This window comes from Arthrobacter sp. 2762 (assembly GCF_040548745.1).
GTDB lineage: Bacteria > Actinomycetota > Actinomycetes > Actinomycetales > Micrococcaceae > Arthrobacter.
The window spans coordinates 170,630-273,730 of the sequence record NZ_JBEPSI010000007.1 but is presented as its reverse complement, the minus strand read 5'-3'; the positions used below and the strand labels follow the sequence as shown (position 1 = coordinate 273,730).

The 103,101-nt window shown below is 62.0% G+C and carries 92 protein-coding genes and 1 tRNA gene (1 of these 93 running past the window's edge); 24 read left to right on the top strand and 69 right to left on the bottom strand.

All coding sequences use genetic code 11. The annotated features are described in order from the left end of the window. Positions 1 to 127 precede the first annotated feature (127 nt). From ABIE18_RS15175 to fdxA, 3 genes are all read right to left on the bottom strand, one after another. On the bottom strand, positions 128 to 1,411 hold the full coding sequence (locus ABIE18_RS15175) for a citrate synthase (protein WP_224088206.1): 1,284 nt from the start codon (positions 1,409 to 1,411) through the stop codon (positions 128 to 130). Positions 1,412 to 1,643: 232 nt separating this feature from the next. Continuing rightward, complete coding sequence (dapC, locus tag ABIE18_RS15170; RefSeq protein ID WP_499723509.1) at positions 1,644 to 2,792, bottom strand: succinyldiaminopimelate transaminase; 1,149 nt, start codon at positions 2,790 to 2,792, stop codon at positions 1,644 to 1,646. A 14-nt stretch (positions 2,793 to 2,806) separates the two neighbouring features. Then, positions 2,807 to 3,133, bottom strand: a complete 327-nt coding sequence (gene fdxA, locus ABIE18_RS15165) for a ferredoxin (RefSeq protein ID WP_018776555.1) — start codon at positions 3,131 to 3,133, stop codon at positions 2,807 to 2,809. A gap of 134 nt (positions 3,134 to 3,267) precedes the next feature. Between fdxA and ABIE18_RS15160 the strand changes: the two genes are divergently transcribed. Then, positions 3,268 to 3,504: a putative acetyltransferase gene (locus ABIE18_RS15160; protein ID WP_499723508.1), complete on the top strand. Its 237-nt coding sequence runs from the start codon at positions 3,268 to 3,270 to the stop codon at positions 3,502 to 3,504. A gap of 21 nt (positions 3,505 to 3,525) precedes the next feature. On the opposite strand, the gene ABIE18_RS15155 is transcribed toward ABIE18_RS15160, so the two are convergent. After that, on the bottom strand, positions 3,526 to 3,915 hold the full coding sequence (locus ABIE18_RS15155) for a hypothetical protein (RefSeq protein ID WP_499723507.1): 390 nt from the start codon (positions 3,913 to 3,915) through the stop codon (positions 3,526 to 3,528). 33 nt (positions 3,916 to 3,948) lie between these two features. Then, positions 3,949 to 5,865 carry a translational GTPase TypA gene (typA, locus tag ABIE18_RS15150; RefSeq protein ID WP_431115831.1) on the bottom strand — a complete coding sequence of 639 codons (1,917 nt, stop codon included), beginning with the start codon at positions 5,863 to 5,865 and terminating at the stop codon, positions 3,949 to 3,951. Between the two features lie 281 nt (positions 5,866 to 6,146). On the opposite strand from typA, the gene ABIE18_RS15145 reads away from it, so the two are divergent. Continuing rightward, complete coding sequence (locus tag ABIE18_RS15145) at positions 6,147 to 6,998, top strand: SGNH/GDSL hydrolase family protein (protein ID WP_499723506.1); 852 nt, start codon at positions 6,147 to 6,149, stop codon at positions 6,996 to 6,998. Positions 6,999 to 7,153: 155 nt separating this feature from the next. Here ABIE18_RS15145 and ABIE18_RS15140 read toward each other — a convergent pair whose 3' ends face one another. The 5 genes from ABIE18_RS15140 to ychF form a co-directional block, all read right to left on the bottom strand. Beyond that, the gene (locus tag ABIE18_RS15140; RefSeq protein WP_499723505.1) at positions 7,154 to 8,863 is read right to left on the bottom strand and encodes a dipeptide ABC transporter ATP-binding protein; all 1,710 of its coding nucleotides are present in this window, start codon (positions 8,861 to 8,863) and stop codon (positions 7,154 to 7,156) included. A 10-nt stretch (positions 8,864 to 8,873) separates the two neighbouring features. Beyond that, positions 8,874 to 9,818 (bottom strand): ABC transporter permease, encoded by a 945-nt coding sequence (locus tag ABIE18_RS15135; RefSeq protein WP_431115834.1) that lies wholly within the window; start codon positions 9,816 to 9,818, stop codon positions 8,874 to 8,876. After that, positions 9,808 to 10,737 carry an ABC transporter permease gene (locus ABIE18_RS15130; protein WP_499723504.1) on the bottom strand — a complete coding sequence of 310 codons (930 nt, stop codon included), beginning with the start codon at positions 10,735 to 10,737 and terminating at the stop codon, positions 9,808 to 9,810. The genes ABIE18_RS15135 and ABIE18_RS15130 overlap by 11 nt, the downstream gene beginning before the upstream one ends. A gap of 124 nt (positions 10,738 to 10,861) precedes the next feature. Then, entirely contained in the window at positions 10,862 to 12,544 is a 1,683-nt protein-coding gene (locus tag ABIE18_RS15125) for a peptide ABC transporter substrate-binding protein (protein ID WP_499723503.1), read from the bottom strand. A gap of 326 nt (positions 12,545 to 12,870) precedes the next feature. Continuing rightward, positions 12,871 to 13,956, bottom strand: a complete 1,086-nt coding sequence (gene ychF, locus ABIE18_RS15120) for a redox-regulated ATPase YchF (RefSeq protein ID WP_499723502.1) — start codon at positions 13,954 to 13,956, stop codon at positions 12,871 to 12,873. Between the two features lie 110 nt (positions 13,957 to 14,066). Here ychF and ABIE18_RS15115 point away from each other — a divergent pair, with 110 nt between their 5' ends. Beyond that, a complete protein-coding gene (locus ABIE18_RS15115; protein WP_499723501.1) occupies positions 14,067 to 15,314 on the top strand; it encodes a DNA recombination protein RmuC in 1,248 nt (415 codons plus the stop codon). Positions 15,315 to 15,390: 76 nt separating this feature from the next. Here the strand turns inward: ABIE18_RS15115 and ABIE18_RS15110 are convergent, their stop codons facing one another. Together ABIE18_RS15110 and ABIE18_RS15105 are read right to left on the bottom strand one after the other, a co-directional pair. Further along, positions 15,391 to 16,476 (bottom strand): 4-hydroxy-3-methylbut-2-enyl diphosphate reductase, encoded by a 1,086-nt coding sequence (locus ABIE18_RS15110; protein ID WP_431115839.1) that lies wholly within the window; start codon positions 16,474 to 16,476, stop codon positions 15,391 to 15,393. Positions 16,477 to 16,485: 9 nt separating this feature from the next. Next, positions 16,486 to 17,358, bottom strand: coding sequence for a hypothetical protein (locus ABIE18_RS15105; RefSeq protein ID WP_499723500.1), 873 nt, complete (start codon positions 17,356 to 17,358; stop codon positions 16,486 to 16,488). 201 nt (positions 17,359 to 17,559) lie between these two features. On the opposite strand from ABIE18_RS15105, the gene xseA reads away from it, so the two are divergent. After that, complete coding sequence (xseA, locus tag ABIE18_RS15100) at positions 17,560 to 18,837, top strand: exodeoxyribonuclease VII large subunit (RefSeq protein WP_499723499.1); 1,278 nt, start codon at positions 17,560 to 17,562, stop codon at positions 18,835 to 18,837. Positions 18,838 to 18,890: 53 nt separating this feature from the next. After that, entirely contained in the window at positions 18,891 to 19,148 is a 258-nt protein-coding gene (locus tag ABIE18_RS15095; protein ID WP_216925179.1) for an exodeoxyribonuclease VII small subunit, read from the top strand. A 97-nt stretch (positions 19,149 to 19,245) separates the two neighbouring features. Here the strand turns inward: ABIE18_RS15095 and ABIE18_RS15090 are convergent, their stop codons facing one another. The 9 genes from ABIE18_RS15090 to ABIE18_RS15050 form a co-directional block, all read right to left on the bottom strand. After that, entirely contained in the window at positions 19,246 to 20,100 is an 855-nt protein-coding gene (locus ABIE18_RS15090; protein ID WP_499723498.1) for a polyphosphate kinase 2 family protein, read from the bottom strand. Positions 20,101 to 20,152: 52 nt separating this feature from the next. Beyond that, positions 20,153 to 21,373, bottom strand: a complete 1,221-nt coding sequence (locus ABIE18_RS15085) for a pyridoxal phosphate-dependent aminotransferase (protein ID WP_499723497.1) — start codon at positions 21,371 to 21,373, stop codon at positions 20,153 to 20,155. 120 nt (positions 21,374 to 21,493) lie between these two features. Further along, positions 21,494 to 22,453: an ABC transporter substrate-binding protein gene (locus ABIE18_RS15080; protein WP_499723496.1), complete on the bottom strand. Its 960-nt coding sequence runs from the start codon at positions 22,451 to 22,453 to the stop codon at positions 21,494 to 21,496. Next, on the bottom strand, positions 22,450 to 23,196 hold the full coding sequence (locus ABIE18_RS15075) for an ABC transporter permease (protein ID WP_499723495.1): 747 nt from the start codon (positions 23,194 to 23,196) through the stop codon (positions 22,450 to 22,452). The genes ABIE18_RS15080 and ABIE18_RS15075 overlap by 4 nt, the downstream gene beginning before the upstream one ends. Beyond that, on the bottom strand, positions 23,193 to 23,936 hold the full coding sequence (locus ABIE18_RS15070; protein ID WP_499723494.1) for an ABC transporter permease: 744 nt from the start codon (positions 23,934 to 23,936) through the stop codon (positions 23,193 to 23,195). Before ABIE18_RS15070 ends, ABIE18_RS15075 begins: the two co-directional genes overlap by 4 nt. Further along, positions 23,936 to 25,030, bottom strand: coding sequence for an ABC transporter ATP-binding protein (locus ABIE18_RS15065; RefSeq protein WP_499723493.1), 1,095 nt, complete (start codon positions 25,028 to 25,030; stop codon positions 23,936 to 23,938). The genes ABIE18_RS15070 and ABIE18_RS15065 overlap by 1 nt, the downstream gene beginning before the upstream one ends. 97 nt (positions 25,031 to 25,127) lie before the next feature. Then, entirely contained in the window at positions 25,128 to 26,315 is a 1,188-nt protein-coding gene (gene rsgA, locus ABIE18_RS15060; RefSeq protein ID WP_499723492.1) for a ribosome small subunit-dependent GTPase A, read from the bottom strand. 224 nt (positions 26,316 to 26,539) lie between these two features. Continuing rightward, on the bottom strand, positions 26,540 to 26,992 hold the full coding sequence (locus ABIE18_RS15055) for an NUDIX hydrolase (protein ID WP_499723491.1): 453 nt from the start codon (positions 26,990 to 26,992) through the stop codon (positions 26,540 to 26,542). Positions 26,993 to 27,033: 41 nt separating this feature from the next. Continuing rightward, positions 27,034 to 28,830 (bottom strand): glycoside hydrolase family 35 protein, encoded by a 1,797-nt coding sequence (locus tag ABIE18_RS15050; RefSeq protein WP_499723490.1) that lies wholly within the window; start codon positions 28,828 to 28,830, stop codon positions 27,034 to 27,036. A gap of 50 nt (positions 28,831 to 28,880) precedes the next feature. Here ABIE18_RS15050 and ABIE18_RS15045 point away from each other — a divergent pair, with 50 nt between their 5' ends. Beyond that, positions 28,881 to 29,903: a pirin family protein gene (locus ABIE18_RS15045; RefSeq protein WP_499723489.1), complete on the top strand. Its 1,023-nt coding sequence runs from the start codon at positions 28,881 to 28,883 to the stop codon at positions 29,901 to 29,903. Between the two features lie 31 nt (positions 29,904 to 29,934). Here ABIE18_RS15045 and ABIE18_RS15040 read toward each other — a convergent pair whose 3' ends face one another. Next, entirely contained in the window at positions 29,935 to 30,870 is a 936-nt protein-coding gene (locus ABIE18_RS15040) for an N-acetylglucosamine kinase (protein ID WP_499723488.1), read from the bottom strand. A gap of 40 nt (positions 30,871 to 30,910) precedes the next feature. Between ABIE18_RS15040 and ABIE18_RS15035 the strand changes: the two genes are divergently transcribed. After that, a complete protein-coding gene (locus tag ABIE18_RS15035) occupies positions 30,911 to 31,945 on the top strand; it encodes a nitronate monooxygenase (protein WP_499723487.1) in 1,035 nt (344 codons plus the stop codon). Here the strand turns inward: ABIE18_RS15035 and ABIE18_RS15030 are convergent. Further along, the gene (locus ABIE18_RS15030; protein ID WP_499723486.1) at positions 31,920 to 32,894 is read right to left on the bottom strand and encodes a LysR family transcriptional regulator; all 975 of its coding nucleotides are present in this window, start codon (positions 32,892 to 32,894) and stop codon (positions 31,920 to 31,922) included. The two genes, ABIE18_RS15035 and ABIE18_RS15030, sit on opposite strands and share 26 nt — an antisense overlap. Positions 32,895 to 33,000: 106 nt before the next feature. Between ABIE18_RS15030 and ABIE18_RS15025 the strand changes: the two genes are divergently transcribed. The 3 genes from ABIE18_RS15025 (at position 33,001) to ABIE18_RS15015 (ending at position 35,543) form a co-directional block, all read left to right on the top strand. Then, a complete protein-coding gene (locus ABIE18_RS15025; RefSeq protein ID WP_499723485.1) occupies positions 33,001 to 34,263 on the top strand; it encodes an MFS transporter in 1,263 nt (420 codons plus the stop codon). Beyond that, positions 34,260 to 34,922 (top strand): TMEM175 family protein, encoded by a 663-nt coding sequence (locus ABIE18_RS15020; RefSeq protein ID WP_499723484.1) that lies wholly within the window; start codon positions 34,260 to 34,262, stop codon positions 34,920 to 34,922. The genes ABIE18_RS15025 and ABIE18_RS15020 overlap by 4 nt, the downstream gene beginning before the upstream one ends. Positions 34,923 to 35,036: 114 nt before the next feature. Then, positions 35,037 to 35,543, top strand: coding sequence for an Lrp/AsnC family transcriptional regulator (locus ABIE18_RS15015; RefSeq protein ID WP_431115861.1), 507 nt, complete (start codon positions 35,037 to 35,039; stop codon positions 35,541 to 35,543). Between the two features lie 6 nt (positions 35,544 to 35,549). Here the strand turns inward: ABIE18_RS15015 and ABIE18_RS15010 are convergent, their stop codons facing one another. Further along, on the bottom strand, positions 35,550 to 36,785 hold the full coding sequence (locus ABIE18_RS15010; protein WP_499723483.1) for an MFS transporter: 1,236 nt from the start codon (positions 36,783 to 36,785) through the stop codon (positions 35,550 to 35,552). A gap of 169 nt (positions 36,786 to 36,954) precedes the next feature. Here ABIE18_RS15010 and ABIE18_RS15005 point away from each other — a divergent pair, with 169 nt between their 5' ends. From ABIE18_RS15005 to zapE, 4 genes are read left to right on the top strand one after another with little or no spacing between them, the layout of a single operon-like run. Further along, complete coding sequence (locus ABIE18_RS15005) at positions 36,955 to 37,443, top strand: Lrp/AsnC family transcriptional regulator (RefSeq protein ID WP_216925165.1); 489 nt, start codon at positions 36,955 to 36,957, stop codon at positions 37,441 to 37,443. 47 nt (positions 37,444 to 37,490) lie between these two features. Continuing rightward, the gene (locus ABIE18_RS15000) at positions 37,491 to 37,916 is read left to right on the top strand and encodes a DUF1761 domain-containing protein (RefSeq protein WP_499723482.1); all 426 of its coding nucleotides are present in this window, start codon (positions 37,491 to 37,493) and stop codon (positions 37,914 to 37,916) included. A 9-nt stretch (positions 37,917 to 37,925) separates the two neighbouring features. Next, complete coding sequence (corA, locus tag ABIE18_RS14995) at positions 37,926 to 38,921, top strand: magnesium/cobalt transporter CorA (protein WP_224164925.1); 996 nt, start codon at positions 37,926 to 37,928, stop codon at positions 38,919 to 38,921. Next, positions 38,918 to 40,075 (top strand): cell division protein ZapE, encoded by a 1,158-nt coding sequence (gene zapE / locus ABIE18_RS14990; protein ID WP_499723481.1) that lies wholly within the window; start codon positions 38,918 to 38,920, stop codon positions 40,073 to 40,075. The genes corA and zapE overlap by 4 nt, the downstream gene beginning before the upstream one ends. A 55-nt stretch (positions 40,076 to 40,130) precedes the next feature. On the opposite strand, the gene ABIE18_RS14985 is transcribed toward zapE, so the two are convergent. Genes ABIE18_RS14985 through ABIE18_RS14965 form a run of 5 tightly spaced genes read right to left on the bottom strand, consistent with a single transcriptional unit; the run spans position 40,131 to position 42,359 of the window. Beyond that, a complete protein-coding gene (locus tag ABIE18_RS14985) occupies positions 40,131 to 40,661 on the bottom strand; it encodes a ferritin (protein WP_431115866.1) in 531 nt (176 codons plus the stop codon). A gap of 45 nt (positions 40,662 to 40,706) precedes the next feature. Next, the gene (gene crcB, locus ABIE18_RS14980) at positions 40,707 to 41,078 is read right to left on the bottom strand and encodes a fluoride efflux transporter CrcB (protein WP_499723480.1); all 372 of its coding nucleotides are present in this window, start codon (positions 41,076 to 41,078) and stop codon (positions 40,707 to 40,709) included. After that, a complete protein-coding gene (locus tag ABIE18_RS14975) occupies positions 41,075 to 41,503 on the bottom strand; it encodes a fluoride efflux transporter FluC (protein ID WP_499723479.1) in 429 nt (142 codons plus the stop codon). Before ABIE18_RS14975 ends, crcB begins: the two co-directional genes overlap by 4 nt. Then, positions 41,493 to 41,999, bottom strand: coding sequence for a universal stress protein (locus ABIE18_RS14970; RefSeq protein WP_499723478.1), 507 nt, complete (start codon positions 41,997 to 41,999; stop codon positions 41,493 to 41,495). The genes ABIE18_RS14975 and ABIE18_RS14970 overlap by 11 nt, the downstream gene beginning before the upstream one ends. Positions 42,000 to 42,014: 15 nt before the next feature. After that, the gene (locus tag ABIE18_RS14965) at positions 42,015 to 42,359 is read right to left on the bottom strand and encodes a zinc ribbon domain-containing protein YjdM (protein ID WP_499723477.1); all 345 of its coding nucleotides are present in this window, start codon (positions 42,357 to 42,359) and stop codon (positions 42,015 to 42,017) included. Between the two features lie 203 nt (positions 42,360 to 42,562). On the opposite strand from ABIE18_RS14965, the gene ABIE18_RS14960 reads away from it, so the two are divergent. Beyond that, positions 42,563 to 42,766 (top strand): cold-shock protein, encoded by a 204-nt coding sequence (locus tag ABIE18_RS14960; protein ID WP_144648155.1) that lies wholly within the window; start codon positions 42,563 to 42,565, stop codon positions 42,764 to 42,766. A 62-nt stretch (positions 42,767 to 42,828) separates the two neighbouring features. On the opposite strand, the gene ABIE18_RS14955 is transcribed toward ABIE18_RS14960, so the two are convergent. The 5 genes from ABIE18_RS14955 to galU form a co-directional block, all read right to left on the bottom strand. After that, positions 42,829 to 42,901 (bottom strand) — tRNA-Ala (locus ABIE18_RS14955). Between the two features lie 37 nt (positions 42,902 to 42,938). Further along, positions 42,939 to 43,739, bottom strand: a complete 801-nt coding sequence (locus ABIE18_RS14950; protein WP_499723476.1) for an SDR family oxidoreductase — start codon at positions 43,737 to 43,739, stop codon at positions 42,939 to 42,941. A gap of 6 nt (positions 43,740 to 43,745) precedes the next feature. Beyond that, positions 43,746 to 44,672 carry a hypothetical protein gene (locus tag ABIE18_RS14945; RefSeq protein ID WP_499723514.1) on the bottom strand — a complete coding sequence of 309 codons (927 nt, stop codon included), beginning with the start codon at positions 44,670 to 44,672 and terminating at the stop codon, positions 43,746 to 43,748. Between the two features lie 131 nt (positions 44,673 to 44,803). After that, the gene (locus tag ABIE18_RS14940; protein WP_499723475.1) at positions 44,804 to 45,430 is read right to left on the bottom strand and encodes a GNAT family N-acetyltransferase; all 627 of its coding nucleotides are present in this window, start codon (positions 45,428 to 45,430) and stop codon (positions 44,804 to 44,806) included. Positions 45,431 to 45,435: 5 nt separating this feature from the next. Next, positions 45,436 to 46,368, bottom strand: coding sequence for a UTP--glucose-1-phosphate uridylyltransferase GalU (galU, locus tag ABIE18_RS14935; protein WP_431115874.1), 933 nt, complete (start codon positions 46,366 to 46,368; stop codon positions 45,436 to 45,438). A gap of 112 nt (positions 46,369 to 46,480) precedes the next feature. Here galU and ABIE18_RS14930 point away from each other — a divergent pair, with 112 nt between their 5' ends. The 3 genes from ABIE18_RS14930 to cpaB all read left to right on the top strand — a co-directional run bounded on the left by ABIE18_RS14930 (position 46,481) and on the right by cpaB (position 48,383). Continuing rightward, positions 46,481 to 47,086 (top strand): 5-formyltetrahydrofolate cyclo-ligase, encoded by a 606-nt coding sequence (locus ABIE18_RS14930; RefSeq protein ID WP_499723474.1) that lies wholly within the window; start codon positions 46,481 to 46,483, stop codon positions 47,084 to 47,086. A 164-nt stretch (positions 47,087 to 47,250) separates the two neighbouring features. Next, complete coding sequence (locus ABIE18_RS14925) at positions 47,251 to 47,523, top strand: FmdB family zinc ribbon protein (RefSeq protein WP_309925907.1); 273 nt, start codon at positions 47,251 to 47,253, stop codon at positions 47,521 to 47,523. Positions 47,524 to 47,591: 68 nt separating this feature from the next. Then, positions 47,592 to 48,383, top strand: a complete 792-nt coding sequence (gene cpaB, locus ABIE18_RS14920; protein ID WP_499723473.1) for a Flp pilus assembly protein CpaB — start codon at positions 47,592 to 47,594, stop codon at positions 48,381 to 48,383. Positions 48,384 to 48,409: 26 nt separating this feature from the next. On the opposite strand, the gene ABIE18_RS14915 is transcribed toward cpaB, so the two are convergent. The 17 genes from ABIE18_RS14915 to ABIE18_RS14835 all read right to left on the bottom strand — a co-directional run bounded on the left by ABIE18_RS14915 (position 48,410) and on the right by ABIE18_RS14835 (position 73,947). After that, positions 48,410 to 52,714 carry an AAA family ATPase gene (locus tag ABIE18_RS14915; protein ID WP_499723472.1) on the bottom strand — a complete coding sequence of 1,435 codons (4,305 nt, stop codon included), beginning with the start codon at positions 52,712 to 52,714 and terminating at the stop codon, positions 48,410 to 48,412. Between the two features lie 128 nt (positions 52,715 to 52,842). Next, the gene (gene guaA, locus ABIE18_RS14910; protein ID WP_224088257.1) at positions 52,843 to 54,432 is read right to left on the bottom strand and encodes a glutamine-hydrolyzing GMP synthase; all 1,590 of its coding nucleotides are present in this window, start codon (positions 54,430 to 54,432) and stop codon (positions 52,843 to 52,845) included. A 122-nt stretch (positions 54,433 to 54,554) separates the two neighbouring features. Then, positions 54,555 to 55,055 carry a DUF3817 domain-containing protein gene (locus ABIE18_RS14905; RefSeq protein ID WP_431115880.1) on the bottom strand — a complete coding sequence of 167 codons (501 nt, stop codon included), beginning with the start codon at positions 55,053 to 55,055 and terminating at the stop codon, positions 54,555 to 54,557. After that, positions 55,055 to 55,948: an SURF1 family protein gene (locus ABIE18_RS14900; RefSeq protein WP_499723471.1), complete on the bottom strand. Its 894-nt coding sequence runs from the start codon at positions 55,946 to 55,948 to the stop codon at positions 55,055 to 55,057. The genes ABIE18_RS14905 and ABIE18_RS14900 overlap by 1 nt, the downstream gene beginning before the upstream one ends. A 99-nt stretch (positions 55,949 to 56,047) precedes the next feature. After that, positions 56,048 to 56,536 carry a PTS sugar transporter subunit IIA gene (locus ABIE18_RS14895; RefSeq protein WP_499723470.1) on the bottom strand — a complete coding sequence of 163 codons (489 nt, stop codon included), beginning with the start codon at positions 56,534 to 56,536 and terminating at the stop codon, positions 56,048 to 56,050. Positions 56,537 to 56,583: 47 nt separating this feature from the next. Continuing rightward, on the bottom strand, positions 56,584 to 58,338 hold the full coding sequence (locus ABIE18_RS14890; protein WP_499723469.1) for a glycerol-3-phosphate dehydrogenase/oxidase: 1,755 nt from the start codon (positions 58,336 to 58,338) through the stop codon (positions 56,584 to 56,586). A gap of 72 nt (positions 58,339 to 58,410) precedes the next feature. Further along, entirely contained in the window at positions 58,411 to 59,547 is a 1,137-nt protein-coding gene (locus tag ABIE18_RS14885; protein ID WP_431115884.1) for a GuaB3 family IMP dehydrogenase-related protein, read from the bottom strand. Between the two features lie 52 nt (positions 59,548 to 59,599). Next, positions 59,600 to 61,489, bottom strand: coding sequence for an ABC transporter ATP-binding protein (locus tag ABIE18_RS14880; protein ID WP_499723468.1), 1,890 nt, complete (start codon positions 61,487 to 61,489; stop codon positions 59,600 to 59,602). Between the two features lie 103 nt (positions 61,490 to 61,592). Beyond that, positions 61,593 to 63,104, bottom strand: coding sequence for an IMP dehydrogenase (guaB, locus tag ABIE18_RS14875; protein WP_223933862.1), 1,512 nt, complete (start codon positions 63,102 to 63,104; stop codon positions 61,593 to 61,595). Positions 63,105 to 63,361: 257 nt separating this feature from the next. After that, a complete protein-coding gene (locus tag ABIE18_RS14870) occupies positions 63,362 to 65,455 on the bottom strand; it encodes an acyltransferase family protein (protein WP_499723467.1) in 2,094 nt (697 codons plus the stop codon). Then, complete coding sequence (locus ABIE18_RS14865) at positions 65,452 to 67,554, bottom strand: acyltransferase family protein (protein WP_499723513.1); 2,103 nt, start codon at positions 67,552 to 67,554, stop codon at positions 65,452 to 65,454. Before ABIE18_RS14865 ends, ABIE18_RS14870 begins: the two co-directional genes overlap by 4 nt. Before the next feature lie 157 nt (positions 67,555 to 67,711). Continuing rightward, positions 67,712 to 68,821, bottom strand: coding sequence for a flavin-containing monooxygenase (locus tag ABIE18_RS14860; protein WP_499723466.1), 1,110 nt, complete (start codon positions 68,819 to 68,821; stop codon positions 67,712 to 67,714). Positions 68,822 to 68,856: 35 nt separating this feature from the next. Beyond that, a complete protein-coding gene (locus ABIE18_RS14855) occupies positions 68,857 to 69,198 on the bottom strand; it encodes a hypothetical protein (RefSeq protein WP_499723465.1) in 342 nt (113 codons plus the stop codon). A 168-nt stretch (positions 69,199 to 69,366) separates the two neighbouring features. Then, positions 69,367 to 71,037 (bottom strand): LuxR C-terminal-related transcriptional regulator, encoded by a 1,671-nt coding sequence (locus ABIE18_RS14850; protein ID WP_499723464.1) that lies wholly within the window; start codon positions 71,035 to 71,037, stop codon positions 69,367 to 69,369. A 295-nt stretch (positions 71,038 to 71,332) separates the two neighbouring features. Then, the gene (gene groL / locus ABIE18_RS14845) at positions 71,333 to 72,946 is read right to left on the bottom strand and encodes a chaperonin GroEL (RefSeq protein ID WP_223933870.1); all 1,614 of its coding nucleotides are present in this window, start codon (positions 72,944 to 72,946) and stop codon (positions 71,333 to 71,335) included. An 84-nt stretch (positions 72,947 to 73,030) separates the two neighbouring features. Next, on the bottom strand, positions 73,031 to 73,327 hold the full coding sequence (groES, locus tag ABIE18_RS14840) for a co-chaperone GroES (protein WP_011775524.1): 297 nt from the start codon (positions 73,325 to 73,327) through the stop codon (positions 73,031 to 73,033). 191 nt (positions 73,328 to 73,518) lie between these two features. Continuing rightward, a complete protein-coding gene (locus ABIE18_RS14835) occupies positions 73,519 to 73,947 on the bottom strand; it encodes a hypothetical protein (RefSeq protein ID WP_499723463.1) in 429 nt (142 codons plus the stop codon). A gap of 67 nt (positions 73,948 to 74,014) precedes the next feature. On the opposite strand from ABIE18_RS14835, the gene ABIE18_RS14830 reads away from it, so the two are divergent. After that, complete coding sequence (locus tag ABIE18_RS14830) at positions 74,015 to 75,241, top strand: THUMP-like domain-containing protein (RefSeq protein WP_499723462.1); 1,227 nt, start codon at positions 74,015 to 74,017, stop codon at positions 75,239 to 75,241. A 6-nt stretch (positions 75,242 to 75,247) separates the two neighbouring features. On the opposite strand, the gene ABIE18_RS14825 is transcribed toward ABIE18_RS14830, so the two are convergent. The 3 genes from ABIE18_RS14825 to ABIE18_RS14815 are packed head-to-tail and all read right to left on the bottom strand — an operon-like array spanning position 75,248 to position 77,407. Further along, entirely contained in the window at positions 75,248 to 76,060 is an 813-nt protein-coding gene (locus ABIE18_RS14825) for a shikimate 5-dehydrogenase (RefSeq protein WP_499723461.1), read from the bottom strand. Positions 76,061 to 76,099: 39 nt separating this feature from the next. Next, positions 76,100 to 76,222 (bottom strand): type B 50S ribosomal protein L36, encoded by a 123-nt coding sequence (gene ykgO, locus ABIE18_RS14820; RefSeq protein WP_011775528.1) that lies wholly within the window; start codon positions 76,220 to 76,222, stop codon positions 76,100 to 76,102. Positions 76,223 to 76,267: 45 nt separating this feature from the next. Next, a complete protein-coding gene (locus ABIE18_RS14815) occupies positions 76,268 to 77,407 on the bottom strand; it encodes a GTP-binding protein (protein WP_499723460.1) in 1,140 nt (379 codons plus the stop codon). 185 nt (positions 77,408 to 77,592) lie between these two features. Here ABIE18_RS14815 and ABIE18_RS14810 point away from each other — a divergent pair, with 185 nt between their 5' ends. After that, entirely contained in the window at positions 77,593 to 78,744 is a 1,152-nt protein-coding gene (locus ABIE18_RS14810; RefSeq protein WP_223946526.1) for a glutamate--cysteine ligase, read from the top strand. 26 nt (positions 78,745 to 78,770) lie between these two features. On the opposite strand, the gene tsaD is transcribed toward ABIE18_RS14810, so the two are convergent. Genes tsaD through ABIE18_RS14780 form a run of 6 tightly spaced genes read right to left on the bottom strand, consistent with a single transcriptional unit; the run spans position 78,771 to position 84,131 of the window. After that, entirely contained in the window at positions 78,771 to 79,898 is a 1,128-nt protein-coding gene (gene tsaD / locus ABIE18_RS14805) for a tRNA (adenosine(37)-N6)-threonylcarbamoyltransferase complex transferase subunit TsaD (protein WP_499723459.1), read from the bottom strand. 48 nt (positions 79,899 to 79,946) lie between these two features. Beyond that, entirely contained in the window at positions 79,947 to 80,432 is a 486-nt protein-coding gene (gene rimI / locus ABIE18_RS14800; protein ID WP_499723458.1) for a ribosomal protein S18-alanine N-acetyltransferase, read from the bottom strand. Between the two features lie 13 nt (positions 80,433 to 80,445). Beyond that, positions 80,446 to 81,117: a tRNA (adenosine(37)-N6)-threonylcarbamoyltransferase complex dimerization subunit type 1 TsaB gene (gene tsaB / locus ABIE18_RS14795; RefSeq protein WP_499723457.1), complete on the bottom strand. Its 672-nt coding sequence runs from the start codon at positions 81,115 to 81,117 to the stop codon at positions 80,446 to 80,448. Continuing rightward, complete coding sequence (gene tsaE / locus ABIE18_RS14790) at positions 81,111 to 81,725, bottom strand: tRNA (adenosine(37)-N6)-threonylcarbamoyltransferase complex ATPase subunit type 1 TsaE (RefSeq protein WP_499723456.1); 615 nt, start codon at positions 81,723 to 81,725, stop codon at positions 81,111 to 81,113. Before tsaE ends, tsaB begins: the two co-directional genes overlap by 7 nt. Then, complete coding sequence (alr, locus tag ABIE18_RS14785; protein ID WP_499723455.1) at positions 81,722 to 82,987, bottom strand: alanine racemase; 1,266 nt, start codon at positions 82,985 to 82,987, stop codon at positions 81,722 to 81,724. The genes tsaE and alr overlap by 4 nt, the downstream gene beginning before the upstream one ends. A gap of 49 nt (positions 82,988 to 83,036) precedes the next feature. Further along, positions 83,037 to 84,131: a carbohydrate kinase family protein gene (locus tag ABIE18_RS14780; RefSeq protein ID WP_499723454.1), complete on the bottom strand. Its 1,095-nt coding sequence runs from the start codon at positions 84,129 to 84,131 to the stop codon at positions 83,037 to 83,039. A 46-nt stretch (positions 84,132 to 84,177) separates the two neighbouring features. Here ABIE18_RS14780 and ABIE18_RS14775 point away from each other — a divergent pair, with 46 nt between their 5' ends. Then, positions 84,178 to 85,554 carry a 6-phospho-beta-glucosidase gene (locus ABIE18_RS14775; RefSeq protein WP_499723453.1) on the top strand — a complete coding sequence of 459 codons (1,377 nt, stop codon included), beginning with the start codon at positions 84,178 to 84,180 and terminating at the stop codon, positions 85,552 to 85,554. Between the two features lie 13 nt (positions 85,555 to 85,567). Here ABIE18_RS14775 and ABIE18_RS14770 read toward each other — a convergent pair whose 3' ends face one another. Continuing rightward, a complete protein-coding gene (locus ABIE18_RS14770) occupies positions 85,568 to 86,101 on the bottom strand; it encodes a GNAT family N-acetyltransferase (RefSeq protein ID WP_499723512.1) in 534 nt (177 codons plus the stop codon). A 123-nt stretch (positions 86,102 to 86,224) separates the two neighbouring features. Between ABIE18_RS14770 and mshA the strand changes: the two genes are divergently transcribed. After that, a complete protein-coding gene (gene mshA / locus ABIE18_RS14765) occupies positions 86,225 to 87,469 on the top strand; it encodes a D-inositol-3-phosphate glycosyltransferase (protein WP_499723452.1) in 1,245 nt (414 codons plus the stop codon). Between the two features lie 105 nt (positions 87,470 to 87,574). After that, on the top strand, positions 87,575 to 89,263 hold the full coding sequence (locus ABIE18_RS14760) for a formate--tetrahydrofolate ligase (RefSeq protein ID WP_499723451.1): 1,689 nt from the start codon (positions 87,575 to 87,577) through the stop codon (positions 89,261 to 89,263). 302 nt (positions 89,264 to 89,565) lie between these two features. On the opposite strand, the gene ABIE18_RS14755 is transcribed toward ABIE18_RS14760, so the two are convergent. The 8 genes from ABIE18_RS14755 to glmS form a co-directional block, all read right to left on the bottom strand. Next, positions 89,566 to 90,651, bottom strand: coding sequence for an inositol-3-phosphate synthase (locus ABIE18_RS14755; protein ID WP_499723450.1), 1,086 nt, complete (start codon positions 90,649 to 90,651; stop codon positions 89,566 to 89,568). A 170-nt stretch (positions 90,652 to 90,821) separates the two neighbouring features. After that, on the bottom strand, positions 90,822 to 91,859 hold the full coding sequence (gene mgrA / locus ABIE18_RS14750) for an L-glyceraldehyde 3-phosphate reductase (protein WP_499723449.1): 1,038 nt from the start codon (positions 91,857 to 91,859) through the stop codon (positions 90,822 to 90,824). Between the two features lie 69 nt (positions 91,860 to 91,928). Next, positions 91,929 to 93,713: a malto-oligosyltrehalose trehalohydrolase gene (gene treZ / locus ABIE18_RS14745; RefSeq protein ID WP_499723448.1), complete on the bottom strand. Its 1,785-nt coding sequence runs from the start codon at positions 93,711 to 93,713 to the stop codon at positions 91,929 to 91,931. A gap of 71 nt (positions 93,714 to 93,784) precedes the next feature. Continuing rightward, positions 93,785 to 96,097, bottom strand: coding sequence for a malto-oligosyltrehalose synthase (treY, locus tag ABIE18_RS14740; protein ID WP_499723447.1), 2,313 nt, complete (start codon positions 96,095 to 96,097; stop codon positions 93,785 to 93,787). Further along, positions 96,094 to 98,439: a glycogen debranching protein GlgX gene (glgX, locus tag ABIE18_RS14735; protein WP_499723446.1), complete on the bottom strand. Its 2,346-nt coding sequence runs from the start codon at positions 98,437 to 98,439 to the stop codon at positions 96,094 to 96,096. The genes treY and glgX overlap by 4 nt, the downstream gene beginning before the upstream one ends. Before the next feature lie 69 nt (positions 98,440 to 98,508). Then, a complete protein-coding gene (locus ABIE18_RS14730; RefSeq protein ID WP_499723445.1) occupies positions 98,509 to 100,080 on the bottom strand; it encodes an NAD(P)H-hydrate dehydratase in 1,572 nt (523 codons plus the stop codon). Between the two features lie 18 nt (positions 100,081 to 100,098). Continuing rightward, positions 100,099 to 100,446 (bottom strand): holo-ACP synthase, encoded by a 348-nt coding sequence (locus ABIE18_RS14725; protein ID WP_216925115.1) that lies wholly within the window; start codon positions 100,444 to 100,446, stop codon positions 100,099 to 100,101. Between the two features lie 4 nt (positions 100,447 to 100,450). Next, on the bottom strand, positions 100,451 to 102,334 hold the full coding sequence (glmS, locus tag ABIE18_RS14720; RefSeq protein ID WP_499723444.1) for a glutamine--fructose-6-phosphate transaminase (isomerizing): 1,884 nt from the start codon (positions 102,332 to 102,334) through the stop codon (positions 100,451 to 100,453). 144 nt (positions 102,335 to 102,478) lie between these two features. Between glmS and coaA the strand changes: the two genes are divergently transcribed. Next, positions 102,479 to 103,101, top strand: the 5' portion of a protein-coding gene (gene coaA / locus ABIE18_RS14715; RefSeq protein WP_223946540.1) for a type I pantothenate kinase. 343 nt of this gene lie beyond the right edge of the window; the window shows 623 of its 966 coding nt (coding positions 1-623); its start codon is at positions 102,479 to 102,481; its stop codon lies off the right edge, out of view.

The window sequence follows — 103,101 nt, the reverse complement described above, 5'->3', positions numbered from 1 at the left end:
GCGCCCCCCGCGGGGGGCCCCCGCCCCCCCCCCCCCCCGGCCCCCCCCCCCCCCCCCCCCCCCCGCCGCCCCCCCCCCCCCCCGCGGGGGGGGGGCGCCCGCCGTCGTGATTGACGCTGTTGACGTATCAGTTGGCCGGGTAGTTGCGCTCCGGCTCTCCTGTGTAGAGCTGCCGCGGGCGGCCGATCTTGGTCTGGGGATCGTTGATCATTTCGCGCCACTGGGCAATCCAGCCCGGGAGGCGGCCAATGGCGAAGAGGACGGTGAACATCTTCTCCGGGAAACCCATCGCCTTGTAGATCAGGCCGGTGTAGAAGTCCACGTTCGGGTACAGCTTGCGCTGGATGAAGTAGTCATCCGCCAGGGCCTTCTCTTCAAGGCGCATGGCGATGTCCAGCAGTTCGTCGTTGCCGCCGAGCTTGCCCAGGACCTCGTGGGCCGTTGCCTTGATGATCTTGGCACGGGGATCGTAGTTCTTGTAGACACGGTGACCGAAGCCCATGAGGCGGACGCCGTCTTCTTTGTTCTTGACCTTCTCCATGTAGTCCTCGGGCTTGATGCCCTCGGCCTGGATCTGGCGCAGCATCTTCAGCACGGCCTCATTGGCGCCGCCGTGGGCGGGGCCGAAGAGGGCGTTGATGCCGGCGGATACCGAAGCGAAGAGGTTCGCGTTGGAAGAACCCACCAAGCGGACGGTGGAGGTGGAACAGTTCTGCTCGTGGTCAGCGTGCAGGATGAGCAGCAGGTCCAGCGCCTTAACCACAACGGGGTCCAGCTCATACTGCTCGGCCGGGAGGCCGAAGCTCAGCCGCAGGAAGTTTTCCACCAGGTTCATGGAGTTGTCCGGGTAGAGCATCGGCTGGCCGATGGACTTCTTGTGGGCGTAAGCGGCAATAACGGGCAGCTTGGCCATGAGGCGGATGGTGGAAACTTCCACGTGCTCCGCGTTAAAGGGATCCAGTGAGTCCTGGTAGAACGTGGACAACGCCGAAACGGCCGAGGAAAGCACCGGCATGGGGTGGGCATCGCGCGGGAATCCGCCGAAGAAGCCCTTCAGTTCCTCGTGCAGGAGCGTGTGGTGGCGGATGCGCTGATCGAAGGCTTCCAGCTCCGTGGGCGTGGGAAGGTTGCCATAGATCAGCAGGTAGGAAACTTCAAGGAAGCTCGAGTGCTGGGCGAGTTGCTCGATCGGGTACCCGCGGTAGCGCAGGATGCCTGCGTCGCCGTCGATGTACGTGATGGCAGAGGTGGTGGCCGCTGTGTTCATGAAGCCGGGGTCATAGGCAACGGCGCCCGTCTGCTTCAGCAGCTTGGAAACGTCATAACCTTCGTTTCCTTCTACAACCTGGATGCGCGGCAGTTCAAGTTCGCCGCCGGCATGGCGCAGTGTCGCGCTGGTGGTCTCAGTCATGGAGTCCCCTTCATGAGGCCTCTGGGCCTCTATAGAACGCTTGTCCAACCAACTTCTGGTGACGTCGTCTTCGGCCCCACTGTTGCGGGGCTCCAACGACCGCAGTGCTTTCTTATTGAAGGCCACCATTGATAGTCAGTTAAAAAGCTACCGCCAGTAACCCTCCGGAACTAATCCGTTCCGTCCGGTTACTGGCGGAATGACGCGAGTTGTGGCACAAGTCACAGCATTGTTATGAGCTTGCGCTTAACCTCTCCACGGCTGCGTCAATGCGTTCATCGCTGCCGGTAAGTGCCACCCGGATGAAGCCGTTCCCGGCATCACCGTAGAAGACACCCGGACCTACGACGATCCCCAGCTCAGCAAAACGGGCCACCGTGTCCCATGTGGCTTCACCGGCCGTTGACCATAGATAAAGGCCGGCGTTGGAGTCATGGATCTGCAATCCGAACTTCTCAAGAGCCGGAACGATCCTCTCCCGACGCCCGCGGTACAAATCCTTCTGGGCAAGTACGTGGCCCGAATCGCCCAAAGCGACACGCATCGCCTCCTGCACCGGATAAGGCACGATCATCCCTGCATGTTTCCGGCTGTTAACAAGGTTGGCCATAATCGCAGAGTCACCAGCCACGAAAGCGGCCCGATAGCCGGCGAGATTGGACTGCTTACTCAGGGAATAGACGCAAAGCAGGCCATCCGTGGAACCACCGGAAACCCGCGGGTCCAGGATGCTCGGAACAGCTTCTCCCCCACGCTGGACATCCCACTCGCCCCAGCCCAGCTCGGCGTAGCATTCGTCGGAGGCCACTACGGCGCCGATTTCGCGCGCCTGACTGACGATCTGCTGTAGGGATTCAACGCTCCGGACACTGCCTGTGGGATTTCCCGGCGAATTGATCCAAACCAAGCGAACCCTTGCCCGAGTGGCTGCATCCAGTTCGTCCAGGCTATCCGCCGCTACGGCGGTAGCTCCTGCCAGCATCGCGCCGATATCGTAAGTGGGGTAGGCCACCGTAGGCCTGACCACGACGTCGTCAGTGCCAAGGCCAAGCAAGAAGGGCAACCAGGCGACGAGCTCCTTGGAGCCCACGGTGGGCATAACGTCCCTTGGATCCAGGTTGAGGACTCCGCGGCGGGTGGCGAACCAGTCCACAACAGCCTGCCTCAAGGCTTCGGTGCCATGCACAGTTGGGTAGCCGTGGGCATCCGACGCCGCAGCCAGGGCGTCGCGGATCAGCACGGGAGTGGGGTCAACCGGCGTTCCGATGGACAGGTTAACTGCGCCTCCGGGGTGCTTGGCGGCTGTGGCCACATACGGTGCCATGGCCTCCCACGGGTAGTCGGGCAGGTTAAGGCCAAAGGCCGGTGCCGCGGAAATCAAGGAAGCAACCGCCCTTAGTGGTCTTGGTTCTGCGGAGGCAAGGCTGCAATGAACGGGTGGTCCTTGCCCGTGTTCCCGATCTTCGCAGCACCGCCCGGGGAACCGAGGTCGTCAAAGAATTCGACGTTGGCCTTGTAGTAGTCAGCCCACTCTTCCGGGGTGTCATCCTCGTAGTAGATGGCCTCAACGGGGCATACGGGTTCGCAGGCACCACAGTCGACGCATTCATCAGGGTGGATGTAGAGGGAACGCTCACCTTCGTAAATGCAGTCAACAGGGCATTCTTCGATACATGCCTTGTCCTTGACATCTACACACGGCTGCGCGATTACGTACGTCACGTCCCAGACCTCTCCACGGTTTGTCCCGGCCATGCCGGGGTAATACGGCCGGCAGCATGCCGGACACTCAACTTCTGAGCCTATTATCCAACAGTGCTATGACGCCAACCTAGCCCGCGTCTTAGTATGAAACGGTGACTCCCCCGCATTTGCCACCCCGACAATTTCTGCTCAAAGCCCAGCCGGGCATTCGGGTGGTGGTTCGCTACAGGATTCAGGACGGCCTGACGGATGCGCTGGGTTATCTCGTGACCACCTCAGAAAGCAGCTGCACCGTACGAACGCGGACCTCCGACGTCGAAATTCCCTTGGCGTTGGTCATCGCAGCGAAAGAAGTTCCCCCACCGCCCCCGCGGCGCGGGCGGCCTTAGCGGCTGCGTACTGAACGCTACCTACACAACAGCTGTCCGCCATCGCTTCCTCAGGCGGCTGGCAACCAGAAGCATAATCAACGTGACCACAGCTATGCCAAACACCCAGACGTTGCCCACGACGTCGCCCAGCAACAGCTGTTTGTCGGGTCCTCCGGACGACAATGCACCGACGGTGGCGTAAGCAACCACCCCAGCTGCCGCCGTCGGGATTACTGAACCGGACCAGGCCGCCAGCCACAACTGGACCGACGCAAGCAGCAGCAGCGCGGCGCAGACACCCCAGGCGACGTCGACGCCGGATATCACCATGGCCTGCCGGTGCAATGCCGTTCCTGCCGCAGCGACAAAAAGAGCCGCCAGCACGGCCGCGGCCATGCCACGGGCCGTACTGGCGACTCCCTTGTTCATTCTGCTGTTCCGGCCGGGTTCAACCGGGCCGGACTAGGCCTTTGCGCGGGCGCGGTTGGCCTTGGCACGCTCGTTGGAATCGAGGATGAGCTTGCGGATACGGATGTCCTCCGGCGTCACCTCAACACACTCGTCTTCACGTGCGAATTCGAGGGACTCTTCGAGGGTCAGATCACGCGGCGGCGTCAGGTTCTCGAAGGTGTCCGAAGAAGCAGCACGCATGTTGGTGAGCTTCTTTTCCTTGGTGATGTTCACGTCCATGTCGTCAGCGCGTGAGTTCTCGCCCACGATCATGCCTTCGTAAACCTCGGAGGTGGGCTTCACGAAGAAGGAACCGCGCTCCTGCAGGTTGATCATGGCGAACGGGGTGACGACACCGGCGCGGTCGGCAACCATCGAACCGTTGGTGCGGTATTCGATGGGACCGGCCCACGGCTCGTAGCCTTCGGAGATGGAAGCCGCGATGCCGGCACCGCGGGTGTCGGTGAGGAACTTGGTGCGGAAACCGATGAGGCCACGGGCCGGAACGATGAATTCCATGCGGCACCAGCCAGTGCCGTGGTTGGCCATGTTGGTCATGCGGCCCTTGCGGGCTGCCATGAGCTGCGTCACGGCACCGAGGTACTCTTCGGGGACGTCGATGGTCATGTGTTCCATCGGCTCGTGGATCTTGCCGTCGATGGTCTTGGTGACTACCTGCGGCTTGCCAACGGTCAGCTCGAAACCTTCGCGACGCATCTGCTCAACGAGGATTGCAAGCGCGAGCTCGCCACGGCCCTGTACTTCCCAAGCGTCGGGACGCTCGGTGGGCAGAACCTTGATGGAGACGTTACCGATCAATTCCTTGTCCAGGCGGTCCTTCACCTGGCGGGCGGTGACCTTGGCGCCCTTGACCTTGCCGGCCAGCGGCGAGGTGTTGATACCGATGGTCATGGAGATCGCCGGGTCATCCACGGTGATCAACGGCAGCGGCTGCGGGTTCTCGGCGTCCGTAAGGGTTTCACCGATGGTGATTTCCTCGATGCCTGCCACGGCAACAATTTCACCCGGGCCTGCCGATTCGGTGGGAACGCGCGTCAGGGCCTTGGTGGCCAGGAGTTCGGTGATCTTGACGTTCTTGAGTTCACCGTTGGCACGGGCCCAGGCAACCGTCTGGCCCTTGCGGAGCGTGCCGTTGTAGATGCGGAGCAAGGCGAGGCGGCCAAGGAACGGCGAAGCGTCCAGGTTGGTCACGTGCGCCTGGAGCACGCCATCCGGGTTGTAGGTGGGAGCCGGGATGTGCTCAATGATGGTCTTGAACAGGGGCTCAAGGTCCTCGTTCTCCGGGGCGGAGCCGTTCTCCGGCTGCTCCAGGGAGGCGCGGCCAACCTTGGCAGCAGCGTAGACGACCGGAACTTCGAGGACCTTGTCCAGGTCCAGGTCCGGAACTTCGTCGGCAAGGTCCGAAGCCAGGCCCAAGAGCAGGTCCATGGATTCGTGGACAACCTCATCGATGCGGGCGTCGGGACGGTCCGTCTTGTTGACCAGGAGGATCACCGGAAGGTGCGCAGCAAGGGCCTTGCGGAGCACGAAGCGGGTCTGGGGCAGCGGACCCTCGGAGGAGTCGACCAGCAGGACGACGCCGTCGACCATGGAAAGACCGCGCTCAACCTCGCCACCGAAGTCGGCGTGGCCGGGGGTGTCGATGACGTTGATGGTAATGGTTTCGCCGTTGGACGACGGGCCATTGTAGGCAACCGTGGTGTTCTTGGCGAGGATCGTGATGCCCTTTTCGCGTTCCAGGTCACCGGAGTCCATGACGCGGTCCTCAACCTCACCGTGGGAAGCGAAGGAGTTGGTCTGCTTGAGCATGGCGTCGACCAGGGTGGTCTTGCCGTGGTCAACGTGTGCGACGATCGCGACGTTGCGCAGATCGCTCCGCGACGCAGTGTTGGTGATGGTTTCAGACATGCGTTGATGACTCGTTTCAGTGGTGAAGTCAGTTGTTTGTATCCGCGCGCATACCTGATCACCTGATCGGAACACACAACGAAAAGACCCCGGGACACAGGGCACCTACAGCAAGTCTAAACGCAGTTGCATTTATCATCCTAAAAAGCAAGCCATTTAGGCCTTAATTGTGGCGCCCATCACAGCACATCACGCTTTAGTAACCGGCAGTCAAGATGCTGGATTTTCTGTTTCCTTTGCCCCATGATTGCTGCAGAACCAGTGCCATACGGAGACCTACGATGCGCAAAGCCTCGGCCGCGTTCCGCCTGCTCGCACCTTTGATCGCCGTTGGCGTTCTTGTGGTCGGCTGCGGACCAAACCAAGCAACCCCACAATCCGCCCCCTCGCGCTCAGCCGCGCCCGTTCCCGCAGAGACGTCCGCAGCAGACAAACCCCGAACGATAGCGCCCACCCCGAGTGCCCTGGACCTGCCAGTGGGTTCGCTCTACAGGAATCCGGCGAACAACCGCGACGAAGTGGTCCTGGCCGACGTGCGCCACACGGCCGTATTGATTGGCGATTCCCAGGCCATGCCCAAGGACTCATGGCCGCAAAGGGGAATCGCCGCGCTTGGATACAAATTGCATGTCGTGGGCATGGGTGGCACGGGGTTCGTGGCCTCCAACGGCAAGACGGGCAATTACATCGACGCACTCCAGCGTGGAGATTGGTTGCTGCCCTACGGAGATCCGCCGCTGATCGTGGTCCAGGGTGGCGGCAACGACGCCTCACAAAAGGCCACTGACGCCCAGATCACGAGTAATGCCGACCGGCTCCTCGCTGCGCTCAAGAAGCGCTATCCCGGTGCCCGGCTGGCAATGATCGGGACGTTGGCCCGCGGAGCCGACAACGGTGGCGGTCGCCGTTCCGAGGTGGACACACTCCTTGGCCGGATCGCCGCCAAGCAAGCGATCCCGTTTGTCAGCGCGGGCGACTGGTTGACCCGCTACGATGCCGTTGCCGACCTCCAGGACGGCGTCCACCTCAAGCCATCCGGGCACGCGAAGTTGGGCAGCGTTCTGGCGAGGGAGCTGGGCGCTCTTGGCTTGACAGCCCGCCCGGACACGGATTCGTCCGTTTCACCCCAATAACGGCCGTTGTGGGGCCTGCTTTGCGCCCTATATAGGTGCTTTGGCACGTAGAGCAGGCCTCACAACGAGTGATTAACGGCAAGAGCCGGTGGTTCCCTCTCGTGGGAACCACCGGCTCTCGCTGGTGTCTCGTCGGCAGAAAAGTACGACGCCGGTCACGCCACCGCGGGCGGCAGCAGCAGCGATCCGCCAGGAATGGCATCCAACAGGGCCTGCGTGTACGCCTCGCGCGGGTTGTCGAAGACATCGTCCGTGCTGCCCGTTTCCACGAGCTGGCCCTTTTCCATGACGCAGACGTGGTCCGCGATCTGGCGCACAACGGCGAGGTCATGAGTGATGAACAAGTACGTCAGACCAAGGTTGTCCTGAAGATCTGCCAGGAGGTTCAGCACCTGTGCCTGGACGAGTACGTCCAACGCGGAAACGGCCTCATCACAGATGATTACTTCAGGGTCCAATGCCAAGGCACGGGCAATGGCAATGCGCTGCCGCTGTCCACCGGAAAGCTCGTTCGGATACCTCTGCATCATGGACTGTGGCAAAGCCACCTGGTCCAACAGCTCGCGTACCTTCTTTTCGCGGCTGGCCCCATTTCCGATCTTGTGCACGCGGAGAGGCTCTTCGATGGTCCGGAAGATGTTGTACATCGGGTCCAGGGAGCCGTAAGGATCCTGGAAAATCGGCTGTACCCGCCGCCGGAACTTGAAGAGGTCCTTGCCTTTGAGTCCAGCTGTATCGACGCCGTCGAACACAATCTGGCCCTCGGTGGGCTTCTCCAGTTGGAGAACCATCTTGGCCACGGTGGATTTACCCGAACCCGACTCCCCCACAATCGCCGTGGTGGTTCCACGCTTGACGTTGAAGCTGATGTCGTCCACAGCAGCAAAGTCTGAGGTTTGACCCAGGCCCTGCCGCAGCTTGTAGATCTTCCGGAGGTTCCGGATCTGCAGGACCTCGTCAGTTGCGCGTGCTTTGGCTACCGCGACAGGAGCCAAGAGGTCGCTGGCTTCCACGCCCTGCTCCTTCGCCACCTGAATGCGGCGGGAGGCGAGCGAGGGCGCCGATTCCACGAGGCGCCTCGTGTAAGGGTGCTGCGGGTTCTGCAGCAATTCCAGTGAAGGACCCGCCTCCACAACGTTGCCCTGGTACATAACGACTACCTTGTCCGCGCGCTCGGCAGCAAGGCCGAGGTCGTGGGTGATCAGCAGCACCGATGTACCGAGCTCCGTAGTCATTTTGTCCAGGTGATCCAGGATCTTGCGCTGGACGGTGACGTCCAATGCAGAGGTAGGCTCATCCGCAATCAGAAGCTTGGGCTGGCAACTCAGGCCGATAGCGATGAGAGCCCGCTGGCGCATACCGCCGGAGAACTCGTGCGGATACTGCTTGGCTCGCCGCGCAGCATCGGGAAGACCCGCCTCCGCCAAAACACGGGCGACGTCTTCGGGGCCGTCCGGACGACCATTGGCTTTGAGGGTCTCGCGAACCTGGTAGCCGATCTTCCACACGGGATTCAGGTTGGACATTGGGTCCTGGGGAACCATACCGATGTGGCTACCGCGGAGTTCAATCATGCGCCTTTCAGGTGCATGGGAGATGTCCTCGCCGTCCAGCAGAATCTGCCCACCCGAGACGCGTCCATTGTTCGGCAACAAGCCGATGGCAGCCAAGGCCGTCGTCGACTTTCCTGAACCGGACTCCCCGACAATCGCGACGGTTTCGCCGGGCATGATGGTCAAGTGGGCGTTTTTGACGGCCTTCACTTCACCCGAGCCGGTCTTGAAGGTGATGGCCAGATCCTTGATTTCCAGGATTGGCCGTACCTGTGCCGTGACTTCATTGATTCTTACGTTGGCAGAAGCCATGTTCGCCTCCTTAGCGCTGACGGCTCTTGGGATCAAGAGCATCGCGAACGGCGTCGCCAAGCATGATGAAGCTCAGGACGGTGATGGACAGGGCGGCTGCCGGATAGAGCAGGATTCCGGGGTTGGTTCGAATAGAGGCATTGGCTGCTGAAATGTCGTTACCCCACGACATCACGCTGGTAGGCAGCCCGACGCCAAGGAAGGACAATGTCGCTTCCAGGACGATGAATACGCCGAGCTCCAGGGTGGCCAGTACGATCACGGGTGCAAGGGCGTTCGGCAGCGCGTGCTTGACCAAGGCACCGAACTTGGACACACCTAGGGATCGAGCCGCAGTAACGAAGTCCGCGTTGCGCACCTCAATAACTGCGCCTCTGGTAATACGGGCCATTTGCGGCCAGGCCAGCAGGGATATGGTCAGGACCACGGTCCACACGCTCCTGTTCTCGCGGAACAGCGGCAACTGCGTGATCACCAGGGCGCCGAGGATGATCGGCAAGGCGAAGAAAATGTCGCCGAGACGGGCCAGGACCGCATCCAACCAGCCACCGTAGTAGCCAGCCAATGCGCCGAGCGTCACACCGATGATGATCACCGCGAGGACGGACAGGATGCCCACAGACAAAGAAGCTTGCGTGCCATGGATGACCCGGGAATAGACGTCACAGCCTTGCAGGGTGAAACCAAGCGGGTGTCCTGAGGTTGGGCCCGCCTCAGAGTTGGCCAACTGGCAGTCGTTGTTGGGCGCCACGCTGGTAAACAGCCCTGGGAAGAGGGCAACCGTCAGCAACAAAAGGATCAGCAGCGAGGAGACGATGAACATGGGACGGCGGCGCAGCTTTCGCCACGCATCGGCCCATAGGCTCAGGGGTGCCTGATCCGTCTTGACGGCGTCAGTGGCCAGCAGCGGGGTTTCATCGACAGGGGCAACGAAGTGTTCGGTATTACTGGTCATAGCGGATCCTCGGGTCAAGCCAGGCGTACAGGAGGTCAACCAAGAGGTTGGTCACGACGAAAACCAAGACCAGGACACTCACGATCGCAACAATGGTGGGACCCTCGCTGCGTTGAATGGCTTGGAAGAGTTTGTTCCCAACTCCCGGGACGTTGAAGATGCCCTCGGTGACGATGGCGCCCCCCATCAGGCCGCCTAGGTTTGCGCCCAGGTAGGTCACAACAGGGATCAGCGAGTTCCTCAGGATATGGGCCATGATCACACGGGGACGCGAAAGGCCCTTGGCCGTGGCAGTACGCACGTAGTCTGCGTTCATGTTCTCGCTGACAGACGCCCTGGTGAGGCGAAGGACATATGCGAAGGAGACCAGCCCCAAAACCACTGCCGGGAGTATTAGGTTGCCCCAGTCCGCATTGGCGCCAACTGTCGGCTTGGCCCAACCGAGCTGGACGCCAAAGACCAATTGGAAGACGAACCCGAGAACGAAGGTAGGAACAGCGATGACCAGGAGCGAGACTATGAGGACGGTGGAGTCGAAGAGCTTTCCCTTTCGAAGGCCGGCGAAGACACCGAAGGCAATACCGAAGACTGCCTGGATGATCAGTGCTTCCACGGCGAGCATTGCTGTGACGGGGAATGCCCGGGCCAGAGCAGCAGCGATGGGCTGCTGGGTGAAGTCGACTCCAAGGTTGAAGGTAAACAGGTTCTTCAGGAAGATCCCATACTGCACCCAGAACGGCTGGTCCAGGTTGTATTGGGCCCGCAGGGCGTCGATGACACTCTGCGGAGGCTGGCGATCGCCGAAGAGGGCAGCGATCGGATCTCCGGGTAGTGCGAAGACCATGTAATACACGAGGAGTGTGGTCCCGAGGAAGACGGGAATCACTTGGAGGAGCCTACGCAAAATGTAGCGAACCACGATTCACCCCTCCCCATGGGTCGAGTGTTGGTGTGTCATGTTTGCCTTCCTGCCGAGGCAAGCATTAGGGGCCCGGCGCACTGGCCGGGCCCCCATGCCTTACGGCAAGTTCAGATCCTGAGGACTACTTGGCCGCGATATCGAAGTAGCGGATGCCGCCGTTCCAACCGGTTTCAGCTGAGACAACGTTGTTGCTCCACACGATCGGAGTCGCCCTGTACCAAAGCGGCAGGCCTGGGAGATCCTGGAACAGGATTTCCTGCGCCTTGTTGAACTTGGTGTTTGCATCTTCAGGGGTCTTGGCAGCAAGGCCTTCCTTGAGGAGCTTGTCGAACTCAGGGTTCGAGTACTTCTCGTAGTTCGACGATGCGTTGGTGGCCCAAACCGGTCCGAGGAAGTTGTAGAGCGACGGGTAGTCACCCTGCCAGCCGGCGCGTGTCAGGCCCGGGAGGGACTGGGACTTGCGCAGGTCCAGTACTTCAGCAAACTTGGCGAACGGCTGGATTTCAGCGTTGATGCCGAGGTTGTTCTTGAAACCGTTTGCGACGGCGTCGATCCATTCTTTGTTGCCACCATCGGTGTTGGAAGCAATCTGCAGCGGCTTGGAACCGTCGTACGGCTTGATCTTTTCAGCCTGCGCCCAAAGATCCTTGGCCTTCTGTACGTCGAACTTCAGGACGTCACTGCCCGGGATGTGGTCGTTGTAACCATCGAGAACGGGAGCCGTGAATTCGGTAGCCGGCGTACGCGTGCCGTTGTAGATCACCTTGGTGATTTCTTCGCGGTTGATCGCGTGGGACAAGGCCTGACGGCGCAGCTTGCCCGCTTCACCCTGGAAGTTCGGGTTGTAGCCCGGGATGTTCAGGGTGGAGTTGTTGGCGTTCGGCCGAGTTGAGTTCCGGTCTGGGAAGTCCGTCGTGTAAGTCTTCAGGGCATTCGACGGGACTACGTCCGTGACGTCGAGGTTGTCAGCCTGGAGATCCGTGTATGCGGGACCCGGATCCGTGTAGAACTTGAAGGTTACGCCACCATTCTTGGCAGCACGCGGACCACTGTAATCAGGGTTCTTGACCAGGGAGATCGACTGGTCATGCACCCAGGCGCCTTCCTTCGCGAACTTGTACGGGCCGTTGCCGATCGGGTTTTCGCCAAACTTCTTCGGGTCCTTAAGGGCCTCCGAAGGAAGCGGATAGAAGGCGGAGTAGCCGAGTCGCAGCGACCAGTCAGCCTCAGGCTGGGACAGCTTCACCGTGATGGTTTGGTCATCCTTGGCAGCCAGACCGGACATTGTCTGCGCGGTGGGAGCCGGAGTGGAGGTCTTCTTGCCATCGGCGCCCGTGGTTTGGGTGACGGCGCTGACATCGGCGTAGCCGTCGATCGACTCGAAGAAGAAGCCGTTGTTCTGGAGGTTGGTGCTCAGCGCCGCGAAGTTCCAGGAATCAACAAACGTCTTGGCTGTGATGGCCTCGCCATTGGTGAACTTAGCTCCCGACTTAACCTTGATGGTCCAGTTCTGCGAATCCGTTGTATCGATCGACTCCGCCAGCGCGTTGACGGGCTTTCCGTTGGAGTCGTAGGCACGAAGGCCCTCGAAAAGGAGCTCGACGACGCGGCCACCGTACACCTCGTTGGTGTTGGCGGGGAGCAGCGGGTTCTGTGGTTCGTTGCTGTATGCGGAAATGACCTTGTTTGGGTCGCTTGCGGCAGAGCTGTTCGTGTTGCTGCCGGAGCCGCCGCCGCAACCGGTCACTGCGAGGGCGATTATCGCCGCTACGCCTAGAGCTTTGGAAGTGCGCGAGAAACGCATTCCGCCTCCTATGAGTCGTGGAGTTGATCAGGGGAAATTTGTGATGACCCCCAGGCGCAGACACAGTTTCCTACTGTGACGTTGCCTACATGTGTGTGTAAGCCTACCCACATTGTGTCCGGATGTTGGGACTCGCTGGCCAAACTGTAACCGTTCCGCAACCTCTACATGCCTAAATCGACAGGGATTTCAAGTCAAAAGCTACTGGGTGGTAATATTCGCTGTCTGACAGCAGGACAAGCTGTTTTTCGGCACAAAAAAGGGCCTCGGTTCATGTTCTGAACCGAGACCCTTTACAACATCGCTGCCCAGGGCAGCATCCTTGTTTAGACGTTGAAGCGGAACTCCACCACGTCGCCGTCGGCCATGACGTACTCTTTGCCTTCGATGCGGACCTTGCCGCGGGACTTCGCCTCGGCCATGGAGCCGGCGTCGATGAGGTCATCGAATGAGACAACTTCGGCCTTGATGAAGCCGCGCTGGAAGTCAGAGTGGATCACGCCGGCGGCCTGGGGCGCGGTGTCGCCCTGACGAATTGTCCATGCGCGGGTTTCCTTGGGACCGGCCGTGAGGTAGGTCTGCAGGCCGAGGGTGTGGAAACCAACGCGTGCCAACTGGTCCAGGCCGGATTCGCTCTGGCCGTTCATTTCCAGCATTTCGCGGGCTTCTTCCTCGTCCAGTTCAACGAGGTCGGATTCGAGCTTGGCGTCGAGGAATACGGCATCTGCGGGAGCCACCAGGGCACGCAACTCGTCCTGCTTTTCCTGGTCACCGAGGATGCCTTCATCGGCGTTGAAGACGTAGATAAAGGGCTTTGCAGTGAGAAGTCCGAGCTCCTTGAGGTGCCCCATCTCCAACTTGTCGCTCTTGATCGAAGAGAAGATGGTGTCGCCGCGTTCCAGAACTGCCTGGGCAGCCTTGATGGCGGCCAGTTCGGCTGCTTCGCGCTTCTTGATCTTGACTTCTTTTTCGATACGCGGGATCGCGTTTTCGATAGTCTGAAGGTCTGCCAGGATCAGCTCGGTGTTGATGGTCTCCATGTCGGAGCGCGGATCAACCTTGCCATCGACGTGGATGACATCAGGATCGTCAAAGACCCGAACAACCTGAGCGATGGCCTCTGCCTCGCGGATGTTGGCAAGGAACTTATTGCCCAGGCCTTCGCCCTCGGAGGCGCCCTTCACGATGCCGGCAATGTCCACGAAGGACACAGGAGCGGGAAGCAACTTCTGGGAACCAAAGATCTCCGCCAGCTTGGCCAGACGGGGATCCGGCAGGTTAACGACACCGACGTTCGGTTCGATCGTTGCGAACGGATAGTTCGCAGCAAGCACCTGGTTGCGGGTCAGTGCGTTGAAAAGAGTTGATTTGCCGACGTTGGGCAGTCCGACGATGCCAATAGTAAGAGCCACGAGCATTTATTCTACCCGTTGCCGCGATGACCGTGCTTGTTCGCTCCTGAAGGCAACGCCGTCGACTGCCCTGCGCTAATACTGTCGGACCCCTATGACAGGGTTGCCACATGGATGGATTTGGATTTGTTTTGGCATTGCTCATGCTGCTGATCGGAGCGGCAGTGGGACTCAGCAGTGCATATGTGGTCTTTCGACGCCGGACGGTCGGCTTGGAGGAGGACTTCGACGCCGTTTCGTCGCGCCTTTCGGAGGTAACTGCCCAGCTCGCAGCAGCCGACGCCGAACGCCGGCTTCTGTTCGCACAGAACCGGGAGCTGAGTGATTCAAGGACCTCAGACGGCAGTGTGCTGCGGGCCTTGGGGCCCGTGGCCGAGAAGCTCACTGCGGTACAGCAGCAGGTCTCGCTTCTGGAACGCGACCGGGTGGAGCAATATGGTCAGCTGGCACAGCAACTCCAGGACGCCAGGTTGTCCGACGAACAGCTTCTACGCTCCACACATGCCCTCGCTTCTGCACTCCGATCCAACAGTGCCCGCGGTCAGTGGGGCGAGGTTCAGTTACGCAGGGTTGTCGAAGCCTCCGGGATGCTCCGCCACGTGGACTTCCACGAGCAAGTGCACTCCGGCCGGAGCGAGAACACGCTGCGTCCGGACCTTGTGGTGCAATTGCCAGGCGGCAAGCAACTTGTGGTGGATGCCAAGGTCCCGTTGGCTTCCTATCTGGCGGCGCAGGAACAGGTGCACGGTGAAGGCTCCATGGGTGAATCAGTCGCGCCAACGGCCAACCAGGATTCCAAGACGCTCCTGGCACAGCACGCCAAGGCACTCAAAGCCCACATCGATGCCCTCGCAGCCAAGAAGTACTGGGACATTCCGGGCAACTCCCCGGAGCTCGTCATCTGCTTCCTCCCCGCGGAGTCGATTTTGGCTTCAGCCCTTGAAGCCGATCCCGCGTTGTTGGAGCACGCCCTTTCCCGGAACGTCGTCCTGGCCTCGCCGGGAACACTGCTGGCGGTCCTCAAGTCCGTCGCCTTCACGTGGCGACAGGATGTCCTGACCGACAGCGCCCACGAACTCTTCGAGCTGGCCAAGCAGCTCTACGAACGGATGGGCACGCTGGGCGAGAACGTCGGGAAGCTCGGAAGTTCGCTGAAGACATCTGTGGATCGATATAACGCGATGGTCGGCACACTGGAAGCACGCGTACTTCCCACGGCGCGAAAACTCAACACCATGGACGACGCCGGATTGGCTACGCCCATGTCCGTGGAAGCAGTACCCCGGGCCTTGGCTGCCCCTGAGCTCCTTGCCTTGGACTCCCAGGATTCAGCAGCCCAAGAGGAGTCTGCAGCTTAAAGGAAGGCCCGCTGTGGCAGCTTCCCAAAGGGTGGCTGCCACAGCGGGCCTTCTAAATACATCCAAATAAGTACGTCTAGGACGTAGGACGGTTCCCGCGGCCACCAAGGGCCCGGCTCACGTCGCCAGCTTCCTTGAGGGTGGCCCGCAGCTCCTTCGGCAAAGAGAAGAGAAGGTCTTCCTCGGCCGTGACCACTTCCTGGACTTCGCCATAGCCGTAGTCCGCCAAAAGCCGGAGGACGTCCTGAACGAGCACTTCGGGAACGGAAGCCCCCGAGGTCACACCCACTGTGGCCACGCCCTCGAACCAGCTCTCATCTACCTCGTTCGCGAAATCCACGCGGTATGAGGTCCGGGCCCCATACTCAAGTGCCACTTCAACGAGGCGCACCGAATTGGATGAGTTCGCCGAACCCACCACAATGACCAGATCGGCCTGTGGAGCGATCTTCTTGATGGCCACTTGGCGGTTGGTTGTGGCATAGCAGATATCGTCGCTGGGCGGATCCTGCAACGTGGGGAACCGGTCCTTGAGCAGGCGGACGGTCTCCATGGTCTCGTCCACACTCAGGGTGGTCTGCGAGAGCCAGATAGTCTTCTCGGGATTCCGCACGGTGACTTTGTCTACCTCGTGAGGGCCGTTGATGATCTGGATGTGCTCCGGTGCCTCGCCGGCTGTTCCTTCGACTTCCTCGTGGCCCTCATGGCCGATGAGCAGGATGTCGTAGTCCTCCTTGGCGAAGCGCACAGCTTCACGGTGGACCTTGGTAACAAGGGGGCAGGTGGCGTCAATGGTGCGAAGGCCGCGGTCTTCGGCGGACTGGACCACAGCAGGAGACACGCCATGCGCCGAGAAGATCACCAAGGCGCCTTCAGGAACCTCATCCGTTTCTTCGACGAAAATGGCGCCTTGCTCTTCGAGGGAGCTGACGACGTGCACGTTGTGGACGATCTGCTTGCGGACATAAACGGGTGGTCCGTAGTGTTCCAGGGCTTTCTCGACAGCAATGACAGCCCTGTCGACGCCGGCACAATAGCCACGAGGAGCTGCCAGCAGAACCTTCTTGGGTCCAGTAACCGGCGCCGCCGCCTGAACCTCTTCCGGTGATCGCCGTCTGCGGGGCACCGTGGGCATCGGAATGGAAACTGCTGTGCTGGTCATCCCTCCATGCTACCGGCCCGGCCCCTGGCCGCTGGCAGAAGGTGACGGCCGTCTCGCGGACAGGATCCAAGCGATGATCCCCAGTGCCAGGAATGCGCCGGACACCACGGCAGCGATGACAATCCATTCACCGAAGCCCGTCCGGACGGCCGAAAAGAACTCCTGCTTGAACAGCTCTGCAACACCGTTGCCACTGGAGAGGCTTCCCATGAGTCCGCCCGCCAGATCCACCACCGCCGACCACAGCGCAGCAAGCACCAAGCCCCCAAGTCCGAGGGCGACCATCACCAAAGAGCGGCGACGCGCAGCAGCGAGGGCCAACAGGACCGAAACAACCGCCCCCAGGGCGGCAAGCCACCAGAGCGGGGCGAAGGCCGCCACCCGCTCAACCAGTTGCTTTTGGGACGGTTCACCCATGGTCACCAAACTTTCCGCCGGGACCTCAATCTGTAGTCCGCTGGCAGAGGACAAACGGTCGCGGATAAGCCTGATGAGTGGGCCAATGTCCAGGAGCAACGCTGTATGTGACACCGTCTCCTCCGGTTGCTTCCCCGCTCCGAAGTTCAACCGATGACTGTTCCTGGCCGTTTCTTCCCATGCTTTGGGATACTCAGGCCATGACTGCATTCCGGAGGCAGCTTCCCTGAGGGCATCCGCAGCCACCGATTTGAGTGGTTCCGGAAGATTTACGGAGGATTCGAAGTTCCCCACTGCGGCGGTAGCAAGTCGGCTTTGGAACTCGGGATCCTTGCCCAGCGCGCTGGCCAGGTGGACGAAGCCGTCCTCCTTGACCACGTTGGCGTCCGCCCAAGCGGCCGGAACTGCGACGGCCGTGAGCAACAAAGCGAGGACCACTGCCACCGCGGAAACGAAACTGCGCAAAAGTCATCCTCGGGGTATGGGGCCAGTGCCACCATCCTAGGTCTGTCCACAGGATAGGAAAAATGTCGGGGTCCACTGCTAAAGCTATGGATAGAGTTGGAAGGCCGGCCCGGAACTGATTGCGCACGGGACCGATTGGCCGCGACCACGGCCGCACAGCTAGCGAGGATATACACATGCAGGTAAACGCACGGATCACCCATGGCAGCTGACGCGACCCCGGAATCGACGCTGCCAGGTACCGCTGCGGAGACCAGCCCGGATAACCCTTGGCCCCTGCAGCTGCTGTCCAGGAAGCTGAAGGCCCACATCGAGCGCGCTCCCGCAGCGTGGATCGAGGGTCAGGTCATCGAACTCAACCGTCGTGGCGGGAACGCCTTCCTGACACTCCGGGACGTCGATGCCGAGATCTCCTTACCGGCATCCGTGTGGTCCACGGTCCTCGATCGCCAGAAAATACCCCTTGAACGCGGTTCCCGGGTGGTCGCCCTGGTCAAGGCCGACTTCTGGGTCAAGACCGGACGCCTGAATATGTCCGTCAAGGACATCCGGCCTGTGGGCTTGGGTGATCTCCTTGCCAGGATCGAGCGGTTGCGTCAGGCCCTTGCCGCAGAAGGCCTGTTCGCCGACTCCCGGAAACGCAAGTTGCCCCTGCTCCCCCACCGGATTGGACTCATCACAGGGCGGGATTCGGATGCCAAGAAGGATGTCCTCCGTAATGCGGCACTCCGGTGGCCGGCCGTTGAGTTCGACGTTCGCGAGGTAGCTGTCCAGGGCAATACGGCCGTTGCACAGATCATTGCCGCGCTCCGTTCGTTGGATGCCGATCCACATGTGGATGTCATAGTCCTCGCCAGAGGTGGCGGCGCTTTGGAAGATCTTCTGCCGTTCAGCAATGAGGACTTGATCAGGGCCGTGGCTGCGGCAACAACGCCAGTGGTCAGCGCCATTGGCCACGAAGCAGATCGTCCCATCCTGGACGATGTGGCTGACCTGAGGGCCTCGACACCCACCGACGCCGCGAAACGCATCGTCCCTGATGTCACTGAAGAACTCGCCATGGTCCGCCAGGCCCGGGACCATCTTCGCCGGAGCATTGGCAGGATGGTGGACAGGGAGACGGACCGGCTCCACGCGTTGAGGTCGCGGCCCGTTCTGGCAACGCCGGACACCATCGTTGCAGCGCGATCAGAGGACATCACCCGTCTTCAGCGGAGGTCGCATGCCGCCGTCAGCACAGCCGTGGTCCGGGCGCTGGACCAAGTCCACCACTTGCGTGCCCAGGTACGCGCGTTGTCTCCACAAAAGACCTTGGACCGCGGCTACGCCGTTGTCCAGATCGTCGGTGAAGACCAAGCTGGACACACAGTGGTCAGCAGCCCGGCTCAGACTCCCGAAGGCACGCCGTTGGCCATCCGCGTGGCCGAAGGCCGCTTCAGGGCTCTGTCCACCGGGCAAGCACAACTCGTCGAGCGCTGATTTCGCGGCAGCTGCACGGCACATACACTCATCATCGAATGCGAAGGACCACCATGACAGAGAACAATCCCGCAGCACCTTCACCGGATTCCTTGGATTCCCTCAGTTACGAGGAAGCCCGCGAACAACTTGTGGCGGTGGTCAGCCGGTTGGAAGCAGGCGGAGCCAGCCTTGAGGAATCGCTGGCGCTATGGGAGCGGGGCGAGGCGTTGGCAAAACGTTGTGAGGACTGGCTTGAGGGCGCCCGCAAACGGCTGGCTACAGCCAGGGACGCTACCAACGACGGCGGAGCTGCCGCCGGCACAGACTAGCCGGGTCCTCGACTAGGCAGCTCCTGGATTAGCTGGCGCTGAAACTAAACCGGCTCCGGGAGACCAGCTCACATGACGAAACGACAGATTCCGCCGTTCAGGATTCCTCCACAAGTGCACGTTCAGTAGCGACGTCGAAATCCGCCTTCGGCCACTCCAGGGACAAGCCCTCCAAGGCGTCCAAAAGCAACTGCTGGACTGCGATCCGCGCGTACCACTTCTTGTTTGCCGGAACAACGTGCCAGGGGGCGATGTCCGTGGACGTCTTCTCAAAGGCCGTGTTGTAGGCATCCATATAGTCATCCCAGAAGGCCCGCTCCGCGAGATCAGCCCGGTTGTACTTCCAGTGCTTGCTGGGATCATCAAGCCGCGCGAGAAGACGCTTCTTTTGCTCATCCTGGCTGATGTTGAGCATGACCTTGACGATGGTGGTTCCCTGCTGGACCAGTCTGGACTCGAAATCATTTATAGCGGCGTAGCGCCGTTCCAGTTCCCCGGCGTCCGCCCATGCATGGACGCGGTGGATCAGGACGTCCTCGTAGTGGGAGCGGTCAAAGACTCCCACCATTCCAGCGGCTGGCGCCTCTTTCTCGATGCGCCACAGAAAGTCGTGCGACTTTTCTTCGTCAGTGGGTGCCTTGAACGCCTTCAGCTGCACGCCCTGGGGATCCATGGCGCCCACGACGTGGCTGACGATGCCTCCCTTGCCCGCAGTATCCATGGCCTGAAGAATCAGCAGCAGCCGCTTGTTGCTCCCGAACTTCCCCTCTGCGAACAGCTTCTCCTGCAGTTCAGCGAGCCGGGCATCCTGCGCAGCCAACAAAGACTTGCCGTCGGCCTTTGCGCCGGAGTAGCCAGGTGTGGCCGAGGGATCGACGCTGGCCAGTGAAAACCCGGGCCCAACCCTCAACGCCTTGGCTGGACTTTCGGCGAACTCAACTGCAACGGGCATGGCTTGCCTTTCTGCCTGAACGCGACCTCGTGACGCGGCCATGGACCTCAGGCTAGTTCCCGGGGTACCTCGACAGGAAGTCCGCCATGCGGCCAATTGCCTCTTCAATATCCTTGACGTTGGGCAGAGTCACCATCCGGAAGTGGTCCGGCCGTACCCAGTTGAAGGCACGTCCGTGGGAGACCAGGATCTTCTGTTCCTTCAGCAGGTCCAGGACGAACTTCTCGTCGTCGCGTATGTGGTAAACGTCTGGATCCAGCTTGGGAAACAGGTAGAGGGCGCCCCTGGCCTGCTGTGTGCTGACACCCGGAATCGCGTTCAGGAGGTCGTACGCTTTGTTGCGCTGCTCCAGGAGCCTGCCACCGGGCAGGATGAGATCGTTGATGCTCTGGTAGCCGCCAAGAGCTGTTTGTATGGCGTGCTGTGCCGGGACGTTGGCGCACAAGCGCATATTGGCCAGCAGGTTGATGCCTTCAAGGTAATCGGCAGCATCCTTCTTGGGCCCGGAAATGGCCATCCAGCCGGCGCGGTAGCCGCAAACACGGTAGGCCTTGGACAGTCCGCTGAACGTCAGGCACAGGACGTCGTCCCCGGTCAGTCCGGCAAGGTTCACATGGACAGCGTCTTCGTAAAGGATTTTCTCGTAGATTTCATCGGCAAACAGGACCAGGCCATGCTTTTCGGCCAAAGCAACGATCTGTTTGAGCGTGTCCTCGGGATAGACGGCGCCCGTGGGGTTGTTCGGATTGATGACCACGATCCCCTTGGTCCGCGGCGTGATCTTGGATTCCAGGTCCTCAAGATCAGGCTGCCACCCCGACTCCTCATCACAGAGGTAGTGGACGGGTCGGCCGCCAGCCAGGGCAACGGAAGCCGTCCACAGCGGGTAGTCAGGCGTGGGAATAAGCACCTCGTCGCCATCTTCAAGGAGGGCCATGAGGGACATGGTGATGAGTTCGCTGACCCCGTTGCCGAGGTAGATGTCATCAACGTGGATGTTCTGGATCCCGCGGGTTTGGTAGTACTGGGATACGGCCGTCCGGGCCGAGAAAATGCCGCGGGAATCGCTGTAGCCCTGGGCATTGGGCAGGTGCCGGATCATGTCCACCAAAATGGCGTCAGGCGCTTCAAAGCCAAAGGGAGCCGGGTTTCCGATGTTCAGTTTGAGGATGCGGTGACCCTCTGCCTCCATCTGCTGGGCGGCCTGAAGAATCGGTCCACGGATGTCGTAAAGGACATTATGAAGCTTGGTGGACTGCTTGAAATTCGCCATTCATCAAATATGCCACACCGGGGATGGACTTCAGTTGAGACTTAACTCACAGATACGACGACGGCGGTGACAGCCCCGCCCGGGTCCGTCACCGCCGTCGTACGCGGTTTGCGTCAAGCGCTACTTAACGATGCCCTTGTCTTTCAGCCACGCAGCTGCGGCATCCTTGGGGCTCTGCTTCTGGTCGCCGCTGACTGCGCGGTTCAGGTCCACAAGATCATCCGTGGTCAGGATTTTGGACACGTTGTTGAGTGCGTCCTTGGCCTTGTCCGACATTTTGGCCTTGTTGTAGAGCGGCAATACTTGCTGGGCCTTGAAGTTGTTCTTGGGATCTTCCAGGACCACGAGGTCGTTGTCGGCGATCGAGGGGGTGGTGGTGTAGATGTCAGCCACCTGGACCTTATCCTCCAACAGCGCCTGGAGCGTCAGGTTACCGCCGCCGTCGTTGAATGGCTGCAGGCCCTTGAGTTCGCAGTTGTAGTTCTTCTTCAGCCCGGGGAAACCGTAAGCGCGTGTCTCGAACGTAGCAGGGGCCGCCATCGTGAAGTCCTTGCAGACCTTGGCGAGGTCCTCGATGGACTTGAGCTGGTACTTCTCGGCGGTCGCCTTGGTGACCACCATGGCATCCTTGGACTCCGCCTTTGCCGGATCAAGCACTGCCAGCCCTTGCGGAAGCTTGCCCGGGAGCGCCTTGTACACATCCTCAGCCGAGACCTCCGTGGCCTCCGGATCAACGTAGGAGAGCAGGTTGCCGGAGTAGTCCGGGACGAGATCCACGGACCCGTCCTGGACAGCCTTGAAGTAGATTTCGCGCGAGCCGATGTTCGGCTTGGTAGTGGCCGTAATGCCTGCCGCGTTCAGGGCGCCCGCGTAGACCTCGCCAATCACCTGGCTCTCCGGAAAATCGGCCGACCCAACGACAAGCGGCCCACTGGAACCGCTGGATCCGCCGGGAGCAGAAGTGGACGGAGTGGCCAAAGGGCTGCCGCCGCACGCGCTCAGGGCGAGGGCCACACCGACGCCGGCCGCGAGGCCGCCGAGTCCACGGCGCGTAAGGGTCATGGGAACGGGATTTTTCATGGTGTACCTCCTTGAACGGCAGCCGCGGCGGGAGCTGTGGCTGTGAGATCGTCGGCCGCCGTATGGCGTCCGCTTGAGTCGAGGGTGAGGCCAGGGGAAAGGACCAGCCTCTGTAAGGCGGCCAGAACGAGGTCCACTGCGATCGCGAGGGCAGCGATCAGGAGCGATCCACCAAGCATCCGCGGAAAGTCCTGCAGGACAAGCCCATCGAACAAATACCGGCCCAGGCCACCCAGCGGCAAGTAGGCGACTACCGAAACTGTGGCAATCACTTGCAGAACAGCTGTCCGGATGCCACCGAACAAGACTTGGAGGCCATTGGGGAGCTCAACGCGGAACAGGATCTGAAGCTCCGTCATGCCCATGGCCCGGGCTCCGTCCACCACTGTGGCATCCACGCTGGAGATACCCGCGTATGTCCCGGCAAGCAGCGGTGGAACCGTCAGGATCACCAGCGCCCACACCGGCGGCATCAAACCGCTGCCCGCCAACAAGGCAAAGAGGACCAGCAGACCCAGGGTAGGCAGGGCCCGCAGGGCACCGGCGACGGCCACCGCGACCACCCTGCCGCGTCCTGTGTGGCCAATGTAAAGTCCCACGGGCACCGCAATGGCCGCGGCGATGAGGAGAACCAGCCCGCTGTACTGCAGGTGCTCGGACAGCCGGGTGGGAATGCCTCCGCTCCCCGTCCAGTGAAGGGGGTCCGTCAGCCAGGCAATGGTGTCCGTAAAAACGTTGCTCATGCTGATGCCCCCGGATCCGGCCGTACCGGGGCGTGGGGCAAGGATGGTCCGGTCTTCGGTTCAGCGAGCAAAGCGGTGCCGTTCTTGCGTTCGCTCCGTCCGCCAGCTGCCGCACGTGTCCACGGAGTCAGGAGACGCTCCAGTACCACCAGGACAGCATCCATGATCAAGGCAAGGACAAGGATAGCGATGATGCCAACCACGACTTCGGTGACGAAGGTCCTCTGCAAGCCATCGGTAAACAGGATTCCAAGGTTGCCAACTCCCAGCAGGGCGGCAACGCTAACGAGCGAGATGTTGCTGACCGAGACCACGCGGAGCCCGGCGAAAAGAACCGGCAGTGACAGCGGGAGATCCACCTGGAAGAACCGGGCCGAGGGCTTGAATCCCATGGCTACAGCAGCATTTCGAAGATCGTCGTCAACCGAGTCAAACGCATCCATGGCCGCACGTACCAGCAAGGCCACCGCATAGATCGTCAACGCGACCACGACGTTGAGGGGATCGAGGATTCGTGTGCCCAGGATGGTGGGCAGGATGATGAAGAGCGCCAGGGACGGGATGGTGTAGAGCAAGGACGTAGCCGTGGCCACCACAGACCTCAAGGTACTGTTGCGCCGGGCAAGCTGCGCCAAGGGAATTGAGATCAGCAGCCCAAGAAGCATCGGAATGAGTGCGAGCACGAGGTGCTGGCCGGCCAAGCCGAACACCAAGCCAATGTTCTCAAGGAACCACTCCATCAGGTGGCGTCCTCCCTGTGGCGGCGGACTTCCTCAATCAAGGCAAGGACTTCCGGCGCCTTCAAGACACCGGCCACCCTGCCGTCGTCGTCCACGGCAACGCCCAATCCCGACGGCGAGGACAACGCCGAATCCAGCGCCCGGCGCAAAGTGTCTCCCTTATGGAAGAGTGAACCGCCGGGGATCAGCCCGGCACCGTCCCGGGGTGAGGACCACCCGAGGGGACGTGATTCGTCATCGACCACCAACGCCCACTCCCCCGTCCGGCGGCCGGCGTTTTGGCCCTCGGTTTGTCCCACCATGGTTACGGGGTGGAGCCTCACGGAGTCTGCGACGTCGAAGGCGAGGTGGCGGAAACCACGGTCCCTGCCCACGAAGGAGGCCACGAAATCGTTGGCCGGTGCCCGGAGGATCTCTTCCGGGGCGGCATATTGGGCAAGCTTGCCGCCAACAGCAAAGACTGCCACCTTGTCGCCCAGCACCGTGGCCTCGTCAATATCATGCGTGACAAACACGATGGTTTTAGCCAGCTCACGCTGAAGGCGCAGGAGTTCCTGCTGGAGTTCATCGCGAACCACCGGGTCCACGGCGCTGAACGGCTCGTCCATCAGAAGCACCGGTGGATCGGCTGCGAGCGCGCGTGCCACTCCCACGCGCTGCTGCTGACCGCCGGACAGTTGCGAGGGATACCGCTTGCCAAGAACCGAAGCCAGTCCCACGACGTCGAGAAGTTCTGCGGCACGTTTGCGCGCATCCGCTTTGGAGACGCCGTTGAGCCGCGGAACCGTGGCGATGTTGTCCAGAACGGACCGGTGCGGGAGCAGACCGGAGGACTGCATGACATAGCCCATGGAACGGCGAAGCTGCGCTGCCGGAACGGTGGAAACATCCTGGCCTGCCACTGTGATGGTCCCTGAGCTCGGCTCTACCATGCGGTTGATCATGCGCAGGGAAGTCGTCTTGCCACACCCCGAGGGACCGACGAGGACGGTGATGGCTCCCTTGTCGATGGACATGGTCAGGTTGTCGACGGCCGGCTGGCCGCCTTGATATCGCTTAGTCACGCTCTGGAACTCAATCATGGCTTCAGCCATACCCTGGCCTATCGTTGGCGGACAATCTTCACCCAGCGTAGCCAGCGCCACCGACGATGTCAGCGACGCTACGTATTCCGTAATGAATCGGCAATGTTCAGCGTTTGCGTCGTTTGCCGCCCTTTGCTGCGCGCTCCTCGGCTTGATCGTGCCGGTGTCTTTCCGCGGCGCGCTGTCCCCTGTCCGCCGACATCACCTTTTGATGCCATTCGCGCTGATAGGCCCGCCTGGCTGCGGCATCGTGTTTCCGGTTGAGGGCCGCCAGTTCGCGTTGCAGTTTGAGGTAGCTTCCCCACCGGCGCGCGTCAAGGCTTTCGTCGGCGAGCGCCTCCTGCACGGCACACCCCGGCTCGGCCTGGTGGGAGCAATCGGCGAAGCGACAGCGGGCGAACAACCCCTCGAGGTCGCCGAACATCTCCTCCATTCCCTCCTCGGCGTCGAACAGCCCAAACCCGCGAACACCCGGAGTGTCCATTAGCACGGCACCGCCTCCCAGAGGCACCAGTTCCCGGGAGGTGGTGGTGTGCCGCCCCTTGCCGTCACCGGCACGCACCTCACCCGTTTCCTGGAGATCGCGCCCGGCGAGGGCGTTGATGAGCGTTGATTTGCCGGCGCCCGAAGGGCCGAGCAGCACCAGCGTGGCCCCTTCCGGGATGTGCTGCCGGAGCTCCTCCAGGCCGTCGCCCTGCTCTGCGGACGTGGTGACCACCTTTACTCCGGCGGCTTGAAGAATGACTTCGCCTACAACGTCGTCGGCCAGGTCCGCGAGGTCGGCTTTGGTAATGACGACCAGGGGGGTTGCCCCGGAATCCCAAGCGGCCACGAGCGTCCGCTCCAACCGATTATGGGTAAGAGGCCGGTCCACGGGCACTACTACCGCCACGATGTCGATGTTGCTGCCCAGGATTTGTTCCTCGGAGGATGCCTCGAACGCGCGCTTGCGGCTCAGTGCCGAATGCCGTGGAAGAACCTCGACGATGGATGGCTCACCGGCGCGGTTGTGCCCCAGCCACACCCAGTCCCCGGTGGCGGGGACGAGGCCATGCCCGGGATAGGGGAGATGGAGCAGGCCGCTGTTCGAGGCTACGAGCACGCGGTTCCTGTCGAGGCGGACTACCCTTCCCGGAGTGTTGTCGCTCGTGTCGCCGTCCGTAGCCGGGTTGGTGCGGAAGAGTTCAGCGGTGCTTTCGGTATAGCCGTAGTCTGTTGGGCCTTCCAGGCGGTTGCCGTCGCCCGCGTTGCTGAAACTGATTTTTGGGTCGCTTGAAGAAGCGTAAGTATTCACGTTGGAACCTCTGCTGAGGCCCCGGCCGCCTAGATTTGGCAGGCTGATGCCGGGACAGGAATGGTGGTGTGATGATGGTGCGCCGCGCGTGAATGCGGGGCGCGCAGGATTATCGCAATCATCAGTTCCACCTCCTCGGCATCCAGGCCGGCAGCTGGCGGGCCGGCAACGTTCTACAGCGTAGCCAAGCCAAGGCGCTTTGGCTAGGTTTTTTGAAGTCGCGCTTAGTTGAGCTTCCCGTCAGCAGGCCGCTCATTGTGCAGGCGCAGCGCCACGTCCACCAGGGAGACCCGGTTGAGTTTGCCGATGTCCTCCAGGGGAATCCATGCCGCATGGGTGGTGCTGCCGTCCACCTCGTGCGTCAACTCGCCACCGACGATCGTAGCTTCGTAAACCAGTCGCAGCGCTTGGAAGTCCCGCGGCGAACCGTCTGCCCGAGCTTCTGCGGGCCAGTGCCCGACGTCGATGCCCAGCATGCGATCAATCCGGGCCTCGTAGCCGGTTTCCTCAAAGACCTCGCGGCGGCACCCGTCCACGGGGTGCTCCGCGAGGTCCAGTCCCCCGCCCGGCAGCGTCCAACCTTCTTTGCCGTCCTGCTTCCAGTAGGCGAGAAGAATCCGGTCCTCCTGAATGATGACGGCGTAAGCGGCAGGGCGGGTGTCGAACTCCAGGGTCATGGTGTCAGCTTAGTTGGCAGCTACTTCTGAGTCGGTCTGCACTAAGGCAATTCGGCCGCCGTTATCGGCCCCGCCTCTTCCGGGCCAAGGTCCGGTCCTTCGCGGAGCTCGACGACGGTTCCCGCCTTGACGAGCTCCAGCACCCTGATGCTGTTCAAGCCGATCTTCACCAGAGGTGCAGGGGCGTACAGGGTGACCTGCGGCCCCTTGTCCCAGTACCGACCCAACAGGAAGCCGTTGAGCCACACGAAGCCCTTTCCAGAATCAGGGAGTGCAATATATGTATCCCCCGGTTCCCCAACCTCGAATTCCGCTCCCGCCAGTCCTTCAAGATCCTCGGGCGCCCATTCCGCCAAAGCCACAGGCGTCTGCGTCCAATGGAAGGTGTAGCGCTGATTGATCAGGACGCCGCCCAGGATTCCTTTGCCATGCCCGGTCAGAGGGCCGTAGTTGATGCGGCCCAGGTTCTCCACCAGGATCTCCAGCTTGGCCGGGACGCCGGTTCCGGTGACAGCCAACCCTTCAGCCCCATTCACATCGTCCAGGACCCCGGCAAACTGACCATCCACCCAAATGTAGGCGCGGTCATTCAACCCTGTGATTTTCAGGCGGCTCTCCACCGGAGCCTCGGGGCGTCCGGGGAGAGTCGCTTCGGCTGCATAGAGGACCATGCCGGCGTCGAGCCCCAACTGTTCAAAAGTGAGCGGTTTGACGCTGCTAACTGGCTTGCCCGTATCGCGGACGAGCTCCAGCAGGCCCCGACCTTCCGTCAGGGCCAGCGACTGCGCTGGAAGGACCGGCGCATCCGCGAGCAACTCAACGGGCAGTTCAGGAAGGTCCTGAATGCCCTGGGCGCGGTAGAACTCCTTGCGGAAGGCATGGAATTTAGGCGTCAAAGCTCCGTTCTCGGCAATGGGGGCATCGGAGTCGTAGCTGGTGACCGTTGGCTGGAGCATGGTGCCATCGTGGTTGCTGCCCGATCCCAGGCCAAAGTTGGTCCCGCCATGTGCCATGTAGACGCATACCGATCCACCAGCATCGAGCATCTTCCGTGCTTCCACAGCGGCGTCATGGGCGTCGCGGCGATGGTGGTGTTCGCCCCAGTGGTCAAACCAGCCACCCCAGAATTCGACATTGAAGAAGGGCTCGTCCGGTCGGCGCCGCTTCCAGATTGAGATGGCCTCACCACCCCGGCTTCCCAACGTGGCTGTCGCCCAGGTTCCGTCCACGGAGCCGCCGTCGAGGAAGTAGTCAGTACCGCCGTCGGCTGTGAAGAGCAGCTCAGTGATCCCTCGCTCCTCCAACGCACGGCGGTTCCAGCGGATGTACTCGTGGTCGTCGCCGTAGCTGCCATATTCGTTCTCGATCTGGACGGCGACGACGGGACCACCGGCCGATGCCTGCCGTGAGGCGACATGTGGGAGAAGGTGATCAAACCACTCCTCGATCGCGGCCGTAAACTGTGGATCCATGCAGCGCAGGCCGATCCCGGGGATTCCAGTGAGCCAGGCCGGGAAACCGCCGTTGTCCCACTCCGCGCAGATGTAGGGTCCTGGCCGGACAATGACGTCCAAACCTTCCTTCGCGGCGAGCTCGATGAAACGGCCAATGTCCCGCCAGCCTGTAAAGTCCGGCGCCTCTTCGCGCTTAGGCTGGTGGAAGTTCCAGGCAACGTAGGTGTCAACAGTGTTGGCGCCCATGGCCTTGAGTCGACGCAGCCGGTCCTGCCACAAATCGGGGTGAACGCGGAAGTAGTGGATGGCTCCGGCAAGGATGCGATACGGTTCACCCGAACGGTAGAGGACGGCGTCGTGGTAGCTCAAAAGGGCGTTGTTCACACGGAACAGATTAGCTCAATTTCCAACATTTATGCACAGGTGATGAACACATGACCAATCTTGATACTTCTCCGGCGGAGCAAGTCTGCCCCGCTGCCCATGAAGGACAAGGCCCGTGCGTCCAGCTGTGGCCACAGCGTGAAGTTCCGCTTGGTGGAGTCCGCGCCATGAACGTGTTCCGCACCTTGCCCCAGCGCGGGTTGCCCACCGTTGGTGCTTGGTGCTTCCTGGACAGTTTTGGTCCGGACCGTGTGGCAATGAGCGTTCTGCCCCACCCTCATTGTGGCCTCCAAACCGTGACATGGCCGCTGGAGGGGGCCGTGAGGCACCGCGACAGCGTGGGAAGCGATGTGGTGGTCAAACCGGGTGAACTGAACATCATGACCGCTGGCCATGGAATCTCCCATTCGGAATTCTCGGTCCTGCCTGCGGCTACGGTGGCCGGAGCGGATGACGAGATTCCCATGTCGCGGGGACTCCAGTTGTGGGTTGCACTCCCTGACGAGCACCGGCACCGCGAACCCTCCTTCGAGCAACACAGCGAGCTACCAGTGGCTGTTGGCGAAGGCTACACAGCAACAGTGATGGTGGGTGAATTTGCCGGTGAACGCTCCCCTGCCACTATGTTCAGCCCCATCGTGGGTGCTGACATCACCGGCGCAGGTACGCTCCAGCTTCCACTGCGCCCGGACTTTGAGCATGCAGTGTTGGTGCTGGACGGCCACCTGGTCATCGACGGCGAAGACATCGAGCCGGGCCCCCTGGCCTATCTGGGTGCTGGCAGGCACAACCTGATCGTAGAGGCCCAACCGGATACCCGTTTCATGCTTTTGGGTGGCGAACCGTTCGGGGAAGACCTCTTGATGTGGTGGAATTTCGTGGGACGTACGCACGAGGAAGTGGAAAAAGCGCGTTTGGAATGGGAAGCCGAAGGCCTGCTCGACGACGACGCTGCCGCCGCTTCACGCTTCGGATTGGTCCAGGGCCATGGTCCTGACGCAGGGCCGGAAGCCGGACGCATTCCCGCGCCGCCGCTTCCGGGCGTCAAGCTGCGTCCCCGTACCCGGGGCTGAGGTCCCCATACCAGAGGCTGAGCTAAAGGCGTTACGCCCGCTGCTCGGCCACAAGCCGGGGGACGCCGAACACGGGGTCCTGCTGGAGAATCCGGACATCGACGATGCCCCGCTCGGCGAGCCGTGCCTTGAATGATTCCTGCAGGCGGCGGACGTTCATGCCCAGTCCGCTGCCCAGAATGACGGGACCGTCCAAGCCCAGTTGTCGAACAACCTGCTCGGCCAGGTCAGCCAGGTCCTTCCCCGCTTGGTCCACCAGCCTGGCGCTGGTTTCATCACCGGCGTCGGCAGCCTCGACGACGAGCCGCGCTTGTTGCGCCCAATAACGGCGACCGGTTTCCGGGGAGTGGAACAAGGCGATCAGTTTGCCGGGCTCTTCCACTCCACAGGAGTCCAGGAGGGCACGGCTCAGGGTGTCCGGCTCAAGTCCCTGGTTCATCCGTCGCAAGCTGTGGCGCACGGCTTCGCGGCCCAGCCAGTAACCGCTCCCCTCGTCGCCCAGAAGATAACCCCATCCTCCGGCCCGGGCCTCCTCACCGGCCGCGTTCCTACCCCACGCGGCAGAACCGGTTCCGGCGATCACGGCGACACCTGTGCTTGCTCCCCCCGCTGCCAGGAGCAGCCGGGAATCGTGAACCACCGTGATGCGTGCCCGGGGGACGTGTGGAGAGATGAGGTCGGCGAGCGCTTGCGCGTCCTCATCGGTATCAATTCCTCCGGCGCCCGCGTAAACCTCGTCAATGTCACCGCCGCCGATCTTTCCGAAAAGTTCGGCGAGATTTGCCATGGCCTGCTCGCGGCTTACGTTCTGCACATTGGAGCTTCCGGCGCTTTCGTCCCGGACGGGAACGCCGTCTTCGAACCTCACAGCCCGCGTTTTCGTGCCGCCGATATCCAGCCCGATCACGGTACCGGTGATTGCCTCCGGGGACGCGTGGGAATGCATGGCAGAGTCAAGATTGTTCACCGTGAAAGACTAGCTTGGAGCGCCCCGAGGAGAAACCGCAATGTCGCATTCCCTGTTTGATACGCCTTTCATTGCAGCGCCCATGGCTGGAGGAACATCCACTACCGCCCTTGCGCAGGCAGTTCAAGCCGGCGGCGGCTTGGGTTTTCTTGCCGCCGGTTATAAAAGCCCCGAGGCCATGACGGCCGAGATCGCAGCTGCACGTGCCACGGGCGTCCGTTTCGGAATGAACGTTTTTGTGCCGGATATGGCGCAACTCTCCCCGTCCCCGGCGGCGCGCGCGAGGATGGAGGCGTACCGGACGGGACTTGAAGCAGAGGCGGCACGCTACGGCGTGGCAGTCCCAGCCCTTCGATTTGACGACGACGACGCCTGGCAGGACAAAATCGACGCACTGATCGCGGATCCTGTGGAGTTCGTCAGCTTCGTCTTCGGGCTTCCGGGACGCTCTGTGGTCAAGGCCCTGCAGAAGGCCGGAACTGCTGTCATCTCCAGTGTGACCAGTGTTGCCGAGGCCCTTGCCGCCGCGGAGGAAGGCCCGGATGCCCTTGCGGTGCAGCATAGTTCCGCAGGAGCACACACGGCGGCGTTCCTCGCGCCCGAGGCAGGCGAAAACGCAAGCGGCACGACGGCGGGTCTCATCGCCCAGGTGCGTGCCGCCGTCGACCTTCCGCTGATTGCGGCCGGCGCGATCAGCGACGGTCCAGCGCTTCGCGAAGTCCTGGCTGCTGGTGCGGCAGCCGCGCAAGTTGGTACGGCGCTGATACGCACGGAGGAAAGCGGAGCCCGGCAACCGCATAAAGATGCCCTGGGCGACCCGCGCTTTACGGAGACGGCCAGGACCCGGGCCTTTACGGGACGATTCGCCCGCTCGCTGGTCAACGAGTTCGTCCGAGATCACGCGGACGCGCCAGAGGGTTATCCGGCGATCCATCACCTGACGGCGCCGATCCGGGCAGCAGCATCGGCGGCGGGTGATCCTGATCGCCTTAATCTGTGGGCGGGCACCGGTTGGCGATCCGCAAAGGAAGGATCCGCGGAGGACGTTGTCAGGGGTTTCCTGAGCGCGCTCTGACAAGCTCGGCCAGCAACGCTTCGCCCTCCCCGACCACCAGCTCACGGAACAGCCTGACGGCGTCGGGTTCGAAAGTGCGCTCCCGCCAAGCCATGCCGATCTGACGGAAGGCAAGGTCGGATTCGATGGGAACTTCCACAAGTCCCAACTCGGCCCCCGGCAGGAACTGGCCAGTTCCGGAGCCCGGCCCGGCGGGAGGCAGGATGCTGAAGCCCAGACCGGCCGCGACCAGCCCCCGGACAGTGTGGGATTCCTGGACTTCAAAGGCGGTCCGCGGACGGAAGCCTGCTTCACGCAACAGCGCTTCTCCCAAGGACCGGAGGCCGACGCCGGCCGGCAGCGTGACGTAGGGGTCATGCCTCAGTTCGGACAGGTGCAGGCTTGAGCGGCTCGCGAGGGGGTGTCGATAATGCAGCACTACGCGCAGCGGCTCCCTGTAGAGGGGCAGGGAGTGGATGCCTCTACCTTCCGGGGCGATCGGTGCGGTGAGGGCGAAATCTGTATCGCCCCTGGCCAGTTCTTCCAGGCAGTCGTCGCGCGGACCCTGCCGGAGCTCGAAGACCGTATGCGGATGGTGGCCGCGGTACGCGCTGATGAGCAGGGGCAGCGTCGCTTCACCGAACGTGTGCTGGAACGAGACGCCGATGCGGCCCCTCACCACGTCCGATTCGTGCCTTACCCTGTCCAATCCGGCTTGGAAGTCTTCCAGCGCCGCTTCGATATAGGGCAGCAACGTCCTTGCCGCCGGAGTCAGGCGGATGCCACGCCCATCACGAACAAGAAGATCCATCCCCACAATCGCGCTTGCCCTGGCCACTGCACGGCTCACCGTGGACTGGGGAACGCCGAGGAGCTCAGCTGTCTCCGTCATATGCTCCGTCCGGCCCAACTCTGCCAGAACGGGCAGGAGCGGCAGTAGCTGCACAAGCTGTTGGTGATCCGGTTCCATGTGCCTGCCGTTCCGCTCCAGCATCAGTAGGAATCATGCATTTATGAATAGATCATAAGCGAATCATGCATTGGAACGCACAGTCCAGGAAGCCTAGTCTGGGCCAGTGACTAAAACAGCCGTGAGCGTTACAGCATGGGACGGGCACGCCAAGGGTTCCCGTGGCTACCGACGTGTGCTTGCTGCATTGGCCTTGGCCGGCGTCGCTACGTTCGCCCAGCTGTACTCCACCCAGGCGGTCCTGCCACTTATGGCCGCCGACCTCCGAATCTCCGCAGCAGAAGCCGCACTGAGTATCTCCCTGGCCACCGTGGGACTTGCCGTCAGCGTCCTGCCGTGGTCCTTCGTCGCAGACAGGATCGGCCGGGTTCGTGCAATGGCCATCGGCATCGGAGCAGCAACGGTGCTGGGGCTGGTTGTTCCACTGGCACCGACCGTTCCACTGGTCCTGGGACTGAGAACTCTTGAGGGCATGGCCCTGGGCGGAATCCCAGCCATAGCCATCGCGTATCTCAACGAAGAAGTCACCAAGATCCACACGGCACTGGCGGCCGGAAGCTACGTTGCTGGAACCACGCTCGGCGGGCTTGCCGGACGCTTGGTCGCGGGTCCAGTGGGAGAACTGTGGGGGTGGCGGGCAGCTGCGCTGGCAGTGTCCCTGCTGGCCACCGTCTCCGCGGTCCTGTTTGTGGTGCTGGTTCCCAAACAGCGACGTTTCATGCCGGCGCCGGCCAGCGGATTCCGAGGAGCCTTGCGCACGCTGGGAAGCCATTCCAGAAACCCCAAACTGTTCTCCCTTTACCTTCAGGCATTCCTGCTCATGGGTGGATTTGTCGCGGTTTATAACTACCTTGGATTCCGGCTCCACGGTGAACCATTCGGACTTCCCACCACGCTGGTGAGCCTCATTTTCCTGGCCTATCTGTCCGGTACCGTAAGCTCCCGATGGGCGGCCGGACTCACCACGCGCTTTGGGCGGCGTAATGTCCTGCTCTTTGGGATTGTCATGATGATTGCCGGACTCGCCCTCACGCTGGCAGAAAACCTCGTGGCAACGTTGATCGGCCTCGTGGTGTTTACTGGCGGCTTTTTCGCAGCCCACAGCGTGGGTTCCGGTTGGACCGGCGCCATCGCCACAACAGGCCGCGCCCAAGCGGCATCGCTCTACAACCTCTCCTACTATCTGGGGTCCAGTGTCATCGGCTGGGCGGGAGGCCTGGCTTTCCAGGCATTCGGGTGGCCTGCTTTGGCGTGGAGCGTCATGGCCCTTGCCGTGACGTCGGCGGTAATCACCGCCGTCGTACATCGCTCACCGCCGGCGCAAACGAGGCCGCTTTCGGCCCCGGAACCCCTACAATCGGAGGCATGACAGAGGTCACAAGTTCCCGGGAGCTGTCCTCGCCGGAACGGCTGCAGGCGTTTACCGATGCCGTGGTGGCGATCGCCTTGACGCTGCTGATCCTTCCCCTCATGGAGAGCGTTGGTGAACTGGCTGACCATAAAGGCACCACAGCCCAGTGGTTTGCCGAGGAGCGGTATCCCCTCCTGGGATTCGTCCTTAGCTTCGTCCTTATCTCTGTTTTCTGGGTGCACCATCACCGGCTGTTCCGCAACGTCCGGCTCGTGGACTCAGTACTTTTGTGGCTGACTATCGCATGGATGTTCACCATTGTGTGGATGCCGGTGGCAACTGCACTGTCAACACAGATGCAGGGGGATTGGGCGCAGCCGCTTGTCTACATAGGCACCCTTTTCGCTACGAGCTTCCTGCTGCTGCTGGCTCGCGTCTATCTTCGCTCGCACCCGCACTTGCATGACCTGGACGAGGCGGCCACGGGGTCCGGGATCCAGGCCGGGACCATCGTGGCGGCGCTCTTTCTCGCCGCGCTGATCTTGGCCCTCATAGTTCCGGACATGGGAAACCTGCCACTGCTCCTGATGGTGCTCAGTGAGCCACTCCGACGGCTCTCCCGGCGTCGGGGCCTCAAGAACAGCGAGCGAAAAGGTCTGGACACAGCACAAAAATAATCCACGTTGAACCGGGGTGACCTCAGACAAATATTCGGGAACTGCAAGCAGGAACGAATGGATAGCCAGGATTTCAGTGATTATGATGAATGAAAGGCAATTTCAGGAGGATCCGTGAGCAACCCCGCGAAGAATGTTCGGCCAAATTCAGGCAGCGCCGAGCCGCTGGACGCTATTGATGAACGGATCCTCGCCGCTTTGGTGGAGGACGCCCGCATCTCCAACAAGCAATTGGCAGAACTCGTGGGAATCGCTCCCTCCACTGCGCTGATGCGGACAAGGGCCCTGTCCGAACGCGGGATCATCGAAGGCTTTGAGGCGATCCTCAGCCTGCCGGCAATTGGCCGCTCGGTGCAGGCGCTCATTGCTGTCCGTCTCCGCGCCCATGATCGGGACCAGATCGACCGCTTCACCGCACGCGTCCCGAAGCTGCCTGCGGTGATCTCCACATTCCACACAACAGGCTCCGTGGACTATCTTCTGCACATTGCTGTTGCCAATACTGACGACCTCCGCAACTGGCTGCTCGATAACCTCGCTACCGATCCGGTGGTCGGACACACAGAAACCACCATGGTCTTCCAGCACATTCCCGGCAACCGCGGTCCGCTTCCCGAGTAGCCAGGCTCAAGCGCGCCGGGCACCCCTGAGTGAAGCCGCAGCGAGCGCCAGGGCCGCAACCCCGCACAGCACGGTAAAACCAACGACGGCGGCCTGCAAGCCCAGCGCCGAGACCGCCAATCCCAATCCAATCACCGGAACCGCGCTTCCCAAATAGGTGATGACGTACACCGTGCTGATGACCTGCGCATGCCGGGCTGCCTCGACCTTCCAGGCAACCTCGTTGAACACCTGACGGAAGGCGATGCCCTGCCCTGCACCCGCAGTGACGCTGGCTGCAACCAGCAACAACGGACTCGACCAAGCTGCGGCAGCTCCCACCAGGAGTATTGAGATGCCCAACACCGCCAGGGCAACGGGGACCAGGTAGCGACCGCGGACTCCCACCAGCTGGCTGAGCGCCGATGCACCCAAGGTCACCCCAGCCAGCAGCCCGATAAGGGGTCTGGAATCAGCATGCACCACCGTTGCGAAATACCCGGGAGCCAGCGACAGACAGAAGCCAAAGACTGCGAAGCTCAGGAAGCCAACTGCCGATGCCATCCAAAAGGCACCGCGTGCGTGACTGGAAATAGCGGGTTTTCGTGGAGCGAGAAGCTTGAACGCCGGCTTTCCTGCAGCGGGGGCAATCGCGGGCCTTGCCTTGAGTAGCCACAGTGGAACAAGCGTGGCAAGCAGCACCCCGGAGTGGATGTAATAGGGCGTTCGCGTAGCGTCCGGAAGCAGCGACAGGAGACCACCGATCGCGGGTCCGGCAGCCACGCCACCAGCCGAGGAGAGCAACGTGAAGCGCGAAGCCCAGTCAGGCCTCTGGGGCAACAGTTCACGCAGGGCTGCGGAGCTGGCCCCTGTGGCCAGCCCTACTGCCACGCCTTGGAAGGCCCTGCCGAGGGACAACATGCCAAGACTGTCCGCATTCGCGAAGATGATGCCGCCCAGCAAACCCATGACGACGGCAAGCACCAGTGCTGCCCGCCTCCCAATGTGATCGGACCAGTGCCCCGCCACCATCAGGGCCACAACAAGCGCCAGTACGTAGCTGGCAAAGGCCACTGTGACGCCCAAGGAGGACATACCCAGGCTGGCCTGCAGCAAAGGATATAGAGGTGTGGCCAGGTTTGCGCCCACCAGCAGCGTGAACATCACTATGCCGGCCAGGACCAACCTTGCAGTGGTGGTTGCATCCCAACTCCAGACGCCGGCTTTGGCCGGACGCATGCGGAGTTCGCTCAAGACAGTCATTTCCGTGCCTTTGATTCGGGGCTGCGCGGGGGTTTCCTGTGGGATGGAGGGCGCAGCCAGGTTTCGGTAGCAACAGATTGCCGCAGTACTGCGCTCAACGAAGCAGGAACGTGGGAAAATTGAGCAAAATACTCAAAGTCGTGTCGTATAAGTAAGCCGGAGTGACCATTTGAATACCTTGGACCCGATGGACTTGAAGATCCTCCTGGAACTCATCAAGGACCCCCGCATCCAGATCGCCGAGCTCAGCGATTCCCTCGGCATCGCCCGCAATACTGCGCAGAGCCGCCTCAAACGGCTGCTCCGGTCCGGGGTCCTTCAGGCAGCAGGCCGCGAAGTGGACCTCGAAAAGGTGGGGTACGACGTCGTAGCTTTCATCACCATTGAAGTGACCCACCGCGAACTCGATGGCGTCATCGGCGCCCTGCGGCTGATTCCACAAGTGCTGGAGGTCCACGAAATCTCCGGACGTGGAGATCTCTGGTGCCGCGTGGTGGCAACCGATACGCATAATCTGCAATCCGCGCTGAGGTCCGTCCTGCGTACCAAGGGCGTCATCCGAACAGAAACAGTCCTGGCCCTCCACACGCATATCCCCTACCGCACAGAGCCTTTGATGGAAAGGTTGGCCGGTTCCACCAACACGCGGTCAGCATGAGCGCTTGAACACGGTTCCAGGGATGGCACCCGATTAGGCTTTTGACCATGGATTGGCTCTCACACATATTGCAGATCAACTGGCTTGCTGTCCTCCTGGCTTTCATCTCAAGCATGGTGATCGGGTTCGTTTGGTACATGCCAGCCGTCCTTGGGCGCCGGTGGATGCAAGCGATCGGCAAAACCGAAGAGGACCTTAGAAACATCGATGGTGGTGCTGGCATCTGGATTCCCATGATGCTTGCCGCGGCGCTCACCAGCATTCTGCTGGCCCTCTTGATCAGCGCCCTGGAGCTGAACACTTTCCTGGCCGGCGGCCTCTTCGCCCTGATTCTGGCTTTGGTCTTCCGTGCCGGAGGACATGTCATCCACAATGGTTTCGCGGGGCGCCCCTCTGAAGTGACCGTTATTGATGCAGGGCACGACATCCTCGCCATGACCATTGCCGGCGCCATCATCGGTGCCATGCAGTAGCGTTCACTCGTGACCATCATCGATAACGCCGTCTATGTAGAGGGCGTACGCACAGCCACCCCACGTAACCTTGAGCAGACTTTCGAGACACTCTCGGAGCAAGGTGGCATGGCGTGGATCGGGCTATACCGGCCCACCCGGGACGAGATGACCGCCGTCGCCCACGAATTCGGCCTCCACGAACTCGCTGTGGAGGACGCCGTTTCAGCGCACCAGCGGCCAAAGCTGGAGCGCTACGACAACAACCTCTTCACGGTCCTGCGACCCGCCCGCTATCTGGATGCTTCCGAGACGGTGGAGTTCGGCGAGCTGCACATCTTCACGGGTCCCAATTTCGTGGTGACCATCCGTCATGCCGAGACCGGCGGAGTTGCGCGTGTCCGGCACCGTTTGGAGCAGCGCCCGGACCTGTTGCGGCATGGACCGGAAGCGGTGCTGTATGCCCTCCTGGACCAGGTGGTGGACGATTATGCGCCTGTGGTGGCCGGGCTTGAGAACGACATCGACGAAATTGAGGATCAGCTCTTCAGCGGCGATACAGCGGTGTCCCGGCGGATCTACGAACTTGCTCGTGAAGTCATTCAATTCCAAAGGGCCATCCAGCCTCTTCCGGACATCATGGTGCTGCTGGAGAAGGGCTTCGAGAAGTACGGCGTGGACATCGAGCTCCAGCGTTCCCTCCGCGACGTAGAGGACCACGTCCAGCGCGTCATCTCCAGGGTGAACTCCTTCAGGGATCTCCTGCAGAACGCCCTGACCCTTGACGGCACCCTGACAGCCAACCGCCAGAACGAGGCGAGCGCTGCGCAGAACGAACAAGTCAAGAAGATTTCCTCGTGGGCTGCCATTCTGTTCGCACCCTCCTTTGTGGCAGGCGTTTATGGCATGAACTTCGACCATATGCCGGAGCTGCACTGGGACTTCGGCTATCCAATGGCCATCGGGCTTATGTTCGGAGCAGCACTGCTCATGTATCTCATTTTCAAGCGGAAAGGCTGGCTGTGAAGCCGTCGCTCCGCCCGCAACGAGCGAAGCAGGGCAACCGGGAAACTGTTCTGGCGCTCATGGAAGGCATGACCCACGACGCCGGACGGTTGGGTTTCCAGCTTGAGCCCAGTCAGCATGAAGCAGCGCAGCGGTTGGCGACCTTTGGTGCAGCAGTAACGGCCCGCCGTCGTGCGCTACAGCCGCGGGCACCGCGAAGCATCTATCTCCACGGACCTGTGGGTCGCGGCAAAACGTGGCTCATGGACAGTTTCCACGACAGGCTCCGGGCACGGAAACGTCGCGTCCACTTTCATGATTTCTTCCGCAGGCTCCACGCCGGAACGCACCGTTCCGTTTCCGCGGATGGAACCGCCATACAGCACTCGGTGGATGTGCTCCTGGCGGACATCGATGTCCTGTTTTTCGATGAATTCCATGTCCATGACGTTGGGGATGGAATGTTTATCGCCCGATTACTGCGGTCCGCGGCGCAGCGCCGGATTCCCTTGGTGGTGACGTCCAACTACGCTCCGGACGATTTGTTGCCCAATCCCCTGTGGCACGACCATTTTGTGCCCACTATCGAAGCCATCAAAGAGATGATGGAGATTGTGGAGATTAACGGCCCCGCCGATTTCCGGCGGTTTCCTGCAGCAGGTACAGAACCCGCCGACTCGCCCAAGGCCTTCAGCTCTGGCCGGATCATCACACCGGGCACGCCCAAACAACTGGGACGGTTGGGGCTGTTCCGTCCATCCGCGTCCCAAAGCCGTGTCCTGACCCCAACAACGCAACCGATCGTTGTCAAGAACGCAGACCCGGACCTGCTCTGGGTGGGGTTTCCGGAATTGTGCGCAGGGCTGACCTCCACAGCGGACTTCCTGGCCTTGGCGCACAGTTTCAAGACCTGGGTCATCGACGACGTTCCCTCCCCTGCCGTGGGCGACCCTGCTTCCGCGCCCGCATGGCAGCGGTTCAGCAATGCCGTGGACGTGCTTCACGATCAGGACATCACCTTGTTCCTCATCGGCACGGGACCCCTGGACTGGGACACGGAGCCTTCCGGCAGCGTCCTGCCCGTGGATCTGGCCCGCATAGCCAGCCGCCTGTCCCTGCTGGGCAGGTCCGACCACGACGATGCCCTGGCAATCGAAGAGGCCGCCGGAAGCTGAGCTTCGGGCGGCCTCGGGGACTTCTGCGGGTGTTGGCCCTTTGGGTTTTTTGCCGCTAGATCACGCCGCCGGCAGCAGACGGCGCACTGGAATCATGCCCAGCATCGCCAACGCTCTCACGGGCAACGTAATTCTCGATATCGAAGAGGTTCTCCGCCCGCTCCGTGATGTTTAGAAGCGTGGTCATGGAGGCAACTTCCTCAACCTGTTCCTTCAGGAACCACAGCATGAACTGCTCACCCAAGGCGTCGCCCTCAGCACGGGCGGCGCGGAACATCTCCTCAATGTTGCGCGTGACTTCCCTTTCCTGTTCAAGAGCCAAAGCGATGGGTTCCTTGGCGTTGGAGAAGTTGTTGCGAACCGGGGCGATGCCGGGGATCTCGACGGGCACGTTGCGGTCCAGCATGTACTGGACCATCATCATGGCGTGATTCCGTTCCTCGAGGGACTGGCGGTAAAAATGCCGGGCAAGCTGCGGCAAGTCCTGACCGTCAAAATACACGGCTACTGCAATGTATTGCTGGGAGGCCGCAAACTCATTGGCGACCTGAACGGACAACAGTTCATTGAATGTCTTCTTAGCCATGCCACCGATCCTACAGCCGGGCTAAGACAGCCAGGCAGCCATCCGTTAAGCCAGCAGCAGAGCGAACCAAACACCGGCAGCGGCAGCCCCGACGCCAACGGCCATGGAACCCAAGCCGTTGACGAGCGCCAGCCCCATCCGCCCACTCTGCACCAGCCTGATGGTCTCCAGGCTTGCCGTGCTGAAGGTGGTGTAGCCACCCAGGAAGCCAGTGCCGAGGATGAGTTGAAGGGATTCGGGCGCCTGCCCTTCCATCACCAGGCCAGCCAGGAACCCCAGGAGCAAGGAACCGGAAACATTGATGAAGATGGTGGCCCACGGCAGGGCAGTACGTACGCGTGCCCGGATGAGGCCGTCCATCATGAATCTAACAGCCGCGCCCAGTCCCCCCGCCAGGGCCAATAGGACGATAGTCATTTCGCACGCCGGTGATGCCATGCGGCGAACCAGATTCCGGCCATGGTTGACACCGCCCCACCCAGCAGGCTCACGCCCAGATAACCCAAGGCAGCAGTCGTCTCACCCGCAGTGAACAGGTGCACCGCATCCAGTGCGAGCGTGCTGTACGTGGTGTAGGCACCCAGAAATCCCGTACCCAAGGCGAGGCGCAGCACCCGGCGACGTCCGACGTCGGGCCCCCTCCTGGCCAGCGCCTCCAGCAACGCGCCCAGCGCCAGGGCGCCGGAAAGGTTGATCAGAAGGGTGGGTAACGGCCAGGACGCTGGCGCAGGAATCAACAGTCCCAGGCCGTAGCGGGCGAGCGCCCCCAAGACTCCGCCTGCGGCCACAATTCCGATGAACCCCCAGTGAAGATGGACGGGACGCCGGATCTCAGTCGTCATCATCCACCGGTACCCGTGGCTCCACGGGTACAACGAGCACAGGACGGTCCTGGCGGTGGAAGAGCTGCCGGGCAATGGAGCCCGCCGTCAGCTCTTTGATAGCCGAACCGAGCTTGCGGTCCCTGGAGCCCACCACAATCATGGACGCCCCGATATCTTCGGCCTCACGGGCCAACGCCCGGGTCGGCTCCCCTGCCAGCGAAACGATGGACCAGTCCAGGTCAGCTTCCGCCAACTGGGTGGCAATTGCCCTCCGCACGGATTCCGGGGCGCTCTCGGCGTCATCGTCCACGCCGTCGGGATCAATCGGGGCCGAGGGCCCGCCCGTGGTTCCGTCCAGGGGATAGACGGTCACATCGACGAACGCGCACACCAGAGGGAGCCCGGCGCTAAGCGCTACCTCAGCGGCACGCTCGACGACAACGGGCCGCTGCCCGGGCATGACGCCTACCAGGATGGGGCCGACGAGGCCTTTGGGTGCGGAGGTCCCAGTCATTGTGCAGGCCTCCCGTCAGACTTTCTTCACAACGCTGGACTTGAGCTGCATGGGGCCGAATCCGTCCACCTTGCAGTCAATATCGTGGTCTCCCACGCCGTCGACGAGCCGGATGTTCCGCACTTTGGTGCCCACCTTGATGGCCGTGGCACTGCCCTTCACTTTGAGGTCCTTGACCACCGTGACGGTGTCGCCGTCACTCAGGATGTTGCCCACCGCGTCTTTGATGACGTGCGCCTGCTGGTCGATCCCGGCTGCGGGTGACCATTCGTGGGCGCATTCAGGGCAAACCAACAGCGCGCCCATCTGGTACGTGTATTCACTGGAGCATTCGGGGCACGGAGGCAGGGAATCGTTCACAGGGTAATTGTAGAGGGGCATCCACCGCCGCCTGGCTCTTCCAAACCACGGCCGACAGCGTGCCCCGGCACAGCGACATTACGAAAGACGCGGCAGAATCTGTTGCCCCATGCCAGATCGACACATAGGCTCAATAATGTGAGTGGCGGGGACGGTGATCCGACAAGCGGTACCGACCAGCGACCCGTGAAGGAAAAACAAGCATGGCTACAGGCACAGTAAAATGGTTCAACGCTGAAAAGGGCTTCGGATTTATTGCCCCGGACGACGGTGGCCCGGATGTATTCGCCCACTATTCCGCAATTACCTCCAGCGGATACCGTTCCTTGGACGAGAACCAGAAGGTCCAGTTCGACATCACCCAAGGCCCTAAGGGACCTCAGGCGGAGAACATCCAACCCCTCTAAACTCCCACAAGAAACCGGCCAGGCACGTTGTGCCTGGCCGGTTTTGTTGTAGACGGAATCCGTGGAGCTAAGGAGATTCGAACTCCTGACCTCTTCGATGCGAACGAAGCGCTCTACCAACTGAGCTATAGCCCCTGGGCACGGCGTCTGCGGCCGGGCCAGTGTCCCTAGGCTACAAAGTTTCCCGGCGCTTTTCCAACCACGACACGAACGTTTCAGTGCCATACCTTTGCTCGGGCATGAGGTTGAGTCCTGCACGCAGGTAGGCGCCCATGGCACCAGGCAGCGGGACTTCCAGAACCTTGCCTCGCGCGCCAGTAATGGCTTTCCATGACTCCGCCATGTCCTTCATGGCCAGCACCTCTGGGCCACCAATGGTCCTGACGCGATGCCGCTCGGGAGAAGGCGCTTCCAGCGCAGCTTCGAGCAATGAAGTGGCGGCTTCCCTGGGTGAAATCGTTTGGAAGCGCACTCCCTTGAACGCCGGAATCAACCGCATCTTTGCGCCTGCAGCAAAGATCATTTCCACCAGGCTGTGGAATTGTGTGGCTCTGATAACCACCGTTTCCAGGTCGGCCCTCGCATAGACCCGTTCCTTGTCTGCCTTGGAGACATAGAAGGAATTCGTGCTCTGGTCACAGTTGATAATCGACAAGGCCACAGCCTTGCCCACACCTGCCTGGTGAGCCGCGTAAAGAAGACGCGTGCCGCCGTCGGCGAATTCCTTTTGGGCTTTCCCGAACCGCCCCTCAAGGCAATCAATGACGACGTCGGCACCCGCCAGCGCAGCTGCCAGGCCATCGCCTGTGGTGACGTCGCCGGCAAAGTACGTGGCGCCGTCGTACTGCTTCTCCGAACCGGGAGGCGGCACGTGGCGACTCAGGGCGGATACCGTGTGCCCGGCGTCGAGCGCCTGGCGAACAACTTCACGGCCTACCTGGCCGGTGCCACCTGCGACACAGAGCGTGGTCATGCCGGACTAGGCGCGGCGACGCTGCAGGACATCGTCCAGGTTGCTCAGGGCACTCTGTCCCTTGGATGCAGTACGCACCTGTGCAGCTGCGCCCGCCTCCGTCTGCTCAACACTTTGCTTCAGCACTGGCTTGCCCACGGGTTTGGGAGCTTCAGGAAGATCCAAGGGCTCCGGAGCGGGGCGCGGCGCCTTGGCGGCACCAACGTAAGTGGGCTTGGGAACCTCAACCGGTTCCCAGCTGGCATCTTCGGAGCCAACGGCCGCTTCAGCGGACCTGTCACCAGTGGACTTGTCTCCAGCGGACTTGTCGCCGGCGGCAAGGGCAACAGCCAAGGCAGCCTGGCGTAGTTCCACGGCGGAAAGGCGAGCGGCTTCGAGCTTTCCAGCCTCTGCATCGAAAACCGGTACTTCCTTGGCTTCGACGGGCGGTTCCTTTGGCAAGTAGCGAGCCGGGGTTTTGATTTGCACCACTGGTGCAGCCCGACGCGCGCGGCGTTCCCGGAGATCCCGGAGGGCGAGGCGCCGCAAAGTCACCACGGCAAGTACCGAACCCACGAACGACACCAACGGCAGCCAGACGGTACCGGTGCCGAACAGCCGCAGCACGCCCGAAACAATGGCAGTCAGCAATAAAGCAAGGCCGGCCAGGGCCAAGGTGAGCCGGGCATAACGGATCGTAAAGGGAGTTGTGGGCGGCTTCCTGGCCGACGACTCAGCCACGCTGGAATCCTGGGGCGACGCCGGTGCTTTGCTGTGCATGGTCTCCATCGGTTTCTCCTGCCGGGGTGCCAAAGTCAGTACCACCCCTGCCTGCGTTTCGTCTGGTTCGTCGTCAAATGCCTCTGCTGAAACAGTGGCTGCCTGGACCTGCTGCCGCCTGTTCCGAAGAACGTAAGGAGCGACCCATACCATCCAAAGCGCGACAGTGACCACGAGTATCACTGAGCTGCTGAGAGGGAAGTCCACATTCAAAACCGTAGAAGCAAATCATCAGGGGCGGCGGCATTGCGGTCGGTGTGTCGTCGGCGAGTCCGCAAATGAATGGAGATACGGCTCAAAAGGGCCTACGACCTGCCTGTTCTTCCTCTGAGCCACGCCTCAAGGAGTCCCTGCGGAACTTCCTCCGACGTGAGTGCGAAAGAGCGATGATCGGCCCACTCGCCATTGATGTGCAGGTATCTCAGCCGGTAGCCCTCGTCCCGGAATCCGAGCTTTTCCACCACCCGGAGACTTGGCGCGTTCTCCGGCCGGATATTGATTTCCATCCTGTGCAGGCCCAGGGTCCGGAAGCAGTGGTCCGTAGCCATGGCAACGGCCGTGGGAGCAATACCGTGCCCGGCGCGTTCCTTATCAACCCAGTAGCCAAGGGTAGCCATCATCGCCGAACCCCACACGATGGATGAGACCGTCAGCTGCCCCACAATTTGCGGCTCACGGAACCCCTCGGTCCGCTCCGTGATGAGGAAAGGCAAGGCCGTGGACTGCCGGGCTTGTGCGTTCAGGGATGCCACCATTTGGCGGTAACTGGGCAGGCGCCCACCCGGCGCAGGATTGGACGCCTCCCAAGGTGCAAGCCATTCACTGTTCCGCGAACGGACTTCAGACCACTCCCGCTTGTCGCGGTAACGGATTGGCCGGAGCACCAAGGCTCCGCTTTCCAGCGTTACCGGCCAGATCGCAGAGCCGTACACCGGTGTTATTTGGGAAGGCCGGCAGTGAACGTTGGCAGCCACTCGCGGAGCTCGGGGCCCAGGTCATCGCGTTCGCATGCCAACTCGATGCAGGCCTTCAAGTAGCTCAACTTGTCACCGGTGTCATAGCGGCGTCCACGGAAGACAACGCCATAAACGCCGTAGCCCTCACCTTCCCCGGCAGCCAGAACCTCAAGAGCATCCGTCAGCTGGATTTCTCCGCCGCGTCCGGGAGCAGTCTTCTCCAGGACGTCGAACACTGCCGGGTGCAGAACGTAGCGACCGATCACCGCGAGGTTGGATGGAGCTTCTTCGGGCGACGGCTTTTCCACCAGCTGCTTGATGCGGACGTAGCCGTCTTCACCGTTTTCCTCGACGTCGGCGCAACCGTAGGCGCTGATCTTCGAAGGCTCAACTTCAATGAGGGCAACAACGGAACCACCGGTTTTTTGCTGGACAGCGATCATTTCGCTGAGCAGGTCCTCACGGGGATCGATCAGGTCATCGCCGAGCAAGACCGCGAACGGCTCGTAGCCGACGTGCTGCTTTGCACGCAGGACCGCGTGGCCGAGGCCGTTGGGGTCGCCCTGGCGGACGTAGTGGATGTCGCCCAGGTTGGTGGCGGACTGGATGGCTTCAAGCTTGGCAGTATCGCCCTTCGCTGCCAGCGTTGCTTCCAACGCCGGCACGCGGTCAAAGTGATCTTCCAGGGCGCGCTTGCTGCGCCCGGTGATCATCAGGACGTCGTGCAGGCCAACCTTCACCGCTTCTTCGACGACGTACTGGATGGCTGGCTTGTCAACCACGGGCAGCATTTCCTTCGGCATCGCCTTTGTGGCGGGGAGGAACCTGGTACCAAGACCCGCTGCGGGGATGACGGCCTTACGGACAGCATTGTTATCGAGAGTCACCGGACTAATGTAACGGAAGGAATACATCAACAGGTAAACCCTCGCCGTGGCAAGACGCAGAAACAGCCCCTGAACTGGAGCGGATTTGCAGCTTTACGTAGACCACGGTAGCCCGCGCGAATCTCATGATCGGACAAAAATGGCATCGAAGGAAGACATCCGCAGCAGCCGACGCCTTTACAGGCGCAGCCTCTCCAAGGAGCAAGTAGCCCAAGCCGGTGAATCAATTGCGCGGCACGGCTTGGCCTGGGCCCGGAAGATTTCGGCCGGATCGCCCCGGACCTTCGCGATCTACGTCGGCGTCTCCCACGAACCCCCAACCATGCCCCTGATCGCAGGGCTCCACAACGCCGGCCACCAGGTCCTGCTTCCCGTCTGCGAGGCCGGACGCCAGTTGAGCTGGGTGTACTGGACGCCGGGGACAGCCTTCGTCCGGTCCGACTACGCACCCATCGACGAACCCGAAGGCGAGCGTTTGGACAGTGCTGTGGTGAGCGCTGTTGCGGGCATCTTCATGCCGGCCACCGCCGTGGACCGGGATGGCAACCGCATCGGACAGGGCGGCGGCTACTACGACCGCCTCCTCCAACGCCTGGACAGTTCCGGTGGGCGGCCACCCACCATCGCGGTGGTGTACGACGACGACGTGTTGCCTTCCGGAGCTATCCCTGCCGAGCCTTTTGACCGTCCGGTGCCGGATGCGTTGACGCCCTCGGGAATCATCACGCTTGGCGGTGGAGAGTGACCTCGTTGACGCTACGTGAAGTCCCGCACTTACGTGGAGTTGGCAGATAGCGGATGAGCCGGATGCGGATGATAGAATTGGCACTCAGGCCCTGCGACTGCTAATGCGGACATTCTCCGCCACGGCTCCACAGGACCTGAACTTTGTCCTGAAGGAGGAACTCAGTGCCCACATACGCATATGCCTGCAAAGACTGTGACCATGCCTTTGACATCGTCCAGTCCTTCTCTGACAGCTCCCTGACGGAGTGCCCTGAATGCCAGGGCGCGCTCCGCAAGAAGTTCAACAGCGTCGGCGTTGTCTTCAAGGGCTCGGGCTTCTACCGCACGGATTCGCGCGATGCCAAGGGCAGCACCGTCTCCGCTGCGCCCTCCTCCCCGGCGACTCCTGCCCCGGCTGCCACGCCTGCACCAGCCGCCGCAGCCGCAGCAAGCTAGCCAGCACTTTTCCACATAGGGCACTCAGCCGCTGTTGGGCGGCCGAGCCCGGTGGCTAACGTGGCGTCATGCCACTAAAGTCAACCACTTCGCCACTCCCCGGCCGCGAACACCCCACTCCGCTTGCCAGGGGCCGTGGTCGCTCCCGGAACAAGCCCACCACCATGGCTGGCCATTTCCTCCCCCGGAAGCAGGGGCCTCATCGCCAAGTGAGGCTGGGCCCCAGGCAGAGCCTGAACTTCTGGGTCTCCCGGAATCGTCGGCTGACAGTTGCACTGCTGCTCTGCCTGGCCACGGGCATTACTGTCCAACAGCTAACCCCTGCCTCTGAGCAACGCGTCAGCATTCTCGTCGCTGCACATGATCTTGCAGCAGGCACCAGCCTCACCGGGTCCGACTTCACCACTGTTGGCGTGCCGCCCGACCTCGCGATTTCCGGAGCCCTGGAGGATCACGTTTCACTGGTGGGCCGCCAGCTTGCCTCGCCCTTGACTAAAGGGCAGATTCCCACCGAATCCAATCTTCTGGGGCCGGGACTCCTCACCGGTGCACCTGTAGGCTCAGCTGCGGTCCCCCTTCGCATGGCTGACCCTTCATCCATCCAGCTTCTGTCCCCGGGACAGCTGGTGAATGTAGTACTTACCGCCGCCGGATCATACGACGAGTCCCGGCAAACCGAAGTCCTGGCCGCCTCCGTCCCTGTCCTATGGACGTCCGCCCAAGGGGGTAAACCCGGCCAATGGCTCGGAACCAGCGACACCGACGGCTTGATGGTAGTGGCTGCAGATCCTCCACAAGCAGAAAAGCTTGCCGGCGCATCAACGCAAGGCAAGCTTTTCTTTGTTTTGGTCAATCCCTAATGCAGGGACTGGATTCCATGACCCAATCAGCCCCAATGCGGGGGCTTCTGCTCCTTCAACCACTGCTCATGGTCATAGTTGCCTTCGTCGCCCCAACGCCGGGGGTCGTCCTCAGCGGCCTTGGTTGGCAGGATTCCACCGGAGGCTTGCTTCGCCGCTGGCGTCTTTGACTCTGCCTTCTCTTCAGCGTTTTCGGCGCCCACAGCTGCGGTCTGTTCGTCAGAGCCGCTTTCGTTGCCGGTTCCCTGTTCATTCACTGGTACTTCAGTCCCATCCTCTGGATCACTGGGGGTTGGATTGCTGGCTTCTGCGTTGCTTGGTTCGCCATCCGCCTCCCTCCGCCTGTTCACATCTGTCTGTCCGGGCTGCTGGGATTCCAGCGATGCCTGGGCACTTCCCGGGCTTTGCCGATGCGAAGCCCGGGTTGCGGAGGAACTGCTGTACGAGGAGCTGCTGTACGAGGAAATCCCATACGGGGAGCTGGCATACGAGGAACCTGCATTGTCCAGATTCAATTGTTCAACATCCATGTCCAGGAAGCCATGCTCCGCTGGTGCGGCGGTCTGGGGAACATGGTTCTCAAGTCCCAAATAGGACCCGATTCGATCTGCGCAGGACGAAGGGTCCGTGAACACTTCGATGGTCCACAGGGACATGTAACGCCAGCCCATGCGTTCCAGCAGCTGGGGCCTCAAACGGCTGCGTTCACGGACACTCATGCGCCGGTAACGTTCCGTGCCATCGGACTCGATTGCCACTGGCGTGGGAATCTCGGCGCCTTCCCGTCCAATGGTGTGGACGGGATCGGCGGCGGCGGCAATATCCAGGACACCGTCGTAAAGGTGCCACACACGGGCACCCCTGGCCCGCAACCTCTCGCCGAGATCGGCAACCAGAGGGTCCTCCCCCAAAGCCTGTTCGCTGGCAACGGCGCGCGAGGCAGGAGTTCCAAGGTTGCTGTTCCCGGACAGTTCCCTGTCCAGCAGTTCGTAAAAGTCCACAGCCCCGTGCGCCAGGCGATCCAGATCCAGATCTTCCGGGCGGAAGCAGCTCAGGACGTGCATGGAACGGCGGGCGCGGGTCATTGCCAAGGCAAAGCGGTTTCGTCCGCCCTCGGTGGACAGGGGTCCGAAGGAGTGCAAGGCGCGGCCATGAGGTGTCCGCCCGTATCCCAGGGAGAAAATTACGTGGTCACGCACCAAGCCTTGGGCGCGCTCGAGGTCCACCACGCGGAAGGACTCGGGGCCGGCGCCGAAGAAGGCGGACAACAAGGGGTGGTTGGGCAATTGAAGCCGGATAGCCTCGCCAATCCGCGCAGCGTGGCGCAGGCTGGCCGTGACCACAGCCAACGAGGTTCGGGGCCGCAATCTGGCGTGCTCGAAGACAAGGTCCACCACGCGGTTGACCTCCGCCGTAACGGACTCAACGCCCTCATGGTCGGCGCCCGGGAGTCCGGTTCCATCGGGGATGTACTCCACCAGGATCGAACGGTCCAGGCCCGTCACCGAACTGCCATCGGGCAAACGCCGGAGGCCGCCGTCGTAGTAGTTCTTGCTCAACTGCAGGATCAAGTCCTCATCGACGGCCCGGTAAACCCAGTTCAGCTGCCAGGTGGGCAGGACGCGTGCCAGGGCCTTGAACGCACTGTCCACGGTCTCGTGGCTGGCCACTCCCGCCACAGGAGGTTCCACGGCCACGCTGAAGGTGCGGGCATTCGCGATCTTCGCATCACCGAAGGCTATGACTTGCCGGGCTCGCGCAATCGCGGGAAGGACGGCCTGGAGCGACGTCGATTCGGCATCGATGATGATCACGGCGTCAAACTTCTGCTCCGCGGGAAGAACTCCCGTCAACAGGTAGGGGCTCACGGACCACACCGGAACAAGCATGGGTACGAGGTCAGGAGCCTGCGCACTCAAAGCCGGGAGGGTCACCCGACCATCCTTCAGGAGGGCACGAAGCAACTCAGCCTGCCGTGGGTGCTCCACTATCCCCTCGCCCCATTTCCGGGCCAACTGCCAACGCAAACGCGCAGCACCACTGGCAATGTGGGCTTGGTCCGCAAGGCGGTACTCGGCTTCAAGGCGGCGCAGGGAGTCGCCGTCGGACATGGCGAGGTAGTCGTCACCACTGATCATTGCTTCCAAGGCAGACTGCCACCAGGCGAGGTCCAGCTCGGCTGCAACCGAAGCGGCCGGCACTTCACGGGCAGCAAGGTCAGCGAGCAGCTCGCCGAGTCCGTGCTCGCGCATCTCCTCAATCAGGAGCGTGCGCTCAGGGAGTGTTTCAAGCGTGGCTGTGTCCGCCACGAGCCGTTCGAGCCGCTCCATGAGTTCCAGGTACGGAGTCTGGTGGAGCGAACCACCGGCAGAGGTGTGCTTGAGCGCCTCACCCAGGCGGCGAAGCTCGCCATCCAGTTCGCGGTACAAGGACCCGAGGTCGGCGAGCCCGGACGGCACGGCCGGGTGGCGCTGGGTGGTGGCATAGCCTGCCCACAGGGCACGCTGCTCCTGGACGAGGACCAGCGAGCTGTGCAGGTCCGCGATGTGAACGCCCGGCCGCACATATTCCTTTGCCACCCGCCGCAGCCTCGAACGCTGCATGGAGGGCATCTCCAGGTTGCGCTCCCGGCGCCACGCAGAGCTGGCAGTTGCAGAGATGAGGTCATGCACCGGGCGATCGAAAATATCCGGAGTGAACTTGTCCAGGCTTTCGCGCACGGCAATCAGCAATTCAAGCTGTGCGCCCCACTCTGTGAAGGTGTCTGCCAAACGGATCTCGGCGTGATCCGAAACCTGCTTCATACGCTCGCGCAGGACCGGAAGTTTCTCCTCGGCGATGCGGGCAAGCTGTTGGGCCTCTTCTGTTTCCTTGCGGGTTACGAGGCGGGCACCATACCAGGGGCTGGAGGTGGAAGCCCGGCTAAAGCTGCCCAGCTCGGCAGCACGACGCAAGCGGCCAGCCAGTTCTTCACGGTCCTTGATGTTGTCCAGCACGCTGCGCTTGAGGCGCACCGTGGTGGACGGCGCCGGGTGGATGGACGTCAATTCGGCCAACGATTGCATGGCCTGGTACGGCGAGCAGCCCCAACGTTCGCGGACGTTGTGGAGCGAGGCAACATGGTCCATCAAGGCATGCCGGTGTCCGATCAGCGTCTGATGGAGGTTCCCAAGCTGCGGTTCCAGCGCCTTTTCATTGCGCATGATGGCACGGACCAACTGGCCCTTGAGCTGCTGTGGTGTGGTGCCGTTGCCCGGACGGAACAACATCGAATCCAGGCCCAGCGACTCCAGGTGCGCAGAAAGTCCCGCCAGGCTGGACTGCCGGTCCCCCACCACGAGGACGGATTTGCCTTCGCTGACCAAGGCGCCAATCGCATTGATTGCCGTCTGGGTCTGGCCGCTGCCTGGTGGGGTGCTGACAACCAGCGAATCTCCTGCGCGGACAGCGTCCACCACATACTGTTGGTCCGTGTCAGCATCGAGCAAAAGCAGTTCGTCTGCCGGGTCGCGTTCATCGAGGCTGGCGAACCGCCCCGCTTTGATGGGTTCGGGCTCGATCTCGCCACCATTGGCAGCAGTTGCCAAGGCAGCCACGGTGGGGTTGTTCATGTTGATCCACGGATCGTCCAGGTTTCCCGAAAGATCAGCCAAAGTGGTCACGAGCAAGTTGAATTCAACCTCGGCGCCGTGAATGGGCTGCACCAGGGTAGCCAGGCGATCCAGGACCGGCTGGGGGTCAAGCCTGGCCGTGTTGTAGGCCATGCGGGCTACTGCATTGACGTCGAAGACGATGCCGTGGACGGTCTTCAGGTGACGCACCAAAGCCGGGTTCATGCGTGCTTGCTCGGTGAGCTGCAGCTCGAAATCGTCCTCGCCCGGGCGAACAGTCAGGACAATGGAGGTCAGCATGACAGGGGCCGATACCCGCTGGGGTTTGCCACCTACGGCTGAAGTCCACACCACCGTGCCCGCGGAGAGGTACCCGGCCTCGATACCGCGATCATTGCTGAGCTCAAAAATTTTGGACCGGATGTTGCGTGCAGCCCGTGCCGCCACCAGATATTGCTGCCGGTCGCGGATAAGCGTGGACAACCTCGTTCTACGCCCCGCCAGCAGCTGCGCGAGGCCCGAAGGATGTGCGTTGCTGAGATCGATGGCGCCTTCGGGCGTCTTCACGAAACGCAGCATCGTGTCCGCCCCTGTAACGGGCTTAAGTCCGGACAGCCATTTCCGGAGCTCTTCGGAGCCCTCTTCCTGGCCTTGACCTAATGACACAACTGCTGCCTTCTTTTCTGTACTAGCTTTAGACGCCTTGGACCATACCGGCATACTTTCGAGGGTAGCGGGAATACTCCTTCAGCCCGCTCCGCAACACTGTGGCATTGCGAAATTCGCCGTCATTTCACAGCCGAAAGAACAATGGCCGGCCTCCCAGGGGAGGCCGGCCACTCAAAATGCTATTCCCACTCGATGGTTCCCGGCGGCTTGCTGGTGACGTCCAGCACTACGCGGTTAACTCCATCCACTTCGTTGGTAATGCGGTTGGAAATGCGGGCCAGGAGGTCGTACGGCAAGCGCGACCAGTCGGCCGTCATTGCGTCCTCGGACGATACCGGACGGAGAACGATCGGGTGGCCGTATGTGCGGCCATCGCCCTGGACGCCGACGCTGCGGACATCAGCCAACAGAACCACCGGCATCTGCCAAACATCGTTGTCCAAGCCGGCAGCGGTCAGCTCGGCACGGGCAATCGCGTCAGCCTTGCGAAGCAGGTCAAGGCGCTCCTTGGTGACTTCACCGACGATGCGGATACCGAGGCCAGGGCCGGGGAACGGCTGGCGGCCGACGATTTCCTGAGGCAGGCCCAGCTGGGCACCCACCGCGCGGACTTCGTCCTTGAACAGGGCGCGCAGCGGCTCAACGAGTTCGAACTGCAGGTCCTCGGGAAGCCCACCCACGTTGTGGTGGCTCTTGATGTTCGCAGCGCCCTCGCCGCCGCCGGACTCGACGACGTCCGGGTACAGCGTGCCCTGGACCAGGAACTTGATCTTCTCCCCCTCGGCGGCGGCCTGGGCGATGATGGCCCGCTCCGCTTCCTCGAAGGCACGAATGAATTCCCGGCCGATGATCTTGCGCTTGGTCTCGGGATCGCTGACTCCGGCCAACGCAGACTGGAAGCGCTCTTGCTCGTTGGCAACATACAGATTGACGCCCGTAGCAGCAACGAAGTCGCGTTCAACCTGTTCTGCTTCGCCTTCGCGGAGGAGACCGTGATCCACGAAGACACATGTCAGCTGGTCGCCAACGGCCCTCTGGACCAGGGCTGCGGCAACGGCCGAATCCACGCCGCCGGAAAGACCGCAGATGACCTTGGAATCACCGATCTGCTGGCGGATACGTTCCACCTGCTCTTCGAGGATATTTCCCGTTGTCCAGTTCGGGCTCAGGCCGGCGCCCTTGAACAGGAAGTTCTCCAGGACGTGCTGGCCGTGCACGGAGTGCTTGACCTCCGGGTGCCACTGCACACCGTAGAGGCGCTTTTCCTCGTTGGCGAAGGCGGCTACCGGCGCGCCGGCCGTGGTGGCCAGCACTTCGAAGCCCTCAGGAGCTTCATGGACGGAGTCGCCGTGGCTCATCCAGGTGTTCTGTGAAGACGGCACACCATCAAGGATCGAGCGGGCATCGCCAACCACCAGTGCTTCGGTGGCGCCGTACTCCCGGAGGCCCGTCTGGGCCACCTTGCCGCCCAGGGCGTTGGCCATGGCCTGGAAGCCGTAGCAGATACCAAAAACGGGCACCCCGGCTTCAAAAAGGTCCGCTCCAACGCGGGGAGCACCTTCTGCGTAGACGCTGGAAGGTCCGCCGGAAAGGATGATGGCTGCCGGGTTCTTGGCCAGAAGCTGCTCGGTGGTGAAGGTATGCGGAACAATTTCCGAATACACATTCGCTTCGCGGACGCGGCGGGCAATCAGCTGCGCGTACTGGGCACCGTAGTCAACAACCAGCACCGGCTTCTGGGAAGTCTGGGGTGCGGTGGGAGTAGTCACCAACCAAGACTACTTTGCCGGGCCGCCCCGGTGCACGTTGGCAGTGGCCCGAAGAGGTCAATTACGGGCTGGTCGTTAGGCATCTCACACCCTGACGCCTGCTGGGCTGGCCCTGGCGGCGGCTAGTAGCGCTTTGAGGCCTGCGGGTTGGCTGCCAGTTCCGCTTCAACCTGGGCATGGAACTTCTTCTCCACGATGAACGACATCAGGGGTACCACACCGCCCAGGGCCAACAGGACCAGCTTGGAGAAAGGCCAGCGCATGAGCGACCACAACCGGAAGTTGGACACCAGGTAGACGACGTACATCCAGCCGTGGACGATCAATACAGTGGTGGAGATGTTGAAGCCACCGATCACGCCCTTGGGCTCAGACTCAGCGAATCCGAAGCCGAAGGGCTTACCCGTAACGGCGTCCGTGCCACCGGCAAAGAGCGATACGCCGAAACCGTAACGGGCAATCAGCTCCGCGCAGAGCAGCAGGAGCATGGCACCGGTCAGGTAGGCCATGACTTTGTAGAACTTCAGCGCCGAACGGATTTGGGCTTCCGTTCCGCCAAACCTGCGCTTCTTCGGCTTGGGTCCGGACTGCTCGGGCTGGATGGCCGGCTTGGGCTCAATCATTACTGCACCTTTTGTTCTGGCCCAGGTTGCTGGGGTTCAGGGCTTGTCGGTTCGTTGGGGTGGACTTTGTCATCGTCGAAGCCGCCGTCGAATCCGTCGTCGTCTGCGTCGTCGTGAGTGTCGAACTCTTCGTCTTCGAGGCCGCGACGGTAGTCGTCTGCCACCATCCGCCACCAGATGTACAGTGCGAATCCTGCGAAGACCACCCACTCAACTGAATAGAAGAGGTTCAGCCAGTTGACCTGTTGTTCCGGCGGCTGCGCCGGGATATTGAGGGCCTTTACCGCATCAGTGGCGGCGACGGGAACACCACCAGCTACTTCGGATGTTGCGGCAATGAAGCCCTGATAGCTGGAGACGTCCCAGATGTTGATGAGTTCGGCAACGGCCACCGCCGACGCCCGGTCAGGACCGGCGTCGACGTTCGGCACCGGCGCTTCAGAGGGCAGCAGGCGGCCGGTCAGCGTGATGGTGCCCGACGGCGGCGGACCGGCTTGGGCGGCGTCCGCCACCCAGCCCCGGGCTACTGGAATCCAGGTTTTGGGCGAGGCGGCGACACCGCTCAGTTTGGGAGCATTGTCCACCGCGAAGGCCGAGACAATCCAGAATCCCTTCTGGCCGTTGTACAGGCGGCCCTCAACGAGGACCTGCTTGGCGGGATCGTAGGACCCGGTGGCGCTAACCATCTGGTCCGAAACAGAACCGGGGAAAAACTGCCCCGGCTGCAGGACGTCCACCAGGGGCTTGACCTCTTCAATGCTGGAGGAAACGGGAGCTTCGTGCTGGGTGGACCGGCTGAGCTGCCACTGGCTGAGCAGCACAAACACCGCGGACAAGAGAAGCGCAAAGACGAGTCCTGCGATCCAGCGGGGTTTCAGCGCGGTTTTCAACACCCCTTAACCGTACTTCGTCCGGCTGTAGAACAACGAAACGAACGGTGGGAACCTTAGCCCTGGAATGGGTCCGTGGGCGCCATTCTCAATGTTCGAATCTCAGTGGTCGAAGAACACCAGGCTGGAGTTGATGAGTTCGGAAATGACCTCGGTATCGTTCGCCCGGCGCAGGGACTCCCGGAATGACTCTTTGGAGAGCGACCGCGCCAACGTAGCCAGGACTTCCAGATGGTCCGAGAAGGAGCTGGCCGGCGTGGCAATGAGCAGGATCAGCGTGGCTGGGCCATCAGTGGCACCGAAATCCAGGGCATGGCCGAACTTGGTGACGCCCACGGCTATGGAAATCCGGTCTACGAATTCACTCCGCGCATGCGGCAGTCCAATACCACCGGGAAGCCCGGTAGCCAGCTGGTGTTCCCTGGAATGGACCTGTTCCAGGAAGCCCTCAAGGTTGGAAATCCGACCAGCCGCGTGTAGCCGTTCCGCCAGTTGAGCCGCAGCGTCGATTTTGTCCTCGGCAACGAGTTCCAGGATGACGGTGTCCGGCGTAGTCAGTTCCGCGTCATACCGGTCAAGTGGTTCAGCCAAGTCGTGTTCCCTCCAGTGTGGCCTTCCGGCCGCAGGTCCTGTGTTGCTCAGCGAAGGGGAACGATGTCATCGACTCCCATGCGCGCGGCGTCAGCTGATTCGTCATCGGGTTGTTGCTGGCTGAGCCGCTCAGCTTCCACCCGCGCCAAATAGTGCTTAATTTCGCCCTCCCGCTGCGTCTCGCTCCAGCCAAGGATTTCTCCCATCAGCTTAGCCACTACAGGCACTGCTGACACACCCCGGTCCCATGCTTCGATTGAGATCCGGGTACGGCGCGTCAAAACGTCGTGAACATGACGGGCGCCCTCATGGGTGGTCGCATAGACCACCTCTGCGGCAAGGTAATCGTCCGCACCGGGAAGCGGTTCCCCGAGTTCGGGTTGCGCAGCAATGAGGTCCAGCACTTCTGACGCCATGGAGCCGTAGCGGTTGAGCAGGTGTTCCACGCGCGCAACGTGCACGCCGGCTTCTTCGGCGGAGCGGGCCCGGCGGTTCCAGGCGGCTTTGAACCCCTCCGCCCCGAGCAACGGGATCGTTTCAGTGCAGCTGGAGGGAACCCGTTCATCCATCGCCCGCGTGGCCTCATCTACGGCATCTTTGGCCATGACACGGTAGGTGGTGAACTTGCCGCCGGCCACCACCACAAGGCCTGGCACCGGATGAGCCACGACGTGTTCACGGGAAAGTTTGGCGGTGGAGTCGTTTTCGCCTGCAAGAAGGGGGCGGAGCCCTGCGTAAACGCCTTCGACGTCCTCCCGGGTGAGGGGCCGCTTGAGGACCTTGTTGACGTGCTCCAGGACGTAGTCGATGTCCTTGCTGGACGCGGCGGGGTGCGCCTTGTCCAGTTTCCAGTCCGTGTCCGTAGTCCCGATGATCCAGTGGCGGCCCCAGGGGATTACGAAGAGCACCGACTTCTCAGTGCGCAGGATCAGCCCAACGGTGGATTGGAACCTGTCCCGCGGTACCACAAGGTGGATGCCCTTGGATGCCCTGACTTTGAGCTGTCCCCTGTCCGTAACCATGGCCTGGGTTTCGTCCGTCCAGACTCCCGTGGCATTGACTACCTGCTTGGCACGCACTTCGAAGACGCTGCCGTCTTCCTGGTTTTCCAGCTTGGCGCCCACCACGCGTTCGCCTTCCCGGAGGAAGTCCACCACACGCACCCTGTTCACAGCATGGGCACCATAGTGGGCTGCGGTCCGCACAACGTTGACCACCAAACGGGCGTCGTCCACTTGGGCATCGTAGTAGCGGATGGAACCAACGAAGGCATCGTCCTTGAGGCTGGGAGCCGCCCTGAGGGTGCCGCGCCTGAAGAGGTGCTTGTGCATGGGAACGCCGCGGCTATGCCCGGAAGTGAGGCCCAGGGTGTCGTAAAGCATGATGCCCGCGCCCACATAGGGGCGCTCCCAGAACCTACGGGTCAGTGGGTAGAGGAAAGGGACAGGGCGGACAAGATGGGGTGCGATCTGCTGGATCAGCAACCCGCGTTCCTGCAATGCCTCCTGAACCAGTCCGAAATCAAGCATTTCAAGGTACCGGAGGCCACCATGGATGAGCTTGGACGAGCGCGACGATGTCCCTGAGGCCCAGTCCCGCGCCTCGACGATGCCGACTGTAAGGCCGCGGGTCACCGCATCCAGGGCCGCTCCGGCCCCCACCACGCCTCCGCCGACAATCAGGATGTCCAGCTGTTTGCCGGCTTCGGCAGTGGCTTTCAGGACTTCAATGGATGCGGCACGGGATTCCGGGCTTAATGCTCCCGGAGAATTCACCTGCGGACCGCCTGCGACATTGCTCATCGGACCCCTCCTCAAACGCAACAGCTGGTAGTCCCCTACCCTACTTGTTGCCCGGTCCGATTGGCAGAAGTCCTAGTTGCCCGAGTATGGGGATACTACGACGTCCACGCGCTGGAACTCCTTGAGGTCGGAGTACCCTGTGGTCGCCATGGACCGACGCAGTGCGCCAATGAGGTTGGACGTGCCGTCGGTGTGGTGCCCAGGCCCGAAGAGGACTTCCTCCAGGGATCCGACCGTACCAACGTTGACGCGGTCGCCGCGGGGCGATTCGAGGTGGTGCGCCTCCGGACCCCAGTGCCAGCCGCGGCCCGGAGCTTCTTCGGCGCGCGCAAGGGCGCTGCCCAGCATAACTGCATCCGCTCCCATCGCGATGGCCTTGACGATGTCGCCCGACCTGCCCATGCCGCCGTCGGCAATGACATGGACATAACGCCCACCGGACTCATCCATGTAGTCGCGGCGGGCCGCAGTCACGTCTGAAATAGCCGATGCCATGGGTGAATGAATGCCCAGCGCACGGCGCGTGGTGGTGGTAGCCCCTCCACCGAAGCCAACGAGGACGCCTGCAGCACCCGTGCGCATGAGGTGCAGGGCCGGTGTGTAACCAGCCGCTCCACCAACGATCACAGGGACATCGAGTTCGTAGATGAACTGCTTAAGGTTCAGCGGTTCATGGTTCTTGGAGACGTGCTCGGCAGAGACGGTGGTTCCACGGATGACGAAAATATCGACGCCGGCGGCCACCACGGTCTTGTAGTGTTCCTGGGTCCGCTGCGGGGTCAGGGAGCCTGCCACAGTGACACCTGCGGCACGGATTTCGGCCAAGCGGGAGCTGATGAGTTCCGGCTGGATGGGCGCCTGGTACAGGTCCTGCATCCGGCGGGTGACGGCCGGGCTGCTGGTTTCGTTGGCCAGGCCGGCGATCTCGTCGAGCACCTTCTGTGGGTTTTCGTACCGGGTCCAGAGGCCTTCAAGGTCCAGGACGCCAAGACCACCCAACCGGCCCAAGGTAATGGCCGTGTCCGGCGACATCACGGAGTCCATGGGGGCGGCAATTACCGGCATATCAAACTTATAGGCGTCGATCTGCCAGGAGACAGAGACGTCCTTCGGGTCACGCGTCCGACGATTCGGAACGATCGCGATGTCATCCAGGGAGTAGGCACGACGCCCACGCTTGCCACGGCCAATCTCAATCTCATAAGTCACTGCTCGAGTTTATCCCACCAAAACCAAGCCACCGTTTTGTTCCAAGCTGCTCTTACGGGGTGTTCTGGCTGGTCTCTTCCACCGTGAGCTGGGATTCGAACATCCGGAAGTACCGGCCCCTCAACGCCACAAGCTCCTTGTGGGTCCCCTGTTCGGCAATCCGCCCATCCTCAAGCATGTACACAACGTCTGCCTTTTCGATGGTGGCCAGCCGGTGGCTGATGGCAATGATGGTGCTGTTGCGGTCGGCGAAAAGGCGGGTGAAGATCCGGTGCTCAGCCAAAGCATCGATGGCTGACGTTGGTTCGTCCATGACCATGAAGGAGGCATCCCGGTAGAAGTTCCGGGCCATGGCAAGCCGCTGCCATTGCCCGCCGGAGAGGCCACTCCCCTTGCGCCCGCGGGGATCCTCCATCCAATTGCTCACATGGTTTTCCAGGCCATTGGGCAGCTTGTTGATGAACTCCATGGCCTCGGCGTCTGAGGCTGCCCTACGGATGCGTTGCTCGTCCCGGGGTTGATCGACATCGCCCAGATAGACGTTCTCCGCCGCGGTGGCGAATTCATACTTCAGGAACTCCTGGCTCAGGACCGCGAGGTGCCGGTGCCAACTGGTCACGTCGATACCGGTGAGATCGACGCCGTCGAGCAGTACTTGGCCTGAATCCGGCCGGTACAGACCGGCCAGAATCCGGATCAGCGTGGACTTTCCCGCGCCGTTCTCACCAACTATGGCAATGTGCTGGCCAGCCCTGATGGTCAGGGAAATGCCCTTGATAACCTCAATGTCACTCCCCGTATAGCTGAACCGGATGTCCCGCATTTCCACGACGGAAGGCGACTTCAACAAGGGAGGCTCGTGGCCGCTGGGCACGGGAAGCGCCATGAACAGCTCGTAGTCTTTGAGGTTCGCAAGGTCTTCGTCGATGGAACTCAGTGACGAGACCAGGTTGTTCGCGGTGGACAGAGCCCGGCTGACGATCTGTTGGATGTAGAGGAACTGCCCTACCGGCTGCGCCCTGGCAATGATTTGTCCCACCACCCAAATCAAGGACACAACTTCAGCCCCATACTGCAGGGCGTCCGCTGCGAGTTGCTTGGGGATGTAGCGCTTCTGGAAGTCCAGCCGCCTGCGCTCGTCAGCGTCCCGAAGCCGCGACCGCAGATCCATCAAATAGCCTACGATTCCGTAGAGCCGCATCTCGGCAATGTGCTGGGGCCGCAGGAGGTTGGTCTCAATCATTCGCCGTTGCCGCCGGGAATCCACCTGGGTATTCCAATGGGCTATTTGTTCCCTTGAGAGTTTGAACTGCAGGTAGACGCTCGGGACGATGGCGATAAGGACAATGACAGCGATCCACCAACTGACCAACAAGAGCGCACCGACTGCCAGGATGACTGAAACCAATTGCGTAAAGATGGCCGCGATCCGGTCCAGAACCCGCGCGTAGGAATCGGAGAACCGCTTGGCGCGATCGTAGAGATCCACCGTTTCTTTGTCGTCATATCGCCAGAACTCCAGGGCCAGGAAGCGCTCATACATCATGTCGCCGACGATCGCGCCCACTTTGAAGCTCATCAGCTGCTGGATGTACCGGTCGACGCTGCTGAAGGCGCCCCAGAACAGCCCCAGCGCCGCAGTGATGATGACGTACAGTACCGCCCGCGGACCGGCGTCGGGATCTCCCGCGTAACCGGCGGCCAACGCCGTGGTGGTCAGCGCTGCGAAGTAGGTGGTTACGAGCGGCAGCGTGGCCGAAATCAGGGAGCCGGCCACTTTCATGATGACTGCTACCGGTGATGCCTTGAAACTCACTTTCAGGACCTGCCCGACGGCGCGCGCGTACGGCCGGAGGGCAAGCTTGCGGGGCGCTTTGCCGGGTTGGACTGAGTTCAGCCGGACTGACTCCGGATGCCGCGGTTGTGCGGGCTTTTCGGACATGTCCCCAGCCTATTCCTACCCACAGACATTTCCGTTGCGGCCCTTAAACAGCTGTTCCCCATGGAGACTTCCACGGGGAACAGCTGGGAGGAACTGATGGTGGTCAGCGGGAACCGTAGTTGGGTGCCTCCACCGTCATCTGGATATCGTGCGGATGCGATTCCTTCAGGCCGGCCGGAGTGATCCGGACGAACTTGCCGCGTGCCTTGAGCTCGGCAATCGTGGGAGCGCCCGTGTAGAACATGGTCTGGCGGAGGCCGCCCACCAGCTGGTAGGCGACGGATGCCAGCGGACCACGGAACGCCACGCGGCCTTCGATGCCTTCCGGGATGAGCTTGTCATCGCCGGAAACGTCGGCCTGGAAGTAGCGGTCCTTGGAGTAGGACGTGTTCTTCCCACGGGATTGCATGGCACCAAGGGAGCCCATGCCGCGATAGCTCTTGAACTGCTTGCCGTTGACGAAGATGAGCTCGCCGGGAGACTCTTCACAACCGGCCAGCAGCGAGCCGAGCATCACGGTGTCAGCACCGGCAACCAGTGCCTTGCCGATATCACCCGAGTACTGGAGGCCGCCGTCGGCAATCAGCGGCACTCCAGCCGGAATGGCAGCCTTCGCGGATTCGTAGATGGCGGTGATCTGCGGAACGCCGACACCGGCTACAACACGGGTGGTGCAGATCGAGCCTGGGCCCACACCCACCTTGATGCCATCGGCACCGGCGTCAATCAGGGCCTGGGCGCCTTCGCGGGTGGCAGCCTGGCCACCAATGATGTCCACGTGCGCGGCAATCGGATCCGACTTCAGGCGACGGATCATGTCCAGCACACCTTGGGAGTGGCCGTTGGCGGTATCCACGAAGAGCGCGTCCACCCCGGCGTCGATGAGCTTCATGGCGCGTTCCCAACCGTCACCGAAGAAGCCGATGGCAGCACCTACGCGCAGCCGGCCTTCGTCGTCCTTGGTGGCCAGCGGGTACTGCTCTGCCTTGGTGAAGTCCTTGGTGGTGATGAGCCCCTTGAGGCGGCCCTGCTCGTCAACAAGCGGGAGCTTCTCGATCTTGTTCGTGGCCAGCTTGTGCGAGGCTTCCTCGCGGCTGATGCCCACATGGCCGGTGATGAGCGGCATCTTGGTCATGGCATCGCTGACGCTGCGCAGCGGGAATTCAGATTCCGGAATGAACCGGGTGTCGCGGTTGGTCACGATGCCCAGCAGGCGTCCGTCGGTGTCCACCACGGGAAGGCCGGAAACGCGGTAGCGGGAACAGAGCTCGTCCAGTTCCTGCAGCGTGGCCTGCGGCCCAATCGTCAGCGGGTTGGTGATCATGCCGGATTCGCTGCGCTTGACGCGGTCCACATGCTCAGCCTGGTCATCGATGGACAGGTTGCGGTGGACTACGCCCAAACCACCCTGGCGGGCCATGGCGATGGCCATGCGGGACTCAGTGACGGTGTCCATGGCAGCGGACAGCAACGGCGTCTGTACCGTGATGCGCTTGGAAATCCGGGAGGACGTGTCCGCGTCGGATGGGATGACATCGGTGTGTCCGGGGAGGAGCAGTACGTCGTCGTAGGTCAGGCCTACGAAGCCAAAGGGATCGTGTTCGGGCTGGGTCATGAGTGCGGCCTCTTACCTGGGTTCCGGGGGCTTTAACTGGTAGGGGTTGCAACTGATGACCAGCCCGTCATTACGGGACTGGCCTGTGCATAAAATACGGGCCTGTGCATGAGGTACTGCAAGGCAAAGGTGCTTCGGGTATTGAATAAATAGTAGAACCTCCGCGGCGATCGCCATATTCCGCGACGCCTGAGTGTGAGCAACAGCACTGGCGGCAGGCCGACGTCGTGCGTTCCATGCTCCTGCTGGCGGCGGGGCTAGCGCTCTGACCAGCCCGTCGCGGCGAGGAGCCGCTCCTCGAACATCGGAATCATGCTCTGGACATAGGTCTTGGTGAGGTGGTTGTCGTCCTTGTAGACGTACACATTGCCCACCACTGCCGGACACGTGCCCCGCTCACAGATGAAGTCGCTCATGTCCATCAAGTACAACCGATCCACCTTGCCCGCGTAATCGTCCAGGGGCGAGGATGCAGCGAGGGAATCTTCCAGCGGAGGGTTGCAGTCGGGCGAATCAGGGCCCTTCTTCTGCACGCACTCGGGCATGTTGATGCTGAAGCGCGGATTGTCGCGGACACCCACGACGTCGATTCCGGCATCCGTGAAGGGCTTGATTCCTTCCAAATAGCCGGGCACTTCGGTCTCGAAAGGGGCCGTGACATGAGTTAGCGACGCCACAGTGAACACCGCATCGGGTTTGTGTTCCATGACATATGCGGCACTTGCCTTGTTGAAGTCGTTGCAGTCGCTGGTGCGCTCAGGAGAGTCGGCACCGAACCGGCAGTTCCCCTTCAGCAGAGTTACCACTTCCCAACCGTGCTCCTTGGCGATGGGGCCCAGGGCGGCCATGTACTGCTGGGCATGGGAATCGCCCAAGACCACGATCCTCTTGGTCACTACTTCCGGTTCATCATTCTGGAGGCAACCCTGCAGCAACGGATCCGACGGGACGTTGGCGCCAGTACACAGGCCGTCGATGTCCGCCCATTCATCCTTCATGGCAGCGGGTGCGGGAATGATCATCGCCTTAGGCGTCGGTTGGCCCGCAAACTCAGGCGAGAGCGCTGCAGCACCGGGCGTCAGTTCCTTGGGCTGATCCGCAATCGCCACCCCTTCAGCCGCGATGGCACCCTGCCAGGCGGTCATCGGCAGCGCCAGCAGCGCACCGCAGGAAACAACAACGACGGCGGCCCGCCAGGACCGTGCGTCCGGCCACTGCCAGCGGCGCATGGGCACCTCGACATACCGTGTGGTGGCAACGGCCAACATCATGGATACCGCCATGATGCCCAAGCCCTGCAGGAGGTTGGGGCTGGTGGTCTCCGTGACGAGCAGGAAGAACACCAGGACAGGCCAATGCCACAAGTACAAGGCATAGGAATTGTTGCCCACCAGGACCAGGGGCTTGGAGCTGAGCACGCGGTCCGCACCAAAGCGGCTGTTGCTCGGGCCGGCAACGATGACCGCCGCTGCTGCCAGCGTGGGCCAGAGGGCCACGAATCCCGGGAAGGAACGGTCGACCGTCAGGATCAAGCCACACGAAAGCATGGCGGCCAGGCCTGCCCAACCCAGGAATACCCGAAGCCGCCGTCCCGGTTTGAGGTACGGGAGAGCCAGTGCCAGCAGGGACCCCAGCGCAAATTCCCACAGCCGTGTACGGGTATCAAAATACGCATACGCCTGGTTGTTGGCCGTCTGGTCGATGGAATAGACCAGCGAGGCCACAAAGACCAGGCCGAACGCCATGAACAACAGCTGCCGGTGTTTTATGGTCTTCCGGCCCGGGAACAGCTTTGCCAGTTGCGGCTGCAGCAGAGCCACCGCCGCGAAAATCAGCGGCCACAGGATAAAGACCTGGCCTTGGACGGACAGGGACCAAAAGTGTTGAAGGGGACTCGCTCCGGAGTGGTCCTGGGCATAGTAATCAACGGCAGAGTCCGCAAGCTGCCAGTTCTGCCGGTACAGCAGGGACGCCCAGGCCTCGGCGAGCACCTCCGGCCACCGGCTCTGCGGGACAAAGGCCCACGTTGCGGTCAGAACCGCCAACAAGACAACGACGACGGCGGGCAGCAGCCGCTTGAACACGTGGAGCCAGTGTTGCAGGAGCCTCAGGGGCTTGTGGTTTTCGAGCTTCCGCGTAAAGGACAGGGTCAGCAGGAAGGCCGAGATGAGCAAAAAGACGTCGACGCCACCGGACACCCGGCCGAGCCAAATGTGGTAGGCCGCCACCATCAACACAGCCAGGGCACGCAGGCCTTGGACCTCCGGGCGGAAGGTGCGTTCCGCCGTCGTGGGCCTCTCTGTCGTGAGGTTGCCACCCAAAGGTGCAGTTGCTTTCACGTTGTCGCTCATCGCTCCCACCCCGTCGCGGCAAACCACCTTTCGTCGAACATCTCGCCCATGCTGGTGACGTAGGTCTTGGACAAGTGGTTATCGTCCAGGTAGACGAACACATTTCCTATGACGCTGGGGCACTGGGCACCGTTGCAGAGGAGATCTGTCATATCCAGGAACGCAGCATTTCCAAACTTTCCCTGCTCCGCCGCGAAGGGGCTCTCCGCGGCCAGGACGTCATGCTGGTCAGAATTGCAGTCGGGGCTGTCCACGCCCTTGGACAGGGCACACTCTGTGACGTTGTGGTCATAGCGCGGGTTGTCACGGATGGCTACCACCTGGATGCCGAGGTCGTTGAAGTTGGTAACGGACTGTTCAAAGCCGTACACCAACTCCTCATCCGGTGATGACGGGGCCGCCTTGGTGCCCACCATGAATACGGAATCCGGGGTGTGGGCTGCCACGTATTTGAAAGCCGCCGAGTTGAAATCGTTGCAGTGCTGGTCAGCGTCAGGGTTCTCCGGCATGAACGGGCATCCGCCCAAAAGGAGGGCAGTGACCTTCCAATGCTCAGCCTCCGCGAGAGGACCGAGTGCGGCCAGCCATTGCTGGGCATGGGAGTCGCCCAGGACAACGATGCTCTTGGTGGCGTCATCCCCCACGCCGTTTTGCTGGCAGTTCTCCCGCAGCGTCTTGTCTTCGGGCTGGGACTCGCCTTCGCACGTCCCACCCAGGTGTGCCCAGTCCTCAGGCAGCTGTTCTGCCGTAGGAAGCGTCTTGGCATCCTGGCTGACTTGGTTCACATAGCCTGGAAGGAGGGCATGGGCTCCAGGGTTGTCGTTGAATGCCTGCGTATCAGCGGCCTTCTGGTCCAGATACTGCTTGTACTGGAAGCCAAGCAACGGCGTGCACGCCACGGCCAGGCAAACGGCGATGGAGATGGCTGCGCGGCGACGTTTCACCTCGGGCCACTTCCACTCCCGGAATGGCTTCTCCACGTACTTCGTGGTCAGGAACGCCAGGATCAGTGCCAACGCCACAATCGCGGTGCCTGAAAGCCAACCCGCATGATCCTTGCCGCTCCAGGCCAAGGCGATCACCAGGATGGGCCAATGCCAGAGATAGAGGGCATAGGAGTTATCGCCAAGCCGAACCAGGAATTTGGAGCTCAGGATCCGATCCACGCCGAAGCGGCTCCCGGTCTGTCCCGCTGCAATCACTGCAACGGCAGCCAGTGTTGGCCAGAGCGCAACAAAGCCCGGGAAAGCAGTTTGGACCTGCAGCAGGATTCCGCAGCTGAGCATGGCCGCCACGCCGATCCACCCCATCGCCACACGGACGGGCTTGGAAAAGTCCAGGGCAGGCAGGATCAGGGCAACAAGTGTTCCCAGGGCGAACTCCCAAAGCCTGGCGAAGGTGTCGAAGTAGGCCACCGCCTGGTTGTTGGCCGTGGAAATGATGGAGTACGTCAGGGAAACAACGAAGATGAGTGCAAAAACGTAAGCGAGCGAAGCCCTGTATCGAAGATCGAATTTGCGGCAGATGACCGCCATCACGGCGAAGATCACTGGCCAGAGAATGAATACCTGGCCCTGGATGGAAAGCGACCAGAAATGCTGCACAGGACTGGCGAGGCTGTGGTCCGTGGCGTAGTAATTGACCGCAAGAGTCTGCAGGAGCCAATTCTCGTAGTAGAAGAGTGATGCCCAAGCCTGATTGACCACTTCCACCCAGCGGGTGGGCGGCAGGAAAGCAAAAGTTGCAGCAAGTGTTCCGAAGAGGACAACCACGACTGCCGGCAGCAGGCGCCTGAACAAGTGCAGCCAGTGCCGCAGCAAGTCCATCGGGCGCCGCTGTTTGAAGCGGCTCGTGAACTGAAGGGTCATGAGGAATGCCGAGATCAGCAGGAAGACATCCACCCCGCCTGACACCCGTCCAATCCAGATGTGGTAGCTCACAACCATGAGAACAGCGAGGGAGCGGAGGCCCTGGATTTCGGGTCGGAATGTGGACTTTACAACGGGACCGGTAGCCCGCCTGTTGGGACGGGCGGGCGGTCGGATCGTTGATGTAGTCACGTTAGGCAGTTCCTCAAGGCTATTGCACAAAGCATCCATCATACGCTGTTCCAGGCGCCAACCCCAGTCGGGCCTGCCAGTGGAACCGCCGTACGAGTGTCTATTAGCTCAGGTTGGACTATGCATTTGCAAAGATGAAACTGTGCGTTGCCTGTGCCACGGCACGCTGTTTGAACGCCGTTTGAACGCCAGGGCGCTAGGTCAAAGCCGGTCGACGCTCAGCTGTTGGCTGCCGGTCCGCTGTGATCCGGCGTGCCAGATAACGGGCGTCGCGGCCAACTCCTGGAAGCGTTGCCGAAACTGCCGCGAACAGGAACTCCTGGCCGACGAAATAGAGTCCAGGGACAGATTCCGCTACTCCCCTCTTGTGGGCCGGTGTCCCCTCTCCGTCCTGGTACGGGAGCTTCAGCCACGAGTAGTCCTCCCGGTATCCGGTACACCAAATGACGTTCGCCACGTCCAAGGGCCGCCCCTCTTCCAGCACCGGTTTACCTTGCTTTACCCCCGCTATCCTTGGCAGCAGTTCCACCTTCGCATCACGCAGATCCCTGGTACGTGTTCGGATCAAAGGTGCCGCCATGGTCTTGAATGCCGGCGCCACCTTCCGGCCAACCGGCGTGTTCAGTGTCAGGACGTGAAGGCCCGCGAACCGGACCACAGGCAGGACAAACCGGGCCGCGACACGTCCATGGCGAACAGGGAGTTCTCCACTGGCTTTGCCGGCCAGCAACGTGGTGTGCGTCCTGCTGGCTTCAAGGGCAATCTCCGCGCCGGAATTGCCGAGGCCGACCACGAGCACTGGTCCAGGTTGGAGTTGCCCAGGATTCTTGTATTCCTGTGAGTGCAGCTGCATGATGCCGGGATCCAGCTCATTCGCGAATGTTGGCCGCTTGGGCAGGCGATATCCACCGGTGGCAACCACTACATTGTTGGCGCTCCAGGACCGATCGCCGGAGCTCACAAGAAAGCGATCACCCTGTTGCGTCACCCCATCAACACGGACTCCGTGAACCACGGGAAGACTGAACCGCCGTGCATATTCTTCGAGGTAGTCCGCCAACTCATCCTTACTGGGAAACGCCAAGCGGTCTCCCGGGAAAGGCGCTCCCGGCAAACCGTCGTACTTGGCCGGTGTGAAGAGGCGAAGCGAATCCCACCGCTGGCGCCACGAATCGCCGGTTCTGGCGTTCTCATCAAGGATGACGAAATTGTGGTGCCCTACGGCCAGCCAATAGCCGAGCGCCAGGCCGGCTTGGCCACCGCCCACAATGACGGTTTCAAACTGTGGGTCACTAGTTCTTTTCATGGCTTTTCCTTCCTCGTCACGGGTCCGACGCGGAGTCACTTATGGCCTATGGCAGCGGCTGACAGGGGCCTTAAGTGACCCCGCGTTCCTGGGACTTCAGTTGCTGGAGTTTCAGCGGGAGCCTTCCGGTACCGCAGGCACCACACCAACATCAGGGCCGACGTCACCACGTAGAAGGAGTGCAACAGCCACACGGGTCCCGCCGGAAGGTCGAAGACGTAGAAGGAATGCACTGCATTGGCGATGTTGGTCAGGGTGATATTGCTCAAACTGTAGGAGGCCAGGTCCTTGGTGCGGACTGCCTTGAACAACATGGGCAGCATGCTGGATGCAAAGAGCACGGTTGATACGGTGCCGGCGAGCAGTGGAATGTTCATAAGCCCAAGCTATGAGTCCGATGCCCTCCCCCGCGTCGGCCAAATGACGCATTCCGCTGGAATGGGCATGGGTATTTATGCGCATGCCGGGAAGTGAGAGAGCGTTCCGGAAAACCCCGCAGGATGTGAGAGAACATCGGGCGAAAAGCTGTGGGATGTGAGAGAACATCAGTTGATCAAGTGGTGCTCGAAGGCGTATCTGGTCGCAGCAACCCTGGAGGGCAAGGAGAGTTTGCTGAGGATGTTGCTGACATGCCGGGCAACGGTTTTTTCGCTGAGGTACAGTTCCCGTGCAATCGACTTGTTGGCTTTTCCGTCGGCGACAAGCCGCAGGACTTCCAGTTCACGGGCGGTAAGCCCACCGGCAGTGAGCATGGAACCATCCCCGCCACGCTCCCCGCCGCCACTCACCGCGCCGGCTCCCGCACTGAGCCCGAGCACCTCGGTCATGGCCGGCACTGCTTCGAGTTCAGCGAACTCGGCTGTGGAGGCTTCGAATTCCATGGCTGCAGAGTCGGGATCGCCCAGCCCCACGCACGCACGGCCAGCCAACACCCGGCACCGGGCAGCCTCGTACGGAGCCTCGAGGCTGTACCAAAGCCGCCAGGCCTTCCGGGCGGACGTCAGTGCGGCCTCGGCACTCCCCTCGGCCAAGAGAACGCTGGCTTCGGCCTGCGCCGCAAGCGCCCGTTCCAGGGGCCTGCCTGTTTCCAGGACCGGAGCCGCAAGTTCGTCAGCCGCCGCCCTGGCTGCGACGAGGTCCCCCGCGGCAAGCTCCACCTGGACCACGGCCGGAAGCAGCCTGCACCGGTTGGCCGGATCCGCTCCGGACATTGCACGGTGCAACATGGCCTGCGCCTGGGACGTTTTGTTCTGGGCCATGCGTAGAAGCGCAAGGCCGGGCAATGGCTCATAACCGGTCTCCCCTGCCTTGGCGTAAGCTGCGTCGGCCTCGTCTAGCCTGCCCCTTAGGCGGAGGACTTCAGCCTGTTGGTACCAAGCTCCCCAGGCCGCTTCCGGATCGCCCCGACGCGAACGGTCCTGGGCGATGCGGGCCGCGGCCAAGGCGTCGTCCCAGGCGCCATGCAGGATGAACAGCTCTGCGCGGTGCGATTGGCATTGCCCACTGAACATCACCATGTCCGGCCGGTCCCCGCACCACCGTTCCAAGGCTGCCGTCCATTCCTGGGCTCGGTGGACATCCAAGGCCAGCCTGCAGCTTCCAATCACCGCGCAGTAGATGATGCCGGAAGGTATGGGCGAGACCTCGCCGGCGGTGACGGACAGCATCACTTCATCGAGGAGTTGCAATCCCTCGTCCGGGGAGCCGAGAGTAATCCTGGCCGTGCCCAAGCCCAGCTGGCCCAACGCCATGAGATCCCTGTCGTGGAAACGCTGGCCCACTTCAAAGGCCCGGCCAAACAGCTCGTGGCTGGCCGCGGGGTTTCCTCCGTACAGTGAACCCAGGGCGGATGGGATGAGGAGATAGCCCTCCGCTTCGGTGGGCTCTTCCATTTCGGCAATCAAATGCTGGGCGCGTGACATCCAGCCGGAACTTCGCGCGGGCTCCCCGATGTCCATGAGGAACAGCACCAGCCACGCCGCACAGCGCGCCGCGCCGGCCATGTCGCCCAGTGTCAGGAATTCCTCGTGGGCCCGAGTCAGGTACTTCACTCCGTCATCGTCATGGCCCAGCAGCATTGCCACGGATGCCACCAGTTCCATGTCCCGGGCAGGCAAGCCACCTTCGGAATCGGCCCGGGCAAGGCAGTCCAGTGCATCGCTCCAGCGGTGCTCGGAGAACGCCGAGCGTCCCAGGTCCAAGGCTGTGACCGGCATAGTCCACACTCATTCTGCGACCGGGAGCAACCCGGTTGGCGCACCCAAGCCGCCGTATTAGCGTCAGGGTACCGCCGCCGTCGTAAGCCCACAATAGCTCCACGCATCCCCGACGAGTCGTGTGGGTTCCTGATCTTCTTTGGTTTGCAGAGGCCCTCTTTTCACCCTTTTTCGGTTGTGCGGCGCGTGTTCCGGATTCAAAGAAGGTCAGGACGCCACAAGCCGACGCCGGGAAGCGCAAGAGAGCATAAAAAAGCCCTGGCCACGAGTGACCAGGGCTTTTTTGAACAGGCTGTTAGTGCTTGTGGCCTGCGTGTGCGTCTTCTTCCTCAGCCGGCTTTTCGGCAACCAGGGTCTCGGTGGTGAGAACCAGGGCAGCGATGGAAGCGGCGTTGCGGAGTGCGGAGCGGGTGACCTTGACGGGGTCGATCACGCCAGCGGCGATCAGGTCCTCGTACTCGCCGGACTTGGCGTTGAAGCCGTGGTTGGCTTCGAGTTCGGAAACCTTGGAAACGACGACGAAGCCGTCGAAGCCAGCGTTCTGCGCGATCCAGCGCAGCGGCTGGATCAAGGCACGGCGGACGATGCCAACAGCTGCTGCTGCGTCACCTTCCAGGGCCTTGACGGCCGGGGACTCATCCAGTGCCTTGAGGGCGTGGATGAGGGCGGAACCACCACCGGAAACGATGCCTTCTTCAAGGGCTGCACGCGTGGAGGAAACGGCGTCCTCGATGCGGTGCTTCTTTTCCTTCAGTTCAACCTCGGTGGCTGCGCCAACCTTGATAACGCCGATGCCGCCTGCCAGCTTGGCAAGGCGCTCCTGCAGCTTCTCGCGGTCCCAGTCGGAGTCCGTGCGGGTGAGCTCGGCGCGCAGCTGGGCCACGCGGTCGGCAACGTCCTGCTCGGTTCCGGCGCCATCAACGATGGTGGTGTTGTCCTTGGTGACCGTGATGCGGCGTGCCGTACCCAGTACCTCGAGGCCAACAGTGTCCAGCGAGAGGCCAAGGTCCGGGGAAACAACCTGGGCGCCCGTGAGCGTAGCGATGTCCTGCAGCATGGCCTTGCGGCGGTCGCCGAAGCCCGGAGCCTTGACGGCCACAACGTTCAGCGTGCCGCGGATGCGGTTGACGATCAGCGTGGACAGGGCTTCGCCTTCGATGTCCTCGGCGATGATGAACAGCGGCTTGGAGGCCTGCAGCGCCTTCTCCAGCAACGGCAGGAATTCCTGCAGGGAGGAGATCTTGCCCTGGTTGATCAGGATCAAGGCGTCTTCGAGGACAGCTTCCTGGCGTTCTGCGTCAGTGACGAAGTACGGGGAAAGGTAGCCCTTGTCGAACTGCATGCCTTCGGTGAGGACGAGTTCGGTCTGGGTGGTGGAGGATTCTTCGATGGTGATGACGCCATCTTTGCCCACCTTGCCGAACGCCTCGGCCAGCAGTTCACCAATTTCGTCGCTCTGTGCGGAAATAGCGGCAACGTTGGCGACCTGGGTGCCCTGCACTTCGCTTGCGTTCTCCAGGAGGCGGGCTGCGATGGCTTCGATGGAAACCTCGATGCCACGCTTGATCTCGCCAGGAGCGGCACCAGCAGCAACGTTGCGCAGGCCTTCCTTGACCAGTGCCTGTGCCAGCACCGTGGCGGTGGTGGTGCCGTCGCCAGCGACGTCGTTGGTCTTGGTGGCTACTTCCTTGGCCAGCTGCGCACCAAGGTTCTCGTAGGGGTCGTCAAGCTCAACTTCGCGGGCGATCGTCACGCCATCGTTGGTGATCGTGGGAGCGCCCCACTTCTTGTCCAGCACGACGTTGCGGCCGCGCGGGCCAAGCGTCACCTTGACAGTGTTGGCGAGCTTGTCGATACCGGCCTCAAGAGACCGGCGGGCAGCATCGTTAAAAGCAAGCTGCTTTGCCATGGTTGTGTCCTTTCAAGACAGAAAACCCGCACCGCAGAAGGTCGGAATGATTCCAACGCGGCTGCGGTGCGGGGCTCCAGGAAGTTACTTTACGACGATCGCAAGGACGTCGCGGGCGGACAGAACGAGGTACTCGTTGCCGCCGGTCTTGACTTCGGTTCCACCGTACTTGGAGTAGATAACGACGTCGCCAACAGCTACGTCAACCGGCACGCGGTTGCCGTTGTCATCGAAGCGGCCGGGGCCGATTGCAACAACTTCGCCTTCCTGCGGCTTCTCCTGTGCGGAGTCCGGAATTACCAGGCCGGAAGCCGTGGTCTGCTCTGCTTCGAGCGGGCGAACAACAATACGATCCTCAAGAGGCTTAATCGAGACCGACACTCGGACTCTCCTTTTCATGAGCTGATTCATGGACTAAGAACTAGGGTGCCGTGGCGTGCAACCGTCGTCGCGGTGCCGGTGGACGCCTGGCGTGATTAGCACCCTCCGGGGGAGAGTGCTAACACGACTCTATGTAAGCGTTAGCACTCGGTCAAGGTGAGTGCCAGAATTTCGTCCTGAGTGAACTCCCGTTACCGGCCGGTGAGGTCATCCAGATCGTAGTCTTCGCCGTCGTCGTCCTCATCTGTGGGCGCGGATCCGCGGTTCAAATACAGCACGATGGCGGCCGCCAGGGCCACGACGCCGGATATCACCAACGCGATAATCCCGCCAATGCGGGCCCCGCTGTAGAGGTCGCGGATATCGCGGGCTTCATCAGTAGCGTCATTCACGCTCTTGCCTGTCACGGAGTATGCCGTTGCATTGAATGAGTCCAACGCGAAGATGACGATCAGCAGGCCAATGCAGATTACAGCGATCACGGCCCCCGCGATCAAGGCAGGGCGGGCAAAAGCGACGAGGGATCTGCCGGCTGAATGCTCTGAAGCTCCTGGGCCAGCGGAGTGGTTCCCGCCAGGGTTGTTCGTGTCGGAGGGCTGCGGAGCTGCGTTGTCTTCCATGAAAACAACCCTATCGGGCTGATTCCCAACTCACGGCGTCAAGGCGCGCGCCGTTAGGCTTGATCCCATGTCTCACGCACCGCAGGAACAGATCGCACCCTTGCTGACCACTGAAGGATGGGAACTCCTTGCCTCGCTGGGGCCGTACCGAGAAGCCGAAGCGTTCAGCGTTAACGCCGACCTCCGGAAAGCAGGCCACTCCCCCGAACTCGTGGCCGCCGTACTCACACAGTCCCGCCTCCGGACCCGCGCCGAGGCCAAGTTCGGCGAGTTCGCCCGCCAGATGCTGTTCACCCAGGCCGGACTCGAGCAGGCAACCCGCCTCAACGTCGCAGCCCGGCACGCCGAGCGTTTTGCCAAGGCCGGCATTTCCCACGTAGCGGACCTCGGCTGCGGCCTCGGAGCGGACTCCATGGCCTTGGCCTCGATGGACATTGGCGTGACCGCCGTGGAAATGGACGAAACGACTGCCGCCTGCGCAACCATCAACCTCATGCCCTTCCCGCACGCCACAGTGGTGCATTCCGATGCGACTTCAGTGGACCTGGACGGAATCGACGGCGTGTGGCTGGATCCCGCACGACGCACAACCTCGACGTCCGGGACCAAGAGGATCTGGGATCCGGAAGCGTTCTCTCCCCCGTTGTCGTTCGTTGAAAGGCTGGCTGCAGCCGGCCGGGCAGTGGGAGTCAAAATGGGGCCCGGGATGCCCCACGACTCTGTTCCGGCGAACTGCGAAGCGCAGTGGGTCTCCGTAGGCGGCGACGTCACTGAGGTCACCCTGTGGTTCAACGCGGTGGCCCGTCCAGGGGTCCGGCGCGCGGCCCTTGTCATCGGTTCCCAGGGCGCTGCTGAGCTCACCAGCGGCGAGGACTTCGACGGCGGCCCGGTAGCCGCCGTCGGGCCGGTTGAAGGGTTCCTCTACGAACCGGACGGTGCGGTCATCCGCGCAGGCCTGGTGGCCGACGTCGCAGAACGTTTTGGCGGGCACTTGGTGGACGAACATATTGCCTACATCTGCGCCCCGGAACTCCATGACTCGCCCTTTGCCCGCGCATACAAGGTGCTTGAAGTAATGCCTTACAACGTGAAGGCGCTCAAAGCCTGGGTCAAAGCGAACGGCATCACGGTGCTGGACATCAAGAAGCGCGGCACGGCAGTTACTCCCGAAGAACTGCGGAAACAACTGCTTCCATCCAAGCGCGAGACCAAGCCCGCAAAAACGGCCACTCTGGTCCTCACCAGGATTGGCGAGGAAAGAGTGGCCGTGGTGGTGGAGCCCGTGACGTTCTAGGCCGCGTCAGCGGCGGGAGAACTCCGAGGCTTCGCGGACCTGGTCAGCACTCGGGCGGACACCCGTGTACAGGACGAATTGTTCCTCCGCCTGGATGGCGATGACTTCGGCTCCAGTGATCACCGGCTTGCCTGCTTGACGGGCAGCTGTGATGAGCGGTGTCTCGGAGGGGAGGGCGACGACGTCGAACACTACCTTCGCGGCGGCAATGGTTGCGTCGTCAAAGGATTGCGCTGTCTCGTCCGCGCCGGCCATCCCCAAAGGCGTGACATTGATGATGAGGTCCGCCGTTGCTCCGTTGACGTCATCCTGCCAGCCGAAACCGTAAAGGTCCGCGAGCGCACGTCCGGTGGTTTCGTTGCGGGCCACGATGGTCACGGACGTAAAGCCTGCATCGCGGAGAGCTGCGGCCACCGCTTTTGCCATTCCTCCGGCTCCACGCAGCAGCACGGTGTGGCTGCTGGGTACTTTGTGGTCCCTCAGCAGCCGGGCAATGGCGATGTAGTCGGTGTTGTACGCGGTCAGGACCCCGTCGTTGTTGACAATCGTGTTGACCGAGTCGATGGCCTTTGCCGACGGATCCATCACGTCCACAAGCGGGATGACAGCTTCCTTATAGGGCATGGACACCGCGGCTCCCCTGATGGGGAGGCCGCGGATGCCAGCCACTGCAAGAGTGATGTCCGCCGGGGCGAATGCCTTGTAGACAAAGTTCAGTCCGAGCAGATCGTACAAATAATTGTGGAACCGGGTCCCGATGTTGCTGGGCCGGGCCGCGAGCGAAATGCACAGGGACATGTCTTTGTTCAGGATTGGCATTCACCCATTAAACAACGGCCTTTTTACACTGCCGTGCTCTTAGCCCTGGCGGGCCTTCATGCGCGGGTTGTTCTTGTTGATGACGAACGTGCGCCCACGTCGCCGGACGATTTGTGCACCCGGGATCTTCTTGAGGGCACGCAGTGAGTTCCTGACCTTCATGGTTTTTCTCCTTCTTGTTGGTGGGTTGGCTTTTAGGGTGGCTGGCTAGAGTGCTTCGCTAAGTTCCAGGGGGTCCTCCCAGACACCAAAGTCGAGTTCCATCTCGGCCTCGGTCAATTGGCAGCCCTCCAGGAGGGTGCGGATTTCCTGCGGGTCGATGTCCTCGGAGCGTCCGGTAATGGCCAGGACCGTTCCGCGGTCGCCATAGTTCGGGTGCCAGTCCAGGACGGCGTCGACGTCGGCCCCCACCTTGGCGTTGCGGCCTGCTGCAGGTGCGTCCGCCAGCCAGGTCCCGGTGCTCTCAAGCCACACGCGGGGACCAATTCCCTGTACCGCAATCCGCGTCGTGGCGGCCGACGCGATCCACAAACGTCCGCGCAGCCAGTGGGTTCCAGCCGCGAGTCGGGGAAGTGCTTCACGGAAACGGCCCGGGTGCAGCGGCCGCCCGGCCTTGTGGAGGACTGTACGGAAAGAACCGGGCGAATCGTCCAAGGGCAGGCGGACCACGCCGGGCCGGGTACGTGCGGCCGCCTCGGCGTCGTCGAAGCAGCCCGATCTGAAGTCATCGGCTGCACTGATTGCTGCAGCGTGCGGCGCCAGCTGCCCCAGCAGCTCCACGCCAGTCACCCACTCTTTGGATCCCACGCGGGGATTTCCGGACCATTCAGCCCCCAAACCGGGGTGCAACATGACGGTGTCCACCTGCCCGAACTCGCCGATCAGGAACTCGCCGCTAGTCCGGTCATCCTCCGGCATCGATGTGAAGCCGGATTCAAAAAGGGTGTGACGGTCCCAGATGTGATCGTCAAGATCCACAGGGGCCAAGGCCAGGATGGCGTTGTCCATGACGGCCGGTTGGGAGAGGCCGCGCCTGAGTTCCGCGACTGCCATCCCTGCTGCGACGCCAGGGGGTAGGCCCAGGACCACATGGTCGAACCCGCAAGCGGCGAGGCGTTCCGCCGTCGGTACTACATCCAGCTTGACCGTACAACTGAGGCAACCGTGTTCCAGAACGGTTGTTTCGCGCTCAAACAACTGGTCTCCCCTGTAGACGCGCCGCATGACCAAGGAACCGTCCAGGAGGTCGTGAAGAACTACGACGGAGTTCGTGTGGGTTCGACCAAGCCGGGCGGTGGCCGCTTCGCGGCACTGACTGTCCAGGGAGCTGACAACGGTGAGGTGCATGGAAAGATTATAGTTGCAAATCATTCTCATTAGCAATCTGCCCTGGCTGTGTCACGGCGCTTAACTTCACCCCGTCCGCAATCACGCGTGCTCCGCCTGCACTAGACTTGAGCCGACCGCTGACGGCCCCGCAGCGGGTTGCGTCCAGCAGAAAGTCCAGCAGAAACAAGCAACGAGGGGACTACGTGCAGATTGAGTTTGCGCCATCCAGGCAATCGACACTGGGTGTGGAATGGGAGTTGGCGCTCGTCAATGCACGCACCGGGGAACTGGTCTCAGTCGCGAACGATGTGCTCAAGGGCGTGGCCGCGAACCACCCGGACCTCAACGAAGACGACGAACACCCCCACATCAAGCGCGAACTGCTCCTGAACACGGTGGAACTCGTTACCGGAATCTGCGAAACGGTCAAGGAAGCCAAAGAGGACCTTAGCCGCTCCCTCGCCGCTGTCCGCGAAGTCACCGACCCCATGGGAGTCGAGGTGTTCTGCGCAGGCAGCCATCCCTTCAGCCCTCCCCTGCTCCAACCGGTCACCGACAAGGAGCGCTACGCCAAGCTGATCGAGCGGACCCAATGGTGGGGACGCCAAATGGTCATCTACGGTGTCCACGTCCACGTGGGCATCGATCGCCGGGACAAAGTACTCCCCATCCTGGATGGCCTGGTCAACTACTTCCCGCACTTCCAGGCGTTATCCGCCTCCAGCCCCTTCTGGGCCGGCGAAGAAACCGGCTACGCATCCCAGCGCGCCCTCATGTTCCAGCAACTCCCCACCGCTGGCCTGCCGTTCCAATTCGAAACCTGGGAAGCATACGAGTCCTATGTCCAGGACATGTTCACCACCGGTGTCATTGACGCCATCTCTGAAATCCGCTGGGATATCCGGCCTGTTTCCAACCTGGGAACTATCGAGATGCGCATTTGCGATGGCCTCGCCACCTTGGAGGAAGTGGGCGCGATCGCCGCACTGACGCAGTGTCTCGTGGACGAGTTCTCCTCCATCCTCGACGCCGGCGGCAGCATCCCAACCATGCCTCCTTGGCACGTCCAGGAGAACAAGTGGCGTGCCGCCCGCTATGGCATGGAAGCCATCATCATCCTGGATGCCAAGGGCAACGAGCAGTTGGTCACCGAGCACCTCGCAGAAACCGTCGCACGCTTGGAACCCGTGGCAGCCAAGCTCGGCTGCTCGGAAGAACTGGCCGACGTCATGAAGATCATCGAACGCGGCGCCAGCTACCAGCGCCAGCGCCGTGTGGCCGCCGAACACAACGGGGACCTGCAGGCAGTGGTCATGGACCTCGTGCAGCAGATGCGTAAAGGCCCCGACGCATAGTTAGTGGAACGCGCAGTTGGGTGGACTTACGCAGCCACCGACACCGTAGTAACGGGCATGGAGGAATCCGGTGCGAAGGCAATTCCGCTGGGCCCGGTTCCGGCCATGATCAGTTGGGCACCAAGGGCTGCCACCATGGCACCGTTGTCCGTGCAGAGATCCAGCGGCGGCACGTGCAGCTTGATGCCCGCAGACACGCACCGTTGACCGGTCAATTCACGCAGCCGCGAGTTGGCAGCAACGCCTCCACCAAGGAGCACGTCAGTAATGCCGTTCTCCTTGCAGGCCAGGACTGCCTTGGAACTGATGACGTCCACTACGGCTTCCTGGAATGCCGCTGCGATATCGGCTACAGGTACTTCCTCACCGCGGGCTTCGAATTGCTCCACGCATCTGGCCACCGCGGTTTTCAGGCCGCTGAAGGACCAGTCGTAGCGGTGCGGTCCCTTTTCCTCTGCGGTGCCCATGTATTTGGGCTGCGTGAGGCCGCGCGGAAAGCGGATGGACTTGGGATTGCCCTGGCGTGCGAGTTTGTCGATGGCTGGACCACCGGGGTAACCAAGGCCCAGGATCCGGGCCACTTTATCGTAGGCTTCACCGGCGGCATCATCGATGGTGGACCCCAGGAGTTCCACGTCATCTGTGATGCTGCGGATACGGAGGATCTCCGTGTGGCCACCGGAAACCAAAAGTGCACCGAGGTTCTGCGGCAGCTGGCCGGCACCCAGGCTGGCGCCGGCACCGGCGTCGGGCCTTGAATCCAGCAGCCCCACGCCAACGTGCGCTACAAGGTGATTGATCGCGTAGAGCGGCTTGCCCGTGGCGACGGCCAGGGCCTTCGCGGCGCAGACACCCACCATGAGGGCGCCGGCCAGGCCGGGACCGGAGGTGACAGCAATGGCATCGATGTCCTCCAGGGTCACCCCGGCTTCATGCAGCGCTTCCTGGAGCGTGGGGACAAAGGCATCCAGGTGGGCGCGCGAGGCGATCTCCGGGATGACGCCACCAAAGCGCACGTGCTCGTCCATGGACGAGGACACCGTGTTGGTCAGCAGCGTTGTACCGCGCACGATTCCGACGCCCGTTTCGTCGCAGGACGATTCGATGCCCAGCACCAACGGCTGCTTCGGCTGTTCTGGATAAGGGCCGCTCACGCGTTGGCTCCTTCTGTGGAATGTGGCTCGTTAAGTGTCATGAGTTATTCAGTGGCATGAGTTATTCAGTGGCAGGCGCATGATCAACGCGTCCGTCCCGTCCCGGTAGTACCGGGGCCGGATATGAATCTGTTCGAATCCGAAGCGCAGATACAACTGCTGTGCACGGGGGTTGTCAGCGCGCACCTCCAGGAGGACGTCCGCCGCGCGACGCCGCCGGGCCTCTTCAATCAGTTCGGTCAGGATCGCCGAACCGATGCCTTTGCCTTCAAATTCAGGAACGACGGCGATCGTCTGGACGTCCGCAATCGGCTCAATGCACATCAAGCCGGCGTACGCCACGATCTGGCCCTCAACCTCGGCCACCACATAGCGGCGTGTTTCGAGCTGCGATAACTCGTCGAAGAACATCTGCAGGGGCCAGGCATCCACGGGGAACAACCGCCGTTCCAAGGCTTCCACGGCCGGGACGTCAGCCTCGGTCATGTCGCGCAGGGAAACTCCGGCGAGCTCCAGTTTGGGTGAGAGTTTCATCGTTTCCCTTTCATCACAGGGCACGCTTCCTGGGACCCGGCACCTGGGCGTCCGATTCGCGCAAGTACAAAGGTGTGGAATCCAAGAGTTCCTGCCCTGCCGATAACCGGGCCAGCGCGATCTGGCCAAGGGAGGCCGCGTCCGGTTGGGTGTCGGCAAAATCTTCGTCGGCACGGAGGACGTCGGCGTACAGGCCAGCGCCCGCACCGAACACGGGCAGGTCCGGCAATTCCGATGCGAAACCCACATGCGGTCCGTCGATGAGCTGGGGAAGCTGGCCCTCCTCCAGGGCGTACCGCGCCCAGTAGACCTCTTTCCGCCGGGCGTCAGTGGCCACTAGGAATTCAGGAACAGCGGCAGTGGACTCCGCTACTTCGAGGGCGATCGCATCAAGGCTCATCAGGCCATACAGCGGCTTGTTCCAGACGAAAGCCAGGGTGCGGGCGGTTGCAATACCCGAGCGCAGCCCGGTAAACGGTCCGGGGCCCACCCCTGTGACGATCACGTCAATGTCCCCGCCGGTGACGCCTGCTCCTGCCAGGAGCTTCTCGATGCCGGGGGCAAGGACTTCGGCATGGCTTCGCGTGTCCTCAGTGGAGAAAGAATCCAGCACGCCTTCCATGGCAACGTCCGAAATCAGCGCAGCGCTGGCCACTGCTGAGGTGTCGATGGCCAGGATCAGCATGAGTGGCCTCCTTCGGAGAGCGTGGTTTCAAGAACCTTCGGTGCCTCGGCCCAGCGTGGGCCGAAACCGCGGAAAACGATGGTGCGGGGTTCGTCGTCGTCATCAGTATCAAAGTCCAGGACCGTGCCGCTGTCCGCGACATTGGTGGCCGGCACGGCTACGCTACCCACAGACCGGTGAAGATCGACTTCCAGTCGGCTGTCCGAGAGGTGCTCCACCCGGTCCCTCCCCCACTCCACCACGGTTACGGACGAGTCGATGGTGTTCTCAAGATCAATGTCATCGATCTCGGCAGCTGATTCCAGCCTGTAGGCGTCGACGTGGACCAGGTCCGGGCCACCGGGGCGCGGGCCGTCCGGAAGGTTGGGATGGATCCGAACCAGCACGAACGTAGGCGAGATGATCCCGGCACGTACGCCCAAGCCCTCTCCCAGCCCCTGGGTGAAGGTCGTCTTCCCCGCACCCAACTCTCCGGTCAGGACAAGGAGGTCCCCCGCCTCAAGTACCCCGCCCAGTGCTGCGCCAAGCGCGTGGGTCTGCTCCGCCGTCGTGACCTTCAGGTGGCGTTCCCACAGCGGTTCGCTTGGTTCGATCAGTGTTTCGTTCACAGCGTCGCCGACTCCGATGCTGCCCGGGTGCCGCGTTGTACCTCCGGTTGCGCCTCAGGCTGTGCCGAAGCCTCGTTGACGTAGCTGCGGGGCACCCGCGGGCTTATGCGGGTGACGATCTCATAGTTGATGGTTCCCGCTGCGGCCGCCCAGTCATCTGCGGTGGGGCCGCCATCGGCGCCGTCGCCGAACATCACAGCTTCGCTGCCCTTGAGTCCGGCAGCTTCTTCAGGGGTGAGTGGTCCAAGATCAATCACCATCTGGTCCATCGCGATCTGGCCCACCACAGGGTAGGTGACGCCGTTGACGCGAACTGGACCGCCCGTGGCAATACGCGGGACGCCATCGGCATAGCCCAAGGGAACCAGGCCCAGCGTGCTCTCCTGGCTGGTGTGGTACTTCAGGCCGTAGGAAACGCCTTGCCCCTGCGGAACCTTTTTGCAGTTGGAGAGGAGTGTGCGGACGGTCATGGCTGCGTGCAGGCCAAGTTCGGCGGAGGTAACCCCTTCGAAGGGCGACAACCCGTAGATGCCGAGCCCCACGCGGATGAGGTCGAAGTGCGAATCCGGCCGGGACAGGGCTGCGGGAGTGTTGGCGATGTGCCTGACCTCGGTATCAACGCCGGCATCCTCAGCGATGGCGAGTGCGTCACGGAAAACCGCCAATTGTTGGTCCGTTTCGGGCCGGTGCGGCTCGTCGGCGACGGCAAGGTGGGAGAAAATGCCAACGACGCGAAGCAGGCCTTCGTCCTGGTATTCCATGGCCTGGCCCACCAACTGGTCCCAGTCGGCGATGGGGCAGCCATTGCGGCCCAGCCCTGTATCCACCTTCAGATGGACCCGCGCGGGGCGCTCCTGTTCGCGGGCGGCCGCCACGACGGCGTCGAGCTCCCAGCCGGAAATTCCGACGTCGATGCCGGCGGCAACTGCGGCTTGGAAGTTGCTTTCACGGGTGTGCAGCCAGGCCAATATGGGTGCCTCAATGCCGGCGGCACGCAAGGCGAGCGCCTCTGAAATGTGGGCGACGCCGAGCCAGGCCGCTCCGGCGTCGAGGGCTGCACGTGCCACCTGAACCACGCCATGGCCATAAGCGTCAGCCTTCACCACAGCCATGACCGAGGCCGGGGAGGCGATCGCGACAAATTGACGAACGTTGTGCCGCACGGCCTCAAGATCGATCACGGCGGAACGCTCAAGCACCGCTGACTTTGCTATGGAGGTCTTGGACCCGATCCCGATATCTGCAGCTGCTTCGTAAGTCACCCTAGAGATTCTAGTGGTGTGGGTGAAGAGGGGTTAACTGCCGGCTCTGCTACTGGGCATCTGACAAGTGGGCGATCGTGGCCCGGGCGCGCCGTTGGGCTTCGGCGGGGATGTCCTTCACGATCGGTTCAAGGAAGGCGAAACGCCGCAGCCACTGGCTCGACTGGCGTTCCTTCCGTGCGTTGGCACGCTGCCACCAGTCCGCGATGTCGCCCCAGCCGGGCGCAGCCAGGGACCCGCCCACTTGTTGTACGGCCAGCGAGGCACAGAGGTTCGCGAACCGCAGGCGGTCCCCCAATCTCCACCCGGCCAGGCACCCCACAATGAAGGCCGCCCCGAAACAATCGCCGGCGCCCGTCGGATCGTACGCATTCACGGGTAACGACGGCACCCATTCCTCTTCGCCCGTCTCTGAGTCCACGGCCATGGCGCCCTGTGCTCCGAGCGTCACCACAGCTACCGGAACTCGATCGGCCAACGAATACAGCGCCGCCCAGGGATCGCTCTTGCCCGTGAATGCCATGGCCTCCGGCGCATTGGGAAGGAAAGCGTAAAAGTGTTCGAGTTGGTCCAGCCTGCGCTGTGACCACTCTCCGCTGGGGTCCCAGCCCACCACGCCGAAAAGCTTGGTTCCCGCGGCCTTCGCCGCCAGCATCCAGGGTTCCAACTCCTCGCCCAGGTCCGCGACGGCGGCGAGCGCCTTGGGTGGCTGCCCGATCAGGTCCGAGGCCTTGATCGGCGCGGGGTGCCCGTGGGTGACCATGGATCGATCCTGATTCACGCACATGGACACCGTCACCGGCGAGTGCCAGCCCGGGACGCGACGCGACAGGGACAAGTCCACATGCTCCTGGCTTTCAAGGATCTGCCAGTTGTAATCCCCGTAACCGTCGTCGCCAAAGGCTGCCGCCAGGTTGGTCCTCAGGCCAAGCCGGGCCGCGGCGATCGCTTGGTTGGCAACCCCGCCCGGGCAGCTGCCCATGCCTTCGCTCCACACTTCAGTGCCGGGTTCGGGAGAGTGCGGGAGTCCGGTGAAAATGATGTCCTGGAAGACCGTTCCTGCCAGGAGAAGGTCGCATTGGCCGTCGCCGTCCGTGCGCACGGCGGCAAGGGGATCAAAACGTCGCTGGGGCATTGCGTCCATGCACGGCACACTACGCTGCGCCTTCCGGGCTGCATAGACTCGGATCATGCGGCTCATGATCGCCGGTGGCGGCGGATTCCGGGTACCCCTTGTGTACCGTGCCTTATGCACGGGTCCGTTCGCGGGACTGGTGCACGAGGTGGTGCTCTACGACGTCGATCCCGCACGTCTCGCCGCCATCCAGGCAGTCCTCCGGGATATGCCCACCCCGGAAGGCTCCCGGCCCGCCGTCGTGGTTTCCACGGACCTGAAGCAGGCACTCACCGGCACCGATATGGTCTTTGCGGCGATCCGCCCGGGCGGGACGGCTGGACGGATCGCCGACGAACGCGTGGCCTTGGACCTCGGCTTGCTGGGCCAGGAGACCACGGGCGCGGGCGGCATCTCCTACGCCCTCCGCTCCATTCCGCACATGCTGGAGCTCGCCGAGGGAATGCGGCGCTATTGTCCGGATGCGTGGCTCATCAACTTCACCAACCCCGCCGGGATGGTGACCGAGGCGCTTGTGCCGGTGCTGGGACCAAAGGTGATTGGCATCTGCGATTCCGCCGGCGGCTTGGTCCAGCGCGCGGCAAGGGCCGCCGGTTCACCGCTCCAAGAAGGAACGCTCGACGGCGTGGGCTACTTCGGGTTGAACCACCTCGGCTGGCTATACCGGCTGGCGCCCGGTGGCCGGGACCTGCTGCCCGGGCTGTTGTCGGATCGTGGGGCGCTCGAAACAATCGAAGAAGGGCGTTTGTTCGGCCAGCACACTCTGGACAAACTCGGTTGCCTGCCCAATGAATACCTTTACTACTACTACGCCACCGAGCAAGCGACTGGAGCCATCCTGAAGCAACGCGAAACTCGCGGGGCGTCCATCCACCAGCAACAGAGCTCGCTCTACCCCTCCCTCGTGGAATCCTCGGACGCCTACGCCATGTGGGATGCGGCCCGGCGCTCCCGTGAGGAAGGCTACCTGGCCGAAGCCCGCACGCACGGGGAGCAGCGCGACGAGGAAGACCTCGCCGGGGGTGGCTACGAGCGTGTGGCGTTGTCCGTGATGCGGGCTCTATCCGGAGGTGGGACGACCCAGCTGATCCTCAATGTGCCCAATTCACCCGTCGCCGGCTCTGTGCCAAGTGAGGCGGAAGTCGCCGTGCCCGGGCTGCCGGGGGACGCCGTCGTCGAAGTTCCCTGCGAGGTAACACCCGACGGCGCCCTGCCGCTTGCGCAGGAACGGCCCGGAGGCCAGTTCCTCACGTTGATGCAACACGTCAAGGAAGTGGAGCGGCTGACGGTCCGGGCAGTGCGGGACCGTGACCGCGATGCTGCACTGCAAGCCTTTGCCGCCCACCCGCTGGTAGGTTCGGCGTCTCTGGCCGAAGAACTCCTTGACGGCTACGAGGCAGCCTTCCCGGAACTCCACGGACTCTGGAAGTGACTTCTCAGCATTTCTAGAGCTTCCGGTACATCACGTGCAGGCCAACGTACCCAATTTCGGGGTGGTTGAAGGCCTCGGGAACCGTGGCCAGGATGCGGAAACCCATGGATTGCCACAACCACACCGCCCGGACGTTGCTCTCCACCACAGCATTGAATTGCATGGAGCGGAATCCTGCCGCTTTGGCTTCTTTTAGGGAGTAGGCACACAGCGCCCGTGCAATTCCCTGGCCCGAATGTTTGGAGCTCACCATATACCCGGCGTTCGCCACATGACTGCCGCCACCGGCCTGGTTCGCATGGAACTCCCCAGTGCCCAGGATTTCGCCTCCCTGACGGCGCCCGTCCGCAGTACGCACCGCCACGAACGTTTGGCCGGGCGCTTCCTTCATCCACTTGGCACGGGCAGCTTCTTCAGTGGTGTCACGGTCCCAGGTGAAGGTCTCCCCCTCGCGGAGGATGGGCTCCATGAGGGACCAGATGCCGGGCCAATCTTCGGGCGTGGCTGGGCGGATGTCGAAAAGGGTTTCTTGGCTCACAGCGCACAGGCTAGCAGCCTTGTCCACATAGCCGGGATCGGCGCCATGTGGTGCTGGGCTTCAGGAGTAGTGTTTTCTGCAGGGCAAAAGTGGTTTGGCTTCACAAGTTAGTTTCATACGAAGGAGGAAAGTGTGCCGTTGATCCGCCGCGTGGCATTCCTTTCACTGCACACCTCCCCCATGGAGCAGCCAGGGGCCGGCGATGCTGGCGGGATGAACGTCTATGTCCGGGCTTTGGCCATGGCGCTGGCCGAGTCCGGTGTGGAGGTAGAGATCTTCACCCGTTCCACCAAAGCCGGCCAGGCCGCCGTCGAGCATCCAGGACCCGGCGTGTGCGTCCACAACGTGATGGCCGGACCCCGGCGGAAAGTCCCCAAGGAAGAGTTGCCTGCCCTGCTCCACCAGATGGTGGAGGAGATCGATCGGATCCGGCAGCAGCAACCCCACGGCCGTTACGACGCCATCCATTCGCATTACTGGGTTTCCGGGATTGCGGGACTGGAATTGTCTGAGCTCTGGGGTGTTCCGTTGGTCCACACCATGCACACCATGGCCAAGGTCAAGAATCTTGTTCTCGAATCCGGCGAGCGCCCCGAACCGCGGCGTCGGGAGGACGGCGAGCAGCGGATTGTTGATGGGGCTACCCGCCTCATCGCCAATACTCCAGCCGAGGCAGAAGAGCTCGTCTCCCACTACGGAGCCGATATCGACAAGATCGACGTCGCACCTCCCGGCGTGGATCTCAAGGTCTTCACACCATCCTTCCGTCGCAAGTCGCGCGCCGAGCGGGACGTCAGGCCGGACAGCTTCCACATTCTGTTCGCAGGCCGGATCCAACGGCTTAAGGGTCCCCAGGTCTTCGTCAAAGCAGCTGGTCTCCTGCGGAAGCGCAGGCCGGACATCGATCTGGAAATGACCATTCTGGGTTCGCTCAGCGGCGCCAAGGACTTCAACCTGCAGCACATCATCGAGGAGGCCGGGCTGGCCGACGTCGTCACCCATCGCCCGCCGGTTGTAGCGCCCGAGCTCGCCAGCTGGTTCCGCTCCGCCGACGTCGTGGTGATGCCCTCATTCAGCGAATCCTTCGGCCTTGTGGCCTTGGAAGCACAAGCGTGCGGCACCCCCGTGGTGGCCACCAACGTGGGTGGGCTCTCACGCGCCATTTCCGATGGCCGGACAGGCATCCTCGTGGATGGTCACGATCCTTCCGACTGGGCTGATGCCCTCGAGGATTTGTACGACGACGTTCAGACACGCGAGGACATGGGCCGTTTAGCCGCGACCCATGCCGAATCCTTTGGCTGGCAGCGCACTGCTGCGATCACCTTGGAAAGCTATCGCGAGTCTGTTGGCGGCCTGCTGGTCCCCCGGCGGTGAACCTCACGCAGTTATCCGCTGGCGGCTGATAGATTGTCGCGCACAGCGTAGGCAGGGCGCAGAGCGTCAGCCCACACAGCGTAAGCACTAAGCCGAAGGACAATGATGTCTGAAAACAAGGGCCTGAGCGATCTTGAGATAGCCCATAACGCCACCATCCTGCCCATCGAAGAGATTGCGCGACGGGCGGGCATCAACGTGGACGCACTGGAACTGTATGGGCCTTACAAAGCCAAGATCAATCCGGCCAAGCTTGTGCTCCCTGAGGGCAAGGCGCCCGGCAAAGTGGTCCTCGTTTCAGCCATGTCCCCCACCCCTGCGGGCGAAGGCAAATCGACAACCACTGTAGGCCTTGCCGATTCCCTCGCACGCGCCGGCCACAAAGTGATGATCGCACTGCGCGAACCGTCACTTGGGCCGATCCTTGGCATGAAGGGAGGAGCAACCGGAGGCGGCTACTCCCAGGTGCTGCCCATGGACGATATCAACCTCCACTTCACTGGCGACTTCCACGCCGTCACCTCGGCCAACAACGCCCTCATGGCACTCGTGGACAACCACATCTTCCAAGGCAACCACCTCGGAATCGACCCCCGCCGCATGACGTTCAAGCGGGTCATCGACATGAACGACCGCTCCCTACGGGAAATCATTATCGGGCTCGGCGGTCCCGCCCAAGGCGTACCCCGGCAAGATGGCTTTGATATCACAGTGGCCTCCGAAATCATGGCCGTATTCTGCCTCGCTGCGGACTTGGACGATCTCCGGACGCGCTTGGGCCGGATCACCTTCGGCTACACCTTCGACCGCCAACCGGTAACCGTTGCGGACCTTGGCGTGGAAGGTGTCCTGACATTGCTCTTGAAGGACGCCATCAAACCAAACCTTGTCCAGACCATCGCCGGGACGCCGGCGCTGGTCCACGGTGGCCCCTTCGCCAACATTGCCCACGGGTGTAACTCGCTCATCGCAACGCGGACTGCCCAGCAACTTGCCGACATCGTGGTCACCGAGGCCGGCTTCGGCGCGGACCTGGGTGCCGAAAAGTACATGGACATCAAGTCGCGCGTCGCTGACGTGGCGCCGTCCGCCGTCGTTGTTGTGGCAACGATCCGTGCGCTCAAGATGCAAGGCGGAGTTCCAAAGGAGAACCTCAGCGAGCCCAACGTGGACGCCGTGGCCGCTGGGGTGGAAAACCTCAAACGCCATGTTGGAAATATTGCCAAGTTCGGCATTTCGCCGGTCGTCGCCATCAACAAATTCGCCACCGACACCGACGAAGAACTTCAGTGGCTGCTGAAGTGGTGCGCAGCGGAAGGCGTGGAAGCCGCCGTCGCCGATGTCTGGGGCCGTGGTGGCGGAGGCGACGGTGGGGACGAGCTCGCGTCCAAGGTGGCAGCGGCAGTGCAAGGGCCGTCAAATTTCCACCACTTGTACCCACTTGAACTTTCTGTGGAGGACAAGATCCGGACCATTGTGCAGGAGATCTACGGCGCCGACGGCGTGGAATTTTCCGTCCCGGCACAGAAGCGGCTTGTGGACATCCAAAAGAATGGGTGGGGCGGGCTCCCCGTCTGCATGGCCAAGACGCAGTACTCGTTCACCGACGATGCGTCCAAGCTCGGGGCGCCAAAGGGATTCCGGGTACACGTGCGCGAACTCATTCCAAAAACGGGCGCGGGGTTCATTGTCGCCCTGACCGGTGCCGTCATGACCATGCCCGGTCTGCCCAAAGAACCGGCCGCCATGCGCATGGACGTCGGTCCCGACGGCAACCCCACGGGCCTCTTCTGACCTTCTCTCACATCCGGGCCGCTTTCCACCGATGCTCTATCACCTCCAGGCCACTTTCCTCCGATGCTCTATCACCTCCACCGGCATTCCCACCGATGCTCTCGAACCTCCACCGGATCCCAAAAGGGGTGACAGGATGTGAGAGAAGGACCGCCCAAAACCGGCTGTAAGTGAGAGAAGGACCGCCGAAAAGCGTCAGGATGTGAGAGAGCATCGGAAGCACAAAAGACGCCTTCCCACAGGAGTGGGAGGGCGTCTTTTGTCAGCGCTCGGGCTTTAGCCGTCGGGCTTTAACGCAAGGGTTAGCGCTCGATGTCGCCGCGGATGAAGGCTTCCACCTTGTCGCGGGCGATGTCGTCGTTGAACTGCTCCGGCGGGGACTTCATGAAGTAGCTGGACGCGGAGAGCAGCGGGCCACCGATACCGCGGTCCAGGCCAATCTTGGCGGCGCGGATGGCGTCGATGATCACACCAGCGGAGTTCGGGGAATCCCATACTTCGAGCTTGTATTCGAGGGAAACGGGAGCATCACCGAAGTTGCGGCCCTCGAGGCGGACGAAGGCCCACTTGCGGTCGTCAAGCCAGGCAACGTAATCGGACGGCCCGATGTGGACGTCATCAGCGTGAAGCTCAGCTTCAACATTGGAGGTGACGGCCTGCGTCTTGGAGATCTTCTTGGACTCGAGGCGATCGCGCTCAAGCATGTTCTTGAAGTCCATGTTGCCGCCAACGTTCAGCTGGTATGTGCGGTCCAAGGTGACACCGCGGTCTTCGAACAGCTTGGCCATCACGCGGTGGGTGATGGTGGCGCCGATCTGGCTCTTGATGTCGTCGCCCACGATCGGAACACCGGCTGCAGTGAACTTGTCAGCCCACTCTTTGGTTCCGGCAATGAAGACGGGGAGAGCGTTGACGAAGGCCACGCCGGCGTCGATGGCGCACTGGGCATAGAACTTGGCAGCCTGCTCCGAACCAACGGGCAGGTAGCAAACCATGACGTCTACCTTCGCTTCGCGGAGGGCAGCAACGATGTCGACGTCCTCCTCGGGAGCTTCGACGATGGTCTCGCGGTAGTACTTGCCCAAGCCGTCAAGGGTATGTCCACGCTGAACGGTCACCCCGGTAGCAGGGACGTCGGCGATCTTGATGGTGTTGTTTTCGCTGGCGCCGATGGCGTCGGCCAGGTCCAGTCCAACCTTCTTGCTATCGACATCGAAAGCGGCAACGAACTGAACATCGTTGACGTGGTACTGGCCGAACTCGACGTGCATCAGACCCGGAATCGTGGCCTTGGGGTCAGCGTCGCGATAGTACTGAACACCTTGGACCAGCGATGCGGCGCAGTTTCCTACGCCGACAATGGCAACACGAATCGGATGTGAAGACACGGAACTCCTTTTGAGAACTAAACCTCAGGTGCCAGGCGCAAACTCTGACTGAGCTCAGAGCACGACTGATTGGCACGGCGCCAGTTGGCGCACACTTGCATTGTAGCCAACACAGAAGGGGCCAGCTTTGTTCCCGCTGGCCCCTCCTGTTTTATGTCTTTCCCGAAAGGCTAGTCCTGCGCCCACAGATTGATGTCTGATTCGACCGCGAACTCGTCGATCGCCGTCAGCTCATCAGTGGTGAACTTCAGGTTGTTGATGGCACTCAGCGTGTCTTCAAGCTGCGAAACGCTGGAGGCCCCGACGAGTGCTGATGTTACGGGAGAGCCCTTCGGCTGGTCACGGAGAATCCATGCGATGGCCATCTGAGCGAGGGTCTGTCCACGGCGTTCGGCTATGGCGTTCAGCCCCCGAACGCGGTCCAACTTGTCCTCCGTCAATGCGGATTCGGAGAGGAACCGTTCCTTGGCGGCCCGCGAGTCAGCCGGTACACCGTTGAGGTAGCGGTTGGTCAGCATGCCCTGGGCAAGAGGCGAGAAGGCGATGGAGCCGGCGCCCACCTGGTCCAGTGCCTCGTAGAGGTTCGGCGAACCGTTCTCGGTCCATCGGTTCAGCATGGAGTAGCTGGGCTGGTGGATCAGCAGCGGCGTGCCGCGTTCCTTCAGGATCCGGGCTGCCTCGAGCGTCTGCTCGGGGGTGTAGGAAGATATGCCTGCGTACAAGGCTTTGCCGGAGCGGACCGCGTAGTCCAGCGCCCCCATGGTTTCCTCCAACGGCGTCTCGGGGTCCGGACGGTGGCTGTAGAAGATATCCACATAATCCAGGCCCATACGCTGCAGGGACTGGTCAAGGCTGGAGATCAGGTACTTGCGGGATCCCCATTCACCATAGGGGCCCGGCCACATGTAGTAGCCGGCCTTCGTGGAGATGACGAGCTCGTCACGGTACGGCTTGAAGTCTTCCTTCAGGTGGCGCCCGAAGTTCGTTTCTGCCGATCCATCCGGCGGGCCATAGTTGTTGGCGAGGTCGAAGTGGTTGACACCCAGATCGAATGCACGGCGCAGGATGGCGCGCTGTTCGTCGAACCGCTTGTCGTCGCCGAAGTTGTGCCAGAGGCCCAACGAGATAGCGGGGAGCTTGAGACCACTGCGTCCGACGCGGCGGTAGGGCATGGTTTCGTAGCGGTTTTCCGCAGCCGAATAAGTCATACGTACCATCCTGCCACTGCACAGATCACCGTGTTCGGGCTGTCCGCAATGTGGGCGCCGTCACCCTCGTCACTGCTCGCCTTGCTGGGCACGCACGACGGCGGCGCTCCCACCGGGCAGGGTCAGCGAACCGTCATCGAGGAATGCTTCGGTGTCGGTTGCCAGCAGCAGGGACCCGATCATGGGCGAATCCAGCGGCTCATCCCCAAAGTTGCACACCACGCGGATGGCGCCACGGGTCAGCTCCAACCAGTGCTCGTCGTCGTCGAATTCCACCGTGGTCTCGCCAAAACCGCCGTCCACCAGCTCCGGCGTATTCCGGCGCAGCTGTGCTAAATCCCGGTACAGCTGCAGCAGGCGGGCGTGGTCCCCGGCGTTGGGCTCGCTCCAGTCCAGCTTTGAGCGCTTGAAAGTCTCGGGGTCCTGGGGGTCGGGCACAACAGCAGGGTCCCAGCCCATCCGTTCAAATTCCTTGATCCGACCCTTCGCTGTGGCCTCCCCCAATTCCGGTTCGGGGTGGGAGGTGAAGAACTGCCACGGCGTGGAAGCCCCAAATTCCTCGCCCATGAAAAGCATGGGCGTGAAGGGGGATGTCATGGTCAGCACTGCGCCGATCGCCAACCGACCAAATGACAGTGACGCAGTTAGCCGGTCACCGGTGGCACGGTTGCCGATTTGATCGTGGTTTTGCAGGCAAACTACCAAGGCGGAAGGATGCGCGAGGTCGTGCCTGATGGGCCGGCCGTGGTGACGTCCCCGGAAACTTGAGTAGCTGCCATCGTGGAGGAAGCCGTGCTCAAGGACCTTGGCGAGGACAGCGAGCGAATCGAAGTCCCCGTAATACCCGGTGGTTTCACCGCTAAGGTTCACGTGCAGGGCATGGTGGAAGTCGTCGCTCCATTGGCCTTCCAAGCCATAACCGTTGTCCTTACGCGGGTAGATAAGCCGCGGATTGTTCAAGTCCGATTCGGCGATCAGGGTTTTGGTAACCCCAGTCTCGGCTTCGACCTGGTCTCCCAGCGCGCCAAAGTCTTCCAGGATGTGCACGGCACGTTCATCCCTCAGGGCGTGCACGGCGTCGAGCCTGAGCCCGTCTACGTGATAGTCGCGGAGCCACATCGCCGCATTCTCCAGAATGTAACGGCGCACCTCGTCCGAGCCCGGACCATCGAGGTTTACCGAATCGCCCCACGTGTTCCCCTCCCCCGATTTCAGGTAGGGGCCAAATTTGGGAAGGTAATTGCCGCTCGGTCCAAGATGGTTATAGACCACGTCCTGGATAACGCCCAGGCCTGCGGCGTGGGCTGCATCGACGAATCGCTGGTAGGCCTCCGGGCCACCGTAGGGCTCGTGGATGGCGTACCAAAGGACGCCGTCGTAACCCCAGTTGTGAACCCCATTGAATGCATTGACCGGAAGCAGTTCGATAAAGTCGACGCCCAAGTCAACTAAGTAGTCCAGTTTCCGGGCGGCCGCGTCCAGTGTGCCTTCGGGAGTGAACGTGCCCAGATGGAGTTCATAAATAACGGATCCCTTGAGGCTGCGCCCCTTCCACTCACCATCCCGCCACTGGTAGGCACCAGGATCGAAGGTGGCGGACAATCCATGCACGCCGTCCGGCTGCCGCCTTGAGCGCGGATCAGGAAAAGGCCCCTCCCCGTCCACGATGTAGCCGTACGCGACGGCGTCGCCTTCCTGTGCCGTGACGTCGGCGGGCGCGCGCCACCAACCCGTAGCGCCGCCGTCGTGGATTTGGTCCATCGGGTGCTCGCTACCTCCAGCGAGCAGCCTCACGGATCCGGCGTTGGGCGCCCAGACGTCGTAGCGGTTTTTTCCAGCAGCGTGCTCCAGCATCGTGTCCCCTGTGCTTGTTGTCAGCTTGCGTTGCAGTGGCGGTGTTGGTGGGTGTTCGTGTTTTCAGTGGATCAGTCAGCGGGCACCAGCAGGGCCACCGGATAGTGCTCCAGCAGCGTGGCGACTGCGACTGAACCGGCGTCATACGTGGTCCCGGTCAGTTCGTCATAGCAGTTCACCGGCAAGTCGACGGCCGTATCCCGCCAGCCGCCTTCGCGGGCGAGGCGCTTGGGCAACCGCGTGCCAACGGTGACCACGCCGGGTGCGTCCGCTCCACGGCTGAACGCAACTATGTGATCAGCGGCGGCGCCGCTCGCGTGCACAGGCTGGTAACCACCAAACAGTTCCGGCCGGTCCCGACGCAACCTCAGCGCCCTGGATACCACCAGCAGTTTTGCAGCGTCCTCTGTGAAGGCAGGCCGCGCACCAGTGTCGAGTTCCGCGAGCGCCGCGATCCGGGCTTGAAAGTCCACTGGCCGCCGATTGTCCGGGTCAGTCAGTGAACCGTCCCGGAACTCTGTGCCCTGATAGACATCCGGAACGCCGGGCATGGTTAGTTGAATGAGCTTGGCTGAGAGTGAGTTCGAGGTTCCATAAGGTTCCAGTTCCTCGACGAAATTCTCCAAGGCGGCAGCAACCTCGGGTACATCAAAAACGGCGTCGACGGCGGCAGCCAAGTGACGCTCGAAGTCCAGGTTGGGGTCAGTCCAGTTGGTCGAATTTCCGGCTTCGCGGGCGGCCTTGAGCGCATACGATTGGAGGCGCCCACGATCGGCGGGCCAAGCGCCTGCAATGGACTGCCAAACAAGGGCGGCCAGCGGACCGTCCGGGATGGGCGCCAGCTCCTGGACAGTGCCAAGGAAGAGTTCCCATTCGGGGACAGATTCGGAAATGACCGAAATCCTGGCCCGGGCGTCCTCGCTGCGCTTGGTGTCATGGGTGCTCAGCGTGGTCATGGAGAGCGGGATCTCTGCCTGACGACGTGCCAAGCGCTCATGGAACCCGTCAGGGGAAAGCGCAAATTCAGTGGGATCAGCTCCCACTTCGGTGAGCGTCCCCAACCGTGTGTAGCGGAAGAATGCGGTGTCCTCCACGCCCTTGGCCATAACCATGCCGGAGGTCTGCTGGAAACGGCGGGCGAGTTCCCCGGTGGTATCAATCAGGAGCGGGCGCAACCCGTTCAGCACAGCTCGGAGCTCGGGCCGGTGCTGCCCTGCGCACTCTATGGCTTCCTCCAGGATCTCCTGGCCGTGCGGAAGGTAGGTCCTGTAGACGGGGAACCAGCAAATGATCTCGGCCAAGGCGTCGGCTACGTCGGCGCGCGGCAATGCCGGTGACTCGGGAACAAGCCGGGACAACCTCAGGATTTCAGACCTCAGGATGCCGTCAGCGATGCGCCGTTTGGTGCCGTGAATCATGTCCTCATAGTCAGCCGGTTCAGCCGCATCCCGCAGCCGGGCATCGAGGGAGTCCAGGTATTCCTCGGCTGCTGGGTCCACGAACAGGCGGTCTACGTCCGCCAGCGCGTCATACCCTGTGGTGCCTTCGCAATCAAAGGTTTCCGGCAGTTTCTCTCCTGGTTCAAGGATCTTCTCCACCAGAAGGTACGCCCCGCCCGTCTCCTTGCGAAGCCTTGCCAGGTACCCTTCAGGATCCGCCAACCCATCGGGGTGATCGATCCTGAGACCGTCCACCAGCTCTTCGCGGAACCATCGCACGATTTCCTCATGCGCCTCATCGAAGACCCACGGAACCTCGACACGGACGCCTGCCAGTGTGTTCACCGCGAAGAAGCGGCGGTAGTTCAGTTCAGCGTCCGCGCGGCGCCAGCCCACCAGTTCATAGTGCTGCCGCGCATGAATGTTCTGGGGGCTGTCTCCGTCAGAGAAGCTGCCCTCGGCCAACGGGAAACGGTGATCGTAGTAGTGCAGTTCACCGTCCACCACAGTGAGCTGCTCAAGGTCGTCATCGCTGCCGAGCACCGGGATACGGATCTTTCCGCCGCCAAAGTCCCAGTCGACGTCGAACGCTTCCGCGTACTTGGACGAGCGTCCCTCCTTCAGGAGCTGCCACCACCAGGCATTCTGTCCTGGCGAGGCGACACCCATGTGGTTGGGAACGATGTCCGCCAGGATGCCAAGTCCCTTCGAGCGGGCGGCCTTCGACAACGCAGCGAGGCCCTCAGCTCCGCCCCTGGCCGGATCCACGGACGAAGGATCCGTGACGTCGTAACCGTGGTCCGAGCCTTCCTCCGCTGTAAGTATCGGCGATACGTAGATCCAATCGACCCCAAGGTTGTGCAGGTACCCGGTGAGTTCGGCCGCATCCTGAAGGGTGAAGCCTTGGCGGATTTGCAGCCTGTACGTCGAAACTGGCGTCCTCATGAGTCCGCCTTCTTCGCAGTACGGCGCTTTCGGGCGGGCTTTGTTACCCCAGCTGGCGGATCTCCCCCTTCGGAAGCTCTGCCCGCCTCTGAAGCATCCACAGACCGAGCGTTCGGCGCTGAACCAGTAGCCAGTGAATTCACCGCAGGTGCCGTCAGCGAGGCCGTTTCGGGGGTGCTGGTCTGGCTCAGGGCAGCAAGGGAGGCGGCCACAGAGTGGTCCGGCTCAGTCTCGGGGGTGCTGTGGGCCCTAAGCACCACGAGTGACTTCGCCGCGATCATCAGGATCTGATCCGCCTTCACGACGTCTGAATCAGCCCCTTCACCACCGGTGTCGATCATGACGTCCCACGCAGGGGCATATTCGTCTGACGGCACCCGGAACCCAACCTCGTCCGCGTCCGCGTTGAAGTACAGCAGGAAATTGACGTCGGTGATCCGGCGGCCCTGTGTGTCCCGTCCGTGGATGCCGTCACCGTTCAAGAACACACCAACAGAACGGCCCAGCGCGGTGTCCCAATCCGAGGGCGTCATGGTGCTGGCGTCGGCATCCAGCCATACGATGTCCGGAAGCCGCTCACCCTCGCCTCGCAGCACGGGCCGGCCATCGAAGAATCGGCTTCGGCGCAGGCTCGGGTGTTTGGCCCGCAGGGCGCTCACGGCAGCCGTAAACTCCACCAAGGGCTGGTCAACGCTCTCCCAATTGATCCAGGTCAGCTCCGAGTCCTGACAGTAACCGTTGTTGTTACCGTGCTGCGTCCTTCCAAGTTCATCGCCGTGCAGGAGCATGGGAACGCCCTGCGACAGGAAGAGCGAGGCGATGAAGTTCCGCTGCTGGCGGGCCCTCAGGCCTAGAACCTTGGGGTCGTCCGTGGGGCCTTCAACGCCACAGTTCCATGAGCGGTTGTGCGATTCGCCGTCGTTGTTGCCCTCACCGTTGGCCTCGTTGTGTTTCTCGTTGTACGACACGAGATCGGCCAGCGTGAAGCCGTCGTGGGCAGTAACGAAGTTGATGGATGCCACGGGCCGGCGCCCCGAGTGTTCGTAGAGGTCGGCTGAGCCGGTCAAGCGCGAGGCGAATTCACCCAGAGTGGAGGGCTCTCCGCGCCAGAAGTCGCGGACAGTGTCCCGGTACTGGCCGTTCCATTCTGTCCATTGCGGCGGGAAGTTGCCCACCTGATATCCACCCGGACCCACATCCCACGGTTCGGCAATCAGCTTCACCTGGGACACAACGGGGTCCTGCTGGATGAGTTCGAAGAAGGTTGACAGCTTGTCCACGTCGTAGAATTCTCGGGCCAAGGTGGACGCGAGGTCGAAACGGAACCCGTCCACGTGCATCTCCGTCACCCAGTAGCGGAGCGAGTCCATCAGCAACTGGAGTGAATGTGGACTCCGGACATTCAAGGAGTTCCCGGTGCCGGTGTAATCCATGTAGTACTTTTGGTCGTTCTCCACCAGGCGGTAGTACGCGGAATTGTCGATGCCCTTGAAGGACAACGTGGGCCCCAGATGGTTGCCCTCAGCCGTGTGGTTGTAAACGACGTCCAGGATGACCTCGATCCCGGCGTTGTGCAGGGATCGCACCATGGCCTTGAAGTCCTGGACCTGCTGGCCGGTATCACCCTTGGAGCTGTAGCTGTTGTGCGGGGCGAAGAAGCCGATGGTGTTGTAGCCCCAGTAGTTGTTCAGGCCTTTATCCTGCAGGATGCCGTCGTTGACGAACTGGTGCACCGGCATGAGCTCGATCGCAGTAATACCCAACTTTTGGAGGTGGGAGATGACTGCGGGGTGGGCGACACCGGCGTACGTTCCGCGCTGTTCCTCGGGAACCTCTGGATGCAGCTGGGTAAGTCCCTTGACGTGGGCCTCGTAGATAACCGACTTGTGGTACGGGATCTTCAGTAGTTTGTCGCCGTCCCAGTCGAAGAACGGGTTAATGACGACGCCCAGCATCATGTGCGGTGCGGAGTCGGCGTCATTCCGGGAATCGGGGTCCCCCATGTTGTAGGAGAACAGTGCCGGGTCCCAGTCGATCTGCCGGTGAATGGCCTTGGCATATGGGTCCAGCAACAGCTTGTTGGGGTTGAACCGTTGGCCGGCATCGGGGTTGTAAGGTCCGTGCACCCGATAGCCATATTTCTGTCCCGGTTGGACTTGCGGCAGGTAGCAGTGCCACACATAGCCGTCCACTTCGGTGACATCTACGCGGACTTCCCCGCCGTCGTCGTCGAAGAGGCACAGTTCCACTTTCTCGGCCTTCTCGCTAAACAGCGCGAAGTTGGTGCCGGTCCCGTCAAAGGTGGCCCCAAGCGGATAGGCCGATCCAGGCCAGACTTCCATGCGTTCTCCTCTGGTGATGCGGATAACTTGCTGCAAGCCTACTCATGACCCCTGACACGGACAGTAACCTTACGGTCTTGTAGGGTCGTATTCCGCAGTCAGCGAACCTATGACGCGCGGTACCGCTGCCACGATCGCTGAGGCTGTAAGGGGGCCACCATCAAAATCCTTCGACGTGATCGAGCCGGCGCGGCCATGAACGCTCGCCGCAACCGCGGCCAGAGCAGCCCAGCGGTCGTCCAGTTTCAAACCCAGGGCTGCGTACGCGCCGTCGTCGTCCCTGATCGAGTCAGCAGATTGCGCCAGCAATGCGCCCAAGATGCCGGCCAGGACGTCGCCGCTGCCTGCAGTCGCCATCCAGGCAGTGCCCTCGGACTGGCTGAAAACAACGCCCGACGGCGAGGCCACCAGTGTGGTGGCACCCTTCAGTAGGACGGTGGCGCCGGTTTGTTCCGCTGCTTGCCGTACGAAGTGCAGCGGCCGGGACTCGACATCCTCGCGGGTCACGGCGACCTCGCCAGTGGACGGAAGGGATGCCAGCAGCGTCGCAAGTTCCCCGGCGTGGGGAGTGAGGATCCAATTCGCGGGACAACGCTCCGGCAGGATGCTCAGGGCTCCGGCGTCGACGACGACTGGCAGCTCAGCGGCAAGCGCTGACTCAGCGGCGTCCCTGGCACGTCCCAGTTGATCCTCCCCGTCCACGCCAGGACCAAGCAACCACGCTTGAACGCGCCCAGGCTCGTCCGTCTCCCACAGGGCCTCCGGCGTCCGGGTTAGAACTTGGCGCGCCGCAGATTCCGGTCCCACGTAGCGGACCATGCCTGCACCGGCCACTGCTGCCGCATGGACGCTCAGCACCGCTGCCCCTGTAAAACGAACCGAGCCCGCAACGACGCCCAGCACGCCCCGGGAGTATTTATGGGCGCGGCGGCCGGGCTTGGGGAGCAAGGACTGCAGGTCCGTGGCAGTAAGCCGGCGCAACTCAGGGGAATCCAAGGAGTCTTCGATCCCAATCTGCACAAGAACCACACGCCCGGCACAGCCCTGGCCGGGGTCTGTCATCAATCCAGCCTTGACGCCACCGAAAGTCACGGTGACGTTGGCATCGAGCACCGGCCAGTGGACTTCCCCCGTGGTGGCATCCAGTCCGCTGGGGAGATCGCACGCCACAACACAATTGGGCTTCAGCTCCTGAAGTGAAGCAACCAACTCCGCAGAAGCATCACGCAATCCGCCACGGGCGCCGGTGCCCAGGAGGGCATCGATAATGACATCGTCACCAGCGCACAGGACGGCAAGCTCCTCGGCGTTGCCGGGATCCAGTCGCAGCACACGGCCGCCTGCCGCCAGGAAAGCCGCCAGAGCCTCGGTATGGACTTCCGCAGAGGCGAGTACCGCCGTCGTCCGCATGCCACGGCGGGCAAGCATGGAAGCCGCGAAGAGTCCGTCACCGCCGTTATTGCCTTTTCCTGCCAGGACTGTGACGCTCGCTCCGCCCAGCTTGCGCTTGGCCTTGACCAAGCGAACCACTTCCTGTGCCAGACCGTAAGCGGCCCGTTGCATGAGAACAGCGCCCTCACCGGAGTCCAGGAGCGGTTGTTCCGCATCCCTGATCTGTTGTCCGGTGAAGGCGCTGATCATCGTTATGTAAAGGTCCGTTTAGCCCTCGGCGAGGACATACGCCGTAGCGATGCCGCCATCGTGGCTCATGGACAGGTGCCAGCGCTTAACGCCCTTGGCATCAGACACGGCCAAGACCGTTCCTTTGACCTGGACGGTAGGACCATTCTGGTCAAGACCGATCCAGCAGTCCTGCCAGTTCATACCGGCAGGAGCACCCAGAACCTTGGCCACCGCTTCCTTGGCAGCGAAGCGGGCAGCGAGTGATCTGGTGTTGAGTTCCCGCTCTGCGGGAACAAACAGCCTGTCCCGCAGCCCGGGGGTCCGCTCAAGCTGCCGGGCGAACCGCTCGATGTCTACGACGTCTACGCCAATGCCAACAATCATGCGGTTATTCTACGGTCACGCTCTTGGCGAGGTTACGCGGCTGATCGACGTCGTAACCCTTCGCCCCGGCCAGTTCGGCAGCAAAGATCTGCAGTGGCACGGTGGTGAGCAGCGGCATGAGCAACGTGGGAGTCTCCGGGACGTAGAACACGTACTCTGCGTAATCCTTGACCGACTCGTCGCCTTCCTCGGCAATGACCAGAGTGCGTGCACCACGTGCGCGGACTTCCTGGATGTTGCTGACAACCTTGGAATGCAGGGAGTCGCGGCCTCGCGGGGACGGGACAACCACGAAAACCGGCTGGCCGTCGTCGATCAGGGCGATCGGTCCGTGCTTGAGTTCACCGGCGGCGAAGCCCTCAGCGTGGATGTAGGCAATTTCCTTGAGTTTCAAGGCGCCTTCCAGCGCCACCGGGTAGCCAACATGGCGGCCCAGGAACAGGACGGACTTTTCGTCCTTCATGCTGCGGGCGAGTTCGCGCAAGGGACCTGCGTTGTCCAGGATCTTCTGAATCTTGGCCGGGATCTTGTTCAGGTCCGCGAGGACGTCCTTGATCTGGCCGGAGAAGATGTTGCCACGCAGCTGGGCCAGGTAAAGGCCAAGCAGGTAAGCGGCAGTGATCTGGGCGAGGAACGCCTTGGTGGACGCAACAGCGATCTCCGGACCAGCGTGGGTGTAGAGCACGGCATCGGATTCACGCGGGATGGTGGAACCGTTGGTGTTGCAGATGGAGATCGTCTTGGCGCCTTGTTCGCGGGCGTAGCGGACTGCCATGAGCGTATCCATGGTCTCACCGGACTGGCTGATGGAAACCACCAGTGTGTTGGCGTCGACGATCGGATCGCGGTAACGGAACTCGTGTGCGAGCTCTACTTCCGTGGGGATACGGCACCAGTTTTCGATGGCGTACTTGGCAACCAGGCCGGCGTAGGCTGCCGTACCGCAAGCGAGAACGATGATCTTGTCCACCTGCTTGAGGAGCTCCGGATCGATGCGGACTTCGTCCAGCGTCAGCTTGCCGTTGAGATCCGAACGCCCCAGGAGAGTCTGGGCGACGGCGTCGGGCTGGTCGTGGATTTCCTTCTCCATGAAGGAGCTGAAGCCACCCTTTTCGGCAGAAGCCGGGTCCCAGTCAACGTGGTATTCCTTGCCTTCAGCGGGAGCGCCGAAGAAGTCGGTGATCTCCACGGAGTCCGCGGTGATGGTGACGATCTGGTCCTGGCCGAGTTCCACGGCGCGACGCGTGTAGTCGATGAAGCCGGAGACGTCCGAGCCGAGGAAGTTTTCGCCGTCGCCAAGGCCAACCACGAGCGGGGAGTTGCGGCGGGCTGCCACGACAACGTCAGGCTGGTCCGCGTGGACGGCGAGGAGGGTGAAGGCACCTTCGAGACGCTGGCAGGCCAGGCGCATCGCCTTGGTGAGGTCGCCGCCGTTGCCATTGAGATCGTTGCGGAAGATGTTGCCAACCAGCGCGGCAGCAACTTCGGTGTCCGTTTCCGACTCGAACGTGACGCCCTTAGCCAGCAGCTCCTGCTTGAGCTCGGCGAAGTTTTCGATGATGCCGTTGTGAATCAACGCAAGGCGCCCGCCGTCGGAAAGGTGGGGGTGTGCGTTACGGTCGGTGGGCCCACCATGCGTGGCCCAACGGGTGTGGCCAATGCCGGTCAGGGATTCAGGGACCGGGTTTGCTTCCAGTTCACTGATCAGGTTGCTCAACTTGCCGGACTTTTTACGGGACGAGATGGTCCCATCAGCCACCACTGCGACGCCAGCGGAGTCATAGCCGCGGTACTCAAGACGACGCAGCCCCTCCACGACGACGTCGAGGGCGCTGTGACCAGCTGCCTTACGAGACGAATTGCCAACATAGCCTACGATTCCACACATGGGTATAAGCCTAACGGCTAGGTCAAACAACTGATGTGGGACGTCCCCCCTCCTACTCTTGTTTCTGACGCGTTCATCACCCACAATTCACCTTCACGTCGCCCCGCATTTCCTGATCCGCCGGGCTAAGGGCAGAATCAGAACGTGACTTTGCAACGCACCGAAGCAAACGGCGACGGCGCTTCCCCCTTTGTTGAGCTGGACCGCCAAACGTGGTCCCGGCTTGCAGCACAGATGGAGCAGCCCCTCAACGAAGAGGACATTTTCCGTCTGCGAGGCTTGGGCGATCCCCTGGATATGAAGGAAGTGCGGGAGGTATACCTCCCCCTTTCGCGGCTTCTGCACCTCTACGTCGAGGCTTCACATCAACTTCACGCGGCAACAACCACATTCTTGGGTGAGCAAACACAGCGCACGCCGTTTGTCATTGGTGTGGCTGGTTCCGTTGCTGTTGGAAAGTCCACCATCGCCCGCGTACTCCGTGAAATGCTGCGGCGCTGGCCGGGAACACCCAACGTAGAACTCATCACCACAGACGGCTTCCTCTACCCGTTGGCGGAGCTGAAGCGCCGGCACTTGCTGGAACGCAAGGGTTTCCCGGAGTCCTATGACCGCCGGGCGCTGTTGCGTTTTGTGTCGGAAATCAAAGGCGGAGCCGAGGAAGTCCGGGCACCGTGGTACTCCCACGTCACCTACGACATCGTCCCGGGCAAGGAAGTAGTAGTGCGCCGCCCTGACGTACTGATCGTGGAAGGCCTCAACGTTCT

What these genes read in the sequence shown, in the direction of transcription:
- treY (WP_499723447.1), bottom strand. Translation starts at nt 96,097, where the DNA reads ATGAGGACGCCAGTTTCGACGTACAGGCTGCAAATCCGCCAAGGCTTC.
- ABIE18_RS14780 (WP_499723454.1), bottom strand. Translation starts at nt 84,131, where the DNA reads ATGGACGCAATGCCCCAGCGACGTTTTGATCCCCTTGCCGCCGTGCGC.
- ABIE18_RS14825 (WP_499723461.1), bottom strand. Translation starts at nt 76,060, where the DNA reads ATGCCAATCCTGAACAAAGACATGTCCCTGTGCATTTCGCTCGCGGCC.
- ABIE18_RS15085 (WP_499723497.1), bottom strand. Translation starts at nt 21,373, where the DNA reads ATGGCGAATTTCAAGCAGTCCACCAAGCTTCATAATGTCCTTTACGAC.
- ABIE18_RS15000 (WP_499723482.1), top strand. Translation starts at nt 37,491, where the DNA reads ATGGATTGGCTCTCACACATATTGCAGATCAACTGGCTTGCTGTCCTC.
- ABIE18_RS14815 (WP_499723460.1), bottom strand. Translation starts at nt 77,407, where the DNA reads ATGCACCTCACCGTTGTCAGCTCCCTGGACAGTCAGTGCCGCGAAGCG.
- ABIE18_RS15070 (WP_499723494.1), bottom strand. Translation starts at nt 23,936, where the DNA reads ATGGAGTGGTTCCTTGAGAACATTGGCTTGGTGTTCGGCTTGGCCGGC.
- ABIE18_RS15030 (WP_499723486.1), bottom strand. Translation starts at nt 32,894, where the DNA reads ATGGAACCGGATCACCAACAGCTTGTGCAGCTACTGCCGCTCCTGCCC.
- ABIE18_RS15055 (WP_499723491.1), bottom strand. Translation starts at nt 26,992, where the DNA reads ATGACCCTGGAGTTCGACACCCGCCCTGCCGCTTACGCCGTCATCATT.
- ABIE18_RS14830 (WP_499723462.1), top strand. Translation starts at nt 74,015, where the DNA reads ATGTCTCACGCACCGCAGGAACAGATCGCACCCTTGCTGACCACTGAA.
- ABIE18_RS14915 (WP_499723472.1), bottom strand. Translation starts at nt 52,714, where the DNA reads ATGCCGGTATGGTCCAAGGCGTCTAAAGCTAGTACAGAAAAGAAGGCA.
- ABIE18_RS15065 (WP_499723493.1), bottom strand. Translation starts at nt 25,030, where the DNA reads ATGGCTGAAGCCATGATTGAGTTCCAGAGCGTGACTAAGCGATATCAA.
- guaB (WP_223933862.1), bottom strand. Translation starts at nt 63,104, where the DNA reads ATGACCCAGCCCGAACACGATCCCTTTGGCTTCGTAGGCCTGACCTAC.
- ABIE18_RS14725 (WP_216925115.1), bottom strand. Translation starts at nt 100,446, where the DNA reads ATGATTGTTGGCATTGGCGTAGACGTCGTAGACATCGAGCGGTTCGCC.
- mgrA (WP_499723449.1), bottom strand. Translation starts at nt 91,859, where the DNA reads ATGACTTATTCGGCTGCGGAAAACCGCTACGAAACCATGCCCTACCGC.
- ABIE18_RS15140 (WP_499723505.1), bottom strand. Translation starts at nt 8,863, where the DNA reads ATGGCTTCTGCCAACGTAAGAATCAATGAAGTCACGGCACAGGTACGG.
- typA (WP_431115831.1), bottom strand. Translation starts at nt 5,865, where the DNA reads ATGTCTGAAACCATCACCAACACTGCGTCGCGGAGCGATCTGCGCAAC.
- ABIE18_RS15145 (WP_499723506.1), top strand. Translation starts at nt 6,147, where the DNA reads ATGCGCAAAGCCTCGGCCGCGTTCCGCCTGCTCGCACCTTTGATCGCC.
- glmS (WP_499723444.1), bottom strand. Translation starts at nt 102,334, where the DNA reads ATGTGTGGAATCGTAGGCTATGTTGGCAATTCGTCTCGTAAGGCAGCT.
- xseA (WP_499723499.1), top strand. Translation starts at nt 17,560, where the DNA reads ATGGCAGCTGACGCGACCCCGGAATCGACGCTGCCAGGTACCGCTGCG.
- ABIE18_RS14960 (WP_144648155.1), top strand. Translation starts at nt 42,563, where the DNA reads ATGGCTACAGGCACAGTAAAATGGTTCAACGCTGAAAAGGGCTTCGGA.
- ABIE18_RS15135 (WP_431115834.1), bottom strand. Translation starts at nt 9,818, where the DNA reads ATGACCAGTAATACCGAACACTTCGTTGCCCCTGTCGATGAAACCCCG.
- ABIE18_RS14880 (WP_499723468.1), bottom strand. Translation starts at nt 61,489, where the DNA reads ATGTCCGAAAAGCCCGCACAACCGCGGCATCCGGAGTCAGTCCGGCTG.
- ykgO (WP_011775528.1), bottom strand. Translation starts at nt 76,222, where the DNA reads ATGAAGGTCAGGAACTCACTGCGTGCCCTCAAGAAGATCCCGGGTGCA.
- ABIE18_RS14975 (WP_499723479.1), bottom strand. Translation starts at nt 41,503, where the DNA reads ATGACGACTGAGATCCGGCGTCCCGTCCATCTTCACTGGGGGTTCATC.
- ABIE18_RS14855 (WP_499723465.1), bottom strand. Translation starts at nt 69,198, where the DNA reads ATGAACATTCCACTGCTCGCCGGCACCGTATCAACCGTGCTCTTTGCA.
- ABIE18_RS14835 (WP_499723463.1), bottom strand. Translation starts at nt 73,947, where the DNA reads ATGGAAGACAACGCAGCTCCGCAGCCCTCCGACACGAACAACCCTGGC.
- ABIE18_RS15075 (WP_499723495.1), bottom strand. Translation starts at nt 23,196, where the DNA reads ATGAGCAACGTTTTTACGGACACCATTGCCTGGCTGACGGACCCCCTT.
- ABIE18_RS14950 (WP_499723476.1), bottom strand. Translation starts at nt 43,739, where the DNA reads ATGACCACGCTCTGTGTCGCAGGTGGCACCGGCCAGGTAGGCCGTGAA.
- ABIE18_RS15080 (WP_499723496.1), bottom strand. Translation starts at nt 22,453, where the DNA reads ATGAAAAATCCCGTTCCCATGACCCTTACGCGCCGTGGACTCGGCGGC.
- ABIE18_RS15035 (WP_499723487.1), top strand. Translation starts at nt 30,911, where the DNA reads ATGTCGCATTCCCTGTTTGATACGCCTTTCATTGCAGCGCCCATGGCT.
- ABIE18_RS15095 (WP_216925179.1), top strand. Translation starts at nt 18,891, where the DNA reads ATGACAGAGAACAATCCCGCAGCACCTTCACCGGATTCCTTGGATTCC.
- ABIE18_RS15110 (WP_431115839.1), bottom strand. Translation starts at nt 16,476, where the DNA reads ATGACCAGCACAGCAGTTTCCATTCCGATGCCCACGGTGCCCCGCAGA.
- ABIE18_RS14860 (WP_499723466.1), bottom strand. Translation starts at nt 68,821, where the DNA reads ATGAAAAGAACTAGTGACCCACAGTTTGAAACCGTCATTGTGGGCGGT.
- ABIE18_RS14865 (WP_499723513.1), bottom strand. Translation starts at nt 67,554, where the DNA reads ATGGATGCTTTGTGCAATAGCCTTGAGGAACTGCCTAACGTGACTACA.
- groL (WP_223933870.1), bottom strand. Translation starts at nt 72,946, where the DNA reads ATGGCAAAGCAGCTTGCTTTTAACGATGCTGCCCGCCGGTCTCTTGAG.
- ABIE18_RS14760 (WP_499723451.1), top strand. Translation starts at nt 87,575, where the DNA reads ATGTCTGAAAACAAGGGCCTGAGCGATCTTGAGATAGCCCATAACGCC.
- treZ (WP_499723448.1), bottom strand. Translation starts at nt 93,713, where the DNA reads ATGCTGGAGCACGCTGCTGGAAAAAACCGCTACGACGTCTGGGCGCCC.
- glgX (WP_499723446.1), bottom strand. Translation starts at nt 98,439, where the DNA reads ATGGAAGTCTGGCCTGGATCGGCCTATCCGCTTGGGGCCACCTTTGAC.
- ABIE18_RS14870 (WP_499723467.1), bottom strand. Translation starts at nt 65,455, where the DNA reads ATGAGCGACAACGTGAAAGCAACTGCACCTTTGGGTGGCAACCTCACG.
- tsaB (WP_499723457.1), bottom strand. Translation starts at nt 81,117, where the DNA reads ATGCTGATCCTGGCCATCGACACCTCAGCAGTGGCCAGCGCTGCGCTG.
- cpaB (WP_499723473.1), top strand. Translation starts at nt 47,592, where the DNA reads ATGCCACTAAAGTCAACCACTTCGCCACTCCCCGGCCGCGAACACCCC.
- galU (WP_431115874.1), bottom strand. Translation starts at nt 46,368, where the DNA reads ATGTATTCCTTCCGTTACATTAGTCCGGTGACTCTCGATAACAATGCT.
- rimI (WP_499723458.1), bottom strand. Translation starts at nt 80,432, where the DNA reads ATGAAACTCTCACCCAAACTGGAGCTCGCCGGAGTTTCCCTGCGCGAC.
- ABIE18_RS15010 (WP_499723483.1), bottom strand. Translation starts at nt 36,785, where the DNA reads ATGACTGTCTTGAGCGAACTCCGCATGCGTCCGGCCAAAGCCGGCGTC.
- ABIE18_RS14775 (WP_499723453.1), top strand. Translation starts at nt 84,178, where the DNA reads ATGCGGCTCATGATCGCCGGTGGCGGCGGATTCCGGGTACCCCTTGTG.
- ABIE18_RS14970 (WP_499723478.1), bottom strand. Translation starts at nt 41,999, where the DNA reads ATGACTGGGACCTCCGCACCCAAAGGCCTCGTCGGCCCCATCCTGGTA.
- ABIE18_RS14930 (WP_499723474.1), top strand. Translation starts at nt 46,481, where the DNA reads ATGGCATCGAAGGAAGACATCCGCAGCAGCCGACGCCTTTACAGGCGC.
- ABIE18_RS15020 (WP_499723484.1), top strand. Translation starts at nt 34,260, where the DNA reads ATGACAGAGGTCACAAGTTCCCGGGAGCTGTCCTCGCCGGAACGGCTG.
- crcB (WP_499723480.1), bottom strand. Translation starts at nt 41,078, where the DNA reads ATGACTATCGTCCTATTGGCCCTGGCGGGGGGACTGGGCGCGGCTGTT.
- ABIE18_RS15045 (WP_499723489.1), top strand. Translation starts at nt 28,881, where the DNA reads ATGACCAATCTTGATACTTCTCCGGCGGAGCAAGTCTGCCCCGCTGCC.
- ABIE18_RS15155 (WP_499723507.1), bottom strand. Translation starts at nt 3,915, where the DNA reads ATGAACAAGGGAGTCGCCAGTACGGCCCGTGGCATGGCCGCGGCCGTG.
- ABIE18_RS14905 (WP_431115880.1), bottom strand. Translation starts at nt 55,055, where the DNA reads ATGATTGAGCCCAAGCCGGCCATCCAGCCCGAGCAGTCCGGACCCAAG.
- ABIE18_RS14890 (WP_499723469.1), bottom strand. Translation starts at nt 58,338, where the DNA reads ATGAGCAATGTCGCAGGCGGTCCGCAGGTGAATTCTCCGGGAGCATTA.
- ABIE18_RS14850 (WP_499723464.1), bottom strand. Translation starts at nt 71,037, where the DNA reads ATGCCGGTCACAGCCTTGGACCTGGGACGCTCGGCGTTCTCCGAGCAC.
- ABIE18_RS14730 (WP_499723445.1), bottom strand. Translation starts at nt 100,080, where the DNA reads ATGATCAGCGCCTTCACCGGACAACAGATCAGGGATGCGGAACAACCG.
- ABIE18_RS15125 (WP_499723503.1), bottom strand. Translation starts at nt 12,544, where the DNA reads ATGCGTTTCTCGCGCACTTCCAAAGCTCTAGGCGTAGCGGCGATAATC.
- ABIE18_RS15175 (WP_224088206.1), bottom strand. Translation starts at nt 1,411, where the DNA reads ATGACTGAGACCACCAGCGCGACACTGCGCCATGCCGGCGGCGAACTT.
- ABIE18_RS15090 (WP_499723498.1), bottom strand. Translation starts at nt 20,100, where the DNA reads ATGCCCGTTGCAGTTGAGTTCGCCGAAAGTCCAGCCAAGGCGTTGAGG.
- ABIE18_RS14985 (WP_431115866.1), bottom strand. Translation starts at nt 40,661, where the DNA reads ATGGCTAAGAAGACATTCAATGAACTGTTGTCCGTTCAGGTCGCCAAT.
- ABIE18_RS15115 (WP_499723501.1), top strand. Translation starts at nt 14,067, where the DNA reads ATGGATGGATTTGGATTTGTTTTGGCATTGCTCATGCTGCTGATCGGA.